This window comes from Saccharibacillus brassicae (assembly GCF_006542275.1).
GTDB lineage: Bacteria > Bacillota > Bacilli > Paenibacillales > Paenibacillaceae > Saccharibacillus > Saccharibacillus brassicae.
In genome coordinates this window covers 57,672-173,014 of record NZ_CP041217.1, presented here as the reverse complement: position 1 = coordinate 173,014, position 115,343 = coordinate 57,672, and the positions used below count along the sequence as shown (strand labels likewise).

Here is a 115,343-nt window from a genome sequence, read left to right as displayed (position 1 = left end):
GTCACGTCGGTCAAATACGGCGTATGGGCGATCTCGATCATTGTGTGGGACGCCGCGCTGGGCTACCCGATCGAGCCGCTGAGCTGGATGCTGATCGCTTCGCACGGCGTCATGGCGGTCGAAGCGCTGCTGTACGTCCGTTTCTTCGGTCTGGGCGCGCTTTGGCTCATTCCGGCCGCGCTCTGGACATTCGCCAACGATACGGTAGATTATACATACGGGATTTTCCCTTATCTGTCGCCGGAGCATTTGGCGCGTCTGGATCAGGTGCGGAACTTCACGGTTGCGCTGACGGCGGTAAGCGTGCTGGCCGGATGGGCGGCGATTACGCTCGCCGGACGGCGCTGGAGGTCGAAACATCCGTCCGGACGGCGTTCCGGCTAACCCTTGTTATGTCATTGTTTTCAAAATGTCTTTGCGATAACATAGGGAAGAGCGCTGCGGAACATCACCATCAAGCAGCAAACGCGGAAAAGGAGGACCGGCCATGGAGAAAAGTCTGGCGGAAATGCAGCGGGAAGTCGATCGCTACATCTCGCAGTTCAAGGAAGGTTATTTCAGCCCGCTGGCGATGCTGGCCCGGATGACCGAAGAAGTCGGGGAGCTGGCGCGCGAAGTTAACCACAGTCACGGGGAGAAACCGAAAAAAAGCGGGGAAGACGACAATTCGATCGAATTGGAGCTGGGCGACATTTTGTTCATTACGCTCTGTTTTGCCAATTCGCTGAATATCGACCTCACCGAGGCGCATGACCGGGTCATGCATAAATTCAATACGCGCGACAAAGACCGTTGGACGCGGATCGACGCCGAAGCGGAGCGGGAGGAGAACGAACAATGAGCGAAACAATCAAAGTGGCGGTAGCCGGAGCAGGCGGAAGAATGGGACGCGAAGTCGTCAAAATGGTGCTGGCGGACGAACAGTTGGAACTGGTAGCGGCTGTTGACCGGTCCGGAGCGGGCACGGACGCCGGCGAACTCGTCGGCCTCAAGCCGTGCGGCCTTATCGCGACGAGCGACCTCGACGCGGCGCTTGCGCAGACCAAGCCGGACGTGCTGGTAGACTTTACCGTGCCTTCGGTCGTATACGGCAACACCGTGACGGCGATCAAGCACGGGGTACGTCCGGTCGTCGGCGCGACGGGCTTTACGCCGCAGCAGATCGAAGAACTGGACACCTTGTGCCGCGAAGCGAATATCGGCGGGCTGATCGCCCCGAACTTCTCGATCGGCGCGATCCTCATGATGCAGTTCGCGGCCAAAGCCGCGGAATACCTGCCGCACGTCGAGATTATCGAGACCCACGGCGACCAGAAGCTGGACGCGCCTTCGGGCACCGCGATCAAGACGGCCGAACTGATTGCGCAGGGCCGCGAGAAGATCAAGCAGGGCAACCCGAACGAAGAAGAGGTTCTGCCGGGCGCACGCGGCGGCGAATATGACGGATTCCGTATTCACAGCGTCCGTCTGCCGGGCGTGTTCGCGCAGCAGGAAGTGATCTTCGGCGGGTACGGGCAGAGCCTCAAAATTCGCCACGACTCGTACGAGCGTGCCGGCTACATGCCGGGCGTGAACATCGGCATCAAAAAAGTGCTGGAATACGAAGGCATGGTCTACGGATTCGAGCATTTGATGTAGGCCGTTCGATCAATAGAGCCGGAAAGAGGGATTTCGATGAAGGTAGCATTTATCGCGCACGACCGCAAAAAAGACGAGATGGTCAATTTCGTCACCGCCTACGAAAAAGCGTTTGACGGCTGCCAGCTGTATTCGACAGGCACGACCGGGCAGCGGATCATGGAAGCGACCCAGCTTCAGATCCACCGGTTCATGTCGGGACCGCTCGGCGGCGATCAGCAGATCGGGGCCATGGTAGCCGAGAACGAGCTGGATTTGATCATCTTCCTGCGCGATCCGCTGATGGCCCAACCGCACGAGCCCGATATTACGGCGCTGCTGCGCATTTGCGACGTGCAGGGCATTCCGGTGGCGACAAACGTCGCGACGGCGGAGATCCTCGTCCAGGCGCTGATGCGGGGCGATTTCGGCTGGCGCGAGCTGGTACATAAATACAAGCCGGGACTTCAGGGCAATGAATGAACCGCAGAATCGGCCGCTTGACCTGCTCGTCTTCGGCGCCCATGCGGACGACGCCGAGATCGGGATGGGCGGCACGATCGTCAAGCATACCCGCGCCGGCCTTCGCGTCGGGATCTGCGATCTGACGTTCGCCGAGATGTCTTCGAACGGTACGGTCGAGCTGCGCGTCCAAGAAGCCGAGTCGGCCTCCGCCGTACTCGGCCTCGCTATGCGCTCCAATCTCGGCCTGCCGGATCGCGGCCTGTTTCTGACCGACGACCATCTGCGCAAAGTGGCCGCCGAGATTCGCAAATGGGCGCCGCGCGCCGTGTTTGCCCCGTATTGGGAAGACCGGCACCCGGACCATATTTCGTGCAGCCGCCTGGTGCAGGAAGCGGTATTCAACGCCAAACTTCGCCGCTACATGCCCGAAATGCCGCCGGTGACGGTGGAGCAGCTTTATTTTTATTTCATCAACGATCCGGGACGTACCGACCTGATGGTCGACGTCACGGACGTTTACGCGGACAAAGAACAGGCGCTGCGCTGCTACGCGTCGCAGTTTACCGGCCCGTCGCAAGGAAGCGACGCCGTCGATACGCCGCTGACCGCGCAGTACGTCGAGCGGGTCAAAGCGCGCGATTCGCTGCTCGGCCAAAAAGGCGGGATCGGGTATGCCGAAGGATTCGCTTCCCGGCTGCCGCACAAAGTCGATTTATTTTAACGGATTCCTTGTTGGATCGCGGGTCGAAATCCTTATCGGGAACTCGCGCACAGGGAACCGCACACCTATTGACCAACCAAGTTGTCCAATCAAGAAACGACCAGGCGCCCTTTATGTGGGACCGGTAAGAAAGGAGTTCCGGGCTTAATGAACGAAACACTCAAAATCGGCATCACCTGCTACCCCTCGCTCGGCGGGTCGGGAGTGGTAGCGACGGAACTGGGCAAGCTGCTGGCGGAAAAAGGACACGAGGTCCATTTTATTACGCACAGCATTCCTTTCCGGTTGGGAGCCTTCCATAAAAATATCCATTATCACGAAGTCGAGGTCAGCGACTATTACGTATTCCGTTATCCGCCGTACGATCTGTCGCTGGCTTCCAAAATGGCCCAGGTGGTCAAACGCGAAAAGCTCGATATTTTGCACGTACACTACGCGGTGCCGCATGCGGTCTGCGCCTATCTCGCGAAGCAGATGGTCGGCGACGACCTCAAGATCGTCACGACGCTGCACGGAACCGACATTACGGTGCTTGGGCAGGACGAGACGCTCAAAGACCTGATCGCTCTTGCCATCAACCGCAGCGACGCGGTAACGGCCGTATCGGCCGACCTGATCGGCCAGACGCGCACGGCGCTCGACATTACGCGCGATATCGACCTGACCTACAATTTTATCGACAAAAGAGTGTACTATCCGCGCGAAGTGAGCGGGCTGCGCAGCGAGTTCGCGGCGCCGGACGAGAAAATACTGATGCATATCTCCAACTTCCGGCCGGTCAAGCGGGTGTCCGACGTGATCGAAGTGTTCGACCGCGTCAACCGCGAAGTGCCGTCGAAGCTGCTGCTCGTCGGCGAAGGGCCGGATATGCCCAAAGTCCAAAACAAGATCCGCGAGCTGGGTCTGGAAGATCGGGTACATTTTCTCGGCAAACAGGACGAAATCGCGCAGGTCATCTCGCTGGCGGATCTGCTGCTGCTGCCGTCGGAAAAAGAAAGCTTCGGACTGGTCGCGCTTGAAGCGATGGCCTGCGGCGTGCCGACGGTCGGTTCCGAAGCGGGCGGCATCCCCGAATTGGTCGAGCACGGCATTACAGGGTATCTGGCTCCGATCGGCGATACGGACGCGATGGCCGCTTATGCCGTCAGCCTGCTGAACAATCCGGCCGAGAAAGCGCGGATGCGCGAAGCGTGCCTCGACCGGGCGCATACGCGTTTTTGCGATCAGAAAATTATGCGCGAGTACGAAGAAATCTACTATCGCGTATTGGGGCGCAAGCTGCCGGAAGCGGTCGTTCAAAGCTGCTGATCGGCGGCCTGCGCCCGGAACGAGACAGAAACGGAGTTGAAGACTGTGACGCAGTGGAAATATGCCGATCCGGAGCAGGTCAGGCTCAGCGCGGACCTGCTTGGCACGCTCGAAGAGGCGGGGCATATCGCCTGCTGGGTAGGCGGCTGCGTTCGCGACGAGCTGATCGGCCGGCCGGTCAACGATATGGATATCGCCACCTCGGCGCGGCCCGAAGAAGTGATCGGATTGTTCGCACGCACCGTGCCGACAGGGATCCAGCACGGTACGGTGACCGTGATTTTGGACAAAATGCCGTTCGAAGTGACGACGTTCCGAACCGAATCGGCGTATCAGGACTTTCGCCGGCCGGACGAAGTGACGTTCGTCCGGTCGCTCGACGAAGATTTGCGCCGGAGGGATTTTACGATGAACGCGATCGCCCGGCTGCCGGGCGGCGATTATATCGACCCTTACGGCGGGCGTGCCGATCTGGAACGCGGCCTGATCCGCTGCGTGGGCGAAGCGCGCGAGCGGTTCCGCGAAGACGCGCTGCGCATGCTGCGCGGGGTGCGGTTCGCTTCCGTGTTCGGCTTCGAACTTGCGCCGAGCACATGGGAAGCGCTGCTTGAACTGCGCGGGAACATGCGCCATATCGCGGCGGAGCGGGTCCGCGCCGAACTTGAGAAAATGATCGGCGGGCCGCAGCCGTCCGCAGGGCTGCGGCTGCTTGCGCGCAGCGGCCTGCTGGAGGACGCCCGCATCGGTCTGCAGCCGCAGGCTTTGCGGGCTGCGGCTCCCGAGCGGCTGGACGATTTGCCGCCCAAGCCGGGCGAACTGCGCTGGGCGGCGCTGCTGCAAGGGCTGGGCGTGCCCGGCGACGAAGCGGAAAGCCGGCTCAAAAGCTGGACGTTCTCCGGCGGATTCGCCAAATCCGCTGCGGCGCTGCTGCGGATCGACGAAGCGATGAACGCGGCGGGGTTGTTCGAAGGCGCCGCCGAAGCCGGCGGATTTGCGCTGCGCCGCGAACAGCTTGCGGCGCGGGAAGAACCGGCGGCCGGGCCGGAGCGGCCGGGAGAGCGGCAGGCGGGGGCAGAGCCGCCGGCGAAGCAAGAGCGCGAAGCCGGTGCGCTGCCGCACAAGCCGCGGAAAGCGGACGCGCGGACGGTATTCGTCCGCTGCGTGCTCGATTTCGGCCGGACGGCGGCCGAAACCTGGCTTGCGTACCGCTCCGCGCTGCATGGAGCGGACGAAAGGCTTGCCGCGCGGCTTGAACGCGCGGCGGGCTGGCTTGCGGCGATCCCGGCGGAGTCGCCGCGGGAACTTGCGCTCGGCGGGCACGACCTCGCCGGGCAGCTGGACCGGGCGCCCGGCCCGTGGCTCGGCGCCCTGATCCGGCGGCTGCTCGAAGCCGTCGCGCTCGGCGAGATCGCCAACGAGCGCGAAGCACTGCTGGCGGAAGCGCTCCGGCTGGAAGCGCGGCTGGCGAAGAACGAGACTCAAGCGCAGAAGGAGGAGCGGCCCATATGACCGATAGCGAAAAGCGAAGCCTCGGCGAACCGGAAAAATCGGAGTCGTTGGAGTCGTCGGCGCCGGTTCCGGACGGCAGGGAAAATGCAGGCGACAGCCGCGACCGGCTGCTCGACATGTTCGAAGCGGCGGGCGGCGATTATTTGTCCGGCGAGGAGATCAGCCGCCGGCTCGGCGTGAGCCGCACGGCCGTATGGAAGCGGATCGGCCGGCTCAAAGACGCCGGCTACGTGTTCGAAGCCGCGCCGAAGCTCGGCTACCGCCTGGCGGCGACCGCATCGGCGCTCGATATGCGCCGGATCGCGGCCGAACTTCGGACGGAGCGTTTCGGCCGTAACTTGACCGTACTGGCCAAGACCGATTCGACGCAGACCGAAGCGGAGACACTGGCGCGCGCAGGCGCCCCGGAAGGCACGCTCGTCGTCGCCGAAGAGCAGACGTCGGGCCGCGGCCGTCAAGGCCGCGCCTGGCATTCGCCGCCGGGCCGCGGCGTCTGGATGAGCACGGTGCTGCGCCCGGAAGGGCCGCTGACCGCCGTGCCGCAGCTGACGCTGCTGGCGGCGGTCGCTGTCTGCCGCGCGATTCGCGCCGCAAGCGGCGTGGAAGCCGGCATCAAATGGCCGAACGACCTGCTCGCAGGCGGCCGCAAGCTGTGCGGCATTTTGCTGGAAGCCGTCGTCGAAGACGGAGGCATCCGGCACTGCATCATGGGCATCGGCATCGACGCGAATCTGGAAGAGTCCGATTACCCCGAGGAACTGCGCGACCGCGTCACTTCGCTGCGGCGCGAATCGGGGACGGAAGTCGATCGTTCGGCGCTGATCGCCGCCGTCATGAACGAGTTCGAGACGCTGTACGCGCTGTATGCCGAGAGCGGCTTCGAACCGATCCGGCTGCTGTGGGAATCGCTCAGCGTCACGCTGGGACGTGAGATCGTCGTACGCGACGTGCGCGGCGAACGGCGCGGACGCGCGGAAGGACTCGGCGCGCAGGGCGAACTGCTGATGCGTGCCGAAGACGGAAGCCTCGCCGCCGTCTACTCGGGCGATGTGGAATTGTACCCGGGACCGGCCGGCGGATCGGGCAGCGGCCAGTAGGCATGTTCCCCGGTTCCGATCGATCGGCCGGAAATCGGCAGATGGGATGATTTATCGACAAGGTTTTGGTATACTTGCGGTGTGGAGGCGGTATCGGCTGAAGGAAGCCGAACTGCACTGCCGCGAATCGCAACACTTTCTATACCCGCAGCATTTTCAGGCTCGGCAAGGCCGATCACTCTGAAGCTGCAAATCTGAAGTTGCAAGCCTGAAGTTTCAAACCCGAAGTTGCAAGCTCGATTCCGGGCGCAATCGCCCCGACTATCGACCGCCCTGCAGTTCTGCTCTGAGCCTTACAAGGACCGAGACAGAAGGGAGAAGCGAATCGTCGCACCCGTTTCTTCTTTACCTTTCGGCCCTTTTGGTGACAGCAAAAGGCTATTTGTGCTGGACGCAGTTGTAAATCCGGTGCAAACAGCCTCCACTATCCACAAAAGGAGCCTGATCCCATGGCAGCGAAAAGACCGTTAAACGTAGTGAAAATCCGTAAAATGAAACAACAAAAGGAACCTTTGACGATGATTACGGCGTACGACTATCCATCCGCGAAACTGGCGGAGGAAGCGGGCGTGGACCTCATCTTGGTCGGAGATTCCCTCGGCAACGTCGTACTCGGTTACGATTCGACGATTCCCGTCACTTTGGACGATATGGTGTATCATTCGAGAGCGACGGCGCGGGGAGCGGGCAATACGTTCATCGTCGCCGACATGCCTTTTATGACGTACCACGGAAGCATAGATGAAACGCTTAGAGGCGTGCGCCGCCTCATGCAGGAAGGACACGCGCACGCCGTCAAGATGGAAGGCGGCCTTGAGATCGCTGCCGCCGTCAAAGCGATCGTGCAGGCCGGCGTGCCGGTGCTGGGCCATATCGGCCTGACGCCGCAGTCGGTCAATACGATCGGCGGCTACCGCGTGCAGGGCAAAGACGCCGAAGACGCGAAGCGCCTTATGAACGAAGCGAAAGCGCTGGAAGAAGCCGGAGCGTTCGCGGTCGTGCTGGAGCTGGTGGCGGAAGAGACCGCCGCGGCGATCTCGCGCGAACTGTCGATCCCGACGATCGGTATCGGCGCCGGCCGCGAATGCGACGGCCAGGTGCTCGTCTTCCACGACGTGGTGAAGTACGCTTCGCCCTATATGGAAAAAAGATTCGTCAAAACGTTCGCCGACGTCGGCGAGCAGATTCGCGGCGGCATCGCCGATTACGTGAACGAAGTGAAAAGCCGGACGTTCCCGGCCGAATCTCACGTGTTCAAAGCGGACGAAGGCGTCAGCGAATCGCTCGATTCGCTCTACGGCGGCGGACGCGCGGCAGCCGAGAGCGCCCAGCCGGACGCGGCATCTGCCGATCACAAGAAAGTGGGGGCGCAGGGATGAAGATCGCCACCACGATCGCTCAGGCACGCGCCCTGATCGCCGAGCTGCGCGAAGAACGCCGCGCTTCGGCGCAGGGCAGTGCCGTCGGCTTCGTGCCGACGATGGGCTATCTGCACGAAGGGCATGCCAGCCTGCTGCGGCGTTCGCGCCAGGAGAACGGCGTGTCCGTGCTCAGCATCTTCGTCAACCCGATCCAGTTCGGGCCGGGCGAAGACCTCGACCGCTATCCGCGCAGCGAAGAAGCCGACCTGAAGCTGGCCGAGCGCGAAGGCGTCGACGTCGTCTTTCTGCCTTCCGTGGACGAGATGTACCCGGAAGAACGCAGAACGACTGTCACGGTCACGGGAGTCACCGAGCGTCTGTGCGGCGCTTCGCGCCCGGGCCATTTCGACGGCGTGGCGACGGTCGTCTCCAAGCTGTTCCATATCGTCAAGCCGGACCGGGCGTACTTCGGCGCCAAAGACGCCCAGCAGGTCGCCGTGCTGCAAAAGATGGTGACCGACCTGAATCTGGACGTCGTCATCGTGCCGTGCCCGATCGTGCGCGAAGCGGACGGCCTTGCGCTCAGCTCGCGCAACGTGTATCTGAGCGCTGAGCAGCGCCGGGAAGCGCTCGTGCTGTCGCGTTCGCTGCGCGAAGCGCAAGCCCGCATCGAGCGGGACGGTTCCGTCACGTCGCGCGCGATCACCGACGAGGTGACGCAAGCGATCCAGGCGTCGCCGCTCGCCGAGATCGATTACGTGGAACTGCTGACGTTCCCGAATCTCGAACCGCTTGTCGCAGACCGCGAAATGGCCGACCTTCGGCGTTCCGGCGGTTCGGTTATTCTGGCGCTTGCCGTCAAATTCGGTTCGACCCGTCTGATCGACAATGCCATTATGAAGCTCAAGGAGGCTGACCTGTATGCATAGAACGATGATGAAATCCAAAATCCACCGCGCGACCGTCACGGAAGCGAATCTCAATTACGTCGGCAGCATTACGATCGACGAAGATTTGATGGAAGCGGCCGATCTGCTGGAAAATGAAAAAGTCCAGATCGTCGACAACAACAACGGCGAACGTCTGGAGACGTACGTCATTCCCGGACGGCGCGGAAGCGGCGTGATCTGCCTGAACGGCGCGGCCGCCCGCCGCGTGCAGCCCGGCGACACGGTCATCATTATCTCGTACGCTTCGATGTCGAACGAAGAAGCGCATCTGCACAAGCCGACGGTCGTGTTCGTCGATGCGGACAACCGCGCTGTCGAGACGGCCGTGAAGGAAATTCACGCGACGATCCGCTAAACGGCGAATCCCGGCCTGCCGGGGATGCCGCGCAGAACCGGTTTCCCGTTTTTTACAAGCGGGGAACACACCCTATTCGAACAAGCAGCGAGATGCTTTCCGCCGCGGGACGCGGCGCGGAAGCCTCGCTTTTTTTGGGCCCGGATCGGTGGTGAAGAGTTTCCCAAACTGCACTTTGTCTGTTATGCTGATAGAGAAATACGACGGAAAGGATTTATCGACTCCATGAAATTTGCCGTGCTGGACTTTGAAACGACGGGCACTCAGGCATCGGATGCCATCATCCAGATCGGGCTGAGCGTCATCGACCACGATCTGCGGATCGTGGATACGTACCAATCGCTGGTTAACCCCGGCGTCCCGCTTCCGTCGTTCGTGTCCGAACTGACGGGAATAAGCGAAGAACAGCTCGGCGAAGCGCCGGTGCTGGACGAAGCGATCATCGGGATGATTCCGCTGCTGGGCGACGCCGTCCTGGTCGGACATAACGTGGCGTTCGACTTCGGCTTTTTGCAGCGCGCGCTCGACCAGACCGGATACCTGCCGTTTACCGGCCGGATTCTGGACACGATCGACCTGCTGCGCATTTTGTACCCTTCGATTACGAGCTACCAGCTTGGCGCGGTGTCTTCGCAGTTCGGCGTGCCCCACGAACGTCCGCATCAGGCGGATAGCGATGCGTTGGCAACGGCGCACGTTTTTTTGCACTGTCTGGAAGAAGCGCGTTCGCTGCCTTTGGTTACGCTGCAGCGGATCGCCGAACTGCTGGCAGGCGATAGCGATTTGGGCTGGTTTTTCCAAACGCTGGTCGAGGAGAAGGAGATGGAACCGCTTCAGGAAAGCGGCGAATTCAAATTCTACCGCCAGTTCGCGCTCAAAACGGGGGAGTGGGCCGAAGTGCCGCCCGCCCGCGAGATCCGCGACGGCAATCCGCTCGAAGACGTGCCGTTCGGCGATTTTCTGGAACAGGTGCAAAACAATCTGCGCGCCGAGCTGCCGGGTTACGAAGAACGCGAATCGCAGAACATCATGTTCGAAAAAGTGCAGGAAGCGTTCGGAAGCGACAAGCATCTGCTGATCGAGGCGGGAACGGGGACGGGCAAATCGCTCGGCTACCTCATTCCGGCCATTTACGAGAGCGTAAAAAAAGACCGCAAAGTGATGATCAGCACGCACACGATCAACTTGCAGGAGCAGCTGCGCGAACGCGACGTTCCGCTGCTGAACCGCGTCGTGCCGTTCGAATTCCGCGCTTCGGTGTTCAAGGGACGCCAGCATTATCTGTGCATGCGCAAGCTTGAACAGAAGATCGACCGGCGTGAATTCACGCATCCCGCGGACGACGTCCTGACGGCGGCGCAGCTGCTCGTCTGGCTGACCCGCACGCAGAGCGGGGACGACGAAGAACTGAACCTCGGTATCGGCCGCGGCCAGGATTTCTGGGACACGATCGCGAGCGAGACGGATTCCTGTCTGGGCCGCGCCTGTCCCTGGTTCCGCAGCTGTTACTATTACCGGGCCAAGCATGAAGCGTCTATGGCCGACGTCGTCGTGACGAACCATTCCAAGCTGTTCTCCGACGTCAAGGCGGACGACCAGCTGCTGCCCGCCTACGAGCGTCTCGTTATCGACGAAGCGCATCACCTCGAAGACGTGGCCGGCAAGCATCTCGGGCTGCACCTGAAATATTTCTCGTTCGTGCATGCGATGACCCGCTTGTACAAGGACGGCAAGAACGGGCAGCTGCCCGCGCTGCGCCAACTGCTTGGCAAGATCGGGCACGAGAAGAAAAACGAATGGAACCGCGCGATCGACGAAGTCATTCCCGAGCTGATCGACGCCAAAGAGAGCTGGGACAAACTGACGGAGCTGCTGTACACGCTGCTGCCCGACCGGGTAGACGTGTCGGCGCCGGAAGCCGGCCAGCATACGCTGCGCCTGACGGCGGGCGAATACCCGAAAGGCTGGGATACGCTCTCGACGCTGGAAGACCAGATCTACGTCGGGCTCGGCGAAGCGATCCGCCGCGGGGAACGCATGGCGGCTTCCGTCAAGGAAGACAGCGGCGACTACACGGCCGAAGGTCTGGCGACCGATATTTCGGGTCTGTTCAAAGACCTGTCCGAAGCGCGCGAATCGCTGCGGTTCTTCATGCGGCTCGACGACGGAAGCACGGTCTACTGGCTCGAAGGCAGCTCGCAGTTCAAAAGCAAGTCGCTGCAAATGTACGCGGTGCCGATCGACGTCAGCGCCCAGCTGCAGCAGCACTTTTTCGATAAAAAGAAAAGCGTCGTTCTCACTTCGGCCACGCTTGCCGTGGACAAAAAGTTCGACTATATGATCGACCAGCTGGGTCTGCGGGAAGCGGCCGTGCAAAAAAGGCTGTTGACGGAAGTGCTGCCGTCGCCGTTCAATTACCGGGAGCAGGCGCTGCTGATCGTCCCGCGCGATTTCCCCAGCGTCAAAGGGCAGATGGCCGACGCTTCGTTCCTCGCCGCGCTGACCGATTCGCTGGCGCGTACGGCGGAAGCGACGCAGGGACGCATGCTCGTGCTGTTCACGTCGTACCGGATGCTGCGCCAGGTGTACGATCCGCTCAAGGAACTGCTCGGCGCTTCCGGCATTTCGCTGATCGGGCAGGGCGTCGACAGCGGCAGCCGAAGCCGCCTCACCCGGCGGTTTCAGGAGAACGCGAAAACGGTGCTGCTCGGCACGAGCAGTTTCTGGGAAGGCGTCGATATTCCCGGCGACGCGCTGACGTGCCTCGCTATCGTGCGGCTGCCGTTCCAGCCTCCGAGCCATCCGCTGCTGGAAGCCAAAAGCGAACTGCTCAAGCGCCAGAACCTTAACCCGTTCATGAAGCTGTCCGTGCCGCAGGCCGTTATCCGCTTCAAACAGGGATTCGGCCGCCTGGTGCGTACGCGCCGCGACCGCGGCATCGTGATCGTCTACGATACGCGCGTGATCGAATCGTATTACGGCAAATACTTTTTATACTCGCTTCCGGGTCCCAAAATGGAGCATATGGCGCTCGACCAAATCGTGCCGAGAGTCGCCGAATGGCTGGAACCGGAAGAGAAGTCGGATTAACTTTTCCCCTGGGAGGGACATGGAATGAAAGCGGAAAAAATTTCGGAAGCCGTCGTTCGCAGACTTCCCGTTTACCTGCGTCACCTGACCGAACTGCACAAACGCGAAGTGATGACGGTGTCGTCGCAGGAACTCGGGCAGAAACTGGATCTTAATCCGGCCCAAATCCGGAAAGACCTTGCGTATTTCGGCGATTTCGGCCGAAAAGGCATCGGTTACGACGTCTCGTACCTGATCGAGAAAATTCGCCATATCCTCAAGCTGGACCGTCCGATCAACGTGGCCCTGATCGGCGCCGGCAATCTGGGACATGCGCTGTCCAACTATAATATGTACCTCAAGGAAAGCATGAAGATCGTCGCCGTATTCGACTCGTACGCGCCGAAGGTCGGCACGCAGATCAACAAGCTGACCGTGCAGCCGATCGAAGAACTGAAGCCGACCGTACGGGAGAAAAACATTCGCGTCGGCATCATCACGGTGCCCGATTCCGAAGCGCAGCGCGTCGCCGACCAGCTGGTCGAAGCCGGCGTCGAAGCCATTTTGAATTTTGCGCCGACCGTGCTTAAAGTGCCGGCCGACGTACGGATCCATGCGGCCGATTTCACGACCGACCTGCTCAGCCTGGCTTACTACCTCGATAACGGAAAGGAAACCGAAACCCATGACAACGACAAACCATCCGACTAAATGGATCGTTAGAAACGGCGTCTTCGCCACCGGCGAGCGTGAAGGGGTCGTTCGCGGCTGCATGATCGTCGACGGAGACACCATCGCCTATATCGGAACCGAAGAACCGGAAGACGCGCGCGACCTGCCGTCGATCGACGGCAAAGGGCTGCTGTTTATGCCGGGTCTCGTCAACAGCCACGGCCATACGGCCATGTCGCTGCTGCGCGGATACGGCGACGATATGGTGCTGCAGGAATGGCTGCAGACCAAAATGTGGCCGATGGAAGCCAAGTTCACGTCGGACGACGTGTACTGGGGTAGTTCGCTGTCGATCGTCGAGATGCTCAAAAGCGGCACGACGACGTTCCTCGACATGTACGACCATATGGACCGCGTGGCCGAAGCGGTCGTCCAATCCGGCATGCGGGCGTCGCTGACGCGCGGCGTAATCGGGCTGTGCTCGCAGCAGGAACAAGACGACAAGCTGAACGACGCGATTTCGTTCGCCAAAAACTGGCATGGCCAGGCGGATGGACGCATCACGGTCATGATGTCGCCGCACGCGCCTTATACGTGCCCGCCCGCTTTTATCGAGCGTTTCGTGCAGGCGGCGCACGATCTGGATCTGCCGCTGCATACGCATATGTCGGAAACGGCGGCGGAAGTGGAGCAGAACGTACGCGAATACGGGCTGCGTCCGGTCGCGCATCTGGAGAAGCTCGGCTTCTTCTCCCGCCCGTCGATGGTGGCGCATGCCGTCCATTTGACGGACGAAGAGATCGCGATGCTTGCGGCCAACCGGGTAGCCGTCTCGCACAATCCGGGCAGCAACCTGAAGCTTGCGAGCGGCGTGGCGAAAGTGCCGCAGCTGCTCAAAGCGGGCGTCGTCGTGTCGCTCGGCACAGACGGCGCGGCCAGCAACAACAATCTCGACATGTTCGAAGAGATGCGTCTGGCCGCGCTGATCCACAAAGGCGTGTCGGGCGATCCGACCGCCGTGCCGGCAGCCGAAGCGCTGCGCATGGCGACGCTGCATGGCGCGCAGTCGCTGTACCTCGACAATCTGGGCACGCTCGAAGCCGGCATGAAAGCGGACTTCGTCGCGCTCGATATCGAGCAGGCCCATTTCCTGCCGCGCACCGATTACGTGTCGCATCTCGTGTATTCGGCGGCCGGTCAGGACGTGCGGCATGTATGGGTAGACGGCATCCAGATCGTCAAGAACCGCGAGTGCCTGACGCTGGACGAAGAGAAAATCCGGTTCGAGGCCCAGTCGGCTTTCGAAGGGCTGTTGGCCCGCTAAGCCGGACATCGGGAGGATACACAACGTGAGCAAGCGCACCAAAGTCATTTTGCTGACCCTGCTCGTCGTGCTGATTTTGCTGGCGGGAGCTTATTTGTACTATATGCTCTCGATGCAGGGCAGAACGGACGAACGCAACGCGGCGATCGCTTCGGCGCGCACGCAGGGACAGCTGACGGAAATCGAACGGGCCGACAAATGGGTCTGGGGCGAAAATTCGATCTTCTGGGTCGTTCAAGGAACGACGGCGTCCGGCGAGGAACAGTACGTCTGGCTCAAATATACGCCGGAAGGCACGCCGGCAGCGGGCGAGAACGCGTTTCGCTCGATGCCGGTCGCCGGAACGATTACCCGGGAAGACATGTGGGACCGGGCGGAAGCTCAGCTTCCGGACGCCAAACTGATCCGGATGCTTCCGGGCGTGTACGGCAACCAGTACGTCTGGCAGGTGTTCTACGAACAGCAAGATACGCATTACTACCGCTTCTACAGTCTCAAAGACGGCAGCGCCGTCGGAGAAGCGTTCGATCTGCCGGATTGGTAAGCCGAAGTGTTCGGCAATCTTCCGGCGCGTAGCGTATAGAAAAACCCGATTCTCCGAAATGGAGAGTCGGGTTTTTTCGGCGTTCCTCGGATACGTCGGAAAAGGTCGGATAAGTCGGGTAAGTCAGGTACGCCGCATCCGTCGCCTGTTTCGCGCAGACTGAGCCGAAGCCGGCTCGATAACCAAAAGCCTCTCCCCGGACGGGGAGAGGCTTTTGGTATGTACTATGATTATGATCGCTGCGCGTTTTTGCACGCTTCTAGGAAGAAGCAGGCGGAAAATCGACGTTTGGATCGCCAAAACCGTGCCAAGCAAGCACCCGTGAAGAGCCGCGCGAATTAGAAAATGGGAAAACGGTGTGATATACTTATTTTTAACGACGAGGTAAATTTGGATTATAGAAGGAAACGATCGTTGATGGTTCGACGGTTTTGCGTGCGCCAAAAAGCATTTTGCGAAAATGCTCAAAACGGCGTCGTATCGATGATGGATGTCATACTCGTGTCCGAATTTCAAACACAGCATGAAGAGGAGAAATGCCCATTGAAAATCCGTATCCTGCCTATCGCCCTTACAGCGGCTTTGTCGCTGATCGTCCTGCTCGGCGGCTGGTTTCTGTACCGCCAGGCCGCAATCGAACGTCCTATCGCAAAAATGCTGCAGAATTACCCAGGCGTTACCAGCGCCCAAGTGGACATTACCCAAAACGGTGCCGTGTTGAAACTCGATCTGGAATCGAATGTCGATCTTCGCGGCATGGTCGCCCAACTTCGCAAAGAAGAAGGCGAACTGCTCAAAAACCGTTCGGTCGTTTTCGACATCGCCGACCATTCCACGCCGGATATCGAAGCGCTGTGGAGAGAAGCTTCCTTCTCGGTCGCCGAAGCGATGGCCAACAAACGGTACACGCTCATTACCGACACGCTGTCCGAAATTCAAACCGAAAATAACGGCTATACGATCTCAAGCGATATGGACGAACATTATATTTACGTGGCTTTAAGCTCCGCTTCGGATGAACAGGCCAACAAGTACATCATTTTGCCGCTGCATGCGGCGCCTGGAATTGGGGGACAAACGAATGCCTAGAGGAGTAACGGAAATACTGATCGGTTTCGCGGCGGCGCTCGTTCTTTTCCTCGGTTTTATCGGAGTCAACATGATGCCGTTCGCCGTTCTGGCACTGGTCGGCGTCGGCATTTTCGCCGTCCTGCAAATGAAGGGCGGACTTGCGGTCGGCGCGGCCCAGGATCGCAAACGCAAAAAGCAAAAACCGGAAAAGTTCACCTTCGAGCAGATCGGCGGGCAGGACAACTCCAAGCAGGAGCTGCGCGAAGCGCTCGATTTTCTTATTAAGCACGAAGAGATCAAGAAGCTCGGTATTCGCCCGCTCAAAGGCATCCTGCTGACGGGCCCTCCGGGAACCGGCAAGACGCTCATGGCCAAAGCGGCCGCCCATTATACCGATTCCGTGTTCGTCGCCGCTTCGGGCAGCGACTTCGTCGAAATGTATGTCGGCGTCGGCGCGGGCCGGGTCCGCGATCTGTTCAAGGACGCGCGAACCCGCGCAGCCCAGGAGAAAAAGCAGAGCGCGATCATTTTTATCGACGAAATCGACGTAATCGGCGGCAAGCGCGAAGGCGGCCAACAGCGCGAGTACGACCAGACGCTGAACCAGCTGCTGACCGAGATGGACGGCATCTACAACAACGAAGAGCCGCGCATTCTCGTTATCGCCGCGACCAACCGCAAAGAAATGCTCGACAGCGCGCTGCTGCGCCCGGGACGGTTCGACCGCCATATCCAGGTGGACCTGCCGGACAAAAAAGGCCGCAAGCATATTCTCGAACTGCATGCGACAAGCCGTCCGGTATCGCCGGAAGCGGATCTCGACCGGATCGCCGAAGAAGCGTACGGATTCTCGGGCGCCCAGCTCGAAAGCGTCATGAACGAAGCCGCGATCTACGCGATGCGCGAAAAAGCGGCCGTGATCGGGCAGCAGCATCTGTCCCGCGCGATCGACAAAGTCATGCTCGGCGAGAAGACGGACCGCGAGACGAGCGCCGAAGAAAAGCGCCGCGTCGCGATTCACGAACTCGGACATGCGATCATGGCCGAAGTGCTGCGTCCGGGCAGCGTAAGCCAGGTGGCGCTCAGCCCGCGCGGACAAGCGCTCGGCTACGTTCGCCATAATCCGCAAAAAGAACAGTATCTGTACACGAAGCAGTTCCTCGAAGAGCAGATCATGATCGCTCTCGCCGGTTCCGCGGCGGAAGAACTGTATTACGGAGGCCGCAGCACCGGGTCCCGCGGCGATTTCGAGCAGGCGCTCGACCTCGTCGAGAACATGATCGTCTCGGGCCTGACCGATCTTGGCATCGTCAGTCTCAAGATGCTGACGCAGGAAGAATTAATGAAGCATAACGACAAAATCTTGCGCGCTTTGACAGACTCGACCCGCGGCGAACTCGACCGCTACCGTCAAGTGTTCGAAGGTTCGCTCGATATCCTTATGCGCGAAGAAGTGCTGTCCGGCGATCAGTTCCGGGCGCAGTTCCGCGAATTGGTACAGCTGCCGGCGTAAGCCTCAAGCCGAAGTCCCAAGCCGAAGCTCCAAGATCCGTTTCCCTGCTTGACGAGAAGCTTCCGAAAACTTTTGCCTGCCGGCGAAGGTTTCGGAAGCTTTTTTGCGCGGCTGCCGTTCCTTGTGAACGTTCCCCGCTTGGAAGCGGACGGAGAGGAGGGAGAGGTCGAAGCCCCGGCGCGGACCTGTTTGCGGAATGGATCGCTACGCTCACAAAATATCCGCAAGTGACGGAACACTTCTTTGTCGAAAGGAGGTATGATAAGACTGTATGTCCTTCTCCGGCAGACTCGAATATTTTTGGTTTGCAATTTCTTTTTTACATTTCGGGTATGCTAAGATATGATTAGATGTTGGGAATGCAAGACGCTCATGTCGGCTGTAGGAGTGGACAATCTTGCAAGAGAGACCAGAAAGGATGAATACTAGAGATGAATTTTAAAAAAATAGGCGTCGTAGGCGGCGGGGTTATGGGACAAGGCATCGCGGAGATGCTCGCTTCCCGCGGCCTCGACGTGCTGCTGGTCGAGAAAAACAACGAAAAGCTTGAGCATGCGTACAGCATGATCGAAAGCAGTCTGGACAAGAAGCTGGAGAAATGGGGCATTACCCCCGCAGAGAAAAAGCTGACTTTGTCCAGAATCGCGAAAGTGACGCATTTTGCGGAACTCGGTTCGTGCGATCTCGTCATCGAGACGATCTCCGAAGACCTGGAAGCGAAAAAAGCGGTATTCGCCCAGTTGGACCAAGTGTGCGCGAGCCATATTACGCTTGCGAGCAACACGTCCGCGCTGAGCCTCACCGAAATCGGCAGCTCCACGATGCACCCGGAGCGCGTGATCGGCATGCACTTCATCTATCCGGTCGCTTCGATCAACCTCGTGGAACTGATCCGCGGGCTGAAGACGTCCGACGATGTCGTCGACGCAGCGAAATATTTTGTGGAAGAAACGCTCGACAAAAAAGGCATCATGGTCTACGAGTCTCCGGGCTTTGTCAGCACCCGCCTGATCTGCACGCTCATCAACGAAGCGCTGCATGTGCTTGAAGAAGGCGTGGCTTCGGCCCAGGATATCGACGATGCGATGCGTATCGGCTACCAGTTCAACCGCGGCCCGCTCGAAATGTGCGACCGGTTCGGTCTGGATTCGGTACTCGCGGCGCTCGAAGGCATGTTCCGCGAATACGGGGACATCAAGTACCGTCCGGCATTCATTCTCAAAAAGATGGTGCGCGCGGGACAGCTCGGCACGAAGACCGGCGAAGGATTTTTCAAGTACGACAAGGACGGTGACAAACTGTGAAAGTTCTCGTAATCAACTCGGGGAGTTCCTCGCTTAAATATCAGTTGTACGACATGACCGACGAATCCGTTTTGGCCAAAGGTCTGGTCGAGCGGATCGGGATGGACTCGTCCATTCTGACCCACAAGCCGGCCGATAAGGAAGAAGTCGTGGAAGTGAGCGAGATTCTCGAACACAACACGGCGATCCGCAAAGTCATCGACAAGCTGACCGACAAAACGCACGGCGTGCTCGCAAGCGTCGACGAGATCAATGCGGTCGGCCACCGCGTCGTGCACGGCGGCGAATTCTTCAACGAATCCGCACTCGTGGACAAGGAAGCGAAGAAAAATATTCGCGCCCTGATCGATCTGGCTCCGCTGCACAATCCGGCGGCCGTTATGGGCATCGAAGCTTCCGAAGTCAACATGCCCGGCGTGCCGCAGGTCGTCGTGTTCGACACCGCGTTCCACCAGACGATGCCGGAAAGATCGTATCTGTACGCTATTCCGCGCGTCCTGTACAGCAAGTACAAAGTGCGCCGCTACGGATTCCACGGCACGTCGCATTATTACGTCAGCCTCGCGGCAGCCGAGTTCCTGGGCAAGCCGATCGAAGACATCAAGATCATCACGGCGCATATCGGCAACGGCGGCAGCCTGACAGCGATTCAGGGCGGCGTATCCGTCGATACTTCGATGGGCATGACTCCGCTCGAAGGCCTGATGATGGGTACGCGTTCGGGCGACCTCGATCCGGCGATCGTGCCTTACGTCATGAACAAGGAAGAACTGACCGTAGGTGAAATGAATTCGATGCTCAACAAGCACAGCGGCCTGCTGGCGATTTCCGGAATCAGCAGCGATATGCGCGACATTACGGACGGCTGGGAAAAAGGCGAACCGAACGCGAAGCTTGCTTTTGAAATGTACGAATATCGCCTGCGCAAGTACATCGGTTCGTACGCGGCCGCGATGAACGGCGTGGACGTGCTGGTGTTCACGGCCGGCGTCGGCGAAAATTCCGCGATCGTGCGCAAAGCGGTCTGCGACAACCTGTCGTACCTCGGCATCGAGATCGACGAAGAACTGAACAAGATCCGTTCCGGCGACGCGCGCCGCATCTCCACACCGAATTCCAAAGTGGAAGTGCTCGTCGTGCCGACGAACGAAGAACTTGTGATCGCCCGCGATACGTACCGCATCGTGGAAGAAAGCCAAGCTTAACCTACAGGAGAGGAATGACTCGCATGTCCACCAAAACAGACATTCGCGGCGTCAGCAGCCATGTCGGCGAGACCGTCAAAATCGGCTGCTGGGTCAACAACAAACGCTCAAGCGGCAAAATCCAGTTTCTTCAGCTTCGAGACGGCACCGGGTATATCCAGGGCGTCGTCGTCAAAAGCGAAGTTTCGGAAGAAATCTGGAACGATGCCAAAAGCCTGACGCAGGAAAGCTCGCTCTACGTGACGGGCATCGTCCGCGAAGAACCGCGCAGCAAATCCGGCTACGAGATGACCGTAACGGGCATCGAAGTGCTGCATTTGACCGAAGATTATCCGATCACGCCCAAAGAGCACGGGGTCGACTTCCTGATGGATCACCGCCATCTGTGGCTGCGTTCGACGAAGCAGCGCGCGGTCATGGTCGTGCGCGCGCAGATCGTTCGCGCAATCCGGGAATTTTTCGATACGAGAGGCTTCACGCTGATGGACCCTCCGATCCTGACGCCGTCTTCGGCCGAAGGCACGACCGAGCTGTTCCATATCAAATATTTCGACGAAGACGCGTACCTGACCCAGAGCGGACAGCTGTATATGGAAGCGGCCGCTATGGCGCTCGGCAAAGTCTACTCGTTCGGCCCGACGTTCCGCGCCGAAAAATCCAAAACGCGCCGCCACCTGATCGAGTTCTGGATGATCGAGCCGGAGATGGCGTTCGTGGAACTGGAAGAAAGCCTGGAAGTTCAGGAACAGTTCGTCAGCCACGTCGTGCAGTCCGTTCTGGACAACTGCAAAGCGGAACTGGAAACGCTGGAGCGCGACGTGAGCAAGCTGGAACAAGTCACGGGCTCGTTCCCGCGCATCACGTACGACGAGGCGATCGAATTCCTGAACAACAACGGCTTCGACGTGCCGTGGGGCGAAGATTTCGGAGCGCCGCACGAGACCGCGATCGCCAATCACTACGACAAGCCGGTCTTCATTACGCATTATCCGGCGGAGATCAAAGCGTTCTACATGAAGCCCGATCCGAACCGTCCTGAAGTCGTGCTGTGCGCCGACATGATCGCGCCGGAAGGCTACGGCGAGATCATCGGGGGTTCGCAGCGGATCGACGATCCGAAGCTGATGGAAGAGCGTTTTGCCCAGCATGAGCTGTCGTCCGACGCGTACCAATGGTATATGGACCTGCGCAAATACGGTTCCGTTCCGCACTCCGGCTTCGGCCTGGGTCTGGAGCGCACCGTGGCCTGGATCTGCGGACTCGATCACGTCCGGGAGACGATTCCGTTCCCGCGCATGCTGTACCGCCTCTATCCGTAAGGCGATTTACGCATGCTGCGAAGAGCCGATCAGGCAGGCGGAAGGAGGAACAAGCGGGTGAATGACGAAGCCTGGAAGACTTGGGCCATGGGAGTCTCCTATGCGATGGAATCGCCGCAGGTTCATCTTCCCCATGCCCTGCTGCGTTTTTACCGCAAGATGGACCTTACCCTGGAGGAGACGATGCTGCTGATCCAGCTCATCGCTTTCCGTCAGGCCGAATTGAACGATTTTCCGACGCTCGAAGAGCTGCGCGACCGGACCGGCCTCGAACCGGGCGAACTGGCCGCACGGCTCCAGCGGCTGATCAAAGACGGCTTCCTCGCGATCCACGAAGACGAGGATACGCCGTCCGGCATCCGCTACGAGCGCTACAACCTGGCCGGCCTGTACGAACGTCTCGCCGGCTGCCTGGCCGAGGAGCGGCGCAGCCAGCGCCGCGCCGAACGCCCGGCCGTTCCCGAAGAGGAAGCCGAGCTGGTCGACAACCTGTTCCGCATTTTCGAACAGGAATTTGCCCGCCCTCTGTCCCCGATGGAATGCGAGACGATCTCGATCTGGATCGACCAGGACCGCTATCCCGAAGAGTTGATCCTGCTGGCTTTGAAAGAAGCCGTGTTCGCAGGCAAACTTCATTTCCGGTATATCGACCGTATCCTGCTCGAGTGGAGCCGGAACCGTGTTCGTACGCCCGAAGACGTCCGTGCCTATTCCCAGAAATTTAGAGGGCAAAGGTGATTCCCGATTTTTGAGCGATAGCGAAAGAGAGGGAATCACCGGGCAGAAAAGGTGATTCCCGATTTTTGAGCGATAGCGAAAGAGAGGGAATCACCGGGCAGAAAAGGGGTTTCCCGATTTTCGAGCGCTAGCGAGAGAGAGGGGAATCACCGGGCAAAAAGGTGATTCCCGATTTTTGAGCGCTAGCGAGAGAGAGGGGAATCACCGGGCAGAAAAGGGGTTTCCCGATTTTCGAGCGCTAGCGAGAGAGAGGGAATCACCTGCACCTATGCACTTATCCCCACCCCGCCGAATTTCACCGTTTGAGCCTCGGCGAAAACGAAGAAACTCGGCGCGCCGCAACTAACGCGGCTTCACCGCTTTGCCCACCGGGCAGAGCGGTTTTTTTAATCCCAAAATCGCCCATAAAAAAACCGGCCTCCCTTTTCGGGAAGACCGGTTTTACACATTTTTTTCAGGCAATCGCACGCACGCTTGGCACAGCGCGAAGTCATCGCCGATTAACGACGTAAGTGCACTTATTTCAACCGAACAACCGTCGAAATCACACTTAACTGCGCCAATCCACTTATTTTTCGGAAAAAACGGGTTTTCGACGCCTATCAGGTGAATTAACTGCTCTCCCACAGTTATTCCCGCCCAAGCGCCTTGACAGGGCAAAATAACTGCTCTCCCGCAGTTATTCCCCCTCCCGCGCCCCAACAGCGCGAAATAGCTGCTCTCCCGCAGCTATTTCCACTCAAACGCGCTCACACGCACACGCTCCACGTTCACGCTCAAACGCTCAAGCACGCTCAAACGCTCACACTCCACGTTCACGCTCAAACGCTCAAGCACGCTCAAACGCTCACACACTCACTCACGCAATCACTCGCTCACGCAATCACGCACTCACGCACGCTCAAACGCTCCCGCCCCCAAGCCGCAGCCAGCTGCGCAAAACCCTACTCTTTCACCGCGCCAACGACGATCCCTGTCACGAAGTACCGCTGCAGGAACGGATACACGATCAGGATCGGCAGCGCGCTGATGAAGATTTGCGAAGCGCGGATGGTCCGCTGCGACAGATTGGCGACCGCTTCGGGATCGAGCTTCGACATGTCGGCCTGCACGATGATCGTCTGCATGAAGCTGGCCAGAGGAAGCTTTTCGGAATCGCGGATATAGATGATGCCGTCGAAATACGCGTTCCAGTGTCCCACCATCATGAACAGCGACACGGTCGCGATAACCGGCAGCGAGAGCGGGAGATAGATGCTGAAGAACGTCCGCAGATGACCGGCGCCGTCGATAAACGCGGCTTCTTCGAGGTCTTTCGGAACGCCGCGGAAAAAGTTCAGCAGCAGGATGATGTTGAACACGGCGACGAGACCCGGCAGGATCAGCGCCCAGAGCGAGTTCATCAAGCCGAGCTTGAGGATCAGGATGTAGCCGGGAATCAGACCGCCGCTGAACAGCATCGTGACGACGAAATACCACAGATACACGTTACGGGCGGCAAACACGCGGGTTTCTTTGGACAGGGCGTAGGCGGCCGTCGTGTTGACGACGAGCGCAAGCGCCGTGCCGAGGATCGTCCGCTGCACCGATACCCAGAGCGAAGACAGGAAGTTGGCGTTGTCGAACGTTTTGGCGTAAGCCTCGAACGTGAACCCGATCGGCCAGAACGTGACCAGTCCGGCGTTGGCCGGAGCGGTCGAGCTGAGCGACACCATAAGCAGGTGCAGCAGCGGCAGCAGGCAGGCGATAGAGATGACGGTCAGAAATATATTGTTGCAAATGCTGAAGATTCGATAAGGCAGCGTTTTGTGGTACATGGGCAAGATCTCCTTTCGGCTCGGTGGACTAGAAGATGCGGTATCCGGCGAAGCGGTAAGCCAGACGGTACGAGACGGCGATCAGGATGAGGCTGATGACCGACTTGAACAGGTTGACGGCTGTCGCAAAGCTGAATTGTCCGCTGAGCAGGCCTTCCCGATACACGAAGGTGTCGATGATGTCGCCCTGCTGGTAGATCAGCGGGCTGTACAGGTTGAAGATCTGGTCGAAGTTGGCGTTCAGCACGTTGCCGAGCGCGAGTGTCGCAATTACGATAGCGATCGGTACGAGCGACGGGATCGTGATATGCAGCGTCTGTTTCCAGCGCGTCGCCCCGTCGACTTCCGCCGCTTCGTACAAGGCGGGATTGATGCCCGACAGCGCGGCGAGGAAGATGATCGTGTTGAAGCCGAACTCTTTCCACACGTCGCTGACGATGATCGTGAAGCGGAACCAGTTGCCGTCGCCCAGGAAGAAGATCGGCTTCGTGCCGAACAGATGGACGATGAACTGGTTAATCAGGCCTGTCTGCGCGAGCATGTCGATCAGGATGCCGGACAGCGTGACCCACGACAGAAAGTGCGGCAGATAGACGAGGGTCTGAATCGACCGCTTCAGCGCCATTTTTCGCACTTCGTTCAGCAGCAGCGCGAATACGAACGGCACGATCAGGTTCATGACGATCTTGGTGCAGGCAAAAAACAGCGTATTGCCGGTAATTTTGAGGAAATATTCGTTTTCCCACATGTACTGAAAATGTTTCAGGCCGACCCACGGCGACTCGGCAAATCCGAGCGCGGGTTTGTAATCCTGAAAAGCCATCACGATGCCGCTCATGGGAATATAAGAAAAAATAAAGACCATGACGGCGGCCGGAAGGACCATCAAATGCAGGATCCAGGGCTGCCGACGGCCTCTTTTTCTTTTGCCGCCGCGCGCCTCCGTTTTGTTCGTCCGCTCGCTTAGATTCGCTTCCATTGCGTTCCCCCGCTTCCAAATGTGTGTGGTGCGTCTCTACGTTCTCTGCTATATATAAATAGTACCAAGCAAGTGCGCGGCGAGATATATAACAATGTTAGGATCGTATAGGCTTTTATTAGGGAACACGATCCGGAGGAGCGCTTTATGCAGCCAATGTTCGAAGCCGTCGCGGCGCGGGGCAAGTCCCGGGGCCGTTTTAGTTTGTTTGCCAAAATGAACAGCCTGATCGCGATTTTGTTTTTGCCTATCATTCTTGCGTATACGTATTCGAACGACGTGACTTTCCACGTGGTCAGCCGCGAACTTCAGACGTCGAGCGCGCGGCAGTTGGCCTTCTTGTCCAGCCAGATCGATTCCCGCGTCAATCAGATGATGGATTTCAGTCTGACCTTTTCCAAAGATCCGAACGCCCGCGACTTCAACGGACTGAATCTGTGGGGCGGACGTTACGACCGGATGCAGACCCGCTACGCGATTCAGGAGAAAATGAGGCTGCAATCCGGCGTGACCGATATTTGGCCGGCGCGCTACGCGCTGCATTCGCAGCAAAATCACCAGGTTATCGCCAATTACGATCGCCGGGGCGAGTACAGCGAAGACTATCTCAAGCGCAATATGAGCGGCAAATGGATCTACGGCGACGAAGGCAGCGGCCAGCCGCCGTACTTCTATTGGTTCTACACCGATTCGCTCGGCGAGCAGGGACTGCTGACCGGCAGCAGCCTCGTCGTCGAAGCGAGCTTCAGTTCGGACAATATCCGCAACATGCTCGATACGTACAAAGCCGGCGGGCAGGGCGATCCTTTTTATTACCGCAAAGGCGATCTGCCGATCCTGAACCGCAGCGCGGACCGGACGCTGTCGTCGGAGTTGATCGCGTACCTGGACGTTCATCCGCTGGAGCGGACCGCGCAGCGCATCGTCGAACTGCGAGGGCAGGATTATCTCGTCAGCTCGGTCGGTTCCGCGTATCTGGACGGCCAGCTGATCGACGTGGTGCCGCTCGGCCAGGTGCTCGGCCCGATCTCGTCCAGCCGCAATCTGTTCTATTTGTCGATTGTGCTGCTGCTGCTGCTCGGCGTGTCCGCGTCCGTCCTGCTGTACCGCAACGTGCAGCGCCCGATCCGCAAACTGATGAACGGACTGCTGCGCGTGCAAAGCGGCGATTATACGGTGCGGCTGCATGCCCGGAACCGGAACGAATTCTCGTTCGTGTTCGAACGCTTCAACGATATGTCGCAGCGGATACAGGAATTGATCGAAAATGTGTTCAACGAGAAGATCCGGGCCCGGGAAGCGACGCTCAAACAGCTGCAGGCCCAGATCAATCCGCATTTTCTGTACAACTGCCTCGGCTATATTATCAATATGGCGCAGATGAAAGACGAAGAAGCGGTCGTGTCGATGGCGTTTAATCTAAGTGCCTACTACCGGTACACGACGCGCATGGAAAAAGAAATCGCCCCGCTGGAAGAGGAAGTGCGGCTGCTCGTCAACTATCTGGATATCCAGAAGCTGCGCAACGGCAGGATCGATTACGTGATCGATCTGCCGGAAGAGCTGCGCCGGCAGGACATTCCGCGATTGATGCTGCAGCCGATCGTCGAGAACGCGGTCATACACGGCGTAGCCAAATCGTACGCTTCGGGCGAGATCCGTATTACCGGACAGTCGGAAGACGGCTTCTGCGTGATCGTCATCGACGACGACGGGCCGGGCCTGAGCCAGGAAGAGTACGCAGCGCTTAACCGGAAAATGGACGAAGAACTGCAAGAAGAGATGGGCTGCGGGCTGTGGAATACGCATCAGCGGATCGCCCATCAATTCGGCAGCCGGTCGGGGCTGCGGTTCGGTCCGTCTCCGGCCGGCGGATTCCGTACCGAGATCCGGTGGGCCATTCCCGAGCGGCCGGAACTTCAGGCGGCCGGTCCGCTCATGCCGATCGTGCCGATTCCCGGCAATCGAAACGTTTGAAATAGATTCAAACCATCGCAAATATCGTCACAATCGCAAGCCTATCCACAATCGCAAGCCTATCCACAATCGCAAACCTATCCACCATCAAGAGCAAGAAGGAGCGAACCCTCATGCAATTACTGATCGTCGACGACGAAATCCACTGGGTCGACAATCTGTCGATGAACAAACCGTGGCACACGCTCGGGATCGAGCAGGTGCACAAAGCCTATTCCGCCCGCGAAGCGCTGGAACTGATCGATACGTATCCGATCGATATCGTCATCTCGGACATTCTCATGCCGGAGATGAACGGGATCGAATTGATCGAGAAGATCCGCAAGCGGGACCGCAAGATCAAATGTATCATGCTGTCCGGTCATTCGGACTTCGAATTCGCCAAGCAGGCGATGCGCAACAGCGCGGTCGATTATTTGCTCAAGCCGCCCGGCGACGCCGAACTGCTCGGAGCGGTCGGCACGGCGATCGAGCAGTTGAACGCCGAATGGGAAATGGTGAGCTCGCTGGAGCGGACGAATTATGCGCTGCGCGAAAATCTGCCGCTGCTGCGCGGCCGCCTGCTGCTCGATGCGCTTGACGGGCAGCGGATGCCGGCCGACGAATGGGAGCGCAAGCTGCACAATTACGGCCTGCCGTTCACGGTCGGGCCCAGCGCGCTGCTGCTCGTGCGAATGGAAGAAGAATTCGGCAAATACCGGCATAACGGCCAGCCGCTGATCGAATACGCGATCATCAATATGGCCGAGGAAGTGATGGGCGAGTTTCTGGAAGTGTGGGGGGTCAAAGAGGAACACGGCTATCTGGCGTTCCTGCTTCAGTTCAAGCCGGAAGCGCCGGCCGAACGCGACGGGCTGCTGGAGAAGCTGTCGATCCAGCTTCAGTCCAAAGTCAAACAGTTCCTCAAAGGCTCGCTGTCGATCGTCATGACCGACCTGTTCCGGTTTCCGGAAGAGCTGCCCGACGCGTTTCGCCGGGCTGCCGCCTACTTCCGCCAAATCGTCGGGGACGAGCGGGAATTCGTCATGCGGCTCAGCGAGCCGGCCGGCCCGTCGCAGCAGGGCGCGCTGCGCTCGCTGTACCTGCCGCCTTCGCTGGAGAACCTGCTGGAAGCGGGACGCTGGGACGAAGCCGAAGAAAAACTGCAGGCGATCTGCGGCGAGCTGGACGACAGCTGGTCGGAATCGTGGGAACACTGTATGGAAGCCGGATTTTTGATCGCGGCGGCGTATACCAATCTGGCGCACCGGGGCGGACGGACGCTCGAAAGCCTGCTCGGCAGCGAAATGGAGCCGCTGCAGCGGGGCGAAGCGTTCGCTTCGATCGCGCGGCTGCGCAAATGGTCGCTCGAAGCGCTGCGCGCCGTCAAAGAAGGCACGTCGAGCGAGGTCAAAGACAATCGTTCGCTCTACGTGCGCAAAGTGCAGGCTTTTGCCGACAAAAACCTGCATCTTGACGTCTCGCTGCGCGCGCTGGCCGATCACGTGAATCTGCATCCGACGCATTTGTCCAAAATTTACAAAATCGAAACGGGCGAAGGCATCAGCGATTACGTCTCCAATCTGCGCATGGAACGCGCTTCCCACAAGCTGAAGTCGACGGACAAAAAAGTGTACGAGATCGGGCTGGAGATCGGCTACATGGACCCGGCGTATTTTATCAAAGTGTTCAAACGCCATTTCGGCATGACGCCGCAGGACTATCGCGACTCCGGCAAATAACGTGACAAAATCCTATCCGGCCTAACAAACTCATATAGATGCCTTCCCCGGAAAGTTGGTAAAGTAACGAGTGTAAGCTAGAGGTGTACAAGTTAACGGGGGGGATTAAGCAATGAGAAAAATACGGAATGCTTGGAAAATCCTTGCGGTCGCCAGTCTGTTCACGGTCAGCGCGTGCAGCGGGGCTTCGGATAGCGGCTCCAAAACGGACGGCGCGGCAGTCGAATCGGAAACGGCGACAGCGGCGTTCACGGCCGGCAAATACGATCCGCCGATCGAGATCAGCAGCGTGCTCATGCCGAAGAAATACGTGCAAGGCGACACCAAAGAAAACAATGTCCACGACCGGTGGATGTTGGAGACACTGGGTATCAAACACAAAGACACGTGGTACCCGGCCAACGACGACCAGTACAGACAGAAGCTTCAGCTTGCCGTCGCTTCCGGCGAGAAACTGCCCGACTTCGTGCCGGTGCCGACCAATCCGGTACTGACGAACCAACTGATCGAATCGGGACAGTTCATGCCGATCGACGAACTGTTCGACAAATACGCCAACCAGATCCTCAAAGACCACTCGGCCGAACATCCCGAGCTGTGGTATCCGTTCACGAAAGACGGCAAAAAGTACAACATGCCGATTCTGGAGTATACGGACAACGACAACACCGAACTGTGGCTGCGTGAAGACTGGATGGAAAAGCTGAACCTGGAGGCGCCGAAAACGATCGCCGACCTGGAAGTCATCATGGACAAATTCAAAAACGAGAATCCCGACGGTCTGTCTCCGGACAAAGTGTTCCCGCTGGCGATCTCGCTCAAGAACAACACGAACACCTGGATGGGTTCGCTCGACTGGCTGTTCGGCGCTTACGGCACGATCGAAGAACAGTGGAACAAAGACGCGGACGGCAACCTGGAATACGGCTCTATCAACCCGGGTTCCAAAGAAGCGCTTGCGAAGCTGCAGGAATGGATGAACAAAGGCTATATCCACGCGGATTCCGCGCTGTGGGACGAGTCCAAAGCGGCCGAGAGCTGGACCAAAGGCACGGCGGGCATTCTGCCCGGCGCGAACTGGGTACCGGACTGGCCGGCTCCCGACCTGCTCAAAGCGGTACCGGGTTCCAAGTATAAAGCGTATCCGGTCCCTGCCGGACCGGACGGCAAGATCGGTACGAAATGGCAAAACTCCGGCGTCAACGCGAGTATCATGATCAACAAGGACGCGGCGCACCCGGAAGCCATTTTCCTGTACTACAACTACCTGCTCGACAACCTCGCGAACCCGAAAGCGGGCAGCGAATACGAATACGGCTTTGCCAAAGGTTATGACTGGGACGTTATCGACGGCAAACCGACCAGCGACAAAGAAAAGATTCCGAACTTCTCCAACGAATTCCCGTTCCTGACCGGCCCGGCGCGTATTCCGGATCTGTACATGAAGACGCTCGTCAAGCTGGCGGACGGCGAAGAGGCGGTCACGCCTTACGAGAAGCAGATGGCCGAATTCCGCAAACCGGAAAACTGGCAGGCGGCCAAAGTCGTCATGTCCCAACAAGACGTCCGCAAACAGAACTACTTCACCGGAGCGGCTACGCCGACCATGATCTCGAAGTGGAATCTGCTGCGCCAGTCCGAAATGGAGACGTTCAACAAAATCATCTACGGCAAACTGCCGGTAGACGCGTTTGACGAATTCGTTGCCAGCTGGAAATCCAACGGCGGCGAGCAGATCACGCAGGAAGTCAACGACTGGTACAAATCGGTCTCGTCGGCGCAGTAACCTGCACGCCGAACCTGCCGACTGTACCACGCACCACATGCAAGGCCGAAGATCGCAGCCGCGATTTTCGGCCTTTTTTTGCCGCCTGAAGATCTGCCGGAACGCCCGGGCATGTACAATAAAGGCGACGAGAAGCGCGCCGGAACGACCGAAAAGCGGCGGCGTCCCCGATAGTTGCACAAAGATTGCAAAAAGGTTCGCCAAACTTGCAGGGGCATCGGCTAGGCGGCGCGTCTATTCGGCGGGAAAGGGGGAGAGCACGATTGACGAACAGGAATTGATCCGCGGTATTCTGCGCGGCGACCGCGACGCGTTTCGCGAACTCGTCGACACGTACAGGCAGCACGTATTTCGCGTCGCCTTCTCGGTACTGCGCAGCGAGAAGGATGCCGAAGACGTCGCGCAGGAAGTATTTATCCAGATTCATAAATCGCTCCCCGATTATCGTTCCCAAGGATTCAAGACGTGGATTTCGCGCATTGCGACGAACAAGGCGATCGATTTCAAGCGCAAGCAGAAGCGGCGGCGCGAAGATCTGTACGATTCGGAACCGGCTCTGCTGCGGATCGTGTCGGGAGACGAAGCGCCGCTTGCCAAAATGCTGCGCGAGGAGCAGTCGGAAGAAATGCGCAGGCGTCTGGCCGATATGCCCAGAGGTCATCGCGACGTGATCGAAGCTTTTTATTTTCAAGGCAAAAACTACGAACAAATCTCGGCGGAAATGGACGTTACGGTCAAGACCGTCGAATCGAAATTGTACCGGGCGCGAATGTGGATTCGTCAGCACTGGCAGGAGGAGGAATGGCGATGAGCGAGTTGGAACGTTACGGACCGCAGGAATGGATGCGCTACGTGCGGGGCACGCTGGCCGAGCCGACGAGGGAACGCCTGGAGCATTTGCTGGAGCAGGGCGACGAGCAGGCTTTCGGCCAGTATCTGGCCGCGCTCGAAAACGTTGGCGGAGAGCTGCCCGGCCTTGCCGACGAAGAAGCGTTCAGCGAACGGGTCATGGCGTTTATTCCGGAGCGCGCCGACGAACAGGGAGGCCCAGGCTATTTCGGCCGCAGATGGAGAGAGCCGATCGTGCTCTATACGGTCGCGGCCGCCGCCGCGCTGCTGCTGACGTTCACCGGCACGTTCGACCGGATCGGCGAGCAGGCAGCCAAAGCGGCGGGCGAAGCGGGAAAAGTGTCTTACAGCCAGCGGCTGACGGATGGAGCGTCGACGTGGCTGGGCGGCTTCAAAGCGAAAGGGGAAAGCGACCATGAATCGACAACGAAGTAAACTTGCGGCGCTGCTGCTGAACCTGGTGCCGGGCCTCGGCCATGTATATTGGGGCAATCGCTCCCGGGGATTTATCTACTTTTTGCTTCCGCTGTTCATGCTGATCGGCGGAGGGTTGCTGGCGGCGATCGCAGAAAGCGACGCGCCGATGGCATTGGGCATAGCGGGAACCTGCCTCGTCTGGTTTATCAGCATGTTCGACATGCTGGTCGCCGTGCTCAGCCGGCCGCTCGGACCGGACGCGCCGTACGGTTATTACGGTCATGCGCCTTCCGCTCCGAGACATCCGGGCTATGCGGAAGATCCGTACGGCGCTTACCGTTCGGGCGAATCCGGCGCACCGCGAACGGCGGACAGGGAAGAAGAGCCGCGGGCCGGATTCGGGCCGGGCGAAGAAGCTGATTATCCGCCGTACCCGCCTTACCCTCCGGTCGGAGACGGGCGCATGCTGCGCGAACCGAATTATTTTTCCGACGTGCAGCGGTTCTGTACCGTCGTGTTGAGCTTCGTGCCGGGACTCGGCCATTTGTACATGGGCCTGGTGCAGCGGGGCGTCTCGTTTCTGGCCGCCTTTTTCGGACTGACGACGGCGCTGGTCTTCCTGAGTATTTTTACCGGCGAAGAGACGTTTCTGATGTTTCTCGGCGTGCTGCCGATCATCTGGATCTACGGCATGTTCGACGCGGTCCAACTGGCCGGACGCAAAAGCCGCGGCGAGCAGCTGCGCGACTTTTCGCTGATCGAACGCTGGGACATGGGGCGCGACGGCAGCGGGAAAAGCCGGACGATGGGCCTCCTGCTTGCGATCGTGCCGGGCGCGGCACATATGTATCTGGGCCTTATGAAGCGCGGGGCGCAGCTGATGATTCTGTTCTTCGGCAGCATCTACATCCTTGACGTGCTCGGCTTGTCGATCTTCCTGTTCCTCGTGCCGCTCATTTGGTTCTACGCGTTTTTCGACGCTTTGCAGCAGGTCGGGCGCTACGGCCGGGAGCCGCTGGTCGACAAGCCGCTGCTGGACAACTTCGAAGCGAACCGCGGCTGGCTCGGCGTGCTGCTGGTGGCGCTGGGGCTGTATTACGTGCTCAAAACGCTCGTGATGCCGTTTATCGACCTGTATCTGCCGACGCTCGGATTCCTGCATGAACTGGAACCGTATATCCGCAACGCCGTCGTGGCGCTGCTGCTGATCGGCGGCGGCTTCAAGCTGATGAAGACGGGACGCCGGGCGAGAGCCTGAGTGCGGGAAAAGCGCAAGAGCAGGAGCAGGAGCAAGCAGGCTGCCTATAACGTTAAAAGCCCGTCCGTTTTCGGAGTACGCTCCGGAAACGGACGGGCTTTTGCGTTCATGTGGTTCATGTCGTTCATATGGTTCATGTCGTGTCAGGGAACGGTTCCGGCGCCGGAGGCTTCAGTTCGACTCCGCGTTCGGCAGTTGGCTCTCCAGCTCCCGGCCCATTTCGGCCGAGCGCTCCGAGCAGCGCTGAGCGGCCCGGATCAGGGCGCCGTGAAAATCGCTTTCGTCAAGCTTGGCGATCGCCGCCTGGGTCGCGCCGTTCGGCGAAGTGACCTTGCGGCGCAGTTCGGCCGGTTCTTCGCCGGTCTGGCGTACCATTTGGGCGGCGCCGAGCACGGTCTGGACCGTCATCTCGCGCGCTTGTTCGGGCGTGAGCCCGCCGAGCTCGGCCGCTTCGATCAGCGCCTCCATCAGGTAGTAGACGTAGGCCGGACCGCTGCCGGAGATGCCGGTCAGGGCGTCGATCTTGTCTTCTTCGGTCTCGACGACGACGCCGACCGCTTCGAACAGCAGGCGGGCGGTGCGGCGCTGCGCTTCGGACAATCCGTCCGAGAAGCTGACGCCCGTCACGCCCAGGCCGATCGAACTCGACGTATTGGGCATCGTGCGGACGACGGGCTGCTCCGGGCGGTTCAGCAGGCGGCGCAGCGTGTCGATCGACAAGCCGGCGATCATGGACACGATCAGCGTACGCGGGCCGACCAGCGTCCCGAGCTGCCGCAGCGCTTCGGCGGCGTCTTTGGGCTTCATCGCGAGGATCACGACCGGGAAGGTGCGCAGCACCTGCTCTTTCTCGGCCGGGTCCTGCGTGCCGTTCGTGCCGTAGCGCTGGCGAAGCCGGTCCAGCTTCGATTGGTCGCTCCGGTTCAGGAACGTGATCTGTTCGGGCGCGATTACCGCGCGGGCGATCAGCCCCCGGGCGACGGCTTCCGCCATCGAACCGGCCCCGAAAAAGCAAACGCGGTCTTCGATCAGCATGCGGGTCTGGGTCATGGGAGATTCATCCTTTCGCTTCTGGGAAAATGGGGTGGAGCGTATGCTCGCGATCAACGCGGCCGCAGAGTCGCGGCGGCTTACGGGCGAATCTGACCGGTGCCGTAGATCCGGTATTTGGACGAAGTCAGCGCCGGGAGTCCCATCGGTCCGCGGGCGTGCAGCTTTTGCGTGCTGATCCCGATCTCGGCGCCGAAGCCGAATTCGAAGCCGTCGGTGAACCGGGTGGACGCATTGTGGTACACGGCAGCCGCGTCCACTTCGTTCAGGAAGCGGACGGCGTTGACTTCGTCTTCCGTCACGATGCACTCGGAGTGCTTCGTGCCGAAGCGGGAGATATGGGCGACCGCTTCGTCCAGGCCGTCCACGATTTTGATATTCAGAATATAGTCGTTATATTCCGTACCGTATTCTTCGTCGGAAGCGGGCTTCGCTTCCGGCAGCAGGGCGCGGGTCCGCTCGTCGCCGCGCAGTTCGACCTTGAGCCGCAGCAGCTCGTCCGCAAGCGCGCGCAGTCCGCGCTGCGCGAAGTCCGCATGGACGATCAGCGTCTCCATCGAATTGCAGACCGAAGGGCGCTGCACTTTGGCATTGATCGCGATCTCGGCGGCCATTTCGGCGTTCGCCGAAGCGTCGAGATACGTATGGCAGACGCCGGCGCCCGTCTCGATGACCGGCACCGTCGCATTGCGCACGACGTTGTCGATCAGGGAACGGCCTCCGCGCGGGATGATGACGTCGAGCAGCCCGTTCAGCTTCAGCATCTCGTCGACCGAAGAACGCGACGCGTCTTCGATCACCTGAAGCGCTTCGGGCGGCAGCGCCGTGCCGGCCAGTGCCGCGCGCAGCACTTCGGCAATACGCCGGTTGGTGGACAAGGCGGCCGAACCGCCGCGCAGCACGACCGCGTTGCCGGTCTTCAGGCAGAGCGCCGCCGCATCGACCGTGACGTTCGGGCGCGCTTCGTACACAATGCCGATAACGCCGAGCGGCACGCTGACTTTCTCGATCCGCAGCCCGTTCGGGCGCTCGATCGTCTCCAGCACTTTGCCTGTCGGGTCCGGCAGATCCGCGACGAGCTTGAGCGCGTCGGCGATCGACGCGATCCGCGCTTCGCTCAGCATGAGCCGGTCGAGCAGCGATTCGCTCGTGCCGTTTGCGCGTCCGCGCTCCAGGTCTTCGCGGTTCGCTTCGATCAGCGAAGCCGCTTCCGCGTTCAATGCGTCGGCCATCGCGAGCAGGGCCGCGTTTTTCTCGTCGGTGGACAGCGAAGCCATCCGGCGCGCGGCGGAGCCGGCCAGGATCGCTTTGGCGCGCACTTCGCTCTGCACCGCGCCGCCTGCGGCCGTGGAATTGGCCGTTTGTCCGTTTTGTTCGATCGGTGATTGATTCATATGGCAATCCTCCCTGTTACTGGTATGCGTTATTGGTGTGTGTATGGGTATGCGTATGGCTGTGCGTTATTCGGTCCCGGCTCAGCCGAGCGAGATCCATTCGTCGCGATGGATCGCTTCGAGCCGGTGCAGGCCGTTCAGCGTCTCCAGCACCCGCGGTCCCGGCCACCCGCAGACGCGCTGCAGGTCTTCCATATCGTAGTTGACGACGCCGCGTCCGACGACGTCGCCGCCTGGGCCGCGCACTTCGACGACGTCGCCCGCGTGGAACTGCCCTTCGACAGCGGTGATGCCGACCGGCAGCAGGCTGCGGCCTTCTTCGGCGAGCGCGCGCTTGGCGCCGGCGTCGACGATCAGCGCGCCGAGCGGCCGGGACAAATACCCGAGCCACTGCTTTTTGACGGACATGGAAGAGAGCGTCGTCGTGAAATGCGTGCCGCGGCCGCGGCCTTCCGCCGCGTCCGCCAGATCGCCGGTTTCGGTGGCGCGGCCGACGAATACCGGCACGCCTCCGCGCGTGGCGATCCGCGCCGCGTCGAGCTTGGACCGCATGCCGCCGGTGCCGACGCTGCTTCCGCTGCCTCCGGCCATGCGGTAAATATCGTCGCTGATTTCGCCGATCGCCTCGTATTTGATCGCGTTCGGGTCCTGCCGCGGATCGGCGCTGTACAAACCGTCCGTATCGGTCAGGATCACGAGCCGCTCCGCTTTGACCAGATTGGCGACGAGCGCGGACAGCGTATCGTTGTCGCCGAATTTCAGTTCGTCGACCGAGACCGTGTCGTTTTCGTTGAAGATCGGCAGAATGCCACGTTCCAGCAGTTCCTCGATCGTCATGACCGCGCTGCCGATCCGTTTGCGGCTGTGAAAATCGGTGCGCGTCAGCAGGATTTGGGCCGCCACGTGGCCGTGCCCGGCCAGCGCTTCCTGGTAAGCGCGCATGAGCAGCGCCTGCCCGACGGCGGCCGAAGCCTGCTTTTCGTGCAGCTTCCTGGGCCGCTCGGGATAGCCGATCGCCCGGAAGCCGGCCGCGACCGCTCCGGACGTAACGAGCAGCGGCTGAACGCCGCGCCGGTACAGTTCCGCCAGTTCGCCGGCGAAGTACGCAATCGCTTCGCGGTTCAATCCGCCCCGGCTTCCCGTCAGCGAACTGCTGCCTATTTTGACTACGATCCGTTTTTGCATGAATATCTCCTTCTTTCTGCGGGCAGCGTACCAAAAAAGCTTCCGTCCAGGCGCAGCTTATGCTGCGCGAAGGACGAAAGCCCGATCTGTGCTTCCGCGGTACCACCTTGATTGACGGCCTAAGCCGTCCCGCTCGACCCCCGATAACGGAAAGGGAACCGTCCGGGATTGGAGCCCGGATCGCTCGGAGGTAGGATTCGGAAAAGTCCGACCGTGAATTCTCGCAGCCGAGGCGCGGCCTTCGGACACTCTCGCGCCCAAGCCGTACCTGTGGAATTCACTCTCTGAAAGGCGGATCTTCTCGTACTGGCCCCGTCATTGCGGCATGACATTTGGTTTTTCCTAGAATAGCACGCAGAACCCGGTTTGTAAAAGGCGGAATTTGCGCCGAGCGCAGCGTCGGCTCCGCATGCGGCGGTTCAGGAACGTTCGAGCCGCTGCATCGTGCTGCGCAGCGTGCCGATAAACGCTTCGGCCGCTTTGGACAGCGAACGGCCTTTGCGGTAAGCGATGACGAGCGTGCGGTAAGGCACCGGGTCGGCGAGCGGGACGTAGACCGGCAGCAGCTCGCTGCGCCTCGACCGGGAGACGAACCGCGGCACGAGCGTGACGCCCATGCCGGCGGCGACGAGCGATTGCAGCGTCTCCATATTGCTGCTCTCGAACACGACCTGCGGCTCGTAGCCGGCTTCGCGGCACAGATCGAGCACCATTTTGCGAAACCCTTGCCCCTGCTTCAAAATGATAAACGGTTCGTGCTCCAGCTCGCGCATCGTAATGCCCGCGGCGGGAAAAGCTTCGGAGCGCAGCGCGAGCGGATGGTTCGGAGGAACGGCCAGGTCGATCGGTTCGTCGGCAATCCATTCATAGTCGAGCGTCGGTTCGCCAAGCGGCAGCGACAGCAGACTGATGTCCGTTTTGCCGCCCGCGGTCAGCCGTTCCAGATTTTGCGACGTGTCTTCGAGCAGCGTCACGTCGATACCGGGGTAGCCATCCCGAAACGCCGGCAGCACGTGCGGAAGCAGGTGGGAGCCGGTCGTCGGCATGCTGCCGACGGTGATCCGCCCTTTGCGCAGCTGCGAAATGTCTTCCATCTCGACCCGCAGCAGATCCATTTCGTCGACGATCCGCTGCGCGCGCTTCATGAACTCGCGTCCCGCGTGCGTTAGCTGGACCGTGCTCGTGTTGCGCTGGAACAGCAGCACGCCGAGTTCCTTTTCCAGTTTGGAGAGCTGCTGGCTGAGCGAAGGCTGGGCGATATGCAGCTTCTCGGCCGCCCGCGAAAAATTGCGCTCGGCGGCGATCATGAGCGCGTATTGAAGCTGTCTCAATTCCATGTGGGGGAAGTCTCCTTCATTGTGTACGTTCGCGTCCATTCGCGTAAGCGGACAGTCTTCCGTTTTATTTTACAGGGAGATTCTCTTCCGCGTATATAGGTAAAACCTATCAGTATTATAGTTATTATATCTTGGAACAATGAGACAACTCCATGTTATATTTAACCCACTAACAAAACCTGGCCTCGGGAATCGCGAAAGTGGCCGGTTTGAATCCAGCAGCGGGGTGAAGAAGATGAGTAAAAAAACGATGTACGAAAAGATTTGGGACAATCACGTTATTCATCAAGAAGAAGGCAAGCCGGCCATCATCTATATCGATCTTCATTTGGTCCACGAAGTCACGTCGCCGCAGGCGTTCGAAGGTTTGCGCCTGAGCAACCGCCCAGTCCGCCGTCCGGACCGCACGTTCGCGACGATGGACCACAACGTGCCGACGACCGACCGTTTCAATATCAAAGACCCGATCTCCAAGCAGCAGATTGACACACTGTCGCAAAACTGCAAAGACTTCGGCGTCAAACTGTTCGACCTCGACACGATCGACCAGGGCGTCGTACACGTCATGGGACCGGAGCTGGGCCTGACCCATCCGGGCAAAACGATCGTCTGCGGCGACAGCCACACGTCCACGCACGGCGCGTTCGGCGCGTTGTCGTTCGGTATCGGCACGAGCGAAGTGGAGCACGTGCTCGCTACCCAATGTTTGCAGCAGGGCAAGTCCAAGACGATGGAAGTACGCTTCGTCGGCAGCCGCAAGCCGGGCGTCACGGCCAAGGACATGATTCTGGGCGTTATCGCCAAGTACGGCACGGACTTCGCGACGGGCTACGTGCTGGAATATACGGGCGAGTCGATCCGCAGCCTGACGATGGAAGAGCGCATGACGGTCTGCAACATGTCGATCGAAGGCGGAGCGAGAGCGGGACTGATCGCGCCGGACGAGACGACGTTTGAGCATATCCGCGGACGCCAGTACGCGCCGCAGGGCGAAGCGTTCGAGACGGCGGTCGCCGATTGGAAGCAGCTCGTGACGGACGAAGGCGCGCAGTATGACCGCGTCGTCGAATTCGACGTCGATTCCCTCATTCCGCAGGTGACCTGGGGCACAAGCCCGGGCATGGGCGCGGACATCGATTCGGTCGTGCCGAATCCGGCCGACTTTACGACGGAGAACGAACGCCGGGCCGCTGAAAAAGCGCTGGAATATATGGACCTCGTGCCGGGTACGCGCATGTCCGATATTCCGATCGACTACGTGTTTATCGGTTCCTGCACGAACGGCCGTATCGAAGATCTGCGCGCCGCCGCCGAGATCGCCAAAGGCTACAAAGTCGCGGACCAGGTCACGGCGATCGTCGTCCCGGGTTCGGGCCGCGTCAAGCTGCAGGCCGAAGAAGAAGGATTGGACGTCGTTTTCCGCGAAGCGGGCTTCGAATGGCGCGAAGCGGGCTGCAGCATGTGCCTGGCGATGAATCCGGACGTGCTTCAGCCGGGGCAGCGCTGCGCTTCGACTTCGAACCGCAACTTCGAAGGCCGTCAGGGCCGCGGAGGACGGACGCATCTCGTCTCGCCGGCCATGGCCGCCGCTGCGGCGATCGAAGGACATTTCACCGACGTACGCGATTGGACGTTCAAGACCGAAGTCGTCAGCTGACCAAATCTCCGGAAAGAAGGGATCTCGCATGGAAGAATTCAAACAATTAAACGGACTCGTCGCCCCGGTGGATCGGGTCAATGTCGACACGGACGCCATCATTCCCAAGCAGTTTCTCAAGCGTATCGAACGGACCGGCTTCGGCCAGTTCCTGTTTTTCGAATGGCGTTTCGCCGAATCCGGCGAAGTGAATACCGAATTCGAAATGAACAAACCGCGTTATACGGGAGCGGAAGTGCTGATCTCGCGTGCCAACTTCGGCTGCGGATCGTCCCGCGAGCACGCGCCGTGGGCGATACTGGACTACGGATTCCGCGTCGTGATCGCGCCGTCGTTCGCCGATATTTTCTACAACAACTGCTTCAAGAACGGCATTCTGCCGATCCAGCTGTCCGAAGAACAGGTGCAGGATCTGTTCGCCCGCACGGCCGAGCATGAAGGTTATCGCCTGAACGTCAATCTCGAAGAGAAGACGCTCACCGACGCTTACGGTCTGCGTATCGATTTCGATCTGGACGAACATCGCCGCCAGTTCCTGCTTCAGGGCCTGGACGATATCGGCTTGACGCTGCAGCACGAATCTTCGATCTCCGAATACGAAGCGAAGCGGGCCGAACGGACTTACGTGTAACGCCAGGGCCGTTCGCGGCACGCAGTAGAACGCGGCAGCACCGATAAGAACAGAAGCAGCAGCGCCGTTTGGCCTTAGGGCCGGCGGCGCTTTTCGGCGTGGTCGGTCAGGATGCAACCAAGCGTCAATCAAGTGTCAATCAGGCGTCAATCAAGCGTGAATTTCAAAAGGCTGGCCGGCGTCGGCAAAGTCTGCTAGACTGGTGTGTATTGATAATGATTATCAACGTTGGGTCTACAGAACGAACAAGTCAGAACGAAGAAGTCAGGAGAATGAACATGAACAAAAAGCAAAACACAATATGGGCCGCCGCCGCGCTGCTCGGCCTGGGGCTGCTCGCAGGCTGCGGCTCCGATTCGAAGCCGGCGGCATCGGAAGCGTCGGCGCCGGTGTCCGGTTCCGCGATCCGGCTGACCGGCACGTCGGGAGACGTGGACCTGGCCAAGCCGGCGGCCCGGGTCGCGGCGCTGGAATGGTCGTTCGCGGGCGATCTGCTGGCGCTCGGCGTGACGCCGGTCGGTATCGCCGACGACGGCAAAGCCGCCGCGATGCGCAAGCTCAACGGCGGACAGCCGCTCGATTATGCCCCGCTCGGGGAAAGGTCCGCGCCGGACATCGAAGCGATACTGGCCAGCGCGCCGGACTTGATTCTGGGCGATACCGATCGCCATACGGCCATTCTCGACAAATTGCGGGCTGTCGCCCCGACGCTGATCCTCAACAGCCGCAAAGGCTCGTACGACGACAGCCTCGGCGATTTCCGCCAGATCGCGGCCGCGGTCGGACGGGAAGCGGAAGGCGAAGCGCGGCTGAAACAGCATGCCGAAGCGATGGAGCTGCTGCAAGCAAAAGCGGAAAAGCTGCCGGTTCGCAAAGTGTTGATCGGCGTCGCCCGCAAAGACGGCCTGAACGCGCACAGTGCGTTTTCGTACGCGGGTCAGGTGATACAGCGAATCGGGCTGGAGAACGTGGCAAGCGGCAGCGAGGAAGAGCCGTACCCGGAACTTGGGCTCGAAGGCATCGTCGAAGCCGATCCCGACGCGATCTTTATCGCGACCGACGACGAAATGCCGATTACCGACCAGTGGGCAAAGACGTCCGTGTGGCAAGGACTGCGCGCGGTCAAAGCGGGCCGTGTGTATGAAGTCGACCGCGACGTCTGGACCCGTTTCCGCGGCATTACGCCGGCGGAAAGTATCGCGGGCGAAGCGATTTCGCGGCTCGAATCCGTCTCTTCGCAGTAAAGGCGCAGATTCGATAACGACCGGGCGGCGTGCGGCAGAAGTGCCGCACCGACCGAATACGGGATCGTTTCAGGTGCCGCGCGCAAAAAAAGCAAAAAAAAGACGGAAGGTTTTTTCGCAAAGCTCTAAGCTTCGCGCACCTTCCGTGCCGATACATAAGAAATAGCCGTCAACAGCCGAATCGAATTCGGAATTGATGACAGAATTGAAATAAAAGCCGCAACTTTCGAGAAAAGTCCGCGTCTAAGCTTAACGTGAGCACCTGTTGGGATGTCAATAGTTCGGAATCTTTCCGACCGCGTTTGGGAGCAAGCGCGGGAAGAAGGCAATTCCGGCGAAAAAAGCGAAAAAGTTAGAGGTGGATGTGAAGAATGAAAAAGTACGTGTTAACGACAGTAATGGCAGTCCTGATGCTGATGTTCTTGCTCCCGCATACGGGACAAGCGGCCTCGTCGGACACCCGAATCATGCTGGACAATCGAGAATTGGCCAATGCGGACGTCTTGACCGTAAGTCAGACGACGATGGTTCCGATCCGGGTCGTCTCCGAGGAACTGGGTTACAAGGTCGGATGGAACCAGGCGGCTCAGCAGGTTACCATCGGCAGCGGTGCGGATACCGTCGTACTCACCATTAACCAGAAAGCGGCTACGGCAAACGGAGCGATCGTGCCGCTTACGCAGCCGGCCATGGCCCAAAAAGAAACGACTTACGTTCCGCTGCGTTTCGTCAGCGCACAGCTCGGTCTGCAGGTCAAATGGCAAAACGCGGCCAAGACCGTGTATCTGTTCACGCAGGGCAATCCCGCGGGCGGACAGGTCGGAGCGAATCCGGGCAGCACGGACGGAGGCACGGTCGTACCGGGCACGCCCGTAGAGACGCCGGTTACGCCTTCGGCGGAAGTCAAAGCGATCAGCTTCAGCGACAATCGCCTGATGATCTCGACCGACAAAGCGGTCATCGCCAAAGATTCGGTGCTGTCGGGTCCCGACCGCATTCTGGTCGAACTGCCGAACACGCGGTTCGGCAGCTCGATCGGCGGCAATCTCGCGGTCGGCGAGATCGGCACGATCTCCGCGTCGAACGCGGACAACGTGTCGCAGATCCGCTACTTCGTACCGAAAGGTTCGACGAACAGCGTGCAGGTCGTGATCGACCTCAAAAGCGCCAACAACTATAAGCTGTCGACCGAAGGCACTTCGCTGTTCGTCACGCTCGACAAAGTGACGGCGCCGATCACGGGCGTAGGCGGCAACGGCAAAAAAGTGATCGTGATCGATGCCGGACACGGCGATCACGACCCAGGCGCGGTCGGACCGACCGGTGTGCGGGAAAAAGACGTCAATCTTGGCCTGGCGCTCAAAGTCGCCGCCATTTTGAAAAAGAACCCGAACGTCGACATCGTCATGACGCGCAGCGACGATACGTTCCTGGAACTCAAAGAACGCGTCCGCGTCGCGAAAAACGTCAACGCCGACGTCTTCGTCTCGATTCATAACAACAGCGGTTCTTCGGCCGCAAGCGGCACCGAAACGTACTATCAGCGCGGAGACAGCAAAGCGCTTGCGACTACGCTGCACAAGTACATTCTGGCCGCTACCGGCTTCAAGGACCGCAAAGTCCAATACGGCAATTTCCACGTCATTCGCGAAACGACGATGCCGGCCGCCCTGCTGGAGATCGGCTTCGTAAGCAACGCCGCGGAAGCGGCCCAGCTCAGAACGGAAGAGTTCCAGCAGCGCGTGGCAGAAGCGATTGCCCGCGGCCTGACCGAATATCTGGGCGTGTAAAAGCCTGCAGCTTGCAAATAGTTACGATTCTTTCATATATTCGCCGCCGGCAGGAAAGCAAAACGCCGGCGGCGAATTGCTATGTTTAGCGCTATTTCGTTTGGACAAATCGGGAAGGGGATCAAATCATATGCAGCATTCCAAATCCAACCGGCGGCCTTCGGGCATAAAGACCGGCAAAATCAACAAGGTGGTTCCGGCCGTTCTGGCCGTCATGATGGGAGCGGGCGGAGGCACGTTCGCTTTCGCGGCGGAGACGCCGGCGACGACTGCGGTACCGGCGGCATCGGCACCGGCGGCAGCCGCGTCGACCGGGTTCGGCGACGTCAAGACCGGCTACTGGGCCGAGAAACATATTTACAAGCTCGCCGCGCAGGGTATCGTGCTGGGCCAGAACGGCCAGTTCAAGCCGGGCGACAACATTACCCGCCAGGAAGCGATCACGATGGCGATCCGTTTCATCGGAGCGGGCAAAGAACTCGGCACGATCGAGACGGCGATCGTACCGGACGGCTTGACCGTGAACAATTATTTCAAGCCGTACGTCGATCTTGCGCTCGACAAAGGGCTGATCCGATCGGCGGAGGAAAAAGACGCCGACGGCAAAGCGTGGGGCACGCAGCCGGCAAGCCGCGAGTGGGTAACCCGGATTCTGGTGCGCGCGATCGGCAAGGAAGCCGAGGCGCAGTCCGCCGGCTCGACCTCTTTTGCCGATAACGCCGACATTTCCAAAACCAGCGTAGGCTACGTCAGCACCGCTGTCAGTCTCGGTATCGCGCAGGGGATGGAGAACAACAAGTTCAATCCGGCCGGTTCCGTGACGCGCGCCCAGATGGCGACGTTCTTCAGCCGGGCCGAAGCGCATATTACGCCTACATACGCGGGCATGACGACAGGCATCGTGACCGCTCTGAGCGCCAATTCCGTGACGCTGTACGCAAACGGCCAGAACGCGACGTACGCGCTGAACGCGTCCACGCCTTATTTTGCGGCCGGGTCCGAGACGCGGGTCCAGCCTTCCGAGTTGAAGCTGTACACCCGAGTGACGGTCGCCGGAGCGAACGCCCAGGCCGGTTACGTCGAGATCGTCGATCCGAAAGCGCAGGTCGAGACGCTGTCCGGCGAGTTCGACCGCTTGACGGGCACGAACACGCTGTTCCTCAAAACGGCGACGGATTACCCGAAATACGAATATGACGCGTCCACCGTGTTCCTCGACGCGAACGGCAGCCGGATCGAAGCGAAAAATATCAGCGCCGGCAGCCGCGTGTCGCTGCTGCGCGAAACGTACTCCGGCCAGAACAAGATTCTGACCGTGCAGGTGACGTCGGGCAACGTCAGCAAGACGGATACCGGCACCGTGGCGGCTGTGGACGCCGCGGCGGGAACGGTCACGTTTATCGGCTCGACCGGCCTGTCCGAAGTCTACAAGCTCGACCCGACGTCGATCATCCGCTACCGCAACGAGATTTTGGCCGCGTCGGATCTCAAAGTCGGCAGCCAAATCCGTTATGTGATCGAGAACAACGTCGTTCGTACCGTCGAAGTGATGCAGAGCGTGGAGCGTGCCGTGACGGCGCTGCTGTACCAGATCTCTTCGGACGGTTCGACGCTGACGTACAAGACGGACGCCGGCGCGCTCGAAGTCAAGCTGATCGCGCCCAAAGCGGAAGTGGTCGTCGGCGGCAAAAACGCCGCGCTGCAGGATCTGATCGCGGACAAAGCGCTGGGCGACCGCGTGGAATTGACGCTGAGCGGCAGCGGCGAAGTGACCCGGATCGTGGTCAAAGACCGCGAAGCGACGCAGCTGGCGTTCGCGGCGGTCAGTTCGTACGACGCGGCGACCGGCGTGCTGGCGGTCATCGACGCGGCGGGCAAGCCGTACGCTTTCACGGTGGACGCGACTACGAAGCTTGCCTATAATGCGCCTTCGCCGACGCTCAAAGGCATCGAGCCGCTGCTGATCAAAGGCCGCGGATTGAACCTGACCGCGGTCGGCAGCCGCCTGGTCTCGCTGGAGATCGTCTACAAATACGAAGGCACGGTCGAGCGGGTCGATCCCGCTTCGATGATGCTGACGCTCAAGCTCGGCGACGGCACGAGCGTCAAGCTGCCTTACGGCTCGACCGGCACGGCCGTGCAGGCGTACGGCGTGAGCAACGCCACGATGAACAACGTCAAGCCGGGCGACCGGGTCACGGCTGCGCTGTACGCGGACCGCGTCGCGCTGCAGTCCGTCGCCGTCCAGACGACGAAGCAGTTCCGCGTGACCGGCACGGCGCCGGGCAGCAGCCGCCTGAACGTCGAACAGGCCGGCGTATCGGCGAGCCTGTTCGTCGACAACCAGGCGATCGTCAACGTGCAGGGCACGCAGATCGGCTATGCCGGACTTGCGAACGGCCAGCTCGTCGACGTGACGTTCAACGGTCCGGACGTGTCCAAAGTCCGCCTCGCCGACAGCGCGATCGGCACGATCCAGAGCGTCGACGCAGCGGCGCGTTCCGTAACGCTGCTGACTTCGACGGGGGCGACGCGCACGTATTCCGGCGCCGTCTCGCCGCTGAACGTCAACCAGAACGGTACGGTCGTGTCCGCCGCGTCGACGCTTGCGGCCGGCCAGCACGTGCAGGCGACCGTGCAGCCCGACGGCAGCACGTCGTTCACCGTTCTCCAGGCGCTCAGCAAAAGTTTCTGGAGATACGACGCCGCCGCGCAGGCGGTCTACGTCAAGATTACGCCGGGATCGACGGAAAACAATAGGTACAAGCTGGCGCCCGAAGCCTGGGTTCACCAGGGAGCGGCGAATATCAGCGTGCAATCGCTCGTCGGAGATGATAAAATCGTATTGTATCTGAATAACAACGTCGTGTATGAACTCGTGAAGCAATAGATTACCGCCCGTCGAACCGTCGGGTACGGCCAAGCCGGTTCGGTGCGAACGCTATCGTTCGTACCGGCCGGTTTGTCTTTGGCATCGGATTGCGTTCACCGTTCGGAATCGCGACGCGGGAAAAGGATTGAGCCATGACAAACGCCAAAGTCAGACACATCCTGGATACGATTGCCGGCATGTATCCGGACGCGCGCTGCGAGCTGGATCACCGCAATGCGTTCGAACTGACGATCGCGGTGCTGCTGTCGGCCCAGTGCACGGATGTGACGGTCAATAAAGTGACGAAGGATCTGTTTGAAAAGTATCGGGCTCCGGCGGATTACGTCTCGGTGCCGCGCGAGGAACTGGAACAGGATATTCGCCGGATCGGGTTGTACCGGAACAAGGCGAAGCATATCCAGAGCCTGTGCCATCTGCTGATCGAGCAGTACGGCGGCGAAGTTCCGAGCGCGCACGACGAGCTGGTCAAGCTTCCCGGCGTCGGCCGCAAGACGGCAAACGTCGTCGTCTCCAACGCGTTCGACATGCCGGCGATCGCGGTCGATACGCATGTCGAGCGGGTCTCCAAACGGCTCGGGCTTGCGGCGGAAGGCGATTCCGTGCTGGAAGTCGAGAAGAAGCTGATGAAAAAAGTGCCGAGGGAAGAATGGACGCTCACGCACCACCGTCTTATTTTTTTCGGCCGGTACCACTGCAAAGCCCAATCGCCCAATTGTCAGGTCTGTCCGCTGCTCGACGTATGCAAAGAAGGCAAAAAACGCATGAAAACGTCGACGGTGCGCAGAACGCGCAAATCGGGTTGAACGGGCGACCTGCACACAGTTAGGCAAATCACATACAAAAGAGGATGGACAGTATGGAAAACATGAGATGCGTTACGGTATACACGAACGAGTTTGAGAAATTTTCGGATATTTTCGAGCAGGTGCTGATCAGCGACATCCCGGAAAATGACGACATGGAAATCGAAGGCGTAACGGTAGGCAGCGTCAGCGAGATTCCGGAAGAATACGTCGAGCAGATGCGCCTGAAGCCCGAAGTCGTCGTCATGCGCGACAAGAAACGCAACATCACGATTTTGCAGCACGGCAAAATTTTCGAAATTTTTATCCCAACCGTTTAAGATCGGCTTGAAAAAGCGGACACGGCATCGAACCTGGAGGAACATATGGCGGACACGACAATGAAATCCGGGGATCTGCACCAAAAACTAGAGCGGCTGCGTGCCGCTCTAGTTTTGTATGAAGATCCCGAAACGGCGGCCAAGATCGGCCAACTGGAACGAAAATGGAACGATCGCGAGCTGACGCTTGCTTTTCTCGGTCATTTCTCGGCCGGCAAGTCGAGTCTGATCAACGCGCTGTGCGGAGGGCCGCTGCTGCCGTCCGGCCCGCTTCCGACGACGGCCAATGCCGCGATTATCCGCAGCGGCGAGCGCCGGGCGGAGATTACGCTGCATCCGGCGGACACTGCTTCGGAAGCGGCGTCCGCCGGTCTGCCGTCCGGCAGCGGCGAGCGCAAGCTCGTGCTGGCGCCGGAAGAAATGGAAGGCGCGCTCGCCCGCTACTGCAAAGACGGGGAATCGTACGCCACGGTCGAAATCTGGGGCGATATTCCGCTGCTGCAGGGCGGAGGCGCGTTCCTCGATACGCCGGGCGTCGATTCCACCGATGCGGCGCATGCTTCGGCGACCGACGCCGCGCTGCATTTGGCGGACGTCGTCTTCTACGTCATGGATTACAACCATGTCCAATCGGAGACGAATCTGGCGTTCGCCAAAAGCTTGTCCGATCTCGGCAAGCCGCTCGTGCTGATCGTCAACCAGGTGGACAAGCACCGCGAGACGGAGCTGTCGTTTGCCCATTACCGGGAAACGGTCGAGCGCACGTTCTCCGATTGGCAGATTCAAACGGCGGACGTGCTCTATTTGTCCGTCAAGCGTCCGGATCATCCGCTCAGCGGGTGGAACCGCTTCGTCGCGCTGATCGGCCGGCTGTTCGAAGAACGCGAACAGCTGCTTGAACGCGGCGTGCGTCTGGCGGCGCAGGATTTGCTGGACCGGCATCTGCTGCGCGAGCGCGACGTTCGCCCGGGCGAAGCGGCAAGCCTGAGCGCCGAAGAGGAAGAAGTCGAATACGAAGCCGAAGCCAGCCTGCAAGCGCTTCAATCGCAGCAGAGCGAATTGGCCGATCGCGGGCGCAATCTGCGCGACCGGCTTATGAACGAGATCGGCCGCACGCTCGACAACGCGCCGATCATGCCGGCTTCGCTGCGCGACCTGATCCAGCTCTATCTGGAAGCGTCGGCGCCGGGATTCCGCGCCGGCGGCTTGTTCGGCTCGAAAAAGCGGACCGAAAAAGAGCGCGAAGACCGGCTCGCCGCGGTCGCTGCCGATTTCGCCGAGCGGGTGGAAGCGGGACTCGACGTGCATGTGCGCGAACGGCTGCGGGCTTTCGGACGGGAACTGGGCGTCTGGGACGCCGGGCAGGAGACGCGGCTGGAACAGGCGCTGCCGCGCGTCGAGGGCGGCTGGGTGTCCGGCCTGCTCCGCGAAGACGTGCGGCTGTCGCCGGAATACGTCATGAATTTCTCCGGCGATCTGCGCGGCGAAGCGCTCGCCCGCTTCCGCCGGGCATCGCTGGAGTTCGCCGACAGCCTGCTGGAAGATGCCGAGCCGCAGGGCGGGGAGCAGTTGGCCGAGATCAGCCGGCAGGTGCTCCAGGCGTCCGAGCTCGCGGGCAAAGCGCGGCTGCGCCGCGAAGTCCGCGAAGCGCTGGACCTGCGCGAGCAGGAACTCGCCGGGCTGCTCGGCAACGCCGACGGCCTGCCGGCGCTGCGCCTGCCGCAGCTGGACGAGCCGCAGGGCGAAGCCGGCCGCGGCGGAGAGCCGTTCGCGGCGGACGGCGCTGCCGATGCGGCGGCGTCCGTGCCAGCGGCGGCGGTCTCCGCGGCTGCGGCCGCTGCGCCAGCCCCGGAGACCGGGCTGACGCCTGCGCCGCCGGCCGCGGCGGCAGACCCCGCCGCGCCGCCGCATGCAGCGCCCGCAGGCCGGAAGCCTGCCGGCCTGCACGCGGCGTCTTCGGCCGAAGACGCCGGCGCCGGCGGCCGGCTGGACATCCTGCACGCGGCGGCGGACCGGCTGCGCGAAGCGGCCGAAGTGCTCGCGCCGCTGCCCGCGTTCGCTTCGACGCTGCGCGCCATGCGCGAACGCGAAGCTTCGCTGCGCGGCGGGCGCTTCACGCTGGCGCTGTTCGGAGCGTTTAGCGCCGGCAAGTCTTCGTTCGCCAACGCTTTGCTCGGAGACGGATTCCTGCCGGTGTCGCCGCATCCGACGACCGCGGCGATCAGCCGGATCATGGCCCCGGAACGGGCCGAAGACCACGGCCGCGCGCTGATCGTCATGAAGACGCGCGAAGAACTGATGGGCGACCTCGCCGACGCCTGCGAACTGCTCGGTCTGGGCGATCCGGCGGCGGGCCGCTGGCGCGCCGAAGTGCGCGCGCTGACGCCGGACCGTATCCATCCGTCCGGCCGCGCGCATTACAGCTTCCTGCGCGCCGCGGACGCCGGCTTCGATCTGGCCGAGCCGATGCTCGGCACGGAAAGCCTGGCGGAGCCGGACCAATTCCGGCTGTACGCGGCGGAAGAGAGCCGCGCCTGCTTCGTGAAGCGGATCGATCTGTATATCGATTCGCAATGGACGCGGCAGGGGATCGTGCTCGTCGATACGCCGGGAGCCGATTCGGTGCACGCCCGCCATACGGGCGTCACGTTCGACTATATGAAAAATGCCGACGCGCTCGTCTTCGTCACGTATTACAACCATGCGTTCTCCCGGGCGGACCGCCAGTTTCTGGCGCAGCTCGGCCGCGTCAAAGGCAGTGACAGCGTCGACAAGACGTTCTTCATCGTCAACGCCGCCGATCTGGCCGATTCGGAAGAAGAATGCGGCGGAGTGACGGCGCATCTGGAAGAGCGGCTGCGCGGCGAAGGCATCTTGAATCCGCGCATCTATCCGGTGTCGAGCCTGCGCGCGCTGGAGCGCAAGCGCTCCGGCCGGGCGTATACCGACGTTGGATCATCCGCCGGATCGGCCGCCGCTTCGGCGGGCGAAGAGTTCGGCGGAGCGGCGTTCGACCGGTTCGAAGCGTTCGAGCGGGAACTGCTGCATTTTGCGGCCGAAGAATTGGCCGGGCTTGCCGCGGCGTCGGCCGATCGCGAGATCGAAGCGTCGCGCGAACGGCTGAACAGCTGGATCGCGGAAGCGGACCTCGGCGCGCAGGAACGGCAGCTGCGCCTTGAGCGGCTGGCGAAAGCGTCGGTCGAAGCACGCGAGATCGCGGGCTTGGCCGGAGCGGCGGACAAGACGCCGGAACTGGTGCGCGAGATCCGCGAGCTGCTGTTCCACGTGCGGCAGCGGATCGAGTTCCGGTTCGGCGACTGGTTCGCCGAAAGCTTCAATCCGGCGCTGCTGCACGCCGGAATCGGCGACCTCAAAGCGTCGTTCCTGGCCTGCGGACGCGAATTGTCGCGTATGGTCGCCCGCGAAGCGGAGAACGAACTGCTGGCAACGGGCCTGCGGATCGAACGGGCCGGCCAGCGCATGCTGGCGGGGGGACTGAACGATACGCGGGACCGGCTGGCCGGGCTTGGAGCGCCGTTCGACCGGCTCGAACCGGGAGACGGCGGCGCGTGGGAGACGCCTTCCGTGTCGGAAGTGCAGCTCAGCGGCGCGCTGGACTGGGCTTCGCTCTGGCCGATGTTCAAAAGCCCCAAAGCGTTTTTCGAGCAGCGGGGCCGGGATGCCGTGCGCGAAGCGGCGCTGGCGACGTTCCGCGAAGCGCTGCAGCACGTCACGGAGAGCCGGCTGCCGGAGTTCGAAGACTTCTACGGCCGGCAGCTGTCGCACAAATTGGGCACGGAAGCCGAAGCGCTGCTGCGTCAGGCGGAAGAAGCGGCGGACGGCATGCGTCTCTCGCTGTCCGACCAGCCGGATACCGAACGGTGGAAAGCGATGGAGAATCGCTTGAAACACGTATTGGCGGCACAGCAAAAAGTAAAAGCGTGACGTTAGCCGCACAAAAAATTCTTTTCTTGACCCTTAATTTCCAGTAAGATGTCAGGCATACAAGTACAGGAATATCCTGCGGCTTGTCTGCCTTTTTTTATCAAGAAACTGAGTTTCGAGACTCATATTGGTGGGTAACTTATATGAGAAAAGACTCATTTTTATGGGAATATGGGCGCGGTTGTGCAATATAGTCCTAAGCTATTCAGGCGGGAGAGAAAATCATGAATGACATCTTAGCAATCCTATCGTTGAATTGGGTCTATTTGACAATTTCGCTGCTGGGTTCGATCGCGGCATGCGCCCTGATCGTGTACGGCGCGGCATGGAAACAATCGGAACTTCGGACCGTTCGCGTGCGCAAACGCCAGCAAATGGTCATTTTGCTCGGCGCGGCCGCTTTTAGCATCGATCATATCGTGGCGCCGCTGTCGCTTGAACTCGTGGTGAACCGCGACTATTACGTAATCCATTTGATTTTTACCGTGCTCGGCTGCCTGGCCGCGACTTCGCTCGCGATTCGTTACGCGGTGAAGCCGGCCAGCGGCTCGGCCCGTTTTTTCTGGACCGGACTGATCGTCTCGTTCACGATTCTGCTGTTCGATTACGCCAACGTTATGCTGCTGTTCCGCCATTTGGCCGTATGGAATCCGGATCTTGTGGCGATGAACGTGATCCTTACGTTTTGTATCGGTTTTGCCGTTATGCGCCTTGTGACCTTGTCGAGCCGCAACCGGGAGCACGGACTGAACTCGCGCTGGAACGTCCCCGGCATTATTCTGTGCGGGTTTGCGCTGTTCGGCGTTCCGATCCTGTGCGTGCTGTCCGTGCTGCCGCTCGACGTCTACGACCGGGCAGGGGAGATCGGCGAGAACCGCGCGTTCCTCGTGCCTTACCTGTTCATGCTCGCTATTGTCTGCCTGCTGATGGCGTTCCCGGACGATTTCGTGCGCGTGCGCGAAAAGCTGCAAAGCCGCAAGCTGCGCGAGCGCGAGCAGCACTACATTTCCCTGTATGAACACAATCCCGACGGAGTGTTGGAATTCGACGCCCGCGGCGTCGTGACCGGCATGAACGCCCGCGCCGAAGCCATCTCCAAAAAGCTTGGCAAAAAAATGCTCGACACCCGCTTCATCGACCTGTTCGCCGGCGAGCAGAGACGGATCGTCGCCGATCATCTGAAGCTCGTGCTCGGCGGTCGTCCCGGCACGTCCGAGATCGATATGCAGGGCGTGGACGGGCATGTGCAGTCGTATGCGCTGACCTCGCTGCCGATCGTCGTCGACCGGCATGTCGTGGGCGCGTACAGCATCGTCAAAAATATTACGAAGCGCAAAAGGGATCAGGAAACGATTCGCCATCTCGCGTATCACGACGAGCTGACCGGATTGTCGAACCGCCGTTCGTTCGAAGTGACGCTTGAGCGGTATACGAATTACGGCGATCAGAGACCGGAACCGTTTACGCTGCTGTTTATCGACCTTGATCGCTTCAAGCGCGTCAACGACTTTTTCGGCCATGCGTTCGGCGATCTCGTTATCAAGCATGCCAGCAAATTGATCAAAGGCTGCATTCCGTCCGACGCTTTTCTCGCCCGGATGGGCGGCGACGAATTCACGGTCATCTTGCCGTCCGTGTACCGCCGTTCGGAAGCGGAGAAATGGGCAGGGCAGATCGTGGAACGGTTCAACGACCCGTTCGAGATCGGCAAGCACACCGTCAAGCTGTCCGCTTCGGTCGGCATCTCCCGCTACCCGGACGACGGGCTGTCGAGCGAGCTGCTGACCAAATACGCCGATTCCGCCATGTATGACGCCAAGCAGAACGGCAGCGCCCAATACCGGTTTTACGATGCGGCAAGCGACCGGACGAGTCTCGAAGAGATGCGGCTGGAACAGGAACTCGAACTTGCGCTTGAAAAAGACCAGCTTCGGCTGATGTACCAACCGAAATTCGATATTCGCAGCGGCCAGGCGATCGGCTACGAAGCGCTGATCCGCTGGGATCATCCGGTCCACGGCGAAATTTCGCCGCTCCGCTTCATTCCGATGGCGGAAAAAAGCGGGATGATCGTGCCGATCGAACAATGGGTGCTGCGCACCGCCTGCCTGCAAGCCAAAAGCTGGGAGCGCGAAGGGCTGGGCAAGCTGCCGATCGCGATCAACGTGTCCCAGGTTCACCTGATGAAGCCCGATATTTACGAGAGCATCCTGCGGACGCTGGAAGAGACCGAATTCGATCCGCGGCTGCTGGAACTGGAAATTACCGAAAGCGCGATGATGCACAACGAAGAGCATGTGATCGAGATTCTCGACCAGCTCAAAGCGGCGGGCATCTCCGTCTCGATGGACGACTTCGGCACCGGCTACAGCTCCCTGAGCTATTTGCACAGCCTGCCGATCAGCTGCCTGAAGATCGACCGTTCGTTTATTCGCAAAATCACGACCGACCCGGACAGCAAAGCGATCGCCGAGATGATCATCTCGATGGCCAAGCAGCTCGGTCTGAAGATTATCGCCGAAGGCGTGGAGACGAGCGAGCAGGTCGCGCTGCTGCAGGAGCTGCAATGCTACAACGTGCAGGGCTTCTACTACAGCCGCCCGCTGCCGCCCGAACAGGTGGGCCGTACGAACGTTTCCTGAGTGACGGTTCCGAATGGCCGTTTTCGCTTCGCGATCCGGAGTGCTTGAACGTCTGAGTGCCGGAATGCTCGAATGCTCGAATGCTCGAATGCCGGATTGCTTGAAGGTTCTAATACTCGAATACCGGATTGCTCGAATGCCTGAAACCCCGATTCCGCAGCCGCGGAGCCGGGGTTTTTTCGCTCCGGAAGTGGAGGGCGGTACGCAGTCTGCATCGTTTCGTCCGCTTTTGTTGAAATAGCTGCGTGAGAACAGTTATTTCGTGATAAATGTCCGTATTTGGCAAAATAACTGCGTGACGACAGTTATTTGTCGACTGGTGTGCGAAATCACTCTTTTTGGCGAGAAATAAGTGGATCTACGACGTTATTTGCGATTCCGACGTTTTTTGGACCCCCATAAGTGTAATAATGTCGTTAATTCGTCTCTAACTTGGAGTTTGCCGGATCGGAAAGCAGGTTGGATCTGAAAATGGGGTTGATAGAATTGATGGGGAGCTGTTTAGAGAGTTTCTTAAAATAAAATAAGGTAATGAAAAATTCACAATAGAAATCTATAAAATCAACCAAAGACCTGAAAAAGACCTGAAAAAGACCTGAAAAAGGCCCGAAAAAGACCCAAAAAAATCCGAAAAGGTTCAAAAAAGTTCCGAAAAAGGCCCAAAAAGACCCGAAAAAGACCCGAAAAGGTCCAAGAAGAACCTTCCGGCCAAATGGTGTAAAATAAAATAAAAGCAGTCACCCTATTCGGACCCAAAGGAGAATGGAACATGTCCTCATTTACTTTCAAGCCCGGCGACACCGTCGCTTTGATGTCCTGCTCGGACGGACTGCCGCCGGAAGAGCGCCCGCGGATCGAAGCGCTGACCGGCTGCCTGCAAGCGTTCGGCCTCCAAGTCGAAGAAGCGCGCACGCTTATGCGCACGTCTTCGTTTTTCAGCGGAACGCCGCAGGAGCGGGCGGACGAGTTGAACCGGCTGTTTGCCGACGCTCGCATCGCGGCGATCTTCGACGTGTCGGGCGGCGATTCGGCGAACCAGATTTTGCCGCTGCTCGATTACGAACAGATACGTGCCGGAAGCAAGCCGCTGTTTGGCCTGAGCGATTTGTCGTCCGTATTGAACGCGATCGCTGCGCGCAGCGGTGTCCGCACGTACCATTACCGGACGATGAATCTGGTCGGCGCTTACGCGGAGCGGCAGCGCGAAGAGTTTTACCGGACTTTTTTCGAAGAGCTGCCGGATCTGTACAATTTCGATTTCGAATTTTTGCGGGGCGAAGATTTGGACGGCGACGTGGTCGGCGGCAATCTGCGCTGCCTGCTCAAGCTTGCGGGCACGCCGTACTGGCCGGACTTTTCGGGCAAAGTGCTGCTGCTGGAATCGCTCGGCGGCGGCGCGAACCGGATCGTCTCGCTGCTGGCGCAGCTGTCGCAGACCGGCGCGTTCGAGCGCTGCTCGGGCCTGCTGCTCGGCACGTTTACGGAGCTTGAGCGCCAAGGCGAATTCGGCCTCGTCCGCGATTATCTGCTGGAGTTGACGCAGGGAAGCGGCATTCCGATCGTCAAATCGAGCCGGATCGGACACGGGGAAGACGCCAAATGTATCGTGATCGGCTGAATTGATCGACTAACCGGGCCAGTCGGCCAACGAAAGGAGGAGCACCCATGAAAAAGGGCGCACGGCTGTTCAACTTCGATGTCAAGTTCGGATTCGGCAAAAGAAAATCCGAACCGCCGGCCTCCGCCACGGCCCCGCCCCCCAACTCCGGCCCCGCCGCTCCGCGTCCGCCGGCCTCAGCGCCTCCGGCCTCAGCGCCTCCGGCCTCCGGCGATACGGCCGCCGGCCCGAATCCGGCCACGCTTGAACTTGCGACTTTTGCCGGGGGCTGCTTCTGGTGCATGGTATCGCCGTTCGACGAGCTGCCGGGCATCGTGTCGATCGTGTCCGGTTATACGGGCGGGCATACCGACAATCCGACGTACGAAGAAGTCGGCCGGGAAACGACCGGCCATGCGGAAGCGGTGCAGATTACGTTTGATCCGCATATTTTCCCGTATGCGCGCCTGCTGGAACTGTTCTGGCAGCAGATCGATCCGACCGATGCCGAAGGCCAATTCCAGGATCGCGGACGTTCGTACCGGGCGGCGATCTTCACGCATAACGAACGCCAGCGGCGCGAAGCGGAAGCTTCCAGGCGGGCGCTGGGCCGAAGCGGACGGTTCAAAAGCAAAATCGTGACCGAGATCGCCGACGCCGGCCGCTTCTATCCGGCTGAAGCGGAACATCAGGATTATTACAAGCACCGGTTCGGCCATTACCGGCTGTACCGGCAGCATTCCGGGCGAGACGCTTTTCTGCGCGAACATTGGGATACGGAACGCGACCGGGAGAAGCTGCGCGGCGAACTGAGCGACGTGCAGTACGAAGTGATCGTCCGCGGAGGAATGGAGCCGCCTTACGACAACGCGTACTGGAACGAGACGCGGCCGGGCCTCTACGTCGATGTGCTCAGCGGCGATCTCCTGTTCGATTCGGCGGACCGGTACGACGCCGGCGACGGCTGGCCCGCGTTCGCCCAATCAGCCGACAGCCATCTGGTGCGCCGCGAAGCGGATCTGGGCGGCGGGGAAGTGCGGACCGCGCTGGTCAGCCGCCTCACGGGCGCGCGCCTCGGCTATTTGCTCTACGACGGACCGGGCGAAGGCAAGCTGCATTACCGCGTCAATTCCGCGGCGCTGCGCTTCATTCCGCGGGAGTAAGCCGCAGCGGCGACAGCCGCTTGCGGCTTCTTTTTTGGTCGGGGGGTTCCGGTTTGCCGGAGCGGCGCGTTATAATTATGGAAGAATCTTATAATCGTTGGAGGAATTTTATGAAAAAGGGAAAAATGTTCTACAAAACGTTTATTCCGATTCTTCTGCTGGGCGTCGCCCTGGCCGTCAGCTTCGGCATCTACACCTATGTCCAGCTCGTGCGTTCCGTGATCGACAGCGTAGCCGAAGAAAAGCAAAATTCCATTACCCAGACCAAAAACAATCTGGAACAAAAGATCCGTACTATTGAATACGCTTTCAATACATACAGTACGACGAGTTCGTTCGGCGAAGTCGTCGACAAGCCGATTACGGAGCGCGATTTTCTCGCTTACCGCGAAGTCAATACGCAGCTGAACTATATCGCCACGATGGGGCTTGAAGGCGCGGAGTATACGCTGATCAGCCTCAACCGGGACTGGCGCATCTCGAACGGGAAGCTGTCGCATCTCGGCGCCGAAGAGAAAGACAAGCTGTACACGGATTATATCGATAACCGGGAGAAAGGACTGTTCTGGATCAAGACGGAATCGGGCATCCGGTTCGTCAATACGCTGCCCGCTTTTTCCCGGAACAAGGAAGCGATCGCGCTGTCGGACCTCTCGCTCGGCACGCTCGACCGGACGATCCGGACCGAAGACGGGGCCCGCATCTTTATTTTGAACAAGCAGGGCGATCTGATGTACGATACGCAGTCCGGCGAACCGGACATGGGCCAAGGCGAACAGGCGCGGCTCGCGGAAGCGGCGGCAGGCGGCGAGCACGCTGCGGGCATGCTGGACTGGAAGCCGGGCGGCGCGGCGAAGTCCCAGCTGATCTACTCGCGTTCCGCCTACAACAACTGGACCTATTTTACCGTGCTGGATCAACAGGAAATCGCCGGCGCACTGCAGACGACGCGGTTCGGCCTGATCGCCATGGAACTTGCGCTGATCCTGCTTATTACGGTCGTCGCCTACGTCATCGCGGGCCGCTTCACGAAGCCGATTCTGCAAATCACCGGCAGCCTGCCCCCCCACGGCTCGCTTTCGGGCAAAAACGAGATCGACTGGATCTTGTCTTCGATTAACCGGCTGCTGAGCGAAAAGCAGAGCCTGGAGACGCTGATGGAAGCCGAGCAGCCGCAGCTGGAGACGCAGTTCGTGCTCAATCTGTTCCGCAGCCGTATCTCCGCCGGGGAACTCGACCATCAGCTCAAGCGGCTCGGTTACGAAGGAGGCGTCGACCGGCAGTACGTGACGATGCTCGTCCAGCTCGACAACGTGGGCAAGCGCGAGACGCCCGACCGGGACGTGCTGCTGCTGGCCGTCAACAAGATCGCCGAAGAGCTGATTCCGGCGCGCAGCCGGATGCTGCCGGTCATTTTGAACGACGATACGCAGGCGACGATCCTTATGTTCGACGGCGCCGACGAGGGAGAGATTCGCCGCGGTATGCTGGAGTACGCCAAGCAGGTCGTCCGCGCGGTCAAAGAGTATGTCAAGCTGTCCGTCAGCGTCGGGATCAGCAGTCCGTACCCCAAGCTGCTCAAGAGCCGCGAAGCGTGCGAGATGGGCAAGCAGGCGCTGCATCAGCGGTTGAACCTCGGCAAGGAATCGATTATTTTCTACGCGGATATCGCAAGCGTCGTGCCGGGTCCGGTGCTGCTGCATTATCCGGCGGAGCTGGAATCGAAGCTGTTCGACGCGATCCGGCTCGGCGACGAAGAGAAAGTGTCGGCGGCGCTCTATCCGCTGTTGGCCGAATTCATGAAGAAAAGCCGCAATTCGATGAATCTGGAAGTGATGCTGATCCGCCTCGTGAACAATCTGATCCAGCTGGAGCAGCTGCTCGGGATCGAAGTGCTGCTGACGGCGGACAACCACGCGCTGTACCATCGCCTGCTGAGCATTCGCAACCCGGAAGAAGTGGAGCGGATTTTGGTCGAGCAGGTCATTTTCCCGATGGTGCGCAGCATGGAGAAGAAGACGAACGAGCAGTTCCGCTGTCTGTCGGAGACGATCGCCGGTATCGTGCGCGACGAATACGACCGGGAGCTGTCGCTGGACCAGATCGGGGAGCGCCTGCATTACAACCCGAATTATCTCAGCAGCATTTTCAAAAAAGAATTCGGCACGACGTTCAGCGACTATCTCATGAGCTACCGGCTCGACATGGCGAAGAAATGGCTGACCGAGACCGACCAGACGGTCAAAGAGATCGCCGAACGGCTCCAATACCAGAATCCGCAAAACTTTATCCGTTCGTTCCGCAAAAAAGAACAGGTCACGCCGGGCGTCTACCGCAAGCTGAGACAGAATATGTGACGGCGCGGCGGCCCTTTTTTACCAGGACCCGTGTTCGCCTGCCGATTCCGGTATCCGCACCCCGAACACCAACGCAAAAAGGCCCCGTGCTCTGTGTGTCCACAGCGGCACGGGGCCTGCGTCTGCGTCGGAATCAGCCTTTGACCGCTCCGAGCAGCGCGCCTTTGGTAAAATGCTTCTGCACGAACGGGTAGGCGATCAGCATCGGGACGGTGGCGACGACGATGACGGCCATTTTGATCGTCTGCGCGGGCGGGATGACGTCGACCGACGTGCCTTCCGCCTGCATGCCGCTCGACACGATGACGATCTGGCGCAGCAGCACCTGGATCGGCCATTTGTTGGAGTCGGTCAGGTACAAGATGGCGGTCATGTACGTATTCCAGTACGTGACGGCGTAGAACAGCGAGATCGTCGCGATCGAAGGCAGGGCGAGCGGGAGCATGATTTTGAAAAAGATGCCGAGGTCGTTGCTGCCGTCGATTTTCGCGGATTCTTCCAGTTCGTCGGGCAGCGCCTGGAAAAAGTTGCGCATGATGATCAGGTTGAACGCGTTGACGGCGACCGGGAGAATAAGGGACCAGTAGGAGTCGATCAGGCCGACGCCTTTGACGACGAGGAAAGTCGGAATCATGCCGCCGCTGAACAGCATCGAGAACACGACGACGAAGTTGATCACGTTGCGTCCTCTCAAGTAACGGCGCGATAGCCCGTACGCCATGAGCGCGGTCAGCGCCATGCTGACGACCGTGCCGACGACCGTCACGCCGATCGAGACGCCGAGTCCTTTGAAAATGGTCGGGGTGGACAGGATGTAGCGGTAAGCGTCGAGCGAGAACGTCGTCGGGAACAAAATGAAGCGGTTGGACACGACTTCCTGGGTGGAAGCGAACGAACTGGCGATCACGTTAATGAAGGGCAGCAGACAGATCAGCGCGATCAGCGTCAGCACCGTATAGTTCGCGATATTGAACAACCGGCTGCCGAGCGTTTGCTTGCGTTTCGAAGAAGTATGCTCCATCTTGTGAACCTCCTTGAGTGGACTGGAATGCCTATTTCCACCCTAACAGCGGCTCCGCATTCCGTATATAATCCGCGGATCAGGAGATCGGGGGTACGGCCGGAATCCGGCGGATAATCATCAGCCCCGCACATAATCATCAGCTGAGTTCCGAACAGCGGAAAAGGCGCAGCCACGCGGTTTTGCAAGCGTTACCACGAGATGATTATATACGGAATGCCGGCCGCGGCTTACGCTTGGGAAGCAATCGGAATTCAAAGCGAAAGCGAGGTTGGCAAACGATGACCAAGCCGGTGAACGTGTCCGATACGTCCCTGCTGAAGCTGGACGGTCGGACGGTGCGCAAAAGCCGTTTCGGGCTGCGCAAACACATGCTGCTGTATTTGATGATCCTGCCCGGTTTTATGTATTTTGTCGTATTCAAGTATTTTCCGATGGGAGGCCTGGTGATCGCTTTCCAGGATTACCAGCCGTATCAAGGCATTCTCGGCAGTCCCTGGGTCGGCTTCAAGCATTTTACCCGGCTGTTTACCGAACCGACCTTTTTCATGCTGCTGCGCAATACGCTCGTCTTGTTCGCGCTCAATATCGTTTTCTTTTTCCCGCTGCCGATTCTGCTCGCGCTTATGCTGAACGAAGTGCGGCACAAATTTTTCAAAGGCGCGATCCAGACGATCATCTATATCCCGCATTTTATGTCGTGGGTCATCATCGTCTCTATTACTTACGTGTTCATGACGGTGGACGGCGGCGTGCTCAACGAGCTGCTGTCTTCGGTCGGGCTGCCCAAGATCAGCTTCCTGACGTCGCCCGAATGGCTGCGCACCGTGTACATCGGACAGATTATCTGGAAAGAACTCGGCTGGTCGACGATCATCTATCTGGCCGCGATTACCGTCGTCGATACCCAACTGTACGAAGCGGCGGAGATGGACGGAGCCGGACGGCTGCGCAAAACGTGGCATGTAACGCTGCCCGCTATCCGTCCGGTCATCATCACGCTGCTCATTCTCAAGATCGGCAGCACGCTTGACCTCGGGTTCGAGCATATGTACCTGCTGCTCAATTCCCTCAACCGCGAAGTGGCGGAAATTTTCGATACGTACATCTACACCGCGGGACTCAAAAACGGCCAGCTCAGCTATAGCACGACGGTCGGCCTGTTCAAAGGGTTGGTCGGTCTGGTGCTGGTCATGCTGTCCAACCGCCTCGCCAAAAAGATGGGGGAAGACGGCGTCTATTGACCTGCTTGTCCGTTCAGCCGCGTCCAATATCCGGCATGACCCAATTTATCCGAAGAAAAGGGGTAACGACATGAGAAAATCCGCCAAAAAAGCCCGCAAGACCGGAGCGATTCTGCTGGGGACGACAATGCTTGCGCTGACCGCCTGCGGAGGAGGAAGCAGCCAGGGAGCCGCCGGGCAGCCGTACGACGAAAATTCGAAAGCGACGATCAGCTGGCTCAATATTTTGCATACCGCTTCGCCGCCGACCGATACCATTTTGACTAAAATCGAAGAAAAAACGAACGCCGATATCCAATTCTCCTGGATTCCGGACGCTTCCAAAGAAGAACGGATCAATACGTCGCTCGCTTCGGATTCCTTGGCGGATATCGTCACGCTGACGCTGCTCGACAACTCCTCGGTGCGCAACTCGCTCAAGTCCGGCCTGTTCTGGGAAGTCGAACCGTACCTGAACGATTATCCGAATCTTGCGAACATCTCGGAAGACACGCGCCGCTCCGCTTCGATCGGAGGCAAACTGTACGGCGTGCCGTTCCAGAAAGACCTGGCGCGCAACGGCGTCACGATCCGCAAAGACTGGCTGGACAAGCTGGGGCTGGAGACGCCGCGCACGACGGACGAACTGATGGAAGTCGCGCGGGCGTTTACCGAAGACGACCCGGACGGCAACGGCAAAGCCGACACGACGGGCTTCGTGGACCGCAGCGATCTGGTGTACGGCGCGTTCAAGACGCTGAGCTCCTACTTCGGCACGCCGAATATGTGGCAGGTGGGCGAAGACGGGAAGATGACGCCGGAATTCATGACCGAACCGTATTTCGAGACGATGGACTATATGAAGGCGCTGTATGAAAAAGGGTACATCAATCAGGACTTTGCCGTCACCGCCAAAACCGACCAGCAGCAGAAGTTCGCGCAGGGCCGGGCCGGCATCTACGTCGGGGCTATTTTTGACAGCAAAAACCTGCTCAACATGGCCAAAGGCATTCAAGACGATATGGAACTGGTGCTTGTCAACGACATCACCTCGACCGGCAATGAAGCGGACCGCGCGATCTGGGCGGCCAACAACGGGATCGGCGGCCTGCTGGCGTTCCCGAGGTCGGAAGTGAAAGACGAAGCCGAACTCAAGCGGGTGCTCAAGTTCGTGAACGACCTGATGGACGAAGACAGCTACGCGCTGATGACGTACGGTATCGAAGGCACGCATTACACGGCCGACGATCAGGATGCGGTCACGATTACCGATACCGATCTGTGGCAGCAGGAAGTGCAGCCGTTCGCTTCAAGCCGTCCCAAAGAAAGCGGGTACAAGATTCACGACGCCGATCCGCTCAAAAAGCAGTCCGACAAGCTGATCGCCGACAACGCCAACTACGCGGTGCTCAACCCGGCGTATTCGCTCGAATCGGAAACGTACAACACGCAGGGCTCCGAGCTGCAGAAAACGATCATGGACGCGACGTACAAATACATTCTCGGCGAGCTGGACCGGGCAGGCTTCGAAGCGGCGGTCGAGAGTTGGAAAAAGTCGGGCGGAGCCAGCGTGATCACCGAATATGAAGCCGCTTACAAAGAACAGAAATAAGGAGGGTGCGATTCAATGGAACATTCATCGTCAGCCAAGTCAACGTGGAGCGTACGAACGGCGGAATCGATCATGGCGCGCAGTCCCAAGCTGTATCTGTGCAACGGGCATAACGGCAAATGGTCGTACGATTACGGTGTCGTGCTCAAAGGCTTCGAGGCGCTGTGGCGCCGTACCGGCGACAGCCGGTACTTCCGCTATATCCGGGCACAAATGGATCATTTTATCGGGGAAGACGGGCAGATTCGCGGCTATGCGCAGGGCGAGTACAATATCGACCATATCAACAACGGCAAGCTGCTGTTCGCGCTGCATCAAGAGACGGGCGAGCGCAAATACCGTCTGGCCGCCGATCAGCTGCGCGCCCAGTTGGAGCATCATCCGCGCACGTCCGAAGGCGCGTTCTGGCACAAACAGATCTATCCGTACCAGATCTGGCTCGACGGCCTGTATATGGGAGCGCCGTTCTATCTCCAGTACCAGCTGGAGTACGGGGGCGGCGCCGGAGTGGACGACGTGACCCGGCAGTTCATCCTGTGCGAGCAGCATACGCGCGACGAACAGACGGGGTTGCTGCACCATGCGTGGGACGAACGCAAGATCCAGCCGTGGTGCGATCCGAACACGGGCCGTTCGCCGCATTTCTGGGGCCGTTCGCTCGGCTGGTTCGTCATGGCGCTCGTCGACGTGCTGGAGCTGCTGCCGTCCGGCCATGCCGATACGCCGAAGCTGCGCCGCATCCTCGTCGATACGCTGACGGCGCTGCGCCGGTATCAGAACGCGGATTCCGGCGTCTGGTACCAGATCGTCGACTGCGGGCAGCGCAAAGGCAATTATCTCGAAGCTTCCGCTTCGAGCATGATCGTCTACGCGATGGCCAAAGGCATACGGCTCGGCGTGCTCGACGAGACGTGGCAGGAGCCGCTCGATCGCGCTTTTCGCGGCGTGCTGGACGAATTCGTGCTGGAGACGAAGGAAGGCTGGATCAACCTGAACAAAAACTGTCAGGTCGCCGGTCTCGGCGGAGCGGACCAACGCGACGGCACGTTCGCGTATTATATCAGCGAACCGATCGTGACGAACGATCAAAAAGGGCTCGGCGCGTTCCTCAAAGCATGCTCGGAATACGAACTTACGCGGCTTGAAGCGCAGGGCGGCGCGGGTACGCGCACGGAGCAAGCGGAGAAGCGGCGGGAAGAACGAGGTACTCCGCTCGCAGCCTTCAGGGAAGGAGCCGATTCCTGTGGCCCTCTATAACGTACTGGATTACGGAGCGATGCCCGGCGGCGAAGCTTCGTCGACCGCGGGTATCCAGGCGGCGATCGACGCCGCCGCCCTGGCCGGAGGCGGCACCGTATTCGTGCCCGCGGGCCGCTACCATACCGGCTCGATCGCGCTGCGCAGCGCGATTGAGCTGCGGCTTAGCCCCGGCGCCGTGCTGCACTTCGGCGCGGACCCGGCGGAGTATCCGATCGTCGATTCCCGCTGGGAAGGCGTCAGGCGCCGGGTCCATGCTTCGTGCCTGTACGGAGCCGATCTCGAAGACGTGTCCGTGACCGGCGGCGGCACGCTCGACGGCGGCGGAGCGCCGTGGTGGGACCGGCATCGCGGCGGTCCGGAACAACTCCCTTACCCGCGGCCCAAGCTGATCGGGCTGGACCGCTGCCGCCGCGTCACGCTGCGCGACCTGAACCTGCGCAATTCGCCGAGCTGGACCGTCAATCCCGTCTTGTGCACCGACGTCACGATCGACAATCTGTCGATTCTCAATCCGGCCGATTCGCCGAACACGGACGGCATCGATCCGGAATCGTGCAGCGGCGTCCGCATCTCGAACTGCCATATCGACGTGGGCGACGACTGCATCGCGATCAAGTCCGGCACGGAAGAGACGCCGGAGAAAGTGCCGTGCGAGAACATTGCGATCTCCAACTGCACGATGCTGCACGGACACGGCGCGGTCGTGCTCGGCAGCGAGATGAGCGGCGATATTCGCAACGTCGTGATCCAGAACTGCGTGTTCAAGCAGACGGACCGCGGTCTGCGCTTCAAGTCTCGGCGCGGCCGCGGCGGCACGGTCGAAGATGTCCGGGTCAGCAATATCGTCATGGAAGACGTCATCTGCCCGTTCATTCTCAACCTGTATTATTTCTGCGGCCCGCGGGGCAAAGACCGTTACGTCTGGGACAAAAATCCGTATCCGGTCACGGAAGAGACGCCCCGGTTCCGGCGAATCCATTTCGCCCATATTACGGCGCGCCGGGTGCATGCGGCGGCCGGATTCCTGTACGGGCTGGCGGAGATGCCGGTGTCGGAGATCACGTTCGACGATGTGGATATTTCGATGGCCGAAGACGCCGTCGCGGGCCTGCCGGCGATGATGGCCGATCTTCAGCCGATGCGCGCCCAGGGGTTTTTCCTCGGCAACGTGCAAGACGTAAGCTTTCACCGGGTTCGCCTGACCGGCCATGAAGGACCGGCTTTCCGGGTCGAAAACGGCGAAGGCGTAGAGATCGAAGATTGCCGCTCGCGGGGCGCGGACGGATCGCCGCAGCAGCTCGTGGTCGAAGAACGGCCGGCCGGGGCGAATCGCTGAGCACGCTGCCCATGACGAAGGGGGCACAAGAGAAAGGCAGCGACGAACGGGAAGCGGCAAGCCCGAAAAAGAGGAGGGATAAACGATGCGGAACGATCCGCTGTGGGACTGTCTCGGCGACCTGCCGGAAGACCGCCCGGTCCGCGCCCGGCTGGTCCGGCGCGGCGAAAGCGACGGCTATAGGCTGGAGTTGTGGATGCTCGAACTGAACGGCTTCGAAGAAGTGCCGGCCTATGTTGCGCTGCCGGCAGCAGGGAACGGGCCGTACCCGCTCGTGCTGTTCAACCATTCGCACGGCGGGTTGTACGAACAGGGCAAGCGCGAACTCGTGCGCAGCAGCGCCTACCTGCAGCCGCAATCGGTCGCGCAGGCGCTGACCGGCCTCGGCTATGCCGTCGGCTGCATCGATATGTGGAACTTCGGCGAGCGCAGCGGCCGATCGGAGAGCGAGACGTTCAAGGAGATGCTCTGGAACGGACAAGTGCTTTGGGGCATGATGCTGCATGACAATCTCAAATTTCTCGATTATTTGTGCGGGCGGCCGGATATCGATGCCGCGCGGGTGGCGACGGCGGGCTTGTCGATGGGCGGGCTGATGGCCTGGTGGTCGGCCGCGCTCGACAAGCGGATCGGCGTCACCGTCGACCTGTGCGGACAGGTCGAAGCCCGGGCGCTGATCGAGCGGCGCGGTCTGGACCATCACGGTTTCTATTCGTACGTGCCCGGGCTGCTCAAATCGTTCGAGACGCTCGACATCCAGCGGCGGATCGCGCCGCGTCCGCGGATCAGCCTGACCGGCTCGCACGATCGGCTCTGCCCGCCCGAAGGCGTGCGGCGGCTGGACGAAGGACTGCGCGCCGCCTATGCCGAAGCCGGACGTCCGGAAGCTTGGCGCTCCGTTGCCACAAGCGGCGGACACGCGGAGACGGCAGACATGCGCGAGACGTGGCTGGACTTTTTGCGGGAGCATCTGTGAAGAGGAAGGAGCAGCCGATAGAGCTGTGGGTCGGGCGCGAGCCTCTGTGCGAATACGCGACGATTCAGGCGGCGGTCGATGCGTCGGAGCGGGACAATTCGGGAGCGCCGGCCGCGATTTACGTGCTGCCGGGCGTCTACCGGGAGCAGGTTGTCGTCTACCGCTCGGAGCTGTCGATCGTCGGGATCGGACACGTCGAGCTTGTCATGGATCGGCATGCCCGCGAACGGGGCGGCGATGGGGAAGAGATCGGCACATTCGCGACGCCGACGCTGTTTCTCGGCGGAAGCGGGCTGCGGCTGGAGAACGTGACCGTGTCCAATACGGCGGGACCGGGCGAACAGGTCGGACAGGCAATCGCGCTGACGGCGCACTGCGACCGGGCGGTCTTCCGCTGCTGCACGTTCAGGGGGCACCAGGATACGCTGTTCACCGGCCCGCTTCCGCCTGCGCCCCAGGAGCGGAAGTCGTTCGGAGGCGTTCCGATCCGCGAGCATCACGCACGCTACCGCCAGCTGTACACGCACTGCCGGATCGAAGGCACGGTCGATTATATTTTCGGCGGCGCCGAAGCCTGTTTCGAACGCTGCGAACTGCGCAGCCTTGCGCGGGCGGGCGGCGCGTCCGGCGGCCTGTCTGACGGGGCGTCCGGCGGCGAACGCGGCGGATACGTGACGGCGGCTTCGACGCCGCAAAGCGGAGGCGCCGGTTATCTGTTTGCGGACTGCGTCCTGACCGCCGAACCCGGCGTGCCGGCCGGCTCGGTCTATCTCGGCCGGCCGTGGCGCGAACATGCGCGCACGGTGTTCGCGGGCTGCCGGATGGGTGCGCATATCCATCCGGAGGGCTGGCACGACTGGGGCCGGCCGGACCGCAGGCGGACGGCGGATTACCGGGAATACGGGACGCAGCCGCCGCCGGCTGCCGGGGAGCGGGCTTCGTGGACGGTGAGCCAAGCGGACGGCGCGTACGAAGCAGCGGATTGGAGCAAGGAGACGATGTTCGCGGACGATTGGTTCTGGGAAGCGGATCGCGGGCCGGCGGCATATCCGAACCTTCGGGATGATCGGCCGGCCGCGTTCAAAACGGAAAGGAGAGATCAGTTATGAGCGCACACGAACCACAAACTCCGCCTGCGCGGAGGCAGGACGCCGGAAGCGCCGGGAGCAGTCCGCTCTGGATCAGCGACGACTCCGATCAGCTGTTCATCGATAACCCGGTCCTTCAAGGGTTCAATCCCGATCCCTGCCTGATCCGCGTGGGCGGGACGTATTACGCGGCCGTGTCTTCGTTCGAGTGGCTGCCGGGTATCCGCATCTATGCGTCGGACGATCTGGCGCATTGGGTCCACCGGACCGACGTGCTGACGGACCGGCAGGTGGACCTTGCCGGCAATCCGCATAACTGCGGCATCTGGGCGCCGCAGCTCAGCTACTCCGACGGCCTGTTCTACCTGATCTACACCGATGTCAAAAGCACGCGCCGACCGTTCAAGGACGTCCGCAATTACATCATCACGTCGCCTTCGATCGACGGGCCGTGGTCCGAGCCGGCCTATCTGAACGGGATCGGCTTCGATCCGTCGCTGTTCCATGACGAAGACGGCCGCAAATGGCTGCTGAACGTGCTGTGGGACCACCGGATCGCGGAGAGCAACAAATCGGTCGGCATTACGATCCAGCCGTACGATCCCGGGCTTCGCCGGGCGGTCGGGCGTCCCGTCCGCATCTTCGCCGGCACGGAACTGCGCAAGACCGAAGCGCCGCATCTGTACCGGCGCGGCGACTGGTATTACCTCGTCACGGCCGAAGGCGGCACCGGCGCGGGGCATTCGGTGACCGTGGCCCGGTCGCGGCATCTATACGGCCCGTACGAAGTCGATCCCCGCAATCCGATGCTAACTTCGAGCGATCGGCAGGATTGGCCGCTTCAATGCGCCGGCCATGCCAGCCTCGTGAGCACGCCCGGCGGAGACTGGGTCATCGCCCATCTGTGCACCCGGCCGATCGAAGGAGCGTACGCCCTATTGGGCCGCGAGACCGCGCTGCAGCGCGTCGTCTGGGACGCGGACGGCTGGCTGCGGCTGAAGGACGGCGGGCATACGCCGCAGCTGCGCTTCGAACTGCCGGCGGAATACGCGGCGCAGCTGCGCCGCGCGACCGCTCCGGCCGGAAACGGATCGTCTCGCGGGTCCGCGCCCGACACGGCCGCAAGCACTCCGCCGATGCTGCCGCCGACGCGTGCGCGCGCCGCGCATCTGTTCGCGGACGAATTCGACGGCCCGGCGCTGCAATCGAACTGGAACAGTCCGCGCCTGATGCCGGGCGGCGCCTGGTGTTCGCTGGACGCCCGGCCGGGTCATCTGCGCCTGACGGCGGGCGAGTCGCCGCAAAGTTTGTTCCGGCATCATCTGCTTGCCGTCCGGCAGACCGATATCGCTTTTCGCGCCGAGACGGAGCTTGAGTACCGTCCGGAATCTTTTTTGCAGATGGCCGGGCTGATGCTGTATTTGTGCGAGTCGCGTTATCTGTACGCTTTTGTCAGCCATGACGAGGAGCAGGGACGCGTCTTGTCGATCATGCGCGCCGAAGAAGATCATTTCGAGCTGGAACCCCCGATTCCGATCGCGGCGGACGGTGCAATCGGGCTCGCGGTCGAAGTCGACGGCGTACGGGCCGCGTTCCGGTACCGGACCGATCCGGACAGCGAATGGCGCAATATTGGAGGTTCGTATTCCATCGGATTTCTGTCCGGCGGATTCACCGGCAGCTTCGTCGGCATCGGCGTACACGATATGGAAAAGCTGCACGGCAGCCATGCGGACTTCGCCTATTTCCGTTACGTCGGCAGGAATTGAGTCAGAGCAGCGTACGGAAAAAGCCGCGGGATGTTCCCGCGGCTTTTCGTTTGCGGCGAAAAAGGGGCGGTCGGCGGCATTTTTTTGATCCCATGCATAAAAATAAAGCTTCGGTCCGCCGCGCTCGGCGTCCCGTCCGGCATCGAACGGGACGCGGTCGGGGGCTTTTTGTCTATCGGAAAACAGGTTTTCGCAAAAATACTTAAAGCGTTTTCGAATTTTTTTCGGCCCAATCGCCGAAATTCGCCAAAGAAGCCGAATAATCGAGAATGCGAGACTATTTCAATTAAATGAATACGCTGACAACGCCAGCCGAATGCTGAGCCGTTTCATTGGCAAAATATGCTTTTTTACTCGCTTTGCCGGGATAAAAGGAGGGTGATAAACTGCATTATGCCAAACATATGTATCTTTATACGGAACGGGGTTCCGGGCACTTCGATCGGAACCCCGACAAACGAGGAGGAAAGACATGAACGTTCTCAGGCGACTGCAGGACTATTACTGGGAGAAGAAGGCGTATATGTTCGTCTCGATTCTTTTTCTGGCAATCGCCACTGCCCTGGGGTTGGTCTACCCCAAACTGCTTCAGATTCTGATAGATGACGTGATTACGCCCCGCAATTTCGAACGGGTTCCCCAGCTTGCACTGGCCGTGGTCGGCGTCGTGACGCTCAAAGCGATCATGCAGTTCATGCATGGCTTCTTCGGCGCGCGACTTGGTAACTTTCTGGCTTACCGGCTGCGCGACGCCTGCTACGAGAAACTGCAGTTCCTGTCGTTCCGCTACTACGACACGGCGCGAACAGGCGACCTGATGTCCCGCCTCACCGGCGACCTCGAAGCGATCCGCCTCTTTATCGGCTTCGGCTTCGCCCAAATCCTCAACCTGTTCCTGATGGTCGGCTTCGGCGCGGCCATGATGCTCTCGATCAACTGGCAGCTGACGCTGTGGACGCTGATCACCATCCCGCCGCTCGTCTTCGTCGCGCTGCGCTTCGAATCGCGCATCCATCCGGCTTTTCAGGAAATGCGCCTTGCGCTCGGCTCCTTGACGACGGCGGTGCAGGAGAACGTGACCGGCGTGCGCACGGTCAAAGCGTTCGCGCGCGAACCGCACGAAGTGAACAAGTTCGCGGTGCGCAACGACCGTTACAAAGACAACCAGCTGCACGCTTCCGGACTGTGGAGCCGCTACTTCCCGGTCATGGAACTGCTCGCTTCCGGCTGCGCGGTGCTGCTGCTCGGCGTGGGCGGCACGATGGTCGTGCGCGGCACGCTGACGGTCGGCGAACTGGTCGCCTTCTTCAGCCTGATCTGGTACATTATCGGACCGATGTGGGGGCTCGGCTTCCATATTAACAACTACACGCAGTCCGAAGCTTCCGGCGAACGCGTGCTGGAAATTCTGGATCGGCCGTTCGACGTGCGCGACAAGGAAGGCGCCGTCTCGCTCGACGGCGACGCCGTTCGCGGGCATGTCACGTTCGAAAAGGTCGGCTTCGCCTACGGCAACAAGCTGCACGCCGTGCACGACATCAATCTCGACGCGCCTCCGGGCAAAGTGATCGGCCTGCTCGGCGGAACGGGCGCCGGCAAATCGACGATCATTCAGCTGCTGATGCGCGCCTACGACGTGACGGAAGGTTCCGTCAAGCTGGACGGCATCGACGTCCGCGACCTGCGGATCGAAGACCTGCGGGGGCAGATCTCGACCGTGTTCCAGGAGACGTTCCTGTTCTCTTCGACGATCAAGGGCAATATCGGTTACGGGATCGGCGACGTGCCGATGGAAGACATCGTTCGCGCGGCCAAGCTGGCCAAAGCGCACGACTTCATTATGGAAATGAAGGAAGGCTACGATACGGTCGTCGGCGAACGGGGCATGGGCTTGTCCGGCGGCCAGAAGCAGCGGATCGCCATCGCGCGCGCCCTGCTCAAAAATCCGAAGATTCTGATTCTCGACGACGCGACGAGCGCCGTCGATATGGAGACCGAGCACGAGATCCAGGCCGGCTTCAAGGAAGTCATGAAAGGGCGCACCACGTTCATCATCGCGCACCGGATCTCTTCGCTGCGCCATGCGGACGAGATTCTCGTCCTCAGCGAAGGGCGCATCGTGCAAAGAGGCCGGCATGAGCAGCTGATCGACCAGCCCGGCCCTTACCAGGAAGTGTACACGATTCAATACGCGGACCATATCGCCCAGACGACGGCGCCGGCGGAAGGGGAGGCCAACCTGTGAGCACGCATAGCGAGAAATTCAATCCCAAATTGGGCAAAAAAGAGCAGGAAGATCCGAACCGCAGCCGCTTCGTGTACAAGGACGACGACGATATCGACAAAGCGTTCAACTGGAAACAGTTTGCCCGCCTCTTTTCGTATATGCGCCCCTACGCCAGGCAGATGCTGCCGCTTATTCTTCTCATGACGATTCTCGGCACCGTCACCAAGCTGGCGGTTCCTTACCTGACCGGCGTGCTCGCGATCGACGGAGCGATCAAGAACAGCGACCTGACGCTGCTCTACATCGTGACGGGCACCGTACTCGCCCTGTATATCGTGCAGTGGATCGCCAACGTGTTCCGGATCAAGTACACGAACATCATCGGGCAGCGCGTCATCTACGATATCCGTTCGTCGCTGTTCACGCATATCCAGAAGCTGTCGTTCAACTTCTTCGACAAACGTCCGGCCGGTTCCGTGCTGGTCCGGGTGACGAACGACGTCAACTCGCTGCAGGACCTGTTCACGAACGGCGCGGTCAACGCGATGATCGACTGCGTGCAGCTGGCCGGCATCATGGTCATCCTGCTGCTGATCAACTGGAAACTCGGCCTCGCGGTCATGATTACCGTGCCGATCATGTTCTTCATCTCCACCAAGCTGCGCCAGAAGATCCGTATGGCCTGGCAGGACGTGCGGCTCAAAAACTCCCGGATCAATTCGCACTTGAACGAAGCGATCCAGGGCATTCGGGTCACCCAGGCGTATACGCAGGAAAAAGAAAACATGAAATTCTTCAGCGGCATGAACGCGGACAGCCGCAAATCGTGGAACCGCGCTTCGACGATGAACCAGGCGTTCGGCCCGATGATCGAAATTACGGGCGGCGTCGGTTCGATGATCCTGTTCGGGTACGGCACGTACCTGATCCAGCAGGGCGAAGTGACGGTCGGCCTGCTCGTGACGTTCGCCAACTACGTCGGCAACTTCTGGGACCCGATCAACCGGCTCGGCCAGATGTACAACCAGCTGCTCGTCGCCATGGCTTCTTCCGAACGGATCTTCGAGTTCCTCGACGAGAAGCCGAGCGTCGACGACAAGCCGGGCGCGCAGGCGCTGCCCAAGATCAACGGCAGCGTCAAGCTGGAAAAAGTCATTTTCGAATACGAACCGGGCCGCCAGGCGCTCAAGGGGATCGATATCGAGGCGCAAGCGGGGCAGTCGATCGCGCTCGTCGGCCATACCGGGTCCGGCAAGTCGACGATCATCAACCTGCTCAGCCGCTTTTACGACGTCACCGAAGGCACGGTCAAGATCGACGGGATCGACGTGCGCGACGTCAAGCTGGAGAGCCTGCGCGCGCAGATCGGCATCGTGCTGCAGGACACATTCATTTTCTCCGGCACGATCCGCGAAAATATCCGGTTCGGCCGGCTCGACGCGACCGACGAAGAGATCGAGGAAGTGACCCGGGCCGTCAAGGCGCACGATTTCATTATGGCGCTGCCGGGCGGATACGATACCGAAGTCGAAGAACGCGGCAGCGCGCTCTCGATGGGGCAGCGGCAGCTGCTCTCGTTCGCCCGGGCGCTGCTGGCGGACCCGCGCATTCTGATTCTGGACGAAGCGACGGCGAGTATCGACACCGAGACCGAGCTGAAGATCCAGGAAGCGCTCAAAGTGCTGCTGCAGGGACGGACTTCGTTTATCGTGGCGCACCGCCTCTCGACGATCCGGCATGCCGACAAGATCATCGTGCTCGACCACGGCGAGATCAAGGAGCAGGGCACGCACGCGGAGCTGGTCAAGCACGGCGGCATTTACGGCGGTCTCGTCGAAGCCCAATTCCGCTTTTTGTAACCGGACGACCGATCCAGAACATTTCCAGTAACTCCATTTGGAAAAACGAAAACCTGCGACAATTTTCGCAGGTTTTCGCCTTTTTTTCATAAAAATTTGAGTCGTCGGGGTTGCAATTCAGACGCCCAGCACACAAAATAGAAAAGGACAACACAAAAAGGCGTAGGAGTTGGTCAACGATGTGGGGGGCTCCATTATCCGCGGACGCGAAGAAAATCATGCTTCTCGGCAGCGGTGAACTGGGCAAAGAAGTCGTGATTGAAGCGCAGCGTCTCGGCGTGGAATGTATAGCGGTCGACCGCTACGCGGGCGCGCCGGCCATGCAGGTCGCGCATCGCAGCCACGTGATCGACATGCTGGACGCGCAGGCGCTGCGGGAGCTGATCCTGCGCGAGCGTCCGGACCTGATCGTGCCGGAGATCGAAGCGATCGCGACGACCATGCTGCAGCAGTTGGAAAGCGAAGGATTTCGGGTCATCCCGACGGCTACGGCCGCGAGGCTGACGATGGACCGCGAAGGCATTCGCCGGCTGGCCGCGGAGACGCTCGGCCTGCCGACGGCGGCGTACCGTTTCGCGGACACGCTCGAAGAGCTGAAGCAGGCCGTGTCGGAACTCGGCGCGCCGTGCGTCATCAAGCCGCTGATGAGTTCGTCGGGCAAAGGGCAGAGCGTGCTCCGCACGCCCGAAGACGCGGAGACGTGCTGGCAGTTCGCGCTCGAAGGCGCGCGCGCCAAGAACAGCACCCGCGTCATCGTGGAAGCGTTCGTGCCGTTCGAGAGCGAGATTACGCTGCTGACGGTGCGAAGCGTGTCGGGAACGGCGTTTTGTCCGCCGATCGGGCATATCCAGCAGGACGGCGACTACGTGGAATCGTGGCAGCCGCATCCGATGGACGCCGCCAAGCTTGAAGAAGCGAAGCGTATCGCCACGGTCATTACGGACGAGCTGGGCGGATACGGACTGTTCGGCGTCGAGCTGTTCCTGACGAAGGACGGCGTCGTCTTCAGCGAAGTGTCGCCCCGTCCGCACGATACGGGCATGGTTACGATGGCCACGCAGGATTTGTCGGAATTCGCGCTGCACGTCCGGGCGATTCTCGGGCTTCCGGTCACGGAAGTCCGGCTGCTCACGCCCGGCGCCTCGGCCACGCTCAAAGCGAGCCGGGCAAGCGAACGTTTCAAAGTCGGAGGTCTGACGGAAGCATTGAGCGTTCCGCGTACCCAGGTTCGGGTATTCGGCAAGCCGGATTCAAAACCGGGACGCAGAATGGCCGTCGCGCTCAGCGCGGCGGAAGATGTGGAGACTGCGCGGAACCGGGCTCGCGAAGCGGCCGGTCTGCTAAAAGAGGAGTATTCGGATGACAACTAACGTACTTGAAAAAACAGCGGATCTGCGCACGGCTTCATGCGGCGACGCTGCCGTTCTGACGGAGCTTATGCGCAAACTGTCCTACCCTACGACGCCGAGCGTCATGCGGGAGCAGTTGGAGAGCCGCGAGAACAATCCGAATTACCGAACTTATCTGGCGGAACGCCACGGCAAAGCGGTCGGCATGATCGCGCTGCGCCTCATTCCCGCCCGCGGGAAAGAACCTCAAATGGCGCAAATCGCCGGTCTTGTCGTCGACGAAGACTGCCGCGGCTGCGGCATCGGGCGCCAGCTCGTCGAACAGGCGGAAGCGTGGGCGGTCGAATGCGGCAGCAAGCTGCTGTTCCTGACGGGCATCAACCGGGAAGAACGCCTCGGCGCACACGAATTCTACGCGCGTGCCGGCTTCGAGAAATACGGCTGCAAGTTTATCAAGTCGCTCCAGACAAACACAAACATCCAATAAAGCCATCCCCTTCGGTTCCGGCTCTTTCGAGCGGAGCCTTTTATTCGATAGGAGGAACAACTTTAGTGCATACACAAGCAAAAAACGAACGTCCGTACGAAACGGGTGCCAAGCCGCATCCGAAGCAGGGTTCGAAGCGTCAAGCCAAACGGTGGAAAACGCTCGCCCTGAGCGCGGTGCTGGCCTGCGGCGGATGGTTCGCCGCCGTGCCGGCCGAGCAGGCCCACGCCCAAAGCTTTTACCAGTCGGCCTATGCCAAGACGACGACCGACAAGTCGCAGTTTACGTCCAAAGTCGTCTACCTGGTCAATCTGGAACGCCGCAAAGCGGGGCTCAAGCCGCTCGCCGTCGACGCCAGAACGGCAGGCGCTTCCCGGGTGAAAGCGGCGGATATGTCGAACAGGGGATATTTCGATCATACGTCGCCGACGTACGGATCGCCGTTCAACCTGCTGAAGTTGAAGCAGGTCTCGTACCGCGCGGCGGGGGAGAATATCGCGCTGGGACAGCGTTCGCCGGAAGCGGTCATGCAGAGCTGGATGAAAAGCTCCGGCCACCGCAGCAACATTTTGAATCCGAACTTTACGTCGATCGGGGTCGGCTACTATAACGGACACTGGGTTCAGCTGTTTATCGGCTGAGCCTTTCCGCGGGAAACGATGCAAAAAGAGACCCAACCTCTGCAGAGGTCGGGTCTCTTCGTTATATGAGAGAATGGGACATGTAGGACTTGAACCTACAACCTGTCGATTAAGAGTCGAATGCTCTACCAATTGAGCTAATGTCCCATATTTACGGTAACGGCCGCCCTGTTAAGACTGTGAAGGTCTTGCTGGCGACAAGAAATATCTTATCACAGACGTAATAGATCTGGCAAGCTTTTTTTGAAAAAAAGTTAAATCGGCGTTGAACTTCGTTTGCAAAGCGCGAAGCAAACCCGTATGTTAAAATTAAAGAAGATCCGGCGAAGCCTTGATTCGCCGATCAGGCAGGGAGGAACGGCATGAATTCGTGGAAATGGATCTGGCGGACGACAGCCACGCTGTCGGCCGCGGCTACGCTGCTGCTGGTGTTCGGCTTCGGCTACGGGGCGCGGGAACTCATCTTTCCGCAGACGCGTCCCGCCTCGGCGCAGACGAACGCCGAAGCGCCGCTTGCGCAGCGCGAACCGTCGGAGGAAGACGGCGCTTACCGTATCGCCGCGATCGGCGATTCGCTCGCGAAAGGGACGGGAGACGCGACCGGGCAAGGATTCGCGCGCCGCACGGCTGCGCTGCTCGATAACGAAAGCGACCGGGAAGTCCGGTTCTTGAACAACTTGGGCATCAACGGCATGACGACCGGCGAACTGCTGGAGGAATTGGACAAGCCGGGTGTGCGGTACGTATTGAAGGAAGCGAACGTGATCCTGCTCTCGATCGGGGCGAACGACCTGTTCCAGGGCGGAGCCGCGCTGCAGACCGGTACCGGCTCTCCGAGCGCCGCGGCGCTGGAGCAGGCGCTGCCGGGCACCGAGAAGCGTCTGGGCGAAGCGCTGGGCAAGCTGCGCGAGATCAATCCGTCCGCCCGCATCGTGTATCTGGGGCTGTACAATCCGTTCGGCGACATTCCGTCGCTGCGCGAAGCCGGAGACGCCGGCGTAACGAAATGGAACGCGGCGGTGTCCGAGCGGATGCTGGAGGGCGACAATATGCTGCTGACGCCGACGTTCGATTTGTTCCAACGCAATCCGGCGGCTTATTTGTCGTTCGACCATTTTCATCCGAACGCGTTCGGATACGAGCGAATCGCCGAGCGTGTCGTGCAGGGACTGCAATAAAACGGGGAATAAACCGGGAATCGCGCGCGCAAACAGTCATGCCGCGCGAATCCCGGCCGATATGAAGTAGGGAGAGGACGATGACGAATGCAACAGCCACCAGGCGGTTCCGTGCTGCATGTCCGCGATCTGAACAAGCGCATCGGACGCAAGACGATCATCCACAGCATCAGCTTCGACGTGCGGGCAGGCGAAATCTTCGGATTTCTCGGTCCGAACGGCGCGGGCAAGACGACGACGATCCGCATGCTGGTCGGCTTGATCAAGCCGACTTCCGGCAGCGTGGAAATATGCGGCTTCGATATGCGCAGACAGCCCGAAGAAGCGTTGAAATACGTAGGGTCGATCGTGGAAAACCCGGAGATGTACCCGTTTTTGACCGGCTGGGAGAACCTGATGCATTTCGCGCGCATGCAGGACGGCGTGGGCGAAGACCGGATACGTGAAGTGACGGAACTCGTCCATCTGGGCGGCCGAATCCATGAGAAAGTGCGCACGTACTCGCTCGGCATGCGGCAGCGCCTCGGCATCGCGCAGGCGCTGCTCGCCCGGCCGAAGCTGCTCATTTTGGACGAGCCGACCAACGGCCTCGATCCGAAAGGCATCAAGGAAATGCGCGCCTTCATCCGCGAACTCGCGGCCGGCGGACTGGCCGTCTTCGTATCGAGCCACCTGCTCAGCGAGATTCAACTGCTGTGCGACCGGGTCGCCATTATCGGCGGCGGCCGCGAGCTTGCGGTCGGCTCGGTCGAAGAACTGATCGGCACGGGCCGCGGATTGATTATCTGGGACGCGGAGCCGAGAAGCCGGGCGCTTGAGCTGCTCGGCGAATATGCCGATATCGCGGTCCTTGACGACGCCGCGGCGGCCGGGCTCGACGATACGGCCGCCGCGCTGCTGAACGAACGCAGCATCGTAACGGAGACGCCGGAAGAACGCGTGACCGGGGTGCTCGAACGCATGGTGCGCGAAGGAATCGCCGTAAGAGGCGTTCACCGCGTCGCTCCGACGCTGGAACGCTTTTTCCTGCAAACGACAGAGGGGGAAGGCATCGAGTGAAACGGTTTTGGGCCATGGTACAGAACGAAGTCGTCAAAATAGTCAAAAAGAAGCGTTTCTACATTGTTCTGCTGATCCTGGCCGTGATGGTGCCGATCTTCAGCTACGCGCAGATGCGGCAGTCGCTCGAACGGCAGGAGAGCTACGGCAGCGACTGGCGCCTCGAAGTGCAGCAGGCCATTATCGACAACCAGAATTCCCTGAGCAGCGACCGGGTGCCGCAGGAATGGAAAGTGTACCGGCAGATCTATATTCAGCAGATGCAGTATTACCTCGACAACGACGTCAATCCGAACGAACCGGGCGGCGTCACGTTCACGCGCGAATTCATTAACAATTCCGCTTCGCTGTTTCTTCCGCTCATGATCATGACGATCGCGTCGGATCTCGTCTCGTCCGAGCGGACCGGCGGCACGATCAAGATGCTGCTGACGCGTCCGATAAGAAGATGGAAAGTGCTGCTGAGCAAACTTACCGCGCTGCTCATGTTCGTCTCGCTGATCGTCGTGAGCGCCTACGTGATCTGTTACGCGATCGCGGGGCTGTTTTTCGGCTACTCGGGCTGGACCATTCCGATCTTCACCGGGTTCGTCCTGAACGGCTCCGACGTCGATCTCAGTTACGTGCAGGCGACGCCCCAGTGGCAGTACCTGCTTATGCAGGCCGGGCTCGTCTGGTTCGTCGGCACCGTCGTGGCGCTGCTGGCGTTCATGGTGTCCGTCCTTGTGCGCAGCACGGCCGCGAGCATCGTCGTCATGATGGCCGCGCTTATCTCGGGTTCGATTCTGGTCAATATGGCGTCTTCCTGGACAAGCGCCAAATATTTGTTTATGGTCAATCTCGGGCTGACGGAGTATCTGGCCGGCAATCCGGCGCCGATCGAAGGCATGACGCTGGGCTTTTCGTTAGCCGTGTTGGTGGTCTGGGCAGCCGTTTCCGTCATTATTTCTTTTATCGTCTTTACGAAAAGGGACGTTTTGACTTAGAATGGGAAGAGCAAAATGAAAACACTTGTTTGCATTTCGGGATCTTGAGGTTCCGAAGGCAAAGGGCGAGCAAGAGAGAAAGAGGGAGAAATCATGGCCGAACAGATCGATACGGTGGAACAGACAGAGGCACGGATCGTCGAAGGATACGGCGCGGACGATATTCAGGTGCTCGAAGGCCTGGTTGCCGTCCGGAAGCGGCCCGGGATGTACATCGGAAGCACGAGCGCGTCGGGCCTGCACCATCTGGTATGGGAAATTATCGACAATTCCGTCGACGAACACCTGGCAAAACATTGCGACCGGATCGACGTGTCGCTCAACAAAGACGGTTCCGTCACGGTGCGCGACAACGGCCGCGGCATTCCGACCGGCATGCACAAGAGCGGCGTGCCGACTCCGCAGGTCGTCTACACGGTCCTGCACGCCGGGGGCAAGTTCGGCGGCGGCGGATACAAGAAGTCGGGCGGCCTGCACGGCGTCGGGGCTTCCGTAACCAACGCGCTGTCCGAATGGCTGGAAGTTGAAATTTATCGCGACGGCAAGATCCATCGCCAGCGCTTCGAATATCGCGTGGACAAAAAAGGAATCGAGCACGTCGGAGAGCCGGCAACGGGACTCGAAGTGCTCGGCAATACGAGACAGACCGGAACCAAAGTCACGTTCAAGCCGGATATTCGCGTCTTCAAGAGCGGCATCTCGCTCAATTACACGACGCTTGCCGAACGGCTGCAGGAGATCGCGTTCCTGAACTCCGGGCTGCGCATCGTGCTGACCGACCACCGGACAGACAATACGGACGAGTTCTACTACGAAGGCGGCGCCAAGCAGTTCGTCGAATTTTTGAACGAAGGCAAGGAAGTGCTGCACGAAGTCGTGCGGTTCTACGCCGAGAAGGACGAGATCGAAGTCGAAGTGGCGTTCCAGTACAACGCGGGGTATACCGAGACGATCGCTTCGTTCGTCAACTCGATTCCGACACGCGGCGGCGGTACGCACGAAACGGGCTTCAAAACGGCTTATACGCGCGTGCTGAACGAGTATGCGCGCAAGACCGGCGTCCTGAAAGAAAAAGACAAAAACCTCGAAGGCGGCGACCTGCGCGAAGGCATGATGGCCGTCATCAGCGTCAAGATGGGCGACGTGGAATTCGTCGGCCAGACCAAAGACCAGCTCGGCAGCGCCTCGGCGCGGAGCGCGGCCGATTCGATCGTCTCCGACAAGACGGCCCAGTTCCTCGAAGAAAATCCGCAGGTCGCGCAGATTCTGATCCGCAAATCGGTGCAGGCGGCGCGGGCCCGGGAAGCGGCGCGCAAAGCGCGCGACGAGATGCGCACGGGCAAGAAGCGCAGCGAAAGCTCCAATCTGAACGGCAAGCTGACGCCGGCGCAGTCCAAAGACTTCACGAAGACCGAACTGTTTATCGTCGAAGGCGATTCCGCGGGCGGTTCGGCCAAGCAGGGACGCGATTCCAAGATCCAGGCCATTTTGCCGCTCAAAGGCAAGCCGCTCAACCCGGAAAAAGCCAAATTGGCCGAAATTCTCAAAAACGAGGAGTACCGGGCGATCGTCTCGGCGATCGGCGCGGGCATCGGTCCGGAATTCGCCGTCGAAGACAGCAACTTTTCCAAGATCGTCATCATGACCGACGCGGACACGGACGGCGCGCATATCCAGGTGCTGCTGCTGACGTTCTTCTACCGTTACATGAAGCCGATGATCGACCAGGGCAAAGTGTATATCGCCCAGCCTCCGCTGTTCAAAATTACGCGCAAAGGCTCCCGCAAAAACGAAGTGTCCTACGCCTGGAGCGACGAGGAGCTGGAGAAGCTGACGAAGAACGCCAAAAACTTCGAACTGCAGCGCTACAAAGGCCTCGGCGAGATGAACCCGGACCAGCTCTGGGAGACGACGATGGACCCGACGACCCGCACGCTGCTCCAGGTGCAGATCGAAGACGCGGCCAAAGCCGAGCGGCGCGTATCCACGCTGATGGGCGACAAAGTCGATCCGCGCAAGCGCTGGATCGTCGAGCACGTGGACTTTACCGAAGTCGAAGAATAAGCGACAGAAGGAGTTTTTTAACCAATGAGCGTACCGGAAGAACAATTCAAACCGGCTTTTCTCGAAGAAGTGGTCGGCGACCGCTTCGGCCGGTATTCCAAATATATTATTCAGGACCGGGCCATTCCCGACGTGCGCGACGGGCTGAAGCCCGTTCAGCGCCGGATTTTGTACGCGATGTACGAATCGGGCAACACGCCGGAAAAAGGCTACCGCAAGTCGGCCAAAACGGTCGGCGACGTCATGGGCAACTATCACCCGCACGGCGACTCCTCGATCTACGAAGGCATGGTGCGGATGGCCCAACCGTGGAAAATGGCGCATACGCTTGTGGACGGACACGGCAACTGGGGCTCTATCGACGATGATCCGGCAGCGGCCATGCGGTACACGGAAGCGCGCCTGTCGACGATCGCGATGGAAATGCTGCGCGATATCGACAAGCGTACCGTCCAGTTCAAGGACAACTTCGATAACACGGCCAAAGAACCGGTCGTGCTGCCGGCCCGTTACCCGAATCTGCTCGTGAACGGCGTCAGCGGCATCTCGGCAGGCTTCGCGACGGAGATTCCGACGCATAACCTGCGGGAAGTTATCGACGCCTGCATCGCGGTCATGGAAAATCCGGACATCGATCTGGACGGCATCATGCAGTATATCAAAGGTCCCGATTTCCCGACGGGCGGCATCGTCATGGGCGAAGCGGGCATCCGCGAAGCGTATTCGACAGGACGCGGCAAAATCCAGGTGCGTTCGCGCACGGAGATCGAGAATCTGCGCGGAGGCAAGCAGCAGCTTGTCATTACCCAGATTCCGTATCAGGTCGTCAAAGCCCGCCTCGTCACGGCAATGGAAAATATCCGGCTGGAGAAAAAGGTCGAAGGCATCGCCGAAGTGCGTGACGAGAGCGGCCGCGAAGGTATGCGCATCGTCGTCGAACTGAAGAAGGATGCGGACGCAAGCGGCATTCTGGCTTACCTGCTCAAGAAGACGGACCTTCAGGTCAGCTACAACTTCAACATGGTGGCGATCGTCAACAAAGCGCCGCAGCAGCTGGGCGTCAAGCCGATCCTGCAGGCGTATATCGGGCACCAGCGCGAAGTGATCACCAAACGGACGTCGCACGAGCTGGAGAAGGCCAAAGACCGTTCGCACGTACTCGAAGGTCTCGTCAAAGCGCTGAACATTCTGGACGAAGTCGTGGCGGCGATCCGCGCTTCCAAGAACCGTCAGGATGCGCAGAACAATTTGCAGTGGATGTTCGGCTTTACCGAGCGCCAGGCGGATTCCATTTTGACCCTCCAACTTTACCGTTTGACCAATCTTGAAGTGACGCAGCTGGAAAAAGAACATTCCGATCTCGAAAAGCGTATCGCGGTATTGGAAGGCATCTTGTCGAGTCCCCGGAAGCTGGACGCCGTTATCCGCAAGGAACTGACAGAGATCCGCGACAAATTCGGTATCGACCGCCGCTCCGAACTGCAAAGCGAAGTCGAAGAGATCAAGCTGAATCTGGAAGTGATGATTCCGCAGGAAGAAGTGATCGTCTCGCTGTCGCAGGAAGGCTACATCAAGCGGACCGGCATGCCTTCGTTCACGCGTTCGGGCAGCGACCGGAACGCGTCCGGCGCGCGGGACGGCGATTACATTCGCCAACTGCTGGACGTCAGCACGCTCGATCGGCTGCTCGTGTTCACGCAGCGCGGACAATTCTACCTGCTGCCGGTACATCAGATTCCGGAATTCAAATGGAAAGACAACGGAACGGCGATCGTCAACGTCATTCCGCTGGACAAGGAAGAGCGGATCGTCTCGATCATTCCGGTCAAGGAATTGGAAGAATCCGAGCTGTCGCTGCTCTTTATGACCCGCAAAGGGCAGGTCAAGCGCACGATGCTGCGCGATTACGCGACCAAGCGCAGCGGCGGCATGGCGGCCTGCAAGCTGGGCGGAGGCGACGAAGTGCTGCAGGTCAGCCTGAGCGACAGCAGCAAAGATCTGCTGCTCGTCACGGCGGAAGGCATGAGTATCCGCTTCGGCGAAAGCGAAGTGTCCGCCATGGGCCGGGTCTCGGCCGGCGTGCGCGGCATTCAGCTCAAGGAAGGCGATCAGGTCACGGCCGCGCTGCTCGTGACGGGCGACGACGGCGAGCTGATGGTCATCAGCGATCTCGGCTACGCGAAGCGGTCGATGCTGCTGGAGTATCCGTCGCAGAGCCGCGGCGGCAAAGGCATCGCGACGTTCGAATTCAAGGAAGGCAAGCGGGTCAAGCCGAACGGCAGCCGGCTCGTCGGCGCGTACAACACCCGCGCAGCGATGCCGGCAGTCGCGATACTGTCCAGCGGGGAAAGACTCGAATTCCCGGCGGGCAAAGCGTCTCTGACCGAACGCAAACATATCGGCAAAGCGCTGCTGGCGATCGACAAGCCGGTTACGATCGTCGATCTGCTGCCTTCGTTCGAGAAGCAATAAAAGAAACACTCAATCTATCGACCCAGCACGAACATACAGGAGGTCCGGCGGCTATTTTTGCGATAGCAGCCGGGCTTTTTTTGTATCAGGCGTAGGGATGCTTGGTTAAAACGGTAATCAAATCAAGGAGGGCTCAGTATGCCCGTAACGAGAAAAACGTCGAAAGGTCTTGCAAACGGCGTACGTAGTTCCGCTAAACACAAGCTTGCGCCTGCCTACAGGGAGAAACGGGGAGGTAAAGTAAAAGCACCTTCTCTTCGTTCAGTCCCAAAAAAGCCATCGGATTATAAGAATAAGGAGGGATCAAATGAAAATAGCTATCTTTATGAATTTGATTTTATTGGGGTTTATTTTTGGATGTAGTGGACAAGATAAAGTGATAAGTCAAGAAGAATTTCTCAGTCATTTTAAAAGCTCACTTGTTGAACAGGGCGTTGAGGTTGAACAAAGGGCAGAATCCAAGTCAAATGTTATTAAAGATAAAACGGTTATTCCATTTGCTGTTTCGCCTAGTGAAAAGCACCCAGATGGTATAAGTGTTTTTGTTTTTGATTCCTCTAAAGAAGCAAAAAAAGCAATGAGAGAAGCTCAAATTTCAGTTACAACGGAAACACGTGTTAGAGAGTATAGAAATAAAAATATCGTAGTTTTTTACTATATGAATGATATTATTCTTCCAAAATACGAAAAAGAAGTTGAAAAGGCCGTAAAGTCAATAAAATGAATTTATTTAGATTTTTATGGTAAACTAGTGTTTTTGTTCAAATAAATGTACGTTGAAAGGTAGGCAGACATGAAAAAATCAATTTTTAAATCTTTGCTGGCTTCTTCGCTAGTATTCTCTATAGGTGGAGTGGGGATTTCTTCAACAAGTGCACAGTCTTTAAATGTAAATCAGTCGAATGAAGTAATTGATAATCAATCGAATATGGTAGATGATTCAATTTCAATTGATTCAGAATCGTTCAGTTCTGATTCTAATGATTCAACTGGAATCAAACCAGCATCTGAAGAAATAACATAGGAAGAGATACTTGCTTCTCAGCCAGTTGAATCAGAAATGGCCTTCAATGAAACAGCAACACAATCTGGTATCAAAGATATAGGTAATGAATGGGAAGATAAATCTTATAGCAAAACAATGTGGTCAAGCCCAGCTTGGTACGCTAACAATTTATTAGGATCAATCTACCAATACACTTCGACAAGCGATATTCCAGTTTCAAGAATGCAAGGACAATAAAATCTAATCTAATGCATTCGATTGAATAGCGAAAGCCTTACTCTTTAAGAGTAAGGCTTTTTTGAGAGAATAATCGGGTTTGTATTTAATGATTTTTTAATTCATGAAAGTAACCATCCAAAAAACATGGGTTTACGGACAGCTGAAAAGACACCTAAAAAGTGTTCGTAAATGTGGTAAAATGACTTTCTTGATGTAAACCAACGTACAAGGGACTTTACGAACGCTGAAAGGAGGGCAAGCGGTTGATTATCGGATATTGCCGCGTATCGACCAAAGAGCAGAATCCGGAGCGGCAGCGTTTGAAGTTTGTGCAGCTGGAGATTCCGGAACGCTTTATTTTTGAAGATAAAGTCAGCGGGAAAGATTTTGAACGGCCGCGGTATCAGGCCATGCTGAATATGCTGCGGGAAGGCGATCTGCTGTATATGGATTCTTTGGATCGGCTGGGTCGGGACTATGACGGGATCACGCGAGAATGGAAATACATTACGCAGGAGATCAAAGCGGATATTGTTTGTCTGGATAATCAAGAACTGTTCGATAGCCGGAAGTTCCGCAGTATGGGGAAGATCGGGAAGCTGCTGGAAGATCAAATGCTTAGTATGCTGGCCTATTTCGCAGACGTTTAACGCAACGAGAATTTGGAGCGGCAGCGGGAAGGGATTGCGGTTGCCCAGGCAAACGGCATCAAGTTTGGCCGGCCGGCTGTAGAAATCGGAGAGACATTTATCCGGATATACGCGTCTTGGGAAAATAGAGAAATGACCGCGACGGCTGCTTACAAAAAGCTGGGTATCTCTCGGACAACGTTTTATAAAAAAGTAAAAATGTAGGAAGAGGAGCAGAAACGCAAATAAGGATTCTACGTATGAAAAAGATAAAGATTCCGCTTGTAAATGAAAAATATGAATCGGGGGAATTGAGTTTCCTAAGCAAATGGAAAGACCAAATGCTTCCGATCGTCAGGTCGGATAATACGCTGTATCGGATCTTCTTGCAGCTGCTTGAAATTCGCTGGCAATCGTCAGTGTTGAATCTGGCTGATTATCGGCGGGATCTGGTTGCTGAGGAAGTTTTTTTAAGATGAAGTCAGAATCTAATAAGTGAATCGTGGCCATGCAACCCAGTAAGTAGCATATTCTGGTATAGTGGAATAAAAAGTTGGGAGGCGAGAGACTTGGAATATCGGTTTGCCAGTCAGGAATATTTTTTGATTTATATGCCGCCAACCTCGTATCGAGAAGGCGATATACTCGTAGTTGAGATGATTGATCGTCCTTTTAAAGGCTTTCATGATTTGGCTAAACATTGCAAAAACTATGCTTGTCATAGTCGAGAAGAATATCTGAACTTTGATCCGATGAACCATGACAAACCTGAAAAATTCAGTTCTGGATTTTCTGCGGATAAAGTGTTGGTTGATGCTATGTGGAAGACGGTGAATGCCCGATTCGCCAAAAATGAATAAAAACAGCCACTCTCTGAAAGGTGATAGAGAGTGGCTGTTTTTTAATAAACTGTAAAAGATAACGTACAATGTGGGGTTACAAAAGCGACCTCGTCGTCTGAATTAACGCTGGTTCCAGTGATTGTGACATTGTATCTACCACCTTTAGACAATCCAGAACTTATGGTGTCTGAATATTTAAGTCCAAAAGGATGCAGCGACCAAATCTCAATTGTTTTAACATATGTTCCGCCTTGCGTTTCGATTTCTAACTCCCCACTGAATGCAGTCATTATACTCAACTTAGGATTTACGGACCAGAAGATTTGGTGGCTTGGGTATCTATCAACGGTGTCTATTTCTACAGAGCCGCCGTTTCCTGAACAAGTCTTAAAGGCTGAAAACTCGCCAGGGGTAGGTGGGAAAATTTGAGTAGCATTCAACCCGCCCTGGTTCTCATCTTCGCAGAACTTAATTCCTTGAGAACCTTCAGCAATTTTATAAGTGCTGTCTGTCGAAATCCGATCTTCAGGAGGCTCATATACAACAGAATAGTGGAACCCATTAGAAATCCAAGAGTCACCAATTTGTGCACCGTTGTCAGGAACGCTTTCACTTGCAGCAGCGGGAAATACAGTGAAAGCTGAAACGGCTACTGCTAACAGTAAAGTAGAAATCTTTTTCTTCAAAATTGTACCACCTCTCAATAATATGTAATAAAGTCAATCCAAATGTACTATATTTAAAAGGATAATTATACCCTTCTAATGTAAATTTTTTTAATAATTAAAAAAATCAAGGACATGGAAAATTCAAAATAGTAAGGGCTCACGCTACCGGCACTAAGTCGGCAAAAAACGCCTCCTAAGTGCCGCTACGCGCCGCTGGCCGCTACTCCGCGCATAAAACTACAGCCCCTAAGCGGCGAAGCCGCAAAGGGGCTGTACATTCCTGCCCGTCGCTTTACGCAGCCACGGAGCGCAGGTCAAGATCAAAAGAATTCGCTCAGGCCGCTCGGGCCAGCAGGGAGCGGCGCCGAAAGTTGGCCAGACTAAGCCCGAAAGTCAAACAAAAAAACCGGAAAGGGGGTGCACTCTAGTTTGGAGAGCTGGGTTTCTCTACACTCTGAAGGCCCCCTTGAAAAGGGGCCTTTTGCTTTCCGTATCGCGGAATTCATCTTAACGCATATTCCGTCACTCGCCGTGTTCCAGTTCGTCGCGGAGCAGCTTGTACACGTTGTCCGGCCACTGCGTCCACGGGGCGACGGCCGGGGGCATCGAGATCAGCAGCGTCGACGCTTTCGTGATCGGATGCGGGAAGCGCAGGCGGACCGACCAGAGCGCGATCTGCTCGCCCGGCTTCGTCTGCGACGCGCCGTATTTCTGGTCGCCGAACAGCGGGCAGCCGAGGCGGCTCATCTGGACGCGGATCTGATGCGAACGGCCGGTATGCAGTTCGACGCGGATCAGCGAACGGCGGCCGTCGTCGGCCAGCACGACGTAATCCAAAATGGCTTCTTTGGCGCCCGGCGTGCCTTTGGGTACGACCGACACCGTATTGCTGCGTTCATCCTTCAGCAGATAATCGACGAGCCGGCCTTCACGCTGGTGCGGAACGCCGTTCGTCACGGCCGCGTACGTCTTGCGAATCGCGTGCGTGCGCACCGCGTCCGACAGGCGCGAAGCGCCTTTGGACGTTTTGGCGAACACCATCGCGCCGCCGACCGGGCGATCCAGCCGGTGTACAAGACCGAGAAACACATTGCCCGGTTTGTCGTGCCGCAGCTTGAGATCGCGCTTGAGCAGCGTCAGCATATCGGGGTCGCCGCTTGCGTCTTCCTGCACCGGGATATTGACCGGCTTCACGACGCCGAGCACATGGTTGTCTTCCAGCAGCACGGGAACGGGAGGAACCTCCCGGACGTCGCCGTGCATCAGTTCGACTCCCAGCGACCGAGGATGCCGCATGGCAGCGTCAAGCCGGAACGGCTGATCGGCAGGCCGATTTCGCCCGCGCTGATCTGTCCGCCGTAACGCGGCTTCATCGTCATCTCCAGCATGTTCGACAGCACGGTCGGCGAGATGCCGGTCGTGTACGAGTTGATCAGCATGAACAGCGGGTTATCCGACAGAATCTGCATGCACGATTCGAGGAACGGATACAAGCTGGATTCCAGCTTCCACGTCTCGCCGTTCGGCCCGCGGCCGTAGGACGGAGGGTCCATGATGATCGCGTCGTATTTGTTGCCGCGGCGCTGTTCGCGCTGCACGAACTTGAACACGTCGTCCGTAATGAACCGGACCGGGCGATCGTTCAGTCCCGACAGCTGGATATTTTCTTTGGCCCATTGGACCATGCCTTTGGCCGCATCGACGTGCACGACGCTTGCGCCGGCGTAAGCCGAAGCGACCGTTGCGCCGCCCGTATAGGCGAACAGGTTCAGTACCTGGATCGGACGTCCGGCGTTCTGGATTTTGTCCATCATCCAGCTCCAGTTGGTCGCCTGTTCCGGAAACAGGCCCGTATGCTTGAAGCTGGTCGGCTTGATATAAAATTTGAGCTTGTCTTCGTATGAGATCGTCCAGCGCTCCGGCAGCGACGACTTCCACGTCCAGCTGCCGCCGCCCGCCGAGCTGCGGTGATAATGCCCCGCCGTATACCGCCACGGTCCGCTTTCGTCCGCGATCGGCCAGATAATCTGCGGGTCCGGACGCCGCAGGATCACGTCGCCCCAGCGTTCGAGCTTGTCGCCCGCGCCCGTATCGATCAGTTCGTAGTCTTTCCAGTTTTGAGCCATGTACATAGAGATTAAACCACCCTTATTTTGTCGTTGTTGCGCCCGAATGTGATCAAAAAAAGACTTCGTCGTTCGCTGTGATTCCCAGAGTATTATTGTACCCGAGCAGGGGGTAAAAAGCCAGAAATTCAAAAACAGTTGACATTGATAATCATTATCATTTATGCTGGGCCATATCGGATTTCTTCGCACGGAGAGATTCAGTTTTTAACAATCCAATCTGGAGGTCTGACCATGAGCAAACTGCTTCTCATCTATGCCAGCATGACCGGCAACACGGAAGAAATGTCCGAATTGATCACGAACGGGATCGAGCAGGCGGGCGGGGAAGTGACCGTCAAGCTGGTCGAAGATTGCAGCGCCGATCTTTTGCTGGATTACGACGGCATTATGCTGGGCGCGTATACATGGGGAGACGGCGAGCTGCCGGACGAATACCTGGACTTCTATGAAGAGTTGGACGAAGTGGATCTGGCCGGCAAAAAAGCGGCGGTATTCGGCAGCGGCGATACGGTCTACGAACAGTTCGCCAAAGCGGTCGACCTGCTGCAAGACAAGCTGGCCGAACGCGGCGCGCAGATGGTGCTGGAGCCGCTCAAATTGGAACTCAATCCGTCGGGCGACGAACGGGAAGCGTGCCGCGCTTTCGGGAAAACGTTCGCGGGCAGCGCGGTCGGCGTATGAACGTCGTTCGGCATCAGCCGCCGCGGACGGCCGAACGCCCGGGGCTGCTGGAAGACCATCGGCTGGAACGCTGGCTGGCCTCGACCCGCCGGGAACCGGCCGGACGGCTGCCGCAGCGCCGGCAGGAGCCGTATCACTGGACGCAGCGGGTGCAGTACGCGGTCGGCCACGCGGTCAATCGGTATTACGAGGCCGCGCCGACGTTTCGGGAACATGCGGATGCCGGGGAACTGGTCGATTACCGCTGGCCGCGCCGGATCGCCTATTTCGATTCGGAGGAGAGTTATTGGACACTCAAAGACCGGGTGACGCAGCATTTGCGGTCCTTTTTCGAAGAGAACGGCCATGAAGGGCAGCGTCCGGTCCTGCTGTACGAAAAGTTCGAAGTCCACGTTCCGGGTCTTGAGCTCGATCTGTCGATGATTTTCCAGTTGGCCTGGCAGGGTCAAGGCGGCGCGGGTCTGCATCTGCAGCGATTCGTCGTCGATGACGATCCCCGGGTGCTGGAAGGGTATCGCCACGCGGCCCGAGTGTTTTGCCGTCAGGCATTCGGAGCCGAACCTTCGAAGATCGAAGCGTATGCGGTGCTGAGCGGGGAACGGATTGGGTTGGACGCGGCAGACGATACATACGAAGATTCGCTCGATTACCTGCGCCTCGCCTACGGCGGCATGCACGAAGGCGGCGAAGCGGCATGTTCCTGCGGCCGCTGCCGCCAACAGCAAGAAGAAGGAGCGACGGCGCGAAGCGCCTACGTGTGCTAAGCCGCAAGCCAAAAAGCTCCGCCCGTTAACGCGGCATGCGTTCGGGCGGAGCTTTTTTTGGAGCTTTTTTTACGAAAAAAAGAACGTTTCGAAGCACGGGGACGAAGCCGGCAGCGGGTTAGGCAAAAGCAAGCGCAAGGACAGGTGTAAAGCGGCGTCCGGAGCCGGGAAGCGGCCTGCGCGTCTGCTCAGCGCTTCAGTTCGTAATAGTCCTGCACCGTATAGGCGCGGAATCCGCACGATTCGTACAGGCGCAGCGCATGTTCGTTCTCCGTCTCCACGCCGATCAGGATCTGTTGGCCGCGTTCGCGTTCGCTGCGGATGACCTGGCGCAAAATGCTGCGTCCGATACCCTGACCGCGGTAAGCGTCGTCGACGACCAGACCGAAGATGCTGCTTTCTCCCGGGATGTCGTAGTCCAGCACGAGCGTCCCGACCGTCTCGCCGCGGCGCACGATCATGCTCCGTGTGCGGCTGGCATTAGGCCGTTCCTCGTCGATCATGGACGACACTTCGGATTCCTTCATCTCGAATCCGTCCGCGTACAGGCGCGCGACGGTCGGGAAGTCTTCCGGCTGGAACGGGCGGTAAGAGACCGGCGTGCCGGGCGCTTCGTCCAGGCTGCCGGGCACGTCATCTTGCCATTTCATCTCGTATTCGGAAAACGAGTAGCGGCAGTGAAGCGTGCGCAGCCAGGCAGCCGCCGAATCCGACGCTTTGGGAGCGTTGAGCAGGATCGATTCCGCTGTGTCCAGCGCGCCCGACGCCAGCGCCTCGTTCCACAGCTGCGTGAACAGTCCCTGCCTGCGGCAGTCGGGATGCACCATGCCGCACACTTCGAACTGGTCGCCGAATCCGTACAGCGCGAGGAAGCCGATCAGCGCGCCGTCGGCGTCGTAGCGGAAATAGTCGAAGTTGTCGCTTCGGGTGTCCGAGCGGAGCAAATCTTCATTCAGTTTCAAAAAAAGACCGTCCGTCTGTTCGCACAAGCGCCGCAAACGTCTGATGTCGTCAAGTTGGGTAGTCGTAAGCAAAAGGAGTACCTCCGGCGGAGTCGTATTTTTCAATCGAGTCCACTATAGCATGAACGGCGACACAGCGAAGCGGGAAAAGGGGGAAGAAGGCACAGGCATGCCAAAAAACCGGAGGCGCCTGAAGCCGCGCGTCCGGTAGCGTACGGTGCCGCGCCGCTTACGCGCGAATGTCGATCGAGCCGCCAACGTGAGGCGCAACGCTCGTTTCGAGCATTTTGGCCATCTGTTCGCCCTGCTGTTTCGCTTGATCCATCGAGATGTTCATGACTTGAGTCGAAGCCTGCTGTCTGAATGCAGTCTGACTCATGGCCACGGAAAGTGCCGCGATATCCATATCGGTTCCTCCTCTCCGGCTGTCGGACGATTCGTCCGGCTGTACGCAAGCCTAAGTAAGTTATCGGCCCGGCGGAGCCTCGACGAAATAGGGCTTTTGTAGCGTTTGACTTTTTCAGGAAAATAGAATACAATTAAAGGTATGTGGACACTTGAATAATCACCAATGCACTTATAGCATGCTTTGAAGATCCGAATCGCACTGGCGCGGTCATCGGAGCCGCAAGGATGGAAGAGAGGTAGGGCTTTCGTTGTTTTAGATTTCAAAGAACGAAGCCTTTCACCGTATAGTGACAGCTCATGAATTTTAACGATACGATTTCGTTATGACACGCGCGATCCATGTTGATCGAGATTGCGCGACAGAAGGACTTATAACGGGCAAGACAACGGACGATGATCTCCATGGGCATCGGTCCGGCGAACGTAATCGTTCGATTTGGCAAGAGTGCCGGCTTATGGCAAGCGCGGCGAACGGTAAGAGGTTTCTCCGGTTATTCAAGTGAAAGCGGCAGCGGCGCACTTTTTGCGTCCATTAAGCCCGCTAACAAACGGTCGTCCTTCGGGACGGCCGTTTTTGTGTACTCTTCCTTGGTATATCCGTGCTTTTTTACTCTTAAAATGTTGATTCCTGTACGAAATAGATTTATACTTATTCTAAGTTGAAAGCCTATGAGAATGAAAATCGATCACAAATGGGGAATGACAACATGAAAACGATAAATTTGACGACCCAGCGCCAAGCCATATACGACGTCGTACGCGAATCCGAAGATCACCCGACAGCAGCGGATGTCATGAACCGTCTGGTGGAACGCGGCCACAGTTTCGCTTACGGAACGGTCTACAATTCGCTGCGTTATTTGACCGACAAAGACCTGCTGCGCGAACTCAAGCTTGGAGAGACGGCCAGCCGTTACGACGCACGGACAGACGACCACCAGCATATCGTCTGCGAAATTTGTGGCAAAGTGGACGAAGTGACGACCCCGATCCCGGAAGAGTGGATGGTTCGGGTCGCGGAAGAAACAGGATACGAGGTGCAGGGCGCCCATATCGTGGTGGAAGGAGTGTGCGGAGCATGCAGAACCAAGCGGAAGAAATAAGGCTGCGCGACATGCCGTTTATGGAACCGGAAGTGTGCGAGATGACCCGGCGTATCATCGTCGTCAGTCCTTTTCCCGGACGGATGCACGAATTGATGCGAACGCTGATGGAAGCTTGTTTCGACGTGCTTGTGTTTCATCGCTGGGAGCATTCGGAAGCGGGAGCGCTGCAGCCGGATCTGCTGATCTTCGACGTCAGCGGATCGCAGGAGCAGGACCCGGTCGGTGCTTTTCGCGAAAACAGACATCCGGTGCACGCGGCGGTGCCGACGCTGTTTCTCGTGGACGAGCGCATGCTCGAAGAAGGCGGCGCGACCGGAGGCCATGAAGAACTGCTCGTCTGGCCGGCGCGTCCGCAGGAAGGGCTGCATCACGTGCGCCGCATCCTGCGCGGCGTAACCGCGCAAAGTCCGTATTCGCCGGTCTCGCCGGACGAAGACAGCGCGCGCGACCAGCTGATCTTTAAAGACCTGCGGATCGACCGCCGGCGCATGACCGTCTACCGGAGCGGCGCGCGGATCGACCTGACCAAGACGGAATACGAGCTGCTCCAGCAACTGATCGAAGGACAGGGCAGCGTACGGACCCGCGAAGACATGCTGAACCGCATTTGGGGCACCCAATACTTCGGAGGCAGCAACGTGGTGGACGTCCATGTCAAAAGTCTGCGCAAAAAGCTCGGCGACAGCGCCGGACAGCCGCTCTACGTGGCGACCGTTCGCGGCGTCGGATACCGCTTGGCCGACTGAGTCCCGAACTTTGCGTATCCTGCCCATGAAGGTCGCGGCCGTGTGCCGCGCGCCTTCACGGGATCTTCACCAAACGCTTACGTGCCGCTCATGATCGACCGCCCGGCAAGATGGTAGAATTCGGTTAACGATTTAGAAGTGGTCTTATACCAATTCTAAATCTACTGAAAAATTGCAGTTTCTATCTTCGAACGGGAAAGGAAGATTACCAGATGACATATTCGAGACTGACGACCAACCAGGGCATGCCCGTAGGCGATAACCAAAATTCCAGAACGGCGGGACGCCGGGGACCGGCTCTGCTGGAAGATTACCATCTGCTTGAGAAGCTGGCCCATTTCGACCGCGAGCGTATTCCGGAACGCGTCGTGCATGCGCGCGGCGCCGGCGCGCACGGCGTATTCAAGACCGAGCACGGCATGGCAGACCATACGCGCGCCGCGTTCCTGCGGGAAGCCGGGCTGGAGACGCCGGTCTTCGTCCGCTTCTCGACGGTCATTCACGGCACCGGTTCGCCGGAGACGGCCCGCGATCCGCGCGGCTTCGCGGTCAAGTTCTATACGCAGGAAGGCAACTACGATCTGGTCGGCAACCATCTGCCGGTGTTCTTTATCCGCGATGCGATCAAGTTCCCCGACATGGTCCATTCGCTCAAGCCGGACCCGCAGTCGAACCGTCAGGAACCGTCGCGCTACTGGGACTTCATGACCCGCATGCCGGAATCGACGCATATGATGACGTGGCTGTTCTCCGATCACGGCACGCCGGCCAACTACCGCGAAATGGACGGCTTCGGCGTGCATGCGTTCAAATGGGTGAACGAAGCCGGCCGCGTCGTCTACGTGAAATACAAATGGGAATCGAAGCAGGGCGTCCGCACGCTGAGCGCGTCCGAAGCGGTGGAGGTGCAGGGCCGCGATTTCGGCCATGCGACGCGCGATCTGTTCGACCGGATCGAAGCGGGCGATTACCCGGAGTGGACGCTCAAAGTCCAGATGATTCCCGAGGCCCGGATCGACGACTATGAATTCGATCCGCTCGATCCGACCAAAGTGTGGCCGGAAGATCAATTCCCGTTCCACGCCGTCGGCACAATGACGCTGAACCGCAATCCGCAGAACTTCTTCGCGGAAGTGGAACAGGCCGCGTTCTCGCCGAGCGCGCTCGTGCCGGGCATCGAACCGTCGGAAGACAAACTGCTGCAGGGCCGCCTGTTCTCCTACCCGGACACGCAGCGCTACCGGCTCGGCGCCAATTACTTGCAGCTGCCTGTCAACTGCCCGTACGCGCCCGTGCGCAACCATCAGCAGGACGGGGCGATGAACATGCGCGGCGACCTGCCGAAAGTGAACTACGAGCCGAACGGCGATGCGGACAGCCCGGTCGAAGATCCTTCTTACCGCGAGTCCGAACCCGAGCTGCAAGGCCGCGTTACCCGGCAGAAGATCGCGAAGACCGACGATTTTGCCCAGGCCGGCATGCAGTACCGGTCCTACACGGCCAAAGAGCGGGACCATCTGATCGCCAACCTCGTGAACGATTTGAGCGTCGTGGACGAAGAGACTCGGCTGCGCGCGATCTGCAACTTCGTGCGCGCCGACCGCGAATACGGCATGCGCCTCGCGCAGGGTCTCGGCGTGGACCTTTCCGCTTTTATGGGCGGCCGCTGACCCCGGCGCAAGTCCTTCTGCCGCGCGGCAGCAAGCCAGCATTCGTACTTCCGCACGCATTCCGAAAAGCCGGGTACGCATCCTTCGATGCGTATCCGGCTTTTTTTGTTGGGTTCGTCTTGTTGGATTGCTCCGGGTCCGGTTCGCTGTGGCCTACTCGGTCACGATTTCGTGATTGTCCAGACCGGCCTGGCGGGCGACGCGGGCCAACTGCATTTTGATAATCGTCTGCGCCGGGCTGATCGTGAACAGAACGCGCCGGAAGCCGGTTTCTTTGTAACTGAGAAAAGAACCTTTGAGCTTCTCCACTTCTTCGGTGCCGAGCAGGTCCATGTCACGGCAGTCCACGATCAGCGTAAAAGCCTGGGCATCGATCGAAGCGGCCATTTTGGCGTAATCGCGCGCGAAATTCTGATAATCCTGGGGCGTGAACGTCCCGTTGACTTTCATCTCGACCTTCTGGGTCGACTGATTCGTTCGGATCGAATAAGGAGCGTGCATCATTTGTCTGTTCTCCTGCCTCTCAAAAATGTTCTCGGTCTTCTCTTTTCTTATATCGGTCGGGCAAAAAAGAGAGTGAAGGGTTGGACGGGCAAATTGGCGCTGAACGGCGGCGTAAGGTAGAATGGGAGAATAATCACAATCGGAATAGGAGCCTACGCCATGAGATATCGCAATATGCAGGAATGTATCGCCGATCTGGAACAAGCCGGGCATTTGATGCGGGTCACGGAAGAAGTCGATCCCGAGCTGGAGATGGCCGCCATCCATCTGAGAACGTTCGAGGCGGGCGGACCGGCTTTGTTTTTTGAAAAAGTAAAAGGGTCGAAATACGGCGCGGTGTCGAATCTGTTCGGCACGATCGAGCGCAGCAAATACATGTTCCGCGACACGTGGAAATCGACGCAGGAAGTGATCGCCCTGCGCAACGATCCGATGAAGGCGCTCAAGCAGCCGCACCGTTACGCGAGCACCGGACTTGCGGCGCGCACCGCGCTGCCGATCAAAAAAGCCGGCCTGCCCGCGGACTTTGAAGAGATCCGGATCTCCGATCTGCCGATGATCAAAAGCTGGCCGAACGACGGGGGAGCTTTCGTGACGCTGCCGCAGGTGTACAGCGAAGACCCGGACAAGCCGGGCGTCATGAACGCCAACCTCGGCATGTACCGGATTCAGCTCAGCGGCAACGACTACGAGCCGGACCGCGAGATCGGGGTGCATTACCAGATTCACCGCGGTATCGGGGTGCATCAATCCAAAGCCGCCAAGCGCGGACAGCCGCTCAAGGTGAGCTGCTTTATCGGCGGGCCTCCGGCCCATACGCTGTCGGCGGTCATGCCGCTGCCGGAAGGCTTGAGCGAGCTGACGTTCGCGGGGCTGCTGTCGGGCCGCCATTTCCGCTACAGCTACGTCGACGGGTTCTGCGTCAGCCACGATGCCGATTTCGTCATCACCGGCGAGATCTACCCGGACGAGACGAAGCCGGAAGGACCGTTCGGCGACCATCTGGGCTATTACAGCCTCGTGCACGAATTTCCGGTGATGCGGGTGCACAAAGTATACGCGAAGAAAAACGCGGTGTATCCGTTCACGGTCGTCGGCCGTCCGCCGCAGGAAGATACGGCGTTCGGCGCGCTGATCCACGAACTGACCGGAGGCGCGGTGCAGCAGGAAATTCCGGGCGTCAAGGAAGTCCACGCCGTCGACGCGGCGGGCGTTCATCCGCTGCTGCTGGCCGTAGGCAGCGAACGGTACACGCCGTACCAGGCGGTGAAGCGCCCGGCGGAGATTCTGACGATCGCCAACCGGATATTCGGGACCGGGCAGCTCAGCCTCGCCAAATATCTGTTCATTACGGCGGAAGACGACGTGCCGGTCAACGCACACGACATCCCGGGCTTGTTCAGGCACGTGCTGGAGCGGATCAATCTGCGGCGCGACCTGCATTTCCAGACGAATACGACGATGGATACGCTCGATTATTCCGGTACCGGACTGAACAGCGGCAGCAAAGTGGTCTTCGCCGCTGTCGGCCGGCCGGTACGCAAGCTGTCGGCCGACGTGCCGGCGGCGCTGTCCGATCTGCCGGGCGGCTTCGGCCAAGCCTCGATGGCGATGCCGGGCATCGCGCTGCTGCAAGCGCCGGCGTTCGTCGATTACGCGTCGGCGGAAGCGGAGATCGGCGCACTGGCGCAGGCGATCGCCGCGCGCGGGCCGCTCGAAGACTGCCCGCTGATCGTGCTGTGCGACGATTCCGCCTTCATGGGCGCCGCGTTCGACAACTTCCTGTGGGCGGGCTTTACGCGCAGCAATCCGTCGCACGACATACACGGCGTGAACGCGGCATACGACCATAAGCACTGGGGCTGCGATAATGTCATTATCGACGCCCGCGTCAAGCCGCATCAGGCGCCGCCGCTAATTCCGGACGCCGGCGTGGCGCAGCGCGTCGACCGGCTGTTCGAGCCGAGCGGCAGCCTCGGCGTACTGCGCGCCCTGCGCCGCTGACACTGGCGCAAGCGGGCTTCGCCTGCCGCCGACCGGCGCTTCATTTGACTCTTATCGGAGCTTTCCGGCGCTTAGAGTCGCTTCTTCTCCAATCCAACCGGCTTTTCCCGTACGCATGCTGCGTCGGGAGAAGCCGGTTTTTTGTCGTCTTTTTCCGCAGGCCCGGGGTTAACTTCGTTCGTATACATCTCTTCTATAAGCGTATAGAAAATGTCTATTAGCGAAACGATTGACCGTGCGGCAGGCGCGGTGGTAAGCTTCTTCTCAACCCGAAAGCATACCAAATACATCGGAATTGTAGATTTAATTTTGGTTGCATCGTATTTTGAGAAAAAGAGAGGCGGAGAGAACATGACGAACAAACGGAGCTTGAAATTCGGAGCGATCATTCACGGGGTAGGCGGAAGCGTTACAGGCTGGAGACATCCCGAAGTGCTCAGCGACGCCAGCGTCAATTTCGATTTCTACAAACGGCAGGCGCAGATCGCCGAAGCAGGCAAGTTCGATCTTGTGTTTATCGCCGACGGCTTGTATATCAACGAAAAGTCGATCCCGCATTTCCTGAACCGCTTCGAGCCGCTGACGCTGCTGTCCGCGCTTGCCGCCGTGACGAGCCGGATCGGACTGGTCGGCACGCTCTCCACTTCGTACAGCGAACCGTTCACGGTCGCCCGGCAGTTCGCTTCGCTCGACAAGCTCAGCGGCGGCCGCGCCGGCTGGAACGTCGTCACTTCGCCGCTGGAAGGGACGGCGCGCAACCATACGATTCGCGCCCATCCGGCGCATGCCGAGCGTTACAAGATCGCGGAAGAACATCTGGACGTCGTGCGCGGGCTGTGGGATTCGTGGGAAGACGACGCTTTCGTGCGGGACAAGGCATCGGGCGTCTTTTTCGATCCGGACAAGCTGCATCGCCTGAACCATCAGGGCGAATACTTCTCCGTCGAAGGCCCGCTCAATATCGACCGTTCGTCGCAGGGACAACCGGTCGTGTTTCAGGCGGGGTCGTCGGAAGACGGCAAAAGCCTGGCGGCGCGTTCGGCGGACGCGGTATTCACGGGGCATGAACGCTTCGAAGACGCGCAGGCGTTCTACCGGGACGTGAAGCGTCGCGCCGTCGCCAACGGCCGGCAGACACAGGACATCGCGATTCTGCCGGGCATCAATCCGATCGTCGGCCGGACGCTCGAAGAAGCGGAAGCGAAGTACGAACAGATTGCTTCGCTCGTCACGATCGACAAAGCGCTGGAGTATCTCGGCCGCTTTTTCGACCATCACGATTTCTCGCAGTATCCGCTTGACGAAGCTTTCCCGGATCTCGGCGATCTCGGCAGCAACGCATTCAAGAGCGGGACGGATAAGATCAAACGCGATGCCCGGGAGCAGAAGCTGACGCTGCGCCAGGTCGCGCTCCGCTCGGCGACGCCGAAGACGACTTTCATCGGAACGCCGGAAGACGTGGCCGACCGGATTCAGGCCTGGTTCGAAGGGGAAGCGGCGGACGGATTCATTATCCATACGGACATTCCGAGCGGACTGCAGACGTTCGTCGACACCGTCGTCCCGATTTTGCAGCAGCGCGGGCTGTACCGCCTCGATTACGAAGCCGATACGCTGCGCGGCAATCTGGGCGTGCCGATTCCGGAGAACCGCCATACGGCGGCGCGTCTTGGCCAATCGGCCCGGGAGACGTCGATCGAAAGCGCCGGCGCCGACTGATTGGACAGGCGCCGCGCAGAGAGAACGTTCGCAGCATCGATTTATCGCGGCGGGGCCGAACCCTTGCTTCCACGAAGACTTCGGCCCGCCGCCCTACATACAAAAAGGAGGTTGATCCCATGACGAACCCCGTCACGGAAAGCATCGCAGCAACTGACCGATTCCCCGCATCCCCAAAAAGAAGGTTCAGGCTGAGCTGCGCGCTTGGCGCACTCGCGCTTGCGCTGACGACGACGCTTGCCGGATGCGGTTCGTCATCGGGCGCAAGCACCGCACAGGCAGCCGCCGGCAGCAGCGGCGCGGCCGCTTCGGCTCCCGTTCAGGGCGGCGAACTGACGTATGCGCTGGCGACTTCGCCCGACACGCTCGACCCGCGCCGCAGCGGGCTGGCCGTCTCGGTCCGCGTGTTCGGCGCGCTGTACGACACGCTGCTCGTGCGCAAAGCGGACGGTTCGCTCGGCCCCTCGCTCGCTACGGAGTGGGAAGCGTCGGGCGACGGCTTGAGCTACACGCTCAAACTGAAGCCGGGCGTGAAGTTCCAGGACGGCACGCCGTTCAACGCGGAAGCGGTCAAATACAATTTCGACAGCATCATCGATCCGCAGACCAAAGCGGCGAACGCGCTGGCGCTGCTGCGTCCGTACAAATCGTCCGAAGTGGTGGACGAGTATACGATCAAGCTGAATCTGGAGACGCCTTCGCAGGCGTTCCTCGGCAATCTGAGCCAGGGCATGCTGAGCCTCGTCTCTCCGACGGCAGCCCAAAAAGACGGAGAAAATTTCGGCAAAAACCCGGTCGGCACCGGCCCGTTCAAGTTCGTCGGCTGGTCCGAGAACGCGGAGATCAAGCTTGCGCGCAACCCGGATTACGTCTGGGGCAGCGAAGAAGCGAAAAATACCGGGGCGCCTTATCTGGATACGCTGACGTTCAAGATCGTGCCGGAAGAAGCGACGCGGATCGGCGGCGTGCAGAGCGGGCAGGTGCTGGCCGCCGAGACCGTGCCGCCGCAAAACGTGGTGGCGCTGCAAAACGACCCCAACGCGCAGCTGCTTCAGACGAATACGATCGGCTTTCCGTATACGCTCTTTTTCAATCTGGAGCATGAGCCGTGGAACGAGCTGAAAGCGCGCCAGGCGGTGCAGTACGCCGTCGATCTCGATTCGATCGTCAAGACGCTCTATCTCGGCACGTACGAACGGGCCTCGTCTTCGATCACGCCGGGCATTCTCGGGTACGACGAATCGCTCGAAGGCAAGATCAAGCCCGATCCCGCCAAAGCGAACGCCCTGCTCGACGAACTGGGCTGGATCAAAGGCGCGGACGGCATCCGGGCCAAAGACGGCAAAAAGCTGACGCTGCATTACGTGGACGGTTCGCCGAACCGCGAGAAGCGCAACGATATTGCCGCAATGATCCGCGAGCAGCTCAAAGCGATCGGGATCGAGACGGAAGTCGAGATTACGCAGGACATCGCGACGGTCGTCTACCAGAACTGGGATTACGACCTGTACGGCAACAGCCAGGTCAACAGCGATCCGAACGGGCTGACGTCGTTCTACCGTTCGGCCGGGGAAGGCCGGCGTACGCTGTCCGGCTTGTCCGATCCGCAGGTCGACGCCTGGCTGGACGAAGGCGCGGTCGAACCGGACGAAGCCAAGCGGGCGGAATTGTACAAAAAAGTGCAGCAGTACATTAGCGATCAAGCGCTGATCCTGCCGGTGTACGTGTTCCCGTACACGGTCGCCGCAAGCCGGTCGGTACAGGGCTTGACGTTCGATCCGTTCGGTTATCCGATCTTCAACGACGCATACCTGAACAAGTAACCGGCCGGAGACCTCACGGTACTCCATACTTCAGCAAGCGGAAGGAGGACCTGCCATGCTGCAGGCCATAGGCGCCCGGCTGGCCAGCTCGCTGCTGGTCATCGTCGGTTCGCTGGCGCTCGTCTTTTGTATCTTCAATTTGCTGCCGGGCGATCCGGTGCTGTCGATGGTCGATCCGACTTCCGTCAGTCCGGAAGTCATCGAGAATCTGCGGGAGCAGCTCGGGCTGAACCGGCCGTTCCACGAAAGGCTGCTGACTTATTTCGGCGATATGCTGACCGGCGATTTCGGCCGTTCGCTTGTCGGTTCCGAACCGGTGCTGCCCAAAATTTTGCATCAGATTCCCGCGACGCTGCTGCTGACGGCGGCCAGTTCGCTGATCGCGATCGTCGTCGGCGTCACGCTCGGCGTGCTGTCGGCTGTCCGCAAAGGCGGATTGATCGATCTGGCCGCCCGGATCGTCGGACTGTTCGGCATCTCGATGCCGACGTTCTGGTCGGGCATCCTGCTGATCCTGATCTTCTCCGTGCAGCTGAAATGGCTGCCGGCGATGGGATCGGACGGCTGGGCGACGCTTGCCATGCCGGCGCTTGCGCTCGGCTTCGTCGGAGCCGGTTCGATCGTGCGCATGGTTCGCGGCAGCATGCTTGACGTGCTCGGCGAACCGTTCGTCACGACGCTGCGGGCGAAAGGGCTGCGCGAGCGGCTGATCCAGGGCAAGCATGTGCTGCGCAACGCGCTGATTCCGGCGATTACGCTGATCGGCATGCAGATCGGCGACATGCTGGCGGGAACGGTCATTATCGAGACGGTATTTTCCCGCCAGGGCGTCGGACGGATTCTCGCCGACGCGATTATGGCCAAAGATCTGCCGGTCGTGCAGGGGATCGTCTTTTTCACCGCTATCGTCTACGTAGGCATCAATCTGCTGGTCGATCTGTCGTACGCGGCGATCGATCCGAGAATTCGACGGAGAGGAGCCAACTTATGAAGTTTTCGGCGGCTGCGGCCAAAACGAAGTCCGAACACCTGCGGCGTATCCCGCCGTTCAAGCGCGCAGAAGCGGTTGGCGGAAGCGGCCGGGCGACCGGAAGCACGTTCCGCTTAGGCTCCGCCGACGTGCTGACCGGAGCTGCGGCAATCGCCGTCGCTTTTCTCGCCCTGTGCGCGCTTGTGCCGGGCTGGATCGCGCCCTATTCGCCGACCGAGATGAATACGGCCGCGATTTTGCAGGCGCCCTCGGCGCCGCATCCGTTTGGCACCGATTATTTCGGGCGGGACGTGTTCAGTCTGATCGTATACGGCACGCGGGATTCGCTGCTGATCGGCGCAAGTTCCGTGCTCGTCGGCGTTCTGATCGGCGGCGCGCTCGGTTCGCTCGCCGGATACGTCGGCGGCCGGCTGGACACGATCATCATGCGCTTCATGGACATTTTGCTTACCGTTCCCGGCATCCTGCTGGCGCTGACGATTGCGGCGGCGCTCGGGCCGGGACTACGCAACATCGTGCTGGCGATCGCCATTTCGTCGGTGCCGGGCTATGCCCGGGTCATGCGCGGACAGATTATGGGCATCCGCCGCCGGGGTTACGTGTTCGCTTCGCGGGCGCTCGGCGCCAAGCCGTCGTCGATTCTGCTCAAGCATGTGCTGCCGAACTCGGCTGCGCCGCTGCTCGTCATGGCGACGCTCGGACTCGGTTCTTCCATTTTGGCCGGAGCGGGCCTGAGCTTTCTCGGGCTCGGCGTGCTGAAGGAAATTCCCGATTGGGGCGCGCTGCTGTCGCAAGGACGCGGCTATCTGACCGTGGCCTGGTGGATCTGCACGTTTCCGGGCTTGGCCATCACGCTGTTCGTGCTGTCGGTCAACCTGATCGGCGACCGCTGGCGCGATGCCGTCGATCCGAAGCGTAAAGGCAGAGCTTGAGCCGCTAATAGCATAAGGCGGATACAAGGAAATACACGCTTGGCAAAAAGAAGATTATGTCTGGAACAGAAAAACAGATACGGAAAGGGGAGGCGGCGACATGACAGCACGGCTTGAAGTGACGGACCTGACGATCGACGTGGATACGCCGCGAGGCACGCTGACCGCGGTATCGGGCATCTCGTTCGGGATCGGTCCGGGAGAAACGGTATGCCTCGTCGGCGAATCGGGCAGCGGCAAGACGATCGCGTCCAAAGCGATCATGCGCTTGACCGATTACGAGAACGGCCGGATCGCCGGCGGCAGTATCCGTCTCGGCGACCAGCATATCGAATCGCTGCCGCCGCATCTGATCCGCGATCTGCGCGGCCGCCGGATCGCGATGATCTTCCAGGAGCCGATGGCGGCGTTCGATCCGGTCTTCACGATCGGCAGCCAGCTGATCGAGACGATGCGCGCCCACCGGCGCGAGAAAAAGGCCGTGCTGCGGCAGGCCGCGATCGACCTGCTGATCCGGGTCGGCATTCCCGAACCGGAACTGCGCATGGAGCAGTATCCGGGCGAATTGTCCGGCGGCATGCTTCAGCGCGCGATGATCGCGATGGCGCTGTCCGGCGGACCGGAACTGTTGATCGCGGACGAGCCGACGACCGCGCTCGACGTCACGATCCAGGCGCAGATTCTGAAGCTGCTGGGCGAGCTCAAAGACAGCCTCGGCATGTCGATCCTGCTCATCACGCACGATCTGGGGGTAGCGGCCGAGATGGCCGACCGGATCGTCGTCATGTATGCGGGGCGCATCGCCGAGCAGGGCCCGGCCGCGCTGGTGCTGGGCCAGCCCCGGCATCCGTATACGATCGGACTGCTGAATTCCGTCGCGGCGCAGGGCAGCCGCGGAGGCCGGCTGCGCGCGATCGAAGGTTCGCCGCCGGGCCTTGCGGATATGCCGGATGGCTGCCGCTTCCATCCGCGCTGCGCGTTCGCGACGGACCGCTGCCGCGAGAGCGTCCCGCCGCTGAGCGACCAGGGCGGCGGCCGCCTCGCCGCCTGCTGGCACGCGGACGAAGCCGCGGCCGCGGGCGACGCGCAGCAAGCGGCGCCTGCGGCGCACACCGGTGCCGCAGGGCCGGCCGCTGTCGCGGCTCCGGCGCCGCGGCCGGAAGCCGCAGCAGCGCACGGCGAAGACCGCGCTTCGGGCAGCGCGGCGCCGCAAGCTTCCGCGCTGCTCGAAGCGCGCGAGCTCTACAAGCATTATCCCGTCGGCGGCGGCTGGGGCCGGCCGAAGCGGCAGCTCCGCGCGGTCGACGGCGTGTCGCTGTCGGTCGCCGAAGGGGAGACGTTCGGCCTCGTCGGCGAATCGGGCAGCGGCAAGTCGACGCTCGGCCGGCTGCTGCTTCAGCTTGAACCGCAGACGCACGGCCAGGTGCTGTACCGGGGCGAAGAACTGCCGCAGCCCGGCAGCACACGCTGGCGGGAAGCCCGCCGCGATCTTCAGATTATCCATCAGGACCCTTACGGGACGTTCGATCCGCGCTGGAGCATCGGCGACATCGTCGGCGAACCGCTCGACGTCCATATGAAGCTTGGCGCGTCCGAACGCCGCAGCCGGGTCGGCGAACTGCTGGAGCAGGTCGGGCTGCAGGCGTCCTGGCATAACCGCTATCCGCACGAATTCTCGGGCGGGCAGCGGCAGCGGATCGGGATCGCCCGGGCGATCGCGGTGAATCCAAGGTTCATTCTGGCCGACGAAGCGGTCTCCGCGCTCGACGTGTCGGTTCAGGCGCAGATCGTCAATCTGCTGCAGGATTTGCAGCGGGATCTCGGCCTGACTTCGGTATTTATCGCGCACGGCCTGCAGGTCGTACGCCATATTTCGCAGCGGATCGGCGTGCTGTATCTCGGCAAGCTCGTCGAGGTGGCGCCGAGCGAAGAACTGTTCCGCCGTCCGGCGCATCCGTATACCCGGGCGCTGCTGTCGTCGATTCCCGGCGCTCCGGCGGCCGGCCGGGAGACCTTCTCGGTCACAGGCGAGATTCCGTCGCCGCTGAACCCGCCGTCCGGCTGCCGGTTCCATCCGCGCTGCCCGCTTGCGACCGATCGGTGCCGAAACGAGGAACCGGCGTTCGCTGCGATCGGCGAAGGCCATGCGGCGGCCTGCCATTACCCGCTATAAAACGTAGGCGACAACGAAGCCGAACAAGCAAGCAACGAACCTAAAATGAACAACAGGAAAAGAGGCGCTGTCATGGGGATTCGACTGGGTATTTTGGACCAAACGCTGCTGTATGAACAAGGAACGCCGGAACAAGCGCTGCGCGATACGGTCGAACTGGCCCGGCTGGCCGACCGGTTGGGGTATCACCGCTTCTGGGTGTCCGAGCATCACGATTCCCGCGGAGTGGCCGGTTCTTCCCCGGAAGTGCTCGCCGCGTATGTGCTGGCGTCGACCGAGCGGATTCGCGTCGGCTCCGGCGGCGTCATGCTTCAGCATTACAGCCCGTACAAAGTCGCGGAGAACTTCAACGTACTGGCCGCCCTGGCGCCGGGACGGCTCGATCTGGGCATCGGCCGCGCGCCGGGCGGCCTGCCGCGTTCGACGCTTGCGCTGCGCCGCGGCGCGCAGGAAGAAGACGCTTCGCTCGAAGGCAGGCTGTCGGAGCTGCGCGACTACCTGCACGGCGTCGAGCCGGGAGCGGACAGCCCGCTGGCCGGCCTGCGCGCCGAGCCGGTTCCGGCGCAGCCGGCCCGGCTCTACGTGCTCGGCGCAAGCGCGGACAGCGCCGATCTGGCGGCGCGGTTGGGGCTGCCTTACGCGTTCTCCCTGTTCATCAACGGGGATCTCGATCAGGCCGTGGACTCGCTGCGGCGGTATCGCGAGCGCTTCGTGCCGGCGGCGGCCGGTTCGCGGCCGGAATCGATTCTGGCCGTATCGGCCGCTCTGGCGGATACCGACGAAGAAGCGGTCGGCATCGCGGCGGAAAGCGATCTGTTCCGGGTGTTTCTGGCCGGCGGCCGCAAGATTACGATCGGCGATCGGGAACGGGCCGAAGAGTTCGGGCAGCAGTCGGGCGAAGCTTACCGGATCGAGCATATCCGCTCGCCGCTTATCCGGGGTTCGGCGGAAACGGTCGGCCGGCGTCTGCGCGAAGCGGCCGAACGGAGCGGCGCGGACGAACTGGTCGTGACCAGCCCGATCCGCGAGTTGTCCAAGCAGCTGCGTTCGTACGAACTGCTGCACGCCTACTTCGCGGAGAGCGGGGGAGAACGGACCGGCATCAGGCAGGCCGCGACCGCTCAGGGAGACTAAAGTCCCGGCAATCGCGGCGGTTCGGTTCTGGACCCTTTGCGGGGCTTCCGAACCGTTAGGCACGCAAAAAAAAGAACCCGTCGAGGGTTCTTTTTGCGTAGCGATTTTTTGATATACGAATCTGTTTGGCTTCACCATCGATGGCGCGCGAAGCCTGTTAAGTTCCCGGCTTATTCCATTCACAGCCTGTTGTGTTCCAAGTCCGTTATGTTCCAAGTCTATTCCGTCCGGAGCCGCGATTCAGCGGTTGCGCGACGTATAGAGCACTTTGGTCGACTTGATGACGTGGCGGACAGGCGCTCTGTCGTCCGGCTTGGCTGCGCCCGCGGCGCGGAACACGCCGCTGCACGAGCCGCACAAGCGTCCGCCGCGCGTATCGCCGCCGCACGATTCGCACGGGTAAGTCAGATTGCTATAAGAAGAGGACAAACGTCCGGATTTGATAAATTGGTGCACTTCGGTCAGCGGAACGCCGGTAACCTGAGACAGTTCCTGCGTCGTGCTCGCCGGGCGCTTCCACAGCTGGTCGAGGCAGCGATTGAGGTGATGGTCCATTTGATTACTGCATGAACCGCATAAATTTCGGGGATTCTTCTGGAAGATGGTTCCGCATTTCGAGCAATAATCGACCAATAGGGTCATCTGGATCACCTCTGTAGGAGTAGGATGAGTTTCTTTTATAGCCCCATAATAATACTAAAGTAGGAAGGGCGCAAGACCTATATTTTATTTATTTTCATGTATTAAGCACGCTATTGTCGAATTATAACGAACACGAGATGGTTTATACCCGGTTTTCCCGGACAAGGTAGGCCTATAGAAGCGACGAAAAGCCCGCCGATGCCCGGTAAAGGGAGTCGGCGGACTCAAGGTCTCCATAAAAGCCAAGCCTGACAAGCCGGTCTGTTACGGCTGCCGCGGAAGTTCCAGCGCGAACGTCGTGCCCGACGGACCGCTGCCCTGCAGCTTCAGCTCGCCCCCCTGGGCACGCGCCAGCAGGCGGCTGTACGTCAGGCCGAGACCGAGCCCGCGCGTCACGCGCTTTTTCTGTTCGCTGCGGAAGTACCGTTCGAAGACGTAATCGCGGTCCTGCTCGTCGATGCCGGCGCCGTTGTCCGTAATCTCCACGCCGATCCGTCCGTCCGCTTCCCGGATCGCGACGTGCAGATGCAGCGGACGGTCCGGATGGGCGGCCTGCATGCCGTTGTTGAGCAGGTTGACGACGATCTGCTGGATACGCAGCGCATCGCCCGTCGTGTACACCATTTCCCGCGGGAAATCATAATCGATTTCGATAGAGTCCGATTCGTGCGGCAGGCGCCATTGATAGACGATCTCCGACACGAGCAGCTTGAGATCGAGCCGGTCCCGCCGCACGGCGACGTTGCCGGAAGAAAACGCGTTATAGTCGAGCAGGTCCGCAACCATCCGTTCCATCCGTCCCGATTCCTGCAGGGCGATATCGAGAAATTCTTTGGCTTCTTCGCCGGTCACGACGTCGTCCCGCACCGCCATGACCAGACCTTTGATCGAGGTGACCGGCGTTTTCAATTCGTGCGTCACGCCGGCGAGCGACAATTCGCGCCATTCTTCGAGCTGCCGCAGGCGGCCGGCCATGCCGCGGAACGAATCGACCAGTTCGCCGAGTTCGCGCTCGCCGGTCTCGATATCCAGATCGACGTCGTAGCGGCCGTTCCGAATCTGACGCGCGCTTTCCGCCACCCGGCGAATCGGCCGCGACAGTTTGCGCGCGAGCAGGTAAATGGTGAGCCAGCCCGACAGCGCGAGCGCGACGAACACAACGACGAACAATATGAGCTCGTTGGACGAGTAGACTGGCGTTTTGCGGAACTGGCTGATATAGACGCCGCCGATCTCCTGTCCGTTCTCCATGATCGGCGTCCGGATCAGTTGGTACTCCGGTTCGCCGGAGCGCGGCCGCGGATCGAGTTTTTGCTGGATTTGCGCTTCCGTCATCTGCGGGCGGGTGAACAGCGCGTTGCCTTCCGGATCGGCGACGAGCAGGCACACGTCCAGATTCATATTGAACAAAGCCATCCGGTCGTCCAGAATCTCGTTCAGGTTGCCCGGAATCGTCAGTGTGCCGTCCCGGTTGTTGACCCGGTCGGCGACTTCCTGTCCGAGCATGCCGGCGGTGCGGTAGCGGTTGTCCAGCGCCGTCTCGCGGATGCCGTACAGCGCCACGCCGATCACGATCGACAGCGCCGCGAACAGAATCAGGAAATAGCGCAGCGTCCAATAGGTAAGGATCGAAGTGCCCCTGCGCTTGCGGGTCCCGCGATCCTGGCGCCGCTTCGGCGCCTTGAAAAATTTGCTTATTCGGCTGTCCAAAATTGATACCCCGTTCCCCGTAAAGTGCGGATCTCGCCGTGATCCGGCGGCCAGTGCGACAGCGCCTGGCGCAGCCGCTTGATCGACAGGTCGACCGCCCGGTCGCTGCCTTCGTAATCCATGCCCCATACGTGCTCGATCAGCTGCTCGCGCGTGAACATCCGGTTCGGATAATCCGACAGGAACATGAGCAGCGACAAATCGCGCGGCGTCAGCGGCACTTCGGCTCCGTTGAGCAGGACGCGCTGCGCGTTCGGATCGATCAGAAGCGCGCCGAAGCTTTTGGAAGCGTCCGCGTGGCTGTAGGCGGGCCGCCTGCGCAGCACCGCGTTCACCCGGGCGACCACTTCTTCGGGCACGAACGGCTTCGTCATGTAATCGTCGGCGCCGCCGTTGAGCCCGTTCAGCCGGTAATCGATATCGCCGAGCGCCGTCAGCATGATGACCGGGCACGAACCGCGTTTGCGGATCTCCGCCAGCAGTTCCCAGCCGTCCATGCCGGGCAGCATGACGTCAAGCAGGACGAGCGCCGGCTGCGCCTGTTCGAACCGGCCCAGCGCGTCCCGTCCGTCCGAGACGCGCTCCACGTCGAACCCGGCTTTTTTGAGATAGGCGGCGAGTACCCGCGCGATCGCTTCCTGGTCTTCAATAATCAAAATGGTCGTCAAACCCGCTGCCTCCCTGCTGCTTGCGCTTCTATTGGTTGATTCCGAATAGGCGGCTATGGCTTCTATTGTACAAACAAAACGGGCGGGAACAAGAGCTTTCGCGGCTTTTGCCGTCAAAAGAACAAACATATTTTTCACAGGCCGGTTTGACACTTTCCCGACACATTGGGCTGTTATGATAGCAAAAACAGCGTCACAGGAGGAGAAAACCATGAATAAAAAAACGAGGAATTGGATCATTGCAGCAGCGGCGGTCGTCGTGATCGGCGGCGGAGGCGGTTACGCGGTCATGAATAACTATTTGGGCAACAACGTCGAAATCGAAAGCGTGCTTCCGACCCAGGCGGCGGCGAATACGGAAGCGTCGTCCACGCCGACGGCGGAAGCCGCCACGGCAGGCGGGGCGATCGCCGAAGACCAACTGAACGGTGCATGGAACATCGCGGACACCTCCAAAGTGTACTTCTCCGTGACGACGTCGCAGGAAGAAGTGAACTTCGTCGACGATCAGGTGAGCGGAACATGGGACGTCAACGTGGGCGACGCGGCGCAGATGAAAGGCAGCGGCGCGATCGAGGTTGACGCGATCGACTCGGGCAACGCCCAGCGCGACGACCATATCAAAAGCGACGACTATTTTCAAATGAGCAAATTCCCGCAGGCGACGTTCACCGCGAACGCGTTCGACGGGCTGCCCAAGGAGTGGACGGAAGGCCAGGTCTACGATTTCAAAATGGACGGCACGCTGACGGTCAAAGGGATCGAAAAGCCGGTCACGTTCGACGCGAAAGTATCGTACCAGGGCGGCAAGCTGCTGCTGTCGGGCGCGACGGTCGTCACGTTCGAAGACTTCGGCCTGGAAAATCCGCATTCCGTCGTCCTCAGCACAGAGAACGAAATCAACGTACGGCTTGAGCTGACACTCGAAAAATAAATCCGAATCCCAGATCGCCGGCAGGCTTCTCCGCTGCCGGCGATTTTTTTGCGCAAAAAAAGAACGGACGGCTCCGATGCGCAGGACGGTGATTAAGGAACGCGGCTTTGCGGTATGTTGTAAAGGTATGTTCGATACGAAAAGCCGGAAAGGAAGCTGCCCCATGATCGTTCGATTCGGATATGTCGCCATGTCGCTTGAGATTCAGGATTCTTCGCCTTCCAAAACGATGACGATGGCCCGCTTTGCCAAACTGCCCGACCGGGAAGCGGGACTGCGCCAGCTGGAACGCATCGCCGAGACCAATCTGCGCAACACGATCAGGCTGCTGCGCCACAATATCGCCGAAGGGATCGAGATGTACCGGTTTTCGTCCAAATTGATCCCGCTCGCGACCCATACCGACCTGGCGGATTGGGACCCGTTCGTCGCGTTGGCCGAGCCGTTCGCGGAGATCGGGGAGATCGTTCGCCGTCACAAGCTGCGGGTTTCTTTTCACCCCGACCATTATACGGTGCTGAGCACGCCGCGCCCGGAAGTGCTGGTCTCGTCGGTGCGCGACCTGCGGTACCATGTGCGTATGCTGGAGGCGATGGGCCTCGACGCGCGCGCCAAAAACAATATCCATATCGGCGGCGCCTACGGCAACAAGCCCGAAGCGGCCGACCGGTTCGTGGACCATTTTGCGGCGCTTGATCCCGATATTCAATGCCGCCTGACGCTTGAGAACGACGACAAAACGTTTACGGCGGGCGAGACGCTGGCGGCCGCGCAGCGGACCGGCCTGCCGATGGTGCTCGATATTCACCACCACTGGGTCAACAGCGCGGGAGAGCCGGCGTCGGACTGGTGGCCCGAAGTCGCCCGGACGTGGGAATCGCCGCTTGCGCGGACGGACGTGCCGGAAGGCGAGCATCTGCCGCCGAAGATCCATGCGTCCAGCCCGAGAAGCGAGACCGACCGGCGCAGTCACGCGGACGGCGTCGAAGCCGGTCCGCTGCTCGATTTTTTGCGCGAAGCGGCGAGAACGTCTTCGCATCTGGACGTGATGCTGGAAGCGAAGCACAAAGACCGGGCGCTGCTGCAGCTGATGCAGGATCTTGCGTCTTACACGGGCGACGGCGTGAAGATGCTGAGCGGAGGCAAGATCGAGGTGCAGCCGTGAATAGACTATTTTCGGAAAAAAGAAAGGTGGAACCGTCATGAGAAAAGCGATCGAAGGCGAAAAAATGCACGCGTACCCGGGCATGGTCGCTCTGGTCACGTCGCAGCTTGAAGAACGGAGCAACGTCATGGCGGCCGGTTGGCATGCCTATATCGGCGCAAGCCCCGGCATGTACGGCATCGCGCTGCGCGAAGAGACGTTCACGTACGGCCTTGTCCGACCTTCGGGGATCTTCGGCGTCAATTTCCTGCCGGCGGCGCAGACCGAAGCCATTCAGGGAGCGGGCACGTTCGGCGGGCACGAAGGCGGCAAGCTGGAGCGGTTGGGTCTCGGCTTCGAACCCGGCCTCAAGACGGGCGTGCCGATTCTGAGCGACGCCTACATGGCGTACGAATGCCGGGTCGTCGATATGAACGCCTACGGCGACCATTACTGGATCGTGGGCGAGATCGTGCAGGTATACCAGGACGAAGCGTTGTTCGGCGCCGACGGCCTGCCCGATCTGTCCAAATTGTCGATCCCGCTCTATATGGGACGGGCTTCGTACCGGATTCTGGATGAACGGGCGGAGAACAAAATTCATCGCTTATAGAAAAATGCTGGATAGAAAAACGCTTATAGAAAAAGTCGATAAGGGTAACGTTCCGGAAAGTCCCGTTTCTTCAACGTCCGAAGTGCCGGACGCGAAGGAAGGAGCGGCTTTTCGGCCGTTACTTATTCGTTTTTTCTATCGACCGTTTTCATTGACAGCCCGGCCGCCCAACACTATGATACATTAAACTGAGTTATTATATCGGATAAATCATGAATGAAAGCGGGGCGGCCGGGTGAATATCGAAAATATCGAATCTTTCGTCTATATCAACCATTACGGAAGTTTCAACAAAACGGCCGAAGCGCTGTTTTTGTCGCAGCCTTCGGTCACGGCGAGAATACAGACGCTGGAGCGTGAACTCGGCTGCCGGCTGTTCGACCGGATCGGCAAGCAGATCGTGCTGACGGAAGAAGGGCGCAATTTTTTGCCGTACGCTCAGGAGATGCTCAAGACGCTGCAGCAGGGCCGTCAGCATCTGCGCCGTTCGGAGACGCTGCCGCAGGAACTGCGGATCGGCAGCACGATCTCGGTCTCGAACTACCTGCTGCCCGAGCTGCTGCCCCGCCTGCACGAAGACTGCCCCGGCGTGCATTTCAAGCTGAGCACCGGCGGCACGGAAGAACTGGTCAAGCGGCTGCTTGCCGGGGAGATCGACGTGGCGTTTATCCGCAAAGTGATGCATCCGTCGCTGCGCACCGCCGCGTTCTACGAAGATCCGATCCATCTGTACGTCCGTTCGGATCATGACTTCGCGAGCGAGGAATCGGTATCGGTAGACGCGCTGCAGGGGCGCAAGCTCGTCTTCTTCGAATGCGGCACGCTGGATTGGCTGCGGATCCATCGCTCGTTCGAAGCGCTGGAGTCGCCGCCGGATATCGCGTTTCACGTCGATAATTCGGAAACGGCCAAAAAGCTTATCCTGCGCGGGGCCGGCATCGGATTTCTGCCGGCCGTTTGCGCGCGCGAAGAAGTGCGCGACGGACGCCTGACGCCGGTCCGCGTGCGGGAATTGTCCGAATTCGCGCTGCAAACCGGGCTCGTGACCGTGCGGCAGGACCAGTCGGCGCTGATCCGGCAGCTCGCTTCGATCTTCGGCGATCTCGTGGCGGACAGCGAACTTGCCGTGTCTCCGCTCAGCGGCCGCGGCGATTCGGCTTCCGCGGGCCGAGCCGCCGCATCCGCGACCGTGCGCCGCGCCGGCGGCTAAACTTCCATTCGGGCCAAGCTTCCGGTAAACTGTTGGTGAAAGCGATATCAACAAGAGGCAGAAGCCGGAAGGGTGGAACACTTTTTTGAATGATTTCGTGAATGTGGGCATGATCGGGTACAAGTTTATGGGCAAGGCGCACAGCAACGCTTACCGGGCGCTGCCGATGTTTTTGCCGGACGTGCCGAAGCCGCGCATGACGGCGATCTGCGGGCGGGACGAGCAGGCAGTCCGCGCGGCGGGTCAGCAGTTCGGCTGGGACAGCGTGGAGACGGATTGGCGGGCACTGATCGCGCGGAGCGATATCGACCTGGTCGATATCAACGCGCCGAGCGACGCGCACAAAGAAATCGCGCTGGCGGCCGCTGCGGCCGGCAAACATATTTTTTGCGAAAAGCCGCTGGCGCTCAACCTGAGCGATTCGCGCGAAATGCTGGCGGCGGCGCAGCAGGCGGGCGTCAAGCATATGGTCGGCTTCAATTACCGCTTCGCGCCGGCCGTGCGGCTGGCCAAAAAGTTGATCGAAGAAGGGCGTCTGGGCCGGATCTACCATTTCCGCGGACTGTTTCTGCAGGATTGGATTATGGACCCGGACTTCCCGCTCGTCTGGCGGCTGCGCAAAGAAGTGGCCGGATCGGGTTCGCTCGGCGATCTGGGCGCGCATACGATCGATCTGGCCCGCTACCTGGTCGGGGAGTTCGACGAAGTCGTCGGCATGACCGAGACGTTTATCAAAGAGCGGCCGATGCCGACGGAGATGACGGGGCTTACGGCCAAAGGCAGCGCGGACGGTCCGCGCGGCGAAGTGACGGTCGACGACGCGGCGATGTTTATGGCCCGGTTCGACAACGGGGCGCTCGGCACGTTCGAAGCGACGCGCTTCGCGAACGGTCACCGCAGCACCAACTTTTTCGAAATCAACGGCAGCAAGGGCAGCGTGCGTTTCGATTTCGAGCGCATGAACGAGCTGGAAGTGTATTTCTCGGACGACGCCGAAGACGTGCAGGGCTTCCGGCGCGTGCTGGCGACCGACGCGGCGCATGATTATATGCACGCCTGGTGGCCGGCCGGCCATACGATCGGATACGAACATACGGTCACGCACGAAGTGCACGAACTGATGCGGGCGATCGCGGAAGACCGCCAGCCCGTGCCGAATTTCTCGGACGGCGTCAAATGCCAGGCGGTGCTCGAAGCGGTAGAACGATCCGCCGCCGAGAAGCGCTGGGTCAGCCTGCGGGAATTCGACAGCTAAGCGGACGATTTTGTTGGTGTGGAAAAGATCAAGCGAAAAAGAGTGACGACCAAAAACCCTTTCTCCGCGTGCGGAGAAAGGGTTTTTGGCGTGCATGTTTTGCTGCGCTATAGGTAGACAGCCGACAGCCGACGACGCAGCGAATCGAAGCACGCGTCTGTGCATGAATCCGTCCATCAAACCGCCTGTTTCTGCATCGACGCCTTAACGCAGTTCTTTTTTGACGTCCGGCACGTCGATGTTGATCTTGCGGTTGCCGGCTTTGAGCTGCTTGAGAAATTCGTCTTCGCGCACCGGAGAAACCTGGATGCTGCCGCCGGCATACACCAATTCAAGCCGGCTGCGCGAATGCGAAGGTCCCGAATTCATGCTGCTCTTGCGGCGGATCGTCTCGATCCGGTCGATCGGGATCTTCCAGTTGAGCGGACCCGAACGGACAAGCAGATGCCCGTCCTTGATTTCGTAATACGTCAGATACCAGGTCGAGACGACGAAC

The 115,343-nt window shown here is 59.6% G+C and carries 94 protein-coding genes, 1 tRNA gene and 1 pseudogene (2 of these 96 cut by a window edge); 78 read left to right on the top strand and 18 right to left on the bottom strand.

The features are described 5' to 3' along the window. The 21 genes from FFV09_RS00640 to FFV09_RS00540 form a co-directional block, all read left to right on the top strand. Positions 1 to 384: the 3' portion of a DUF1405 domain-containing protein gene (locus FFV09_RS00640; protein ID WP_141445881.1), read on the top strand. 279 nt of this gene lie to the left of the window's left edge; 384 of the gene's 663 nt are visible here — the last part of the coding sequence; its start codon lies off the left edge, out of view; the stop codon is at positions 382 to 384. Positions 385 to 487: 103 nt separating this feature from the next. Then, a complete protein-coding gene (locus tag FFV09_RS00635) occupies positions 488 to 841 on the top strand; it encodes a nucleotide pyrophosphohydrolase (RefSeq protein ID WP_141445880.1) in 354 nt (117 codons plus the stop codon). Then, positions 838 to 1,638, top strand: a complete 801-nt coding sequence (dapB, locus tag FFV09_RS00630; RefSeq protein ID WP_141445879.1) for a 4-hydroxy-tetrahydrodipicolinate reductase — start codon at positions 838 to 840, stop codon at positions 1,636 to 1,638. The genes FFV09_RS00635 and dapB overlap by 4 nt, the downstream gene beginning before the upstream one ends. Before the next feature lie 36 nt (positions 1,639 to 1,674). Continuing rightward, a complete protein-coding gene (locus FFV09_RS00625) occupies positions 1,675 to 2,100 on the top strand; it encodes a methylglyoxal synthase (RefSeq protein ID WP_170314886.1) in 426 nt (141 codons plus the stop codon). Further along, complete coding sequence (bshB1, locus tag FFV09_RS00620; RefSeq protein WP_141445877.1) at positions 2,093 to 2,803, top strand: bacillithiol biosynthesis deacetylase BshB1; 711 nt, start codon at positions 2,093 to 2,095, stop codon at positions 2,801 to 2,803. The genes FFV09_RS00625 and bshB1 overlap by 8 nt, the downstream gene beginning before the upstream one ends. Positions 2,804 to 2,950: 147 nt before the next feature. After that, a complete protein-coding gene (bshA, locus tag FFV09_RS00615) occupies positions 2,951 to 4,111 on the top strand; it encodes an N-acetyl-alpha-D-glucosaminyl L-malate synthase BshA (protein WP_141445876.1) in 1,161 nt (386 codons plus the stop codon). A 45-nt stretch (positions 4,112 to 4,156) separates the two neighbouring features. Beyond that, on the top strand, positions 4,157 to 5,620 hold the full coding sequence (locus FFV09_RS00610) for a CCA tRNA nucleotidyltransferase (protein WP_246098436.1): 1,464 nt from the start codon (positions 4,157 to 4,159) through the stop codon (positions 5,618 to 5,620). 116 nt (positions 5,621 to 5,736) lie between these two features. After that, on the top strand, positions 5,737 to 6,717 hold the full coding sequence (locus FFV09_RS00605) for a biotin--[acetyl-CoA-carboxylase] ligase (RefSeq protein WP_425472336.1): 981 nt from the start codon (positions 5,737 to 5,739) through the stop codon (positions 6,715 to 6,717). A 449-nt stretch (positions 6,718 to 7,166) separates the two neighbouring features. Next, on the top strand, positions 7,167 to 8,096 hold the full coding sequence (gene panB / locus FFV09_RS00600; protein ID WP_141445873.1) for a 3-methyl-2-oxobutanoate hydroxymethyltransferase: 930 nt from the start codon (positions 7,167 to 7,169) through the stop codon (positions 8,094 to 8,096). Next, the gene (panC, locus tag FFV09_RS00595; protein ID WP_141445872.1) at positions 8,093 to 9,007 is read left to right on the top strand and encodes a pantoate--beta-alanine ligase; all 915 of its coding nucleotides are present in this window, start codon (positions 8,093 to 8,095) and stop codon (positions 9,005 to 9,007) included. Before panB ends, panC begins: the two co-directional genes overlap by 4 nt. Next, positions 9,000 to 9,383: an aspartate 1-decarboxylase gene (gene panD, locus FFV09_RS00590; RefSeq protein ID WP_141445871.1), complete on the top strand. Its 384-nt coding sequence runs from the start codon at positions 9,000 to 9,002 to the stop codon at positions 9,381 to 9,383. Before panC ends, panD begins: the two co-directional genes overlap by 8 nt. A 225-nt stretch (positions 9,384 to 9,608) precedes the next feature. Further along, a complete protein-coding gene (gene dinG / locus FFV09_RS00585) occupies positions 9,609 to 12,473 on the top strand; it encodes an ATP-dependent DNA helicase DinG (RefSeq protein ID WP_141445870.1) in 2,865 nt (954 codons plus the stop codon). A gap of 24 nt (positions 12,474 to 12,497) precedes the next feature. After that, on the top strand, positions 12,498 to 13,163 hold the full coding sequence (locus tag FFV09_RS00580; RefSeq protein ID WP_141445869.1) for a redox-sensing transcriptional repressor Rex: 666 nt from the start codon (positions 12,498 to 12,500) through the stop codon (positions 13,161 to 13,163). Continuing rightward, a complete protein-coding gene (locus FFV09_RS00575; RefSeq protein ID WP_141445868.1) occupies positions 13,138 to 14,448 on the top strand; it encodes an amidohydrolase in 1,311 nt (436 codons plus the stop codon). Before FFV09_RS00580 ends, FFV09_RS00575 begins: the two co-directional genes overlap by 26 nt. 25 nt (positions 14,449 to 14,473) lie before the next feature. Further along, the gene (locus tag FFV09_RS00570; protein WP_141445867.1) at positions 14,474 to 14,992 is read left to right on the top strand and encodes a DUF5590 domain-containing protein; all 519 of its coding nucleotides are present in this window, start codon (positions 14,474 to 14,476) and stop codon (positions 14,990 to 14,992) included. Between the two features lie 543 nt (positions 14,993 to 15,535). Next, a complete protein-coding gene (locus FFV09_RS00565) occupies positions 15,536 to 16,081 on the top strand; it encodes a hypothetical protein (RefSeq protein ID WP_141445866.1) in 546 nt (181 codons plus the stop codon). Beyond that, positions 16,074 to 17,576, top strand: a complete 1,503-nt coding sequence (locus FFV09_RS00560; protein ID WP_141445865.1) for an AAA family ATPase — start codon at positions 16,074 to 16,076, stop codon at positions 17,574 to 17,576. The genes FFV09_RS00565 and FFV09_RS00560 overlap by 8 nt, the downstream gene beginning before the upstream one ends. 431 nt (positions 17,577 to 18,007) lie before the next feature. Then, positions 18,008 to 18,880 (top strand): 3-hydroxyacyl-CoA dehydrogenase family protein, encoded by an 873-nt coding sequence (locus FFV09_RS00555; protein WP_141445864.1) that lies wholly within the window; start codon positions 18,008 to 18,010, stop codon positions 18,878 to 18,880. After that, complete coding sequence (locus FFV09_RS00550; RefSeq protein WP_141445863.1) at positions 18,877 to 20,085, top strand: acetate/propionate family kinase; 1,209 nt, start codon at positions 18,877 to 18,879, stop codon at positions 20,083 to 20,085. The genes FFV09_RS00555 and FFV09_RS00550 overlap by 4 nt, the downstream gene beginning before the upstream one ends. A 23-nt stretch (positions 20,086 to 20,108) precedes the next feature. After that, positions 20,109 to 21,404 (top strand): asparagine--tRNA ligase, encoded by a 1,296-nt coding sequence (asnS, locus tag FFV09_RS00545; RefSeq protein WP_141445862.1) that lies wholly within the window; start codon positions 20,109 to 20,111, stop codon positions 21,402 to 21,404. 57 nt (positions 21,405 to 21,461) lie between these two features. Beyond that, the gene (locus FFV09_RS00540) at positions 21,462 to 22,142 is read left to right on the top strand and encodes a DnaD domain-containing protein (protein ID WP_170314885.1); all 681 of its coding nucleotides are present in this window, start codon (positions 21,462 to 21,464) and stop codon (positions 22,140 to 22,142) included. Positions 22,143 to 23,086: 944 nt separating this feature from the next. On the opposite strand, the gene FFV09_RS00535 is transcribed toward FFV09_RS00540, so the two are convergent. Further along, positions 23,087 to 23,959, bottom strand: coding sequence for a carbohydrate ABC transporter permease (locus tag FFV09_RS00535; RefSeq protein WP_141445861.1), 873 nt, complete (start codon positions 23,957 to 23,959; stop codon positions 23,087 to 23,089). 28 nt (positions 23,960 to 23,987) lie between these two features. Then, positions 23,988 to 24,845, bottom strand: a complete 858-nt coding sequence (locus FFV09_RS00530; protein ID WP_415663132.1) for an ABC transporter permease — start codon at positions 24,843 to 24,845, stop codon at positions 23,988 to 23,990. A gap of 240 nt (positions 24,846 to 25,085) precedes the next feature. Between FFV09_RS00530 and FFV09_RS00525 the strand changes: the two genes are divergently transcribed. The 6 genes from FFV09_RS00525 to FFV09_RS00500 all read left to right on the top strand — a co-directional run bounded on the left by FFV09_RS00525 (position 25,086) and on the right by FFV09_RS00500 (position 32,946). Next, on the top strand, positions 25,086 to 26,915 hold the full coding sequence (locus FFV09_RS00525; protein ID WP_246098435.1) for a sensor histidine kinase: 1,830 nt from the start codon (positions 25,086 to 25,088) through the stop codon (positions 26,913 to 26,915). A 113-nt stretch (positions 26,916 to 27,028) separates the two neighbouring features. Next, positions 27,029 to 28,636 (top strand): response regulator transcription factor, encoded by a 1,608-nt coding sequence (locus tag FFV09_RS00520; protein WP_141445859.1) that lies wholly within the window; start codon positions 27,029 to 27,031, stop codon positions 28,634 to 28,636. Between the two features lie 112 nt (positions 28,637 to 28,748). Next, on the top strand, positions 28,749 to 30,422 hold the full coding sequence (locus tag FFV09_RS00515; RefSeq protein WP_141445858.1) for a type 2 periplasmic-binding domain-containing protein: 1,674 nt from the start codon (positions 28,749 to 28,751) through the stop codon (positions 30,420 to 30,422). Between the two features lie 277 nt (positions 30,423 to 30,699). Further along, positions 30,700 to 31,233: an RNA polymerase sigma factor gene (locus tag FFV09_RS00510; RefSeq protein ID WP_141445857.1), complete on the top strand. Its 534-nt coding sequence runs from the start codon at positions 30,700 to 30,702 to the stop codon at positions 31,231 to 31,233. After that, positions 31,230 to 31,706, top strand: a complete 477-nt coding sequence (locus FFV09_RS00505) for a hypothetical protein (protein WP_141445856.1) — start codon at positions 31,230 to 31,232, stop codon at positions 31,704 to 31,706. Before FFV09_RS00510 ends, FFV09_RS00505 begins: the two co-directional genes overlap by 4 nt. Beyond that, positions 31,687 to 32,946 carry a multi-tm2 domain protein gene (locus FFV09_RS00500; RefSeq protein ID WP_141445855.1) on the top strand — a complete coding sequence of 420 codons (1,260 nt, stop codon included), beginning with the start codon at positions 31,687 to 31,689 and terminating at the stop codon, positions 32,944 to 32,946. The genes FFV09_RS00505 and FFV09_RS00500 overlap by 20 nt, the downstream gene beginning before the upstream one ends. 171 nt (positions 32,947 to 33,117) lie before the next feature. Here FFV09_RS00500 and proC read toward each other — a convergent pair whose 3' ends face one another. The 4 genes from proC to FFV09_RS00480 form a co-directional block, all read right to left on the bottom strand. Further along, complete coding sequence (gene proC / locus FFV09_RS00495) at positions 33,118 to 33,996, bottom strand: pyrroline-5-carboxylate reductase (protein ID WP_141445854.1); 879 nt, start codon at positions 33,994 to 33,996, stop codon at positions 33,118 to 33,120. 80 nt (positions 33,997 to 34,076) lie between these two features. Further along, on the bottom strand, positions 34,077 to 35,390 hold the full coding sequence (locus tag FFV09_RS00490; protein WP_141445853.1) for a glutamate-5-semialdehyde dehydrogenase: 1,314 nt from the start codon (positions 35,388 to 35,390) through the stop codon (positions 34,077 to 34,079). Positions 35,391 to 35,471: 81 nt separating this feature from the next. Next, positions 35,472 to 36,575, bottom strand: a complete 1,104-nt coding sequence (proB, locus tag FFV09_RS00485) for a glutamate 5-kinase (RefSeq protein WP_141445852.1) — start codon at positions 36,573 to 36,575, stop codon at positions 35,472 to 35,474. Between the two features lie 419 nt (positions 36,576 to 36,994). Then, positions 36,995 to 37,912: a LysR family transcriptional regulator gene (locus tag FFV09_RS00480; RefSeq protein ID WP_141445851.1), complete on the bottom strand. Its 918-nt coding sequence runs from the start codon at positions 37,910 to 37,912 to the stop codon at positions 36,995 to 36,997. Positions 37,913 to 38,147: 235 nt separating this feature from the next. On the opposite strand from FFV09_RS00480, the gene leuC reads away from it, so the two are divergent. The 12 genes from leuC to FFV09_RS00420 all read left to right on the top strand — a co-directional run bounded on the left by leuC (position 38,148) and on the right by FFV09_RS00420 (position 58,954). Next, a complete protein-coding gene (gene leuC, locus FFV09_RS00475; protein ID WP_141445850.1) occupies positions 38,148 to 39,569 on the top strand; it encodes a 3-isopropylmalate dehydratase large subunit in 1,422 nt (473 codons plus the stop codon). Between the two features lie 28 nt (positions 39,570 to 39,597). Further along, on the top strand, positions 39,598 to 40,200 hold the full coding sequence (gene leuD / locus FFV09_RS00470; RefSeq protein ID WP_141445849.1) for a 3-isopropylmalate dehydratase small subunit: 603 nt from the start codon (positions 39,598 to 39,600) through the stop codon (positions 40,198 to 40,200). A gap of 278 nt (positions 40,201 to 40,478) precedes the next feature. Continuing rightward, positions 40,479 to 41,444 (top strand): ABC transporter substrate-binding protein, encoded by a 966-nt coding sequence (locus FFV09_RS00465; RefSeq protein ID WP_170314884.1) that lies wholly within the window; start codon positions 40,479 to 40,481, stop codon positions 41,442 to 41,444. 371 nt (positions 41,445 to 41,815) lie between these two features. Beyond that, positions 41,816 to 43,234 carry an N-acetylmuramoyl-L-alanine amidase gene (locus FFV09_RS00460; protein ID WP_141445847.1) on the top strand — a complete coding sequence of 473 codons (1,419 nt, stop codon included), beginning with the start codon at positions 41,816 to 41,818 and terminating at the stop codon, positions 43,232 to 43,234. Positions 43,235 to 43,364: 130 nt separating this feature from the next. Then, positions 43,365 to 46,124 carry an S-layer homology domain-containing protein gene (locus tag FFV09_RS00455; protein WP_141445846.1) on the top strand — a complete coding sequence of 920 codons (2,760 nt, stop codon included), beginning with the start codon at positions 43,365 to 43,367 and terminating at the stop codon, positions 46,122 to 46,124. A 134-nt stretch (positions 46,125 to 46,258) separates the two neighbouring features. Continuing rightward, positions 46,259 to 46,930: an endonuclease III gene (gene nth, locus FFV09_RS00450; protein WP_141445845.1), complete on the top strand. Its 672-nt coding sequence runs from the start codon at positions 46,259 to 46,261 to the stop codon at positions 46,928 to 46,930. Between the two features lie 62 nt (positions 46,931 to 46,992). Further along, entirely contained in the window at positions 46,993 to 47,250 is a 258-nt protein-coding gene (locus FFV09_RS00445; protein WP_141450240.1) for an NAD/NADP transhydrogenase alpha subunit, read from the top strand. Between the two features lie 45 nt (positions 47,251 to 47,295). Next, the gene (locus tag FFV09_RS00440) at positions 47,296 to 51,195 is read left to right on the top strand and encodes a dynamin family protein (protein ID WP_141445844.1); all 3,900 of its coding nucleotides are present in this window, start codon (positions 47,296 to 47,298) and stop codon (positions 51,193 to 51,195) included. A gap of 224 nt (positions 51,196 to 51,419) precedes the next feature. Further along, positions 51,420 to 53,837, top strand: a complete 2,418-nt coding sequence (locus tag FFV09_RS00435; protein ID WP_141445843.1) for a putative bifunctional diguanylate cyclase/phosphodiesterase — start codon at positions 51,420 to 51,422, stop codon at positions 53,835 to 53,837. 769 nt (positions 53,838 to 54,606) lie between these two features. Continuing rightward, entirely contained in the window at positions 54,607 to 55,455 is an 849-nt protein-coding gene (locus tag FFV09_RS00430) for a S66 peptidase family protein (RefSeq protein WP_141445842.1), read from the top strand. Between the two features lie 47 nt (positions 55,456 to 55,502). Then, the gene (gene msrA, locus FFV09_RS00425) at positions 55,503 to 56,597 is read left to right on the top strand and encodes a peptide-methionine (S)-S-oxide reductase MsrA (protein WP_281288464.1); all 1,095 of its coding nucleotides are present in this window, start codon (positions 55,503 to 55,505) and stop codon (positions 56,595 to 56,597) included. A gap of 110 nt (positions 56,598 to 56,707) precedes the next feature. Further along, a complete protein-coding gene (locus tag FFV09_RS00420) occupies positions 56,708 to 58,954 on the top strand; it encodes an AraC family transcriptional regulator (RefSeq protein WP_141445841.1) in 2,247 nt (748 codons plus the stop codon). Between the two features lie 133 nt (positions 58,955 to 59,087). Here FFV09_RS00420 and FFV09_RS00415 read toward each other — a convergent pair whose 3' ends face one another. Then, positions 59,088 to 59,975, bottom strand: coding sequence for a carbohydrate ABC transporter permease (locus FFV09_RS00415; protein ID WP_141445840.1), 888 nt, complete (start codon positions 59,973 to 59,975; stop codon positions 59,088 to 59,090). Between the two features lie 371 nt (positions 59,976 to 60,346). On the opposite strand from FFV09_RS00415, the gene FFV09_RS00410 reads away from it, so the two are divergent. From FFV09_RS00410 to FFV09_RS00355, 12 genes and pseudogenes are all read left to right on the top strand, one after another. Then, complete coding sequence (locus FFV09_RS00410; RefSeq protein ID WP_141450236.1) at positions 60,347 to 61,219, top strand: ABC transporter permease; 873 nt, start codon at positions 60,347 to 60,349, stop codon at positions 61,217 to 61,219. Positions 61,220 to 61,289: 70 nt separating this feature from the next. Further along, entirely contained in the window at positions 61,290 to 62,810 is a 1,521-nt protein-coding gene (locus tag FFV09_RS00405; RefSeq protein ID WP_141445839.1) for an extracellular solute-binding protein, read from the top strand. 15 nt (positions 62,811 to 62,825) lie between these two features. Then, entirely contained in the window at positions 62,826 to 64,067 is a 1,242-nt protein-coding gene (locus FFV09_RS00400; RefSeq protein ID WP_141445838.1) for a glycoside hydrolase family 88/105 protein, read from the top strand. Beyond that, on the top strand, positions 64,054 to 65,406 hold the full coding sequence (locus FFV09_RS00395) for a glycoside hydrolase family 28 protein (protein WP_141445837.1): 1,353 nt from the start codon (positions 64,054 to 64,056) through the stop codon (positions 65,404 to 65,406). Before FFV09_RS00400 ends, FFV09_RS00395 begins: the two co-directional genes overlap by 14 nt. An 85-nt stretch (positions 65,407 to 65,491) precedes the next feature. Beyond that, positions 65,492 to 66,382, top strand: coding sequence for a dienelactone hydrolase family protein (locus tag FFV09_RS00390; RefSeq protein WP_141445836.1), 891 nt, complete (start codon positions 65,492 to 65,494; stop codon positions 66,380 to 66,382). A 23-nt stretch (positions 66,383 to 66,405) separates the two neighbouring features. After that, positions 66,406 to 67,491, top strand: a complete 1,086-nt coding sequence (locus tag FFV09_RS00385; protein ID WP_141450234.1) for a pectinesterase family protein — start codon at positions 66,406 to 66,408, stop codon at positions 67,489 to 67,491. Between the two features lie 92 nt (positions 67,492 to 67,583). Continuing rightward, positions 67,584 to 69,239 carry a glycoside hydrolase family 43 protein gene (locus FFV09_RS00380; protein ID WP_141450232.1) on the top strand — a complete coding sequence of 552 codons (1,656 nt, stop codon included), beginning with the start codon at positions 67,584 to 67,586 and terminating at the stop codon, positions 69,237 to 69,239. Positions 69,240 to 69,711: 472 nt separating this feature from the next. Beyond that, on the top strand, positions 69,712 to 71,484 hold the full coding sequence (locus FFV09_RS00375; protein ID WP_141445835.1) for an ABC transporter ATP-binding protein: 1,773 nt from the start codon (positions 69,712 to 69,714) through the stop codon (positions 71,482 to 71,484). Then, positions 71,481 to 73,325, top strand: coding sequence for an ABC transporter ATP-binding protein (locus tag FFV09_RS00370; RefSeq protein ID WP_141445834.1), 1,845 nt, complete (start codon positions 71,481 to 71,483; stop codon positions 73,323 to 73,325). Before FFV09_RS00375 ends, FFV09_RS00370 begins: the two co-directional genes overlap by 4 nt. A 179-nt stretch (positions 73,326 to 73,504) precedes the next feature. Continuing rightward, entirely contained in the window at positions 73,505 to 74,695 is a 1,191-nt protein-coding gene (gene purT / locus FFV09_RS00365) for a formate-dependent phosphoribosylglycinamide formyltransferase (RefSeq protein ID WP_141445833.1), read from the top strand. Then, on the top strand, positions 74,685 to 75,161 hold the full coding sequence (locus FFV09_RS24030) for a GNAT family N-acetyltransferase (protein WP_141445832.1): 477 nt from the start codon (positions 74,685 to 74,687) through the stop codon (positions 75,159 to 75,161). Before purT ends, FFV09_RS24030 begins: the two co-directional genes overlap by 11 nt. Before the next feature lie 266 nt (positions 75,162 to 75,427). Then, a pseudogene (locus FFV09_RS00355) lies at positions 75,428 to 75,802 on the top strand (CAP domain-containing protein); the annotation flags it as partial. A 74-nt stretch (positions 75,803 to 75,876) separates the two neighbouring features. On the opposite strand, the gene FFV09_RS00350 reads toward FFV09_RS00355, so the two are convergent. Next, positions 75,877 to 75,949: transfer RNA gene (locus FFV09_RS00350), tRNA-Lys, on the bottom strand. 215 nt (positions 75,950 to 76,164) lie between these two features. On the opposite strand from FFV09_RS00350, the gene FFV09_RS00345 reads away from it, so the two are divergent. The 10 genes from FFV09_RS00345 (at position 76,165) to FFV09_RS00300 (ending at position 86,275) form a co-directional block, all read left to right on the top strand. Further along, positions 76,165 to 76,980, top strand: coding sequence for a GDSL-type esterase/lipase family protein (locus FFV09_RS00345; RefSeq protein ID WP_141445830.1), 816 nt, complete (start codon positions 76,165 to 76,167; stop codon positions 76,978 to 76,980). An 87-nt stretch (positions 76,981 to 77,067) separates the two neighbouring features. Beyond that, positions 77,068 to 78,039 (top strand): ABC transporter ATP-binding protein, encoded by a 972-nt coding sequence (locus tag FFV09_RS00340; RefSeq protein ID WP_141445829.1) that lies wholly within the window; start codon positions 77,068 to 77,070, stop codon positions 78,037 to 78,039. A 14-nt stretch (positions 78,040 to 78,053) separates the two neighbouring features. Next, entirely contained in the window at positions 78,054 to 79,025 is a 972-nt protein-coding gene (locus tag FFV09_RS00335; RefSeq protein ID WP_141450230.1) for an ABC transporter permease, read from the top strand. A 93-nt stretch (positions 79,026 to 79,118) separates the two neighbouring features. Further along, on the top strand, positions 79,119 to 81,089 hold the full coding sequence (gene parE / locus FFV09_RS00330) for a DNA topoisomerase IV subunit B (protein WP_141445828.1): 1,971 nt from the start codon (positions 79,119 to 79,121) through the stop codon (positions 81,087 to 81,089). Between the two features lie 24 nt (positions 81,090 to 81,113). Continuing rightward, positions 81,114 to 83,561 carry a DNA gyrase subunit A gene (gene gyrA / locus FFV09_RS00325; RefSeq protein WP_141445827.1) on the top strand — a complete coding sequence of 816 codons (2,448 nt, stop codon included), beginning with the start codon at positions 81,114 to 81,116 and terminating at the stop codon, positions 83,559 to 83,561. 307 nt (positions 83,562 to 83,868) lie between these two features. Further along, on the top strand, positions 83,869 to 84,285 hold the full coding sequence (locus FFV09_RS00320) for a hypothetical protein (protein WP_141445826.1): 417 nt from the start codon (positions 83,869 to 83,871) through the stop codon (positions 84,283 to 84,285). Positions 84,286 to 84,354: 69 nt separating this feature from the next. Next, complete coding sequence (locus FFV09_RS00315; protein WP_141445825.1) at positions 84,355 to 84,585, top strand: hypothetical protein; 231 nt, start codon at positions 84,355 to 84,357, stop codon at positions 84,583 to 84,585. 521 nt (positions 84,586 to 85,106) lie between these two features. Beyond that, entirely contained in the window at positions 85,107 to 85,436 is a 330-nt protein-coding gene (locus tag FFV09_RS24025; protein ID WP_246098433.1) for a recombinase family protein, read from the top strand. A 239-nt stretch (positions 85,437 to 85,675) separates the two neighbouring features. Next, positions 85,676 to 85,894: a hypothetical protein gene (locus FFV09_RS00305; protein ID WP_141445824.1), complete on the top strand. Its 219-nt coding sequence runs from the start codon at positions 85,676 to 85,678 to the stop codon at positions 85,892 to 85,894. Between the two features lie 90 nt (positions 85,895 to 85,984). Then, positions 85,985 to 86,275 carry a hypothetical protein gene (locus tag FFV09_RS00300; protein ID WP_141445823.1) on the top strand — a complete coding sequence of 97 codons (291 nt, stop codon included), beginning with the start codon at positions 85,985 to 85,987 and terminating at the stop codon, positions 86,273 to 86,275. A gap of 41 nt (positions 86,276 to 86,316) precedes the next feature. Here FFV09_RS00300 and FFV09_RS00295 read toward each other — a convergent pair whose 3' ends face one another. From FFV09_RS00295 to FFV09_RS00285, 3 genes are all read right to left on the bottom strand, one after another. Then, a complete protein-coding gene (locus FFV09_RS00295) occupies positions 86,317 to 86,943 on the bottom strand; it encodes a hypothetical protein (RefSeq protein WP_141445822.1) in 627 nt (208 codons plus the stop codon). Positions 86,944 to 87,447: 504 nt separating this feature from the next. After that, a complete protein-coding gene (locus FFV09_RS00290) occupies positions 87,448 to 88,188 on the bottom strand; it encodes an RluA family pseudouridine synthase (RefSeq protein ID WP_141445821.1) in 741 nt (246 codons plus the stop codon). Next, a complete protein-coding gene (locus FFV09_RS00285) occupies positions 88,188 to 89,057 on the bottom strand; it encodes a class I SAM-dependent methyltransferase (protein WP_141445820.1) in 870 nt (289 codons plus the stop codon). The genes FFV09_RS00290 and FFV09_RS00285 overlap by 1 nt, the downstream gene beginning before the upstream one ends. 228 nt (positions 89,058 to 89,285) lie before the next feature. On the opposite strand from FFV09_RS00285, the gene FFV09_RS00280 reads away from it, so the two are divergent. After that, positions 89,286 to 89,735, top strand: coding sequence for a flavodoxin (locus tag FFV09_RS00280; RefSeq protein WP_141445819.1), 450 nt, complete (start codon positions 89,286 to 89,288; stop codon positions 89,733 to 89,735). After that, complete coding sequence (locus FFV09_RS00275; protein ID WP_141445818.1) at positions 89,732 to 90,499, top strand: hypothetical protein; 768 nt, start codon at positions 89,732 to 89,734, stop codon at positions 90,497 to 90,499. The genes FFV09_RS00280 and FFV09_RS00275 overlap by 4 nt, the downstream gene beginning before the upstream one ends. A 188-nt stretch (positions 90,500 to 90,687) precedes the next feature. Here the strand turns inward: FFV09_RS00275 and FFV09_RS00270 are convergent, their stop codons facing one another. Together FFV09_RS00270 and FFV09_RS00265 are read right to left on the bottom strand one after the other, a co-directional pair. Continuing rightward, positions 90,688 to 91,461, bottom strand: coding sequence for a GNAT family N-acetyltransferase (locus tag FFV09_RS00270; RefSeq protein WP_141445817.1), 774 nt, complete (start codon positions 91,459 to 91,461; stop codon positions 90,688 to 90,690). 229 nt (positions 91,462 to 91,690) lie between these two features. After that, positions 91,691 to 91,867: a YjfB family protein gene (locus FFV09_RS00265; protein ID WP_141445816.1), complete on the bottom strand. Its 177-nt coding sequence runs from the start codon at positions 91,865 to 91,867 to the stop codon at positions 91,691 to 91,693. A gap of 709 nt (positions 91,868 to 92,576) precedes the next feature. On the opposite strand from FFV09_RS00265, the gene FFV09_RS00260 reads away from it, so the two are divergent. From FFV09_RS00260 to FFV09_RS00250, 3 genes are all read left to right on the top strand, one after another. Next, entirely contained in the window at positions 92,577 to 92,972 is a 396-nt protein-coding gene (locus tag FFV09_RS00260; RefSeq protein ID WP_141445815.1) for a Fur family transcriptional regulator, read from the top strand. Continuing rightward, positions 92,948 to 93,721 carry a response regulator transcription factor gene (locus FFV09_RS00255; RefSeq protein WP_141445814.1) on the top strand — a complete coding sequence of 258 codons (774 nt, stop codon included), beginning with the start codon at positions 92,948 to 92,950 and terminating at the stop codon, positions 93,719 to 93,721. Before FFV09_RS00260 ends, FFV09_RS00255 begins: the two co-directional genes overlap by 25 nt. Positions 93,722 to 93,933: 212 nt before the next feature. Further along, the gene (locus tag FFV09_RS00250) at positions 93,934 to 95,391 is read left to right on the top strand and encodes a catalase (RefSeq protein ID WP_141445813.1); all 1,458 of its coding nucleotides are present in this window, start codon (positions 93,934 to 93,936) and stop codon (positions 95,389 to 95,391) included. A gap of 153 nt (positions 95,392 to 95,544) precedes the next feature. Here the strand turns inward: FFV09_RS00250 and FFV09_RS00245 are convergent, their stop codons facing one another. Further along, positions 95,545 to 95,895, bottom strand: coding sequence for a hypothetical protein (locus FFV09_RS00245; protein WP_141445812.1), 351 nt, complete (start codon positions 95,893 to 95,895; stop codon positions 95,545 to 95,547). Positions 95,896 to 96,054: 159 nt separating this feature from the next. Here FFV09_RS00245 and FFV09_RS00240 point away from each other — a divergent pair, with 159 nt between their 5' ends. From FFV09_RS00240 to FFV09_RS00210, 7 genes are all read left to right on the top strand, one after another. After that, positions 96,055 to 97,899, top strand: coding sequence for a UbiD family decarboxylase (locus FFV09_RS00240; RefSeq protein WP_141445811.1), 1,845 nt, complete (start codon positions 96,055 to 96,057; stop codon positions 97,897 to 97,899). Between the two features lie 351 nt (positions 97,900 to 98,250). Continuing rightward, positions 98,251 to 99,618 (top strand): LLM class flavin-dependent oxidoreductase, encoded by a 1,368-nt coding sequence (locus FFV09_RS00235; protein ID WP_141445810.1) that lies wholly within the window; start codon positions 98,251 to 98,253, stop codon positions 99,616 to 99,618. Positions 99,619 to 99,737: 119 nt separating this feature from the next. After that, a complete protein-coding gene (locus FFV09_RS00230; protein WP_141445809.1) occupies positions 99,738 to 101,441 on the top strand; it encodes an ABC transporter substrate-binding protein in 1,704 nt (567 codons plus the stop codon). Positions 101,442 to 101,496: 55 nt separating this feature from the next. After that, entirely contained in the window at positions 101,497 to 102,432 is a 936-nt protein-coding gene (locus FFV09_RS00225) for an ABC transporter permease (RefSeq protein WP_141445808.1), read from the top strand. Then, the gene (locus tag FFV09_RS00220) at positions 102,429 to 103,364 is read left to right on the top strand and encodes an ABC transporter permease (RefSeq protein WP_141445807.1); all 936 of its coding nucleotides are present in this window, start codon (positions 102,429 to 102,431) and stop codon (positions 103,362 to 103,364) included. The genes FFV09_RS00225 and FFV09_RS00220 overlap by 4 nt, the downstream gene beginning before the upstream one ends. A gap of 100 nt (positions 103,365 to 103,464) precedes the next feature. Further along, positions 103,465 to 105,537, top strand: coding sequence for a dipeptide ABC transporter ATP-binding protein (locus tag FFV09_RS00215; protein ID WP_141445806.1), 2,073 nt, complete (start codon positions 103,465 to 103,467; stop codon positions 105,535 to 105,537). A 72-nt stretch (positions 105,538 to 105,609) separates the two neighbouring features. Continuing rightward, on the top strand, positions 105,610 to 106,671 hold the full coding sequence (locus FFV09_RS00210) for an LLM class flavin-dependent oxidoreductase (RefSeq protein ID WP_141445805.1): 1,062 nt from the start codon (positions 105,610 to 105,612) through the stop codon (positions 106,669 to 106,671). 240 nt (positions 106,672 to 106,911) lie between these two features. Here the strand turns inward: FFV09_RS00210 and FFV09_RS00205 are convergent, their stop codons facing one another. The 3 genes from FFV09_RS00205 to FFV09_RS00195 form a co-directional block, all read right to left on the bottom strand. Then, positions 106,912 to 107,226 (bottom strand): hypothetical protein, encoded by a 315-nt coding sequence (locus FFV09_RS00205; RefSeq protein WP_141445804.1) that lies wholly within the window; start codon positions 107,224 to 107,226, stop codon positions 106,912 to 106,914. A gap of 351 nt (positions 107,227 to 107,577) precedes the next feature. After that, a complete protein-coding gene (locus tag FFV09_RS00200; RefSeq protein WP_141445803.1) occupies positions 107,578 to 109,023 on the bottom strand; it encodes a sensor histidine kinase in 1,446 nt (481 codons plus the stop codon). After that, positions 109,008 to 109,691 carry a response regulator transcription factor gene (locus FFV09_RS00195; protein ID WP_141445802.1) on the bottom strand — a complete coding sequence of 228 codons (684 nt, stop codon included), beginning with the start codon at positions 109,689 to 109,691 and terminating at the stop codon, positions 109,008 to 109,010. Before FFV09_RS00195 ends, FFV09_RS00200 begins: the two co-directional genes overlap by 16 nt. A gap of 211 nt (positions 109,692 to 109,902) precedes the next feature. On the opposite strand from FFV09_RS00195, the gene FFV09_RS00190 reads away from it, so the two are divergent. The 5 genes from FFV09_RS00190 (at position 109,903) to FFV09_RS00170 (ending at position 114,847) form a co-directional block, all read left to right on the top strand. Continuing rightward, on the top strand, positions 109,903 to 110,625 hold the full coding sequence (locus FFV09_RS00190; protein WP_141445801.1) for a YceI family protein: 723 nt from the start codon (positions 109,903 to 109,905) through the stop codon (positions 110,623 to 110,625). A 163-nt stretch (positions 110,626 to 110,788) separates the two neighbouring features. Next, positions 110,789 to 111,790 carry a UV DNA damage repair endonuclease UvsE gene (gene uvsE, locus FFV09_RS00185; RefSeq protein ID WP_141445800.1) on the top strand — a complete coding sequence of 334 codons (1,002 nt, stop codon included), beginning with the start codon at positions 110,789 to 110,791 and terminating at the stop codon, positions 111,788 to 111,790. 37 nt (positions 111,791 to 111,827) lie between these two features. Beyond that, positions 111,828 to 112,382: a flavin reductase family protein gene (locus FFV09_RS00180; RefSeq protein ID WP_141445799.1), complete on the top strand. Its 555-nt coding sequence runs from the start codon at positions 111,828 to 111,830 to the stop codon at positions 112,380 to 112,382. Positions 112,383 to 112,617: 235 nt separating this feature from the next. Beyond that, a complete protein-coding gene (locus FFV09_RS00175) occupies positions 112,618 to 113,592 on the top strand; it encodes a LysR family transcriptional regulator (protein ID WP_141445798.1) in 975 nt (324 codons plus the stop codon). Positions 113,593 to 113,701: 109 nt separating this feature from the next. Next, positions 113,702 to 114,847: a Gfo/Idh/MocA family protein gene (locus tag FFV09_RS00170; protein WP_170315124.1), complete on the top strand. Its 1,146-nt coding sequence runs from the start codon at positions 113,702 to 113,704 to the stop codon at positions 114,845 to 114,847. A 204-nt stretch (positions 114,848 to 115,051) separates the two neighbouring features. Here FFV09_RS00170 and FFV09_RS00165 read toward each other — a convergent pair whose 3' ends face one another. Then, positions 115,052 to 115,343, bottom strand: the 3' portion of a protein-coding gene (locus tag FFV09_RS00165) for a PH domain-containing protein (RefSeq protein ID WP_141445796.1). The gene runs 140 nt beyond the window's last position; 292 of the gene's 432 nt are visible here — the last part of the coding sequence; the start codon falls outside the window, past its right edge; it ends in the stop codon at positions 115,052 to 115,054.

Bases quoted from the DNA above. Each gene is read 5' to 3' on its own strand.
- FFV09_RS00305 (WP_141445824.1), top strand. From the start codon at position 85,676: ATGAAAAAGATAAAGATTCCGCTTGTAAATGAAAAATATGAATCGGGG.
- proC (WP_141445854.1), bottom strand. From the start codon at position 33,996: ATGACCCAGACCCGCATGCTGATCGAAGACCGCGTTTGCTTTTTCGGG.
- FFV09_RS00285 (WP_141445820.1), bottom strand. From the start codon at position 89,057: ATGTACATGGCTCAAAACTGGAAAGACTACGAACTGATCGATACGGGC.
- FFV09_RS00225 (WP_141445808.1), top strand. From the start codon at position 101,497: ATGCTGCAGGCCATAGGCGCCCGGCTGGCCAGCTCGCTGCTGGTCATC.
- FFV09_RS00290 (WP_141445821.1), bottom strand. From the start codon at position 88,188: ATGCACGGCGACGTCCGGGAGGTTCCTCCCGTTCCCGTGCTGCTGGAA.
- FFV09_RS00490 (WP_141445853.1), bottom strand. From the start codon at position 35,390: ATGAATCAATCACCGATCGAACAAAACGGACAAACGGCCAATTCCACG.
- asnS (WP_141445862.1), top strand. From the start codon at position 20,109: ATGTCCACCAAAACAGACATTCGCGGCGTCAGCAGCCATGTCGGCGAG.
- parE (WP_141445828.1), top strand. From the start codon at position 79,119: ATGGCCGAACAGATCGATACGGTGGAACAGACAGAGGCACGGATCGTC.
- gyrA (WP_141445827.1), top strand. From the start codon at position 81,114: ATGAGCGTACCGGAAGAACAATTCAAACCGGCTTTTCTCGAAGAAGTG.
- FFV09_RS00235 (WP_141445810.1), top strand. From the start codon at position 98,251: ATGACGAACAAACGGAGCTTGAAATTCGGAGCGATCATTCACGGGGTA.
- FFV09_RS00520 (WP_141445859.1), top strand. From the start codon at position 27,029: ATGCAATTACTGATCGTCGACGACGAAATCCACTGGGTCGACAATCTG.
- leuD (WP_141445849.1), top strand. From the start codon at position 39,598: ATGGAAGAATTCAAACAATTAAACGGACTCGTCGCCCCGGTGGATCGG.
- FFV09_RS00170 (WP_170315124.1), top strand. From the start codon at position 113,702: ATGATCGGGTACAAGTTTATGGGCAAGGCGCACAGCAACGCTTACCGG.
- FFV09_RS00205 (WP_141445804.1), bottom strand. From the start codon at position 107,226: ATGGACCATCACCTCAATCGCTGCCTCGACCAGCTGTGGAAGCGCCCG.
- FFV09_RS00465 (WP_170314884.1), top strand. From the start codon at position 40,479: ATGAACAAAAAGCAAAACACAATATGGGCCGCCGCCGCGCTGCTCGGC.
- FFV09_RS00605 (WP_425472336.1), top strand. From the start codon at position 5,737: ATGTTCGAAGCGGCGGGCGGCGATTATTTGTCCGGCGAGGAGATCAGC.
- FFV09_RS00530 (WP_415663132.1), bottom strand. From the start codon at position 24,845: ATGGTCCTTCCGGCCGCCGTCATGGTCTTTATTTTTTCTTATATTCCC.
- FFV09_RS00400 (WP_141445838.1), top strand. From the start codon at position 62,826: ATGGAACATTCATCGTCAGCCAAGTCAACGTGGAGCGTACGAACGGCG.
- FFV09_RS00240 (WP_141445811.1), top strand. From the start codon at position 96,055: ATGAGATATCGCAATATGCAGGAATGTATCGCCGATCTGGAACAAGCC.
- FFV09_RS00405 (WP_141445839.1), top strand. From the start codon at position 61,290: ATGAGAAAATCCGCCAAAAAAGCCCGCAAGACCGGAGCGATTCTGCTG.
- FFV09_RS00430 (WP_141445842.1), top strand. From the start codon at position 54,607: ATGTCCTCATTTACTTTCAAGCCCGGCGACACCGTCGCTTTGATGTCC.
- dapB (WP_141445879.1), top strand. From the start codon at position 838: ATGAGCGAAACAATCAAAGTGGCGGTAGCCGGAGCAGGCGGAAGAATG.
- FFV09_RS00345 (WP_141445830.1), top strand. From the start codon at position 76,165: ATGAATTCGTGGAAATGGATCTGGCGGACGACAGCCACGCTGTCGGCC.
- FFV09_RS00260 (WP_141445815.1), top strand. From the start codon at position 92,577: ATGAAAACGATAAATTTGACGACCCAGCGCCAAGCCATATACGACGTC.
- bshB1 (WP_141445877.1), top strand. From the start codon at position 2,093: ATGAATGAACCGCAGAATCGGCCGCTTGACCTGCTCGTCTTCGGCGCC.
- FFV09_RS00440 (WP_141445844.1), top strand. From the start codon at position 47,296: ATGGCGGACACGACAATGAAATCCGGGGATCTGCACCAAAAACTAGAG.
- FFV09_RS00315 (WP_141445825.1), top strand. From the start codon at position 84,355: ATGAAAAAATCAATTTTTAAATCTTTGCTGGCTTCTTCGCTAGTATTC.
- FFV09_RS00420 (WP_141445841.1), top strand. From the start codon at position 56,708: ATGAAAAAGGGAAAAATGTTCTACAAAACGTTTATTCCGATTCTTCTG.
- FFV09_RS00340 (WP_141445829.1), top strand. From the start codon at position 77,068: ATGCAACAGCCACCAGGCGGTTCCGTGCTGCATGTCCGCGATCTGAAC.
- FFV09_RS00250 (WP_141445813.1), top strand. From the start codon at position 93,934: ATGACATATTCGAGACTGACGACCAACCAGGGCATGCCCGTAGGCGAT.
- FFV09_RS00455 (WP_141445846.1), top strand. From the start codon at position 43,365: ATGCAGCATTCCAAATCCAACCGGCGGCCTTCGGGCATAAAGACCGGC.
- uvsE (WP_141445800.1), top strand. From the start codon at position 110,789: ATGATCGTTCGATTCGGATATGTCGCCATGTCGCTTGAGATTCAGGAT.
- FFV09_RS00335 (WP_141450230.1), top strand. From the start codon at position 78,054: ATGGTACAGAACGAAGTCGTCAAAATAGTCAAAAAGAAGCGTTTCTAC.
- FFV09_RS00265 (WP_141445816.1), bottom strand. From the start codon at position 91,867: ATGGATATCGCGGCACTTTCCGTGGCCATGAGTCAGACTGCATTCAGA.
- FFV09_RS00435 (WP_141445843.1), top strand. From the start codon at position 51,420: ATGAATGACATCTTAGCAATCCTATCGTTGAATTGGGTCTATTTGACA.
- FFV09_RS00535 (WP_141445861.1), bottom strand. From the start codon at position 23,959: ATGTACCACAAAACGCTGCCTTATCGAATCTTCAGCATTTGCAACAAT.
- FFV09_RS00525 (WP_246098435.1), top strand. From the start codon at position 25,086: ATGCAGCCAATGTTCGAAGCCGTCGCGGCGCGGGGCAAGTCCCGGGGC.
- FFV09_RS00375 (WP_141445835.1), top strand. From the start codon at position 69,712: ATGAACGTTCTCAGGCGACTGCAGGACTATTACTGGGAGAAGAAGGCG.
- nth (WP_141445845.1), top strand. From the start codon at position 46,259: ATGACAAACGCCAAAGTCAGACACATCCTGGATACGATTGCCGGCATG.
- FFV09_RS00390 (WP_141445836.1), top strand. From the start codon at position 65,492: ATGCGGAACGATCCGCTGTGGGACTGTCTCGGCGACCTGCCGGAAGAC.
- FFV09_RS00410 (WP_141450236.1), top strand. From the start codon at position 60,347: ATGCTGCTGTATTTGATGATCCTGCCCGGTTTTATGTATTTTGTCGTA.
- FFV09_RS00575 (WP_141445868.1), top strand. From the start codon at position 13,138: ATGACAACGACAAACCATCCGACTAAATGGATCGTTAGAAACGGCGTC.
- proB (WP_141445852.1), bottom strand. From the start codon at position 36,575: ATGCAAAAACGGATCGTAGTCAAAATAGGCAGCAGTTCGCTGACGGGA.
- panC (WP_141445872.1), top strand. From the start codon at position 8,093: ATGAAGATCGCCACCACGATCGCTCAGGCACGCGCCCTGATCGCCGAG.
- FFV09_RS00220 (WP_141445807.1), top strand. From the start codon at position 102,429: ATGAAGTTTTCGGCGGCTGCGGCCAAAACGAAGTCCGAACACCTGCGG.
- bshA (WP_141445876.1), top strand. From the start codon at position 2,951: ATGAACGAAACACTCAAAATCGGCATCACCTGCTACCCCTCGCTCGGC.
- msrA (WP_281288464.1), top strand. From the start codon at position 55,503: ATGAAAAAGGGCGCACGGCTGTTCAACTTCGATGTCAAGTTCGGATTC.
- FFV09_RS00560 (WP_141445865.1), top strand. From the start codon at position 16,074: ATGCCTAGAGGAGTAACGGAAATACTGATCGGTTTCGCGGCGGCGCTC.
- leuC (WP_141445850.1), top strand. From the start codon at position 38,148: ATGAGTAAAAAAACGATGTACGAAAAGATTTGGGACAATCACGTTATT.
- FFV09_RS00635 (WP_141445880.1), top strand. From the start codon at position 488: ATGGAGAAAAGTCTGGCGGAAATGCAGCGGGAAGTCGATCGCTACATC.
- FFV09_RS00320 (WP_141445826.1), top strand. From the start codon at position 83,869: ATGAAAATAGCTATCTTTATGAATTTGATTTTATTGGGGTTTATTTTT.
- FFV09_RS00445 (WP_141450240.1), top strand. From the start codon at position 46,993: ATGAGATGCGTTACGGTATACACGAACGAGTTTGAGAAATTTTCGGAT.
- FFV09_RS00215 (WP_141445806.1), top strand. From the start codon at position 103,465: ATGACAGCACGGCTTGAAGTGACGGACCTGACGATCGACGTGGATACG.
- FFV09_RS00500 (WP_141445855.1), top strand. From the start codon at position 31,687: ATGAATCGACAACGAAGTAAACTTGCGGCGCTGCTGCTGAACCTGGTG.
- FFV09_RS00460 (WP_141445847.1), top strand. From the start codon at position 41,816: ATGAAAAAGTACGTGTTAACGACAGTAATGGCAGTCCTGATGCTGATG.
- FFV09_RS00280 (WP_141445819.1), top strand. From the start codon at position 89,286: ATGAGCAAACTGCTTCTCATCTATGCCAGCATGACCGGCAACACGGAA.
- panD (WP_141445871.1), top strand. From the start codon at position 9,000: ATGCATAGAACGATGATGAAATCCAAAATCCACCGCGCGACCGTCACG.
- FFV09_RS00555 (WP_141445864.1), top strand. From the start codon at position 18,008: ATGAATTTTAAAAAAATAGGCGTCGTAGGCGGCGGGGTTATGGGACAA.
- FFV09_RS00245 (WP_141445812.1), bottom strand. From the start codon at position 95,895: ATGATGCACGCTCCTTATTCGATCCGAACGAATCAGTCGACCCAGAAG.
- FFV09_RS00625 (WP_170314886.1), top strand. From the start codon at position 1,675: ATGAAGGTAGCATTTATCGCGCACGACCGCAAAAAAGACGAGATGGTC.
- FFV09_RS00480 (WP_141445851.1), bottom strand. From the start codon at position 37,912: ATGGAATTGAGACAGCTTCAATACGCGCTCATGATCGCCGCCGAGCGC.
- FFV09_RS00190 (WP_141445801.1), top strand. From the start codon at position 109,903: ATGAATAAAAAAACGAGGAATTGGATCATTGCAGCAGCGGCGGTCGTC.
- FFV09_RS00415 (WP_141445840.1), bottom strand. From the start codon at position 59,975: ATGGAGCATACTTCTTCGAAACGCAAGCAAACGCTCGGCAGCCGGTTG.
- FFV09_RS00275 (WP_141445818.1), top strand. From the start codon at position 89,732: ATGAACGTCGTTCGGCATCAGCCGCCGCGGACGGCCGAACGCCCGGGG.
- FFV09_RS00230 (WP_141445809.1), top strand. From the start codon at position 99,738: ATGACGAACCCCGTCACGGAAAGCATCGCAGCAACTGACCGATTCCCC.
- FFV09_RS00255 (WP_141445814.1), top strand. From the start codon at position 92,948: ATGCAGAACCAAGCGGAAGAAATAAGGCTGCGCGACATGCCGTTTATG.
- FFV09_RS24030 (WP_141445832.1), top strand. From the start codon at position 74,685: ATGACAACTAACGTACTTGAAAAAACAGCGGATCTGCGCACGGCTTCA.
- dinG (WP_141445870.1), top strand. From the start codon at position 9,609: ATGAAATTTGCCGTGCTGGACTTTGAAACGACGGGCACTCAGGCATCG.
- FFV09_RS00505 (WP_141445856.1), top strand. From the start codon at position 31,230: ATGAGCGAGTTGGAACGTTACGGACCGCAGGAATGGATGCGCTACGTG.
- FFV09_RS00210 (WP_141445805.1), top strand. From the start codon at position 105,610: ATGGGGATTCGACTGGGTATTTTGGACCAAACGCTGCTGTATGAACAA.
- FFV09_RS00180 (WP_141445799.1), top strand. From the start codon at position 111,828: ATGAGAAAAGCGATCGAAGGCGAAAAAATGCACGCGTACCCGGGCATG.
- FFV09_RS00515 (WP_141445858.1), top strand. From the start codon at position 28,749: ATGAGAAAAATACGGAATGCTTGGAAAATCCTTGCGGTCGCCAGTCTG.
- panB (WP_141445873.1), top strand. From the start codon at position 7,167: ATGGCAGCGAAAAGACCGTTAAACGTAGTGAAAATCCGTAAAATGAAA.
- FFV09_RS00580 (WP_141445869.1), top strand. From the start codon at position 12,498: ATGAAAGCGGAAAAAATTTCGGAAGCCGTCGTTCGCAGACTTCCCGTT.
- purT (WP_141445833.1), top strand. From the start codon at position 73,505: ATGTGGGGGGCTCCATTATCCGCGGACGCGAAGAAAATCATGCTTCTC.